Here is a 115,343-nt window from a genome sequence, read left to right as displayed (position 1 = left end):
GTCAAGATCAATACGTTCCTGACCGACAAAAGCCAGGTCGTGCCCAACCGCGCCATTCGCCGCAAGATGCTGCAGGGACATGAACCCGCATCCACGGTGATGATCGCCGAAACCGTCGATGGCAAATGGCTGCTGGAGATCGAGGCGATCGCCGCGGAATGAAAGGGTGCCACAGGGCGGGCAAGGCGCGAATGCGCCGTGCCCATCAATTAACCCGAACTAGGCCGCTTCGACGAAGCGATGTCGCTCGTAGAGGAACTCGAGCACGCGCTGCCGGCACTTGAGGTAGCCGGGGTTGGTCGCGAGCTCGAGCCGCTTGCGCGGACGCGCCAGCGGCACGTCCAGCACCTCGCCGATCCTCGCGCTGGGACCGTTGGTCATCATTACGATGCGGTCCGACAGCAGCACGGCCTCGTCGACGTCGTGGGTGATCATCAGGATGGTGTTGCCGAGCTTCTGATGCAGCGCCATCACCGAGTCCTGCAGATGCGCGCGCGTCAGCGCATCGAGCGCGCCAAAGGGCTCGTCGAGCAGAAGCACCTTCGGCTCCATTGCGAGCGCGCGCGCAATGCCGACACGCTGCTTCATGCCGCCGGAGATTTCGGATGGACGCTTGTCCTTGGCATGCGCCATCTGCACCAAATTGAGATTGTGCATGGTCCAGGCGTCGCGCTCGGCGCGGGTCTTGGTCGAGGCGAACACCTTGTCGACGCCGAGCCGGACGTTCTCATAGACCGTCAGCCAGGGCAGCAGGCTGTGGTTCTGGAACACCACGGCACGATCCGGCCCCGGCGAATTGACCTCGCGGTTTTCCAGGAGCACACCGCCCTGGGTGGCGCCGGTGAGGCCGGCGACGATATTGAGCAGCGTGGACTTGCCGCAGCCGGAATGGCCGATGATCGAGACGTATTCGCCCTTCTCGATCGTCAGGTTGATGTCCTTCAGCACCTCGGTCGTGGCGTTGCCGCGGGTGAAGGTCTTGTCGATGTGGTCGAGCTTCAGATAGGCCTGCATGACGTTCTCCTTCAGTTCAGCGCGGTGCCGCGGGTGACGAACTTCGCAAGTCCCGCAATCAGGCGGTCGAGCACGAAGCCGATGATGCCGACATAGAACAGCGCCAGGATGATTTCGCTGATGTGCGAGGAATTCCAGGCGTCCCAGATGAAGAAGCCGATGCCGACGCCGCCGATCAGCATTTCCGCTGCGACGATCGCGAGCCACGACAGGCCGATGCCGATGCGCAGGCCGGTGAAGATGTAGGGCGCGGCGGCCGGGATCATGATCTTGGAGAAGAACTCCAGCGGATTGAGCTGCACCACGGCGGCGACGTTGCGGTAATCCTGCGGGATGTTGCGGATGCCGACCGCGGTGTTGATGATGATCGGCCACACCGAGGTGATGAAGATGACGAAGATCGCTGACGGCTGGCCATCGCGGAACGCGGCGAGCGACAGCGGCAGCCATGCCAGCGGCGGAATGGTGCGCAGCACCTGGAACAGCGGATCGAGTCCGCGCATCGCCCACACCGACTGCCCGACCAGCGTGCCGAGCGCGACGCCGACAATAGCGGCAATCGAATAACCATAGGCAACGCGCTGGAGCGAGGCGGACAAATGCCAGAACAGGCCCTTGTCGATACCGCCATTGTCGAAGAACGGATCGAGGATCAGCTCCTTGGTGTCCTTGAAGACTTTCGACGGCGGCGGCAGTGTCGAGCCGGTGCGGCGGCAGACCAGCTCCCAGAACAGCATCAACAGTGCGAGCACGATCAGCGGCGGCACGAGGCGCACCGCGGCCTCCTTCGCCATCTTGACGTACTTCCCGGCACGAGGCGCCTGCTTCGGCGTCATCGTCACCACGGGCGCCGCCGTGGTCGGAATGGCCACCGCGGTGGCTTCGGCTTTGATCGCAGGCATTGTCATTGAAAATGCATCTCCGTGTTCAAAAGGCGGGCCGCACACATCCAGCGCGCGGCCCGGTTTGGATCAGACATCAACACGCTTGATCGAGAGCGACTTCAGATACGCAGCCGGGTTTTCCGGATCGAACACCTTGCCGTCGAAGAAGGTCTCCTTGCCGCGCGAGGTGGAGGTCGGGATTTCGGACGCAGGAACGCCCATTTCCTTGGCCGCCTCGCGCCACATGTCCTCGCGGTTGACCTTGGCAACCAGTGCCTTGCTGTCGAAGCCCGCTTCGTATTTGCCCCAGCGGATGTCCTCCGTCATGAACCATAGATCGTGGCTCTGGAACGGATAGGAGGCGAAGTCGCGCCAGTACTTCATGATGTGCGGCGAGTTCTCGACCACCTTGCCGGGGATGCCGTAGTCGAACTTGCCGGCCGAACGGTCGTAGACGTCTTCGACCGGGCAGTTCATCCACTGCCGCTTGCCCATGATGGTGGCGAGTTCCTTCTTGTTCTCGGCCTTGTCGGCCCATTGCTGGGCCTCCATCACCGCCTTCAGGATCGCCTTGGCCGCCTTCGGATATTTATCGACGAAGGCGGCGCGCATGCCGAGCGACTTCTCCGGATGCTTGTTCCAGAGCTCGCCGGTGTTGACCGCGGTGTAACCGATGCCCTGGTTGATGAGCTGCAGATTCCAGGGCTCACCGACACAGAAGCAATCCATGGTGCCGACCTTCATGTTGGCCACCATCTGCGGCGGCGGCACCACGATGGTTTCGATGTCCTTGTCGGGATCGATGCCGCCGGCGGCGAGCCAATAGCGGATCCAGAGATCATGGGTGCCGCCGGGAAAGGTCATGGCGGCCTTTACCGCCTTGCCCGAGGCCTTCTTCTTTTCCAGCGCCGCCTTGAAGGGCGAGGCGTCAACGCCGAGCTTCAGGTCGGCATATTCCTTGGCAACCGAAATGCACTGGCTGTCGAGATTGAGCCGCGCCAGGATGTACATCGGCGTCGGCACGTTGTTCTGCGTCACCTTTCCTGCCGAGATCAGGTAGGGCATCGGCGTCAGGATATGCGCGCCATCGATGCCGTTGCCTTCCGAACCGAGCACTAGGTTGTCCCGGGTGGTGCCCCAGGAGGCCTGCTTGGCGACCTCGACATCGGGCATGCCGTATTTGGCAAACAGCCCCTTGTCCTTGGCGACGAACAGCGGCCCGGCGTCGCTGAGCGCGATGAACCCGAGCGTCGCCTTGGTCACTTCCGGACCTGCGCCTTGCGCAAACGCGCCGGCCGGGAAATTCAGCTTGGCCGCGGCGAGCAATGCCGCCGTGCCACCGGCCGCCTTCAGAAGCTGGCGGCGGCTCAGACCACGGCGTGAGGTCGGGAGGGTGGGTTTCGTCATGGGTATCGCTGTCCTTTGCTGCTTTGGTCAGGGGCGTTTGAACGAGACCGTCCGTTTGGGGTCACCGCGCGAGGCGCAGGAGGGCGCGTTCCAGGGATGGCCCGGAATGGCGTCGACACATTCGGATCAGTAGTCTCGAGGGACGGCATCAATGGCGTCGGCAGATGCTATTCAAGCGCCGTGCCAAGCCTTTCGTGATGCAGAAATATGAGCTATTTCATATTGCTAGCGGATATACGCCGAAAAAATAGGCGACGGTCAGGAACCGAGCAGCGCACCCCAAATTTGCGATTCGCTCAATTCTTGTGCGGCGCACAAGAATTGAGCAGGCGATGTAACACCATGCGTTATGCGTCTTCAGCGGCCTTCGCCATCATCGGCTTCGGCGCGTTTCCGTCGCCCGGCTTCATCCGGAATTCGTAGGTCATCAGGTGCCATGGCGCGCTGGCGGACTTGCCGTCCGGCATCGTCGGATCCGTGCGTTTTTCGATCCGGGCGACCAGCTCGTCCTTGACCCCGAACACCACGTCGGAATCGAGATACTTGTCGCCGTCGATGAAGACGTGGGTGATCAGCGGCTGGTGACCGGGCGCATCGACCAGGAAATGCACATGCGCCGGCCGCATCGGGTGGCGGCCCGTCTGCACGATCATCTCGCCCACCGGGCCGTCGGTCGGGATCGGATAGCTGCACGGCAGGATGGTGCGGAAAAAGAACCGGCCATCGGCGTCGGTGATGAAGCGCGCCCGCGACGACGGGCCCTGCGTCGCATAGGCCGGCTTCTGCGAATCATAGAAGCCGTCGCCATCGGCATGCCAGATGTCGACCGGCACATTCGCCAGCGGCTTGCCCCCGAGATCGGTGACGCGGCTCTGCACGAACATCCGCTCGCCCGGCAGATCGGCCGAGATGTCGGTGCCATGCGGCGTGACCTTGTGCTCGCCGACATAGAACGGACCGAGCACGGTGGTCTCGGTGGCGCCCTCGCGTTCCCTGTGGTTCACGGCATCGACCAGCATCGACACGCCGAGCACGTCGGACAGCAGAATGAACTCCTGCCGGATCGGGGTGCACTTCTGGCCGGTCCGCGTCAGGAAATCGATCGCATACTCCCATTCCTCGAAGGTCAGGCCGGTCTTGCGAACATAGTCGTGCAGCGACTTCACCAGTTCCTGCAGCAGGAATTTGGCGCGCGGATCAGGCGTATTCTCGAAACTGCGGATCACGGCGGCGGTCAGTTCGGTCTCGCTGAATTGGCGCATTTTTGTTGTCCTTGCGAAATAGACGAAGGCTGGCGCGACCCTACACCACCGCCCCACCCCGGATAAGCATGCCGGTTGGAACGGGGGACACTTTTCGGCTATCAAGACCCCCTTGGCTCACGACCTGATTAATTGAATCGCGCCGTGATCCCATCTAGTTGTTTGAGCGTGATCTTTCCGGAAAACCGGTGTCCACTTTTCCGGGTCATGCCCCAGCCGGAGATTAGGCCGATGTTAGCTCCTACCCCCGCCTCGCCCGAGCAAGCCGGAATGTCCAAGGCGGCGCTCGATCGCCTCGAGGACCACCTGAAGCAGCGCTATATCGATGCCGGCCGCTTTCCGGGAACGCAGCTCCTGATCTATCGCCGCGACAAGGTCGTGCATTCGACCTCGCAGGGCTTTGCCGACGTCGAGCGCAAGGTTCCGGTCAAGGACGACACTATCTTCCGCATCTATTCGATGACCAAGCCGCTCACGTCCGTCGCCTTCATGATGCTGGTGGAGGAAGGCCGCGTCGCTATCGATGAGCCCGTGCACAAATATATCCCGCAGTGGAAGAACCTCGGCGTGTTCGTGGCCGGCACCCACCCGGCCTTCCTGACGCGGCCGCCGTCGCGGCCGATGCTGATCGTGGACCTGCTGCGCCACACCTCGGGCCTGACCTACGGCTTCCAGCAGCGCGGCAATGTCGATGCGGCCTATCGCGAGAACAAGATCGGCGAGGTCATCAAGGCCGGTACGCTGCAGGGCATGGTCGACGACCTCGCAAAAATCCCGCTGGAATTTTCACCGGGCGAAGCCTGGAACTACTCCGTCGCCACCGACGTGCTCGGCTATCTCATCGGCGTGATCAGCGGCAAGCCGTTCGAGCAGTTCCTGAAGGAGCGCATCCTCGATCCGCTCGGCATGAACGACACTGATTTCTTCGTGCCCAAGGACAAGGCGCACCGCTTCGCCGCCTGCTATTCGGCCGACCCTGACGGAGGCTTCAACCCGCTCGCCGCCGATCGCAAGGGGACGCTGACGCTGCAGGACGATCCGACGACGAGTTCGTTCCTCGAGCCCCCCTCCTTCATCTCCGGCGGCGGCGGCCTGTGCTCGACGGTGGCCGACTATCTCACCTTCTGCCGGGCGTTGCTCAATGGCGGCGAGCTCGGCGGCGTCCGCCTGCTGGGTCCGAAGACCTTGAAACTGATGACGTCGAACCACCTGCCCGGCGGCCTCGATCTGCCCGGCATGTCGCGCTCGTTGTTCTCCGAGGCGAGCTATAACGGCATCGGCTTCGGGCTCGGCTTCGCCGTCACCATGAACCCGGCGCAGACGCTGATCGCCGGCAGCCCCGGCGAATACAACTGGGGCGGTGCGGCAACGACATCGTTCTTCATCGATCCGGCGGAAGAGCTGATCATGATCTTCATGACGCAGGTGCTGCCGTCGAGCGCCTACCCGCTGCGGCGCGAGCTGCGCACCATGGTGTACGCCGCCATCACCGACAGCAATCTCTGAGATCAGAAGCCCGGGCTTCGGAGCGTGATGGCAGGCGCTCACCGGAACCCGGCGCTTTGCCGCGGCCTGATTTATACCCCCCAACATCCCTCTAATATCCTTGGCGAAATTCGGCGGCTTCTCCTATGCTGCCTCGCTGGGGGCCGATCCGGGGCTTGCGTTGCCGAAATCATCACTGCCAGTGCGTCTCGCCCTCCTGGTTGCGGGGACCACGCTGCCGCTGATCCTTTTCGCGGCCGGCATCGTTTTCAACCATTACAAGCAGGACCGCCAGATCGCCACGCAACGCGTGCTTGAAACGAGCCGCAGCATTCGCCTCGTGCTTGATGCGGAGGTGCAGCGGATCACCGGCGCGCTCCAGGTGCTGTCGCTGACGAATGCGCTGCGCGACGGGGATTTCGAGGGCTTCCGCCGCATCTGCCAGGGCTTCCTCGACCAGTATGGCGAAGGCGGCGTCGTGCTGGTGGCCAATCGCGAAGGCCGCCAAGTGTTCTCCTCCCTAACGCTTGATACGGCAAACCTGCCGCTTCGCAACAACCTGCCGATGGTCGAGAGGGTCTTCACGGAGAAGCGGCCGATTTATTCCAACCTGTTCTACGGGTCGGTCAAGCGACGGCTGATCGTGACGGTCGAGGTGCCCGTCATGCGGGACAACGAGGTGCTTTACGACATCTCCTTCAGTCCGCCGATCGAGATATTCCAGGCGATGATCGAGCAGCAGCAGCCGAGCACGGACTGGACGATCTCGATCTTCGACGCCGAAGGCACCAATTTCGCGCGCGTGCCCAACCTGCAGGAGACCGTCGGCAAGCGTGCGTCGCCCTCGCTCTATGCGGAAATGTCCAACAATCCGGAAGCCACGGTGCCGACGGTCTCGCTCGAGGGCGTGCCGCTGATCACGAGCTTTGCCCGCTCCTCGCTCACCGGCTGGACGGTGGCCGCCGGCGTCGCCGAAAGCTCGCTCGTCGCGCCGCTATGGCGCAATCTTGCGCTCACCAGCGTGATGGGCGCGCTCCTTTTGATGGTCGGCCTCGCCTTTGCGGTGCGGATGGCAACCCAGATCGCCCGCGGCGAGATGCTGCACAATCTCCTGATCGAGGAACTCAACCACCGCGTCAAGAATACGCTCGCGGTCCTGCAGTCGATCGCCACCCAGACCTTCCGCAGCGCGAGCCGCACCGAGCGCGAGAAATTCGAAGGCAGGCTCGGCGCGCTGGCGGAGGCGCACAATCTCCTGAGCGAGGAGAAGTGGCAGGGCGCGGAGTTGCGGGAAGTGATCGCGCGGGTGCTGCAACCCTATCTGCTGAATAATCCGGAACGGGTGCGGATGTTCGGACCGCAGGTCCCGCTGTCGCCGCGGCTCGCCGTGGTGCTGTCGATGATCCTGCACGAGATCGGAACCAATGCCGCCAAATACGGCGCGCTCTCGAACGACACCGGGACCGTCGCGGTGGATTGGGAAATCCTCGAAGAAGCTGACGGGCGCAAGTTGCGGCTGATCTGGACCGAGGCAGGTGGCCCGCCGGTCACGGCACCGGTGCAGCGCGGTTTCGGCTCGCGGCTGGTCGAGCGCAGCGCACGCGACCAGCTCGGCGGCGAAGCCACCGTCGACTTCCTGCCGCGCGGCGTCATCTACACGATAAGCTGCGCGCTCAACCGGGACGAATAGACTTCTTTGTTTTGACGCGTTTTCTTCACGCGAACCAGAATCCACCCACGGATCAAGTCCGAGGGCATGCTTCGTTTGAAAACGCTATTTGAGCATCTCCGGCACGATCAGGCGCGGCAGGAACAGCGAGACGCTGGGCCAGATGATGACGGCGGCCAGCACCAGCAGCATCGGTATCAGCATGATCACCGTGTCTTTCAGCGCATAGCGCAGCCGCACGCCTGCAATCGAACAGGCAATCATCAGACACAGGCCATAGGGCGGCGTCACCAGGCCGAACGCCAGCGAGACGATCGAGATGATCGCAAACTGGACGGGGTGCAGGTCAACGGATCTGGCCAGCGGTTCCAGCACGGTGCCGACGATCACGATCGCCGGAATGGCGTCGAGGAAACAGCCGACGACCAGGAAGCAGAACGAGATGAAGAAACCGGCTGCGATCGTGCCCATGCCCCAGGTCGAGACGTTGGCCAGGAGTTCCTGCGGAATCTTGTAATAGGCCAACAACCAGCCGAAGGCGCTTGCGGTGCCGACGCAGAACAGCGCGACGCCCGCCAGCCGTCCGGTGTCGAGCAGGGCCTTGTAGAGTTCGCGCACGCCGGTTTCTCGATAGAAGAACGCCGATAGCACCACGGAATAGAGCACCGCGACGCAGGCGGATTCGGTCGCGGTAAACCAGCCGAGCAGGATGCCGCCGACGATGATGAACGGCGTCATCAATGCCGGTATCGATCGCCAGATGGCGTAGCCGATGTCGGTCCAGGTGGATTTCGGGTAGGTCGGGTAGCCGCGGCGCACGGCATAGACATGCACCGTCGCCATCTGTGCGCCGGCAATCAGCAATCCCGGCACGATGCCGGCCAGATACATCGCCGCGATCGAGGTCGAGATCAGCCCGCCCCACACGATCATCAGGATCGAGGGCGGGATGATGACCGCGAGCACGGCGGAGACCGCGGTGATGGCGATCGAAAAGGATAGGTCGTAGCCCTCCTTGGTCTGCGCATCGATGAAGATCTTGGACTGGCTCGCCGCGTCCGCCGTGGAGGAGCCGGAGATGCCGGCAAAGAACACCGACAGCACCACATTGATCTGCGCCAGCGACCCCGGCCAATGCCCGACCATCGAGCGCGACAACGCGACCAGTCGATCGGTGATGCCACCGATGCCCATCAAGTTGGCGGTGAGAAGGAAGAACGGCACCGCCAGCAGGATGAACGAGTTGTAGGCGTTGAAGGTCTCCTGCGCGAGCGTCATGATCGACAGCCTCGGCTCGATCAGGAGGATCGGCACGCAAGCCAGGCCGAGCGCAAAGGCGACCGGCACGCGGATGATGAGCAGGCCGACAAAGGTCCCGAACAGGACCAGTGCGGCCTGTCCGGCAGATAGAACATTGCCGCTCATTGCTTCGCCCCAAGCAGAATCCGCGTTTCATCGATGATCTGTTCACCCGCAAACACGATCCACGTCACGCCGGCCACGGGCCAGGCGACATGGATCAGCCAGAGCGGCAGATCGGCCAGTTCGGAGGTCCGGTTCCATGCGAACCGCGTGAACTCGAGCCCGGCCCATACGAACACCACCGCCATCGCCAATACGCCGAGCCGCGCGGCGATCCGCACCGCAGCTTCGCTTCGGCGCGACAGATTGGGCCAGATATCGACCTCGAAATGCTGGGCTTCGCGGACCCCGACCATGGCGCCGATCATGATCGTCCACACGAACAGGAAGCGCGCCATTTCCTCGGTCCAGATGTAGGAGGGAATGAGCGCCGTGTAGCGCGAGATGATTTGCAGCGTGACCGGAATGACCAGGATGCCGACACAGGCGGCGAGCAAAAACTCCAGCAGCTTGGCATAGGCCGCCGTCGCTCGGCGCCACAGCGACGGAGTGGTCGACGTCGATATTTCAGTCATGAAGGCTCCGAGGAATCACGATCATGGATCGGGGCAAGCCGTCCGGCTTGCCCCGACTTCCTGCCGCGCGGGTAGCGACAATTCTCAGGCGACGCTGATCTTCTCGAAGATGCCCTCGGCGCCGATTTCCTTGGCGTAGGCGGCCATCACGGGATCGGCGAGCTTCTTCATCGCATCGCGCTCCTCGAAGGGAACGCGCTTGAGCTTGCCTGCCTTCTCCAGCGTATCGAGCTTGACGACTTCCTCGCTCGACTCGAGCTGGCGGCCATAGTCGCCGGCCTCCTTGCCGGCCTTCATGATCGCGTCCTGCAGGTCCTTCGGCAGCGTCTTCAGCGTCTTGACCGAGAAGCAGATCGGCCGGATCGACACCGCGTGCTGTGTCAGGTTGAGATGGGGCGCGACTTCATAGAACTTCATCGCCTCGACGCCGGCCGCCTCGTTCTCGCCGGCGGCAATCACGCCGTTCTGGATGGCGTTGTAGACTTCGTTGTATGCGATTACCGTCGGGCTCATGCCGACGGCGGCAAAGGTCTTGGACCAGATCGGCGCGCCCTGCACGCGCACCTTGAGACCCTTGAGATCGGCGAGATTCTTGAGCGGCTTGTTGGCGAAGATGTTGCGCACGCCGCCACCGGCATAGCCGACCAGAACCACCTCGGCCTTGGCCGCGACTTCATCGGCGATCGGCGCCAGAATGTTGGCCTCGACCACCTTGTTCATGTGCTCGATGCCCTTGAACACGAAGGGCGCGTCGATGAACGGCGCTGCCTTGGCGAAGGTCGACATGTGGGCCGGCGAAACGATGCCGTAATCGACCGCCTTGCCCTGCGACATGTACTCGAAGTACTGCTTTTCGAGGCCAAGCGAAGAGTTGCGGTGCAGCGTAAAGTTGATCGGCTTGCCGTAATATTTCTTCACCAGCTCTTCGAAGCGGAGCAGCGCCCGGTTGAAGGCATGATCGTCGTTGAACTGGACAGCGCCGTTGAGCGAGATCGGCGTCTGCGCCTTTAGGATCGATGGAAGGCCCAACGCGCCGGCAGCCGCCGTCGCACCAAGGCCAGCAAGTACGGTTCTTCGCTTCATGGCGTTCCTCCCCTGTCATGCCCGTCCCTTGTAAGCGGGACTTTGGGCCTGGCCGACGATGCGGCCATAGGCGCGAAGCGTATGCAAAACGGCGCGGCTGTGGAAGCCAATTTAAGTCGTAGCCGGCGCCAGCAGGTCGCAGACGGCCATGCTATGGTTGCAATCATGTTGGGCAACCCCACGCCGGAGGCTCGCGCAGAATCGATGCCCCTGCCGCCAATAGCCGCAAGCGTTCGCCACGGCTTCGCCGCATCTGCGTTGCCGAGCGACGTCGAATGCGCCGCCGGCCTCGTGCACGCAACTGACACGCCACAAATGTTGCACGATGTTGGGGGCGGCCTGGTTCGTCAAAGCATGCAAGACATTCCCCGCTCGGACTACACCCTCCCATACCCATTTGCAGGATTCCGATAGTCTACGAGCTCGCAGGTTGCCGTAAATTCCCGATACACTCGACCCGGAAGCCGGAGCTGAACTCTACTGCATTTCATCAGGCATCACCGTTCGCAGAAATGTTTGGCAACAAACGCCGATGAACTGCGAACGACTTGCACGAATGGCCCGCAAAGCCCGTAAAATACCGGTGGTTGAGCGCGACACAGTAGGTATGCTGGCCAAAATCTGTGTCCTTTGAACTCGCGGTGGTTGTGGTTTGTCGAATATTTTGTCAAATGTAGTGAGCGGGGTTTTGCCAATACACCCCGGGGCGCCGACAGCCTTAGGTGGTTAGAGGCGCCGGTATCAGGATGCTTCCGATGCACGCACGCGTTTGGCTAGCATCCCGCAATATCTCAGGAATTCCGTGGTTCCCGATTCTAACTCACGGTCCGGACTGACTTTAACGCGGTGCAAATGGATGAACCCCTGACCTACTTTTGCCAGGGTTTCCCGATTGAAGGACGGTAAAACCAGAATGAACAGATCAGCAGCGAAAAAGATGAAGCAGCGCAGCGCCGGCAAACCCGATATCGAGTTGGGCAAGCGGATTCGCCTGCGGCGTGTGGAACAGAAAATCTCGCAAGCGGAGCTTGGCGACAAGCTCGGCGTCAGCTTCCAGCAGGTTCAGAAGTACGAGAAGGGCGTCAACCGTGTCGGCGCAGCTCGTCTTCAGCAAATCGCTACCGCGCTCGATGTGCCGGTGACGTTCTTCTACGACGGCGACGGCAAGGCGCGTGAAGTCGAGAGCCTGCTCTTCCTGGACAGCGCCTTCAGCCTCAGGCTGCTGCGCGCCTACAGCAAGATCAAGGACCAGACTGTGCAGCGTCAGCTGGTGTCCCTGATGGAATCGATCGCCGCCAACGAGGGCTAGGCACTGTCGCGCCTCGATCGCAGCACCGCGGACCCGATCAATCGACGCGAGAAATCGCCGGGTAGCCTGTTGCTGCGCTGGGCCGAATCTTAAAGCTACCGGGACGAGACCCGTGCGACGCCATCGGGATGGGGATGGCGGAGTCCGGATAGCCGCAATGAAAAGCTGACGACCACCGCCGGTTCGACCAGCAACAACGACTGCATCAACACGACTGCATTACTGCCACGCCGCTGCCCGCCGCGCGCAAATGCGCGTGAGCCCGCCCCTGCCCCGACGACCTCACCCTTGTGCCCAGTGCCCTGAGCTGATCACGCGTGCAAATGCGGCGATTGACCGCTGTGCGAAGCTTGTCCGACAATGGACCAGACTTCTCGAATGAAAGCCGCAATCGATGCTCGATACCCCAAAACCTGCTGAAATCCCGCATGCCGACGGCAAGATCCTGCACAGCGTCAGCGATGGCGTCGGCGTCATCACCTTCAACAATCCCGACAAGCGCAACGCGATGTCGCTGGAAATGTGGGAGGGCCTGAGCCACGCGCTGACCGCGCTGCGCGACGATACCAACGTGCGCGTCGTGATCCTGACAGGCGCCGGCGACAAGGCCTTCGTCTCCGGCGCCGATATCAGCCAGTTCGAGAGGACGCGCCACAATGCGGCGGCGTCGGAGGAATATTCGAAGCGGAGCGAGGCCCAGCGCGCGCTGCTCGCAAGCTACCCGAAGCCGACGATTGCCTGCATCCGCGGCTTCTGCCTCGGCGGCGGCATGCAGGTCGCGATGCTCACCGACATCCGCATCGCCTCCGATAACAGCCGGTTCGGCATTCCCGCCGCAAAGCTCGGCATCGCCTATGGCTATGACGGCTTGCGCCACCTGGTCTCGCTGGTCGGGCCGTCCTGGGCGCGGCTGATCATGTATACGGGGATGCGGATCGAGGCGGCGGAAGCGTTGCGGATCGGGCTGGTCGACCGCGTGCTGCCGGATGCGGAATTGTGGGACGCCACCATGGAAATCGCCCGCACCATCTCCGGCAACGCGCCGCTCGCCATCAAGGCCGCCAAGATCACCATCGCCGAGATGCTGAAGGACGAAAGCAAGCGCGACATGGCGGCGATCAAGGCGATCGGCATGGCCTGCATGGACAGTGAGGATTTTCGCGAGGGCAGAACGGCTTTCATGGAGAAGCGCAAGCCGCAGTTCAAGGGGAAGTAGCCACAGGCGCAATCCCGTAGCCCGGATGAGCCAACGGGTCGCGCGAATGCGCGCCCGATGATAAACTCCGCGATATCCGGGATTTCTGCAGCAGCGGCCCCGCATGTCGCTCCGCTCATGCGGGCTACAAGCTACAACGCCGCGAGCACCGCCTTCGTCACATCCGCCGTACCGTTGCTGCCGCCGAATTCCATCGGCTTGATTCCTCCCGCATAGGCCTTGTCCACCGCGCGCTCGATGCGCTCGCCGGCTTCGGCTGCGCTTTCGAGGCCGTGCTTGTCGGCGAGCCAGTCCAGCATCATCGCGGCCGACAGGATCATTGCGGTCGGATTGGCCTTGCCCTGCCCCATGATATCGGGCGCGGTGCCGTGGCACGGCTGGAACACGGCGTAGCGGTCGCCGATGTCGGCCGAGGGCGCCATGCCGAGCCCGCCGATCAGACCGGCGGCGAGGTCGGAGAGAATGTCGCCGAACATGTTCTCCGTCACCATGACGTCGAAATCCCAGGGACGCTTCACCATCATCAGCGAGCAGGCATCGACATAGACCCGGTCCGTCTTGACGGTCGGATGGCGTTTTGCGGCTTCATCGAACATCTCGCGAAAGAACGCGAAGGCCCTGAACACGTTGGCCTTGTCGACGCAGGTCAGGCCGCCATTCGTCTTGCCGCGTGCCTTGCGGCGTTCGGCGAGCTTGAAGGAAAACTCGAACAGCCGCTCCGAGGTCTTGCGGGTGATGACGAGGGTCTCGCGCGCCTCGGTGTCGGTGACGACGCCCTTCCCCATCGAGGCGAACAGGCCTTCGGTCGATTCCCGGATCAGCACGAGGTCGATGCCGCGCGCATCCGCGCCGACGATCGGGCTCGGCACGCCCGGAACGAGGCGCGCCGGGCGCACGCCGGCATAGAGGTCGAAATGGAAGCGCAGCTCGATCTGCGGCGCGATCTCGGTGTTATCGGGGTAGCGCACCGACGGCAGGCCGCAGGCGCCGAGCAGGATGGCGTCCGCCTCCTCGCACAGCCGCACGGTGCTGTCGGGCATCGATTTACCGGTCGCGAGGTAATTGTTGGCGCCCGCCGGCGCATCGGTGAAGCGGAACTTGAGGTCGCTGGTCGCCTCGATCTTGCGCAGCACTTCGAGCGCCGGCGTCATCACCTCAGGGCCGATGCCATCGCCGCCGAGCACGGCGATGTGGAAAGCGTTATTTGCGGACATGGAGGTTTCCTAAAGTAATCGAAGGTGCCGTCATTGCGAGCGCAGCGAAGCAATCCATACTTCGGCATAGCGGATGGATGGATTGCTTCGTCGCTTTCGCTCCTCGCAATGACGGTGGAGAGGCTACGGTGTCAAGACCGCGCGGCCGACCAGCTTGCCCTTCTGCAAGTCGGTCAATGCCTCATTCGCCTTCGCCAGCGGCATCGTCGTCACCGGGATCGGCGCGATCATCTTGTTGCGGACGAGTTCGAGCAACTCCGCGGTCTCGCGCAGATTGCCGACATAGCTGCCCTGGATCGTGATCGCCTTGATCGGAATCAGCGGCAAGGCAAAGGTTGCGCCGCCGCCGAACAGGCCGACGATGACGAGCTTGCCGCCCTTGGTCAGGCAGTCGAAGCCGAGCTGCGTGGTTTGCGCGTTGCCGACGAGATCGATCACGGCGCGAATGGGTTCGCCGGCCTTCTTCGCGAGCTGTTCCAGCGCATCCGGCGCCTTGCCGTCGACGGTGGCGAGCGCGCCGGCGGCTTCCGCCGCTTCGCGCTTGCGCGAGTCAATATCGACGACGATGGCGCCCTTGCCGCCCATCGCCTTCAACAGCGACAGCGCCATCAGGCCGAGGCCGCCGGCGCCGAAGATCACGATCGGCGAGTTGAAGGCGGATTCGACCTTCTTCAGCGCGCTGTAGGTGGTGACGCCGGAACAGGCATAGGGCGCGGCGGTTACGGGATCGAGTCCCTTGAGGTTGAGCAGATATTTCGGGTTCGGCACCGTCATGTGATCGGCATAGCCGCCGTCGCAATAGACGCCGAGCGAGTTCGGCTTCACCACGCACATGTTCTCGTCGCCGCCGACGCATGTCGGGCATTTCCCGCAGCCGAGCCAGGGATAGACCAGGGCCGTGTCGCCGACCTTGAGATCGCCCTTGTCGGCGGCCGTCACATCCGGCCCGAACGCCACGACCTCGCCGACAGTCTCATGTCCCATCGTGCGCGGCAGCGACACGCCGCGGTCTTTCAGCGACAGCGGCTTGCGGCCATGGCCGAGATCGTAGCCACCTTCCCAGATGTGGAGATCGCTGTGGCAGACGCCGGCCGCCTTCACCTTGATCAGCACCTGCGTACCCGTGGGCTGCGGCGTCTCCTGATCCACCTCCTTCAGAGGCGCATTGAATTCTGCGACCTGAAAACTCTTCATCGCTTCTCTCCCGTCATTTCTTTTTCTTAAGTCCTGAGAACGTCTTGAGAGCGGACATTGCCACGTCCGATCCGTCGAGACAAACAGGAGCCAGCGGTGCGTGCGGTATTCAGATCAGCGGGTGGTGGCAGGCCACGAGTTGGCCCGGCGCGACGGCACGCAGTTCCGGCATCTCGTCGCTGCATCGCTGGTCCGCGCGGGGGCAGCGGGTACGAAACCGGCAACCGGACGGCGGCGCGATCGGCGACGGCGGCTCGCCGATCGGCACGGTCTCGGTGGGGCGGACATCCGGATCGGGCACCGGGATCGCCTCGATCAGCAGCGCGGTATAGGGATGCGCCGGGTGAGCGAACAACTGCTCGGAAGGGCCGACCTCGCAGAGTCGTCCCAGATACATCACCGCGACGCGGTCGCTCACCGCCTTCACCACGGCGAGATCGTGCGCGATGAACAGCAGCGTCAGGCCGAACCGGCCCTTCATCTCCTCCAGCAGATTGAGGATCTGGGCGCGGATCGAGACGTCGAGCGCAGAGACCGGCTCGTCGCAGACGATGAACTCCGGATTGAGCACGAGCGCGCGCGCGATGCAGATGCGCTGGCACTGGCCGCCGGAAAATTCATGCGGCAGCCGCCCGACGACCAGGTTGGGATCGAGCCCGACGGCGGCCAGCACCTCGTACACGAGCTGCTTGCGCTTCTCCGGATCCTTGACGCCGGCAATCACCAGCGGCTCGGCGACGATATCGCCGATCCTGCGGCGCGGATTGAGCGAGGCGATCGGATCCTGAAAGATCAGCTGCACGCGCTGGCGCATCCGCCGCAGGGCCTCGCCGTGCATCGCCGTGAGATCCTGCCCGTCGAACGACACCCGCCCGGCGGTCGGCCGGCGCAACTGCAGCACGGCGCGCCCCAGCGTCGACTTTCCGCAGCCGGATTCGCCGACCAGACCCAGCGTTTCGCCGCGGGCGATCTGCAGGGAGACGCCGGACACGGCGTGAACGATCTTGGAGCCGACGGGATATTCAACGACGAGATCGTCGACCTTGAGCAGCGCGCCAGGCGAAATGGATGGGACGGATTGCAGCATCATGCGTTGGCATCCGCGCGGGTTTCGATCGGATGGAAGCAGGCGAATGTGTGCGCGCTGGTCTCTGCCGCCTCGAGCGCCGGCTTCTCGGCCTGGCAGCGGGCCAGCGCATAACGGCAGCGCGGCGAGAACGAGCATCCCCGCAGCGGCCGGGTCGGATCGGGCGGACGTCCCGATATCGCCGGCAGCGGCGTGTGGGGTGCGGCGTCGAGCCGTGGGAGCGCGGCGAGCAGCGCTTCGGTGTAGGGCATCCGCATCTTCTTGAACAAATCAGGCGTCGGCGCGCGCTCGACCACCCGGCCGGCATACATGACAGCGACCTCGTCGGTACGCCCGGCGACGACACCGAGGTCGTGGGTAATGATGATCATCGCCATGTGGCGACGGCGCTGCTCGCGCGCCAGCAGATCGAGGATCTGCGCCTGGATCGTCACGTCGAGCGCGGTGGTCGGTTCGTCCGCGATCAGGAGTTTCGGTTCGCAGGACAGCGCAATCGCGATCGCCACGCGCTGCCGCATGCCGCCGGAAAGCTGGTGCGGATACTGCGCCAGCCGCTGCTCCGGCGCGGGGATTCCGACCGCCGCGAGCAATTCGACACTTCGCCGCGTGGCGGCAGCATCGTCGAGTTCGAGATGCTCCTGCAGCGTCTCGATCAACTGGGTGCCGATCGTCAGCACCGGGTTGAGCGACGTCATCGGGTCCTGGAACACGACCGCCAGCGAGCGGCCGCGCAACTGGCGCAGTTTCTCCGGCGAGAGCTTCAGCAAGTCCTGCCCGTCGAACATCACGCGGCCGGAGAGTTTTGCTTTCTTCGGCAGCAATTGCAGGATCGCGCGCGACAACATGGTCTTGCCGCAGCCGGACTCGCCGACCACGCCGAGCGTGCGCCCGGCACCGACGGTGAGATCGACATGATCGACCGCGCGCAGGTTGCCGCGCGGCGTCGGCAGATTGACGGTAACATCCTCAACGGACAGCAAGCTATTTCCGGTCACAGTGCGCCCTGACGTGGATCGGTGAGCGCACGCAGCGTGTCACCGACGAGATTGAAGGCCAGTACGGTCAGGAACATTGCCGCCGCCGGCATGAACGCGAGCCGCGGCGCCACATCGAGGCTCTCGCGCCCCTCCCCGATCATGCTGCCCCAGCTCGATATCGGCGGTGGCACGCCGAGCCCGAGGAATGACAGCGAGCCCTCGACGACAATGGTAACGGCAACGCCGAGCAGGAAGAAGGCGAACAGCGGCAGGATGACGTTCGGCAACAGTTCGCGCAGCAGGATGCGTGCATGGGTTGCGCCCAGCGCCTGTGCGGCGATGACGAATTCGCGCCGCGCGAGCGTCAGCGTCGCCGCCCGCGCCACCCGCATGAAGGCGGGAACGCCGAGCAGGCCGAGAATCAAGGTCAGGTTGAAGATCGACTGCCCGAGATAGGCGGTCACGGCCAGCGCCAGGATCAAGGGCGGAAACGCCAGCAGCACATCCATGCTGCCGACAACCATCGACTCGAACCGGCCGCGGAAATAGCCGGCGAGCATGCCGAGCGCGCCGCCGAGCGTGAGGCCGATGATCGGCGCGCACAGACCGACCACCAGCGATATCCGCGCACCATAGACCAGGCGCGAGAGCTCATCGCGACCAAGACCGTCGGTGCCGAGCCAATGCTCGGCCGAGAATGGCGCACGCCGATCCAGCATGTCCATGTCGGTCGGGCTTGGCAACGGCAGGACGGGCGCAAAGACCGCTACCGCGAATACGAAAATCATCCAGCCGATCGCCGCCCAGAACAGGATGCCAAGCCGCCGGCCCTTGCGCGCAGGCTGGCTTACGGCCTCTTCGGCAACATCGAGTTCAAGCGTGGCCATGGCGAATCCTGGGATCGAGAACGGCGTAGAGGAGGTCGACGATAAAGTTCATGATGACGAAGCCCGCGCCGACCAGCAGCACCACCCCCTGCAGGATGATGAGGTCGCGGGTCAGGATCGCGCCGATCAAAAGCCGGCCGATGCCCGGCAGCGCAAAGACCGTCTCGACGATGACGGCGCCGCCGATCAATCGGCCGATATTGATGCCGGTGATCGTGACCAGCGTAAGCGACGACGGCTTCAGCGCGTGCACGAACAGAATGCGCGAGGCCTTGAGGCCCTTGGCCTTGGCCAGCGAGATATAGTCTTCCTGCAGGGTCGCAATCATGTCGGATCGCAGCACGCGCATGATGCTGGGCCATTCGGCGAGCGCCAGCGTCAGCGCCGGCAGCACCATGAAGCGCAGATTTGCGGCCGGGTCTTCGCCGAACGGCACATAGCCGGTCGCCGGCAGCCAGCGCAGTTCGACCGCGAAGAAATAGATCAAGAGGATCGCCGACAGGAAGGTCGGCACCGACAGCATGCCGAACGCGGTGCCGGTCATGAAGCGGTCGAACGGTCCACCGCTGCGGGCGGCGCAGATGATCGCCAGGGGAACGCCGATCCCGAGCGCGCCGAGTTGCGCCAGCAGCATCAGTTCGATCGAAACCGGCAGCCGCTCGCCAACCGCCTGAAGCACCGTCTGGCCGGTGCGGAACGAACGGCCGAAATCGCCCTGCAGCACGCCGCCGAGCCAGCTCAAATAGCGCCACCAGATCGGCTGATCCAGCCCCATGTCGGCCCGCAACGCCGCCACGTTCTCCGGCGTCGCCTGATCACCGAGAATGGTATACGCAAGATCGCCCGGCAGCAGCGATGCGATCGAGAACGTGAGCAGCGAAACCGCAATCAGCACTGGCACCAGATAAAGGAGCCGGCGCGCAACGAAGAACGCCATCGGCCGTTATTCCTTCCAGGCGCGCGATACGTCGATCACCCCGCTATACATCTTGGGCAAGCCCTTCAACTTCGCGCTCGATATCGCGTAGTAGGTGTTCTGGAAGGTCCAGAACCAGATCGCCTCCTTGTTGATCAGCCGGCTGATCGCGCAATAGTCCTCGATGCGCTTGTTGGTATCCGCCGTGGTGCGGGCGTGATCGAGCAGCCTGTCGAGCTCCGGGTTGGAATAATTGGCAAGCGCCACCGGACTTCCGGTCTTGAAGTTGGAGTACATCTGTATGTCAGGATCAGCCAGATCGACGATACGCCACGGCGTCAACTGGAACTGGCGCATGAAGGCGCGCGGCGGGATGGTGGCCTGATCGACCTGTTCGATCTCCATGTTGGCGCCGGCCCGCTTCCACAACTGCTGCAGCACCTGGCCAACCATGCGGCCACGTGGCGTCGCCGTAACCAGCATCTTGAACTCGACAGGTTTGCCGTAGTCCTTGATCAGCGCCTTGGCCTTCTCGAGGTCTTCGGGAAGCGCGCCGTCGTCCTTGCATTTGACCCAGGAGCCGTCGCCATAGGGATTGCTGGCCGGACGGGACAGACCGTTGGTGATCGCCTGCGACATCTTCTTGCGGTCAAGCGCCATGACCAGAGCCTGGCGCACGCGCAAATCGTCGAATGGCGCGACCTTGGTGTTGAAGGCGTAGACCGCCGCACCGGACCCCAAGTATGTGTGCACCGTCAGCTTGGAATCTTTTTGCGCCTTCTGGATATTGTCGGCGCTGTATTCGTCATCCCAGATCAGGTCGACCTCGCCCGATTGCAGGCTGGCAAAGCGCGACTGCGCATCGGGTAGCGGCTTCAGCGTGATGCGGTCGAAATAGACCTTGTCCTTGCCCCAGTAGTCCGGATTTTTCTCCAGGATCATGCGATCCCCGGCGGTCCACGATTTCAGAATGTAGGGACCGGTGCCGACAGGGTTTCGGTTGTATTCTTCCCCCTTGGTCTTCCAGGCCGTCGGAGAATGAATTGCGTTGGTCTGGCTCGCGTAGGACACCAGCGATGGGAAGTTTACCGAGGGGTCATTGAGGTTATAGACCAGCGTCAGCTCGTCCGGCGCCTGAACGTTGTTGACGTTGGAGATATAGAAGGCACAGCGGCACTTGTTGGCAGGATCTTTCTGCCGGTCGAAATTCGCTTTGAACGCTTCGGCGTTGAACGGCGTGCCATCGTGGAACTTGACGCCCGGACGCAGCTTGAAGGTCCACATCTTGAAGTCCTCGGAGGGCTCCCAGGACACCGCGAGTTTCGGCTGCGGCTTGCCGTTCTCATCGAGATAGGTGAGCGTATCGAACAGTGCCGATGACGCGGTGAGCGCCGCGGTGTCGTAAACGCCGACCTTCAGCACGTCGAAGCCGGGGATGTCGAGCTCAAGGCCGACGGTGATGCTGCCGCCCGCCTTCTGCGCATTGGCGGGCATAGCTGACAATGCCACACCAAATCCCGCCACAAGAAATATTCGCGCAAGCGCGCCCGAACGAATCCCCGCAATCATTATGTTTCCTCCGATGTGTGTCGTTCGTCCGGTATTCCGGATCGTCGATGGCTGTCCGCAAGATTGTCCGGAAACGCAGTCGCGGGCAAGGCCGATCACAGCCTGCGGATGAAAACGCCGCAGGTTCATGTTTCGCTATGCGGACCGCGTTGTCAGCCGCGCGCGGCCACCTGCGCTTTGCCGGCAAAGGATGCGATTTCATCCTCGGACAGGCCGGTTTCCTTCAGGTAGGCGCGCGTGTGCTCGCCGAGCGTCGACATGCGCGGCGCCGCCGACACTTTGGCGCCGGACATGCGGAACGGCAGATTGAGAACCTTGAAGGTGCCGCCGCCGTCCTCGACCTCGGCCAATGCGCCGCGATGAGCGATCTGCGGATCGCGCAGCGCTTCGGCGACGGTGCGATAGGCCGATGAAGGAACGCCGTGCGTATTGAGCGCGGCGAGGCACTGCTCAGTCGTCACGGTGCGCGACCACGCTTCGACGCCGTCCATCAGGCTGACCCAATTTTCCCGCCGATCGGAATATCTGGCGAAGCGCGGATCGCTGACCCACTCGGGATGACCGATCACCTGCATCAGGCTCTGGAAGGTTTTTTCGCTGGCGACCGCCATCATCACATAGCCGTCCGTCGTCTCGATCGGACCGAACATCGGCCGCTGCGTCGGCTTCACTTCGAATTGCGACCACTGCAATTCGTTCAGCGTCAGGCTCAACATCGATTCCAGCATCGAGACGTCGATGTGCTGACCCTGCCCGGTCGCGTTGCGCTGATACAGCGCCGCCGAGATGGCGCCGAACGCGTAGACGCCGGTGAGCACGTCGGCATGATAGATGCCGCAATAGTCCGGCCGGCTGCGTCCCGGCTGGTAGGCCAGGTGCGCCATCTCATAGCCGGAGGCTGCGTGAATCACCGGCGCATAGGCCGGCAACTCTGCCGACGGCCCGGTCTGGCCGTATCCCGAGATCGAGCAATAGACCAGTTTCGGGTTGGGCTCGTGCAGCGAGGCGTAGTCGAGCTTCAATCGCCGCATCACGCCCGGACGGAAATTTTCCATCAATACATCTGCGGTCGCAACCAGCCGGCGAACCGCCTCCACGCCCTTCGGCGATTTCAGATCCAGAACAATGCTGTTCTTGCCGACATTGAGCTGGCCGAACGCGGTCGAGCAGTTATTGCGTACCGGCGGACGGGTCCGCATCGTCTCGCCTTCCTCGGTCTCGATCTTGATGACCTCGGCTCCCATATCGGCGAGCATTCGTGTACAGTGCGGTCCGGCAATCGTGGTTGAGAAATCGAGGACGCGCAGGCCTGCGAAGCTGCCTGTCAAATTCCTCTGATCGTTGCCGGCTATGGTCATTTCGTAAAACTCCTTCGGCCGTTTGCGGCCCTTCGTTTTGTTGGCGGGCGTGACCCTAAATTGTGCAGCGTCGACAGGGAAGTAGCCGCGAAGGAACGACCGTCCGGAGCGGGCGTTGTATTTGCATCGGAAGTTGGACCCATTCTTGCATCAGTACCATTGCGGTTGGTACGGGGACGTTTGCCTTGAAGGTCTTGTTCGTAACCACTGAAATGGATGACTTCGTCCGGGTCGGCGGGCTCGCTGCGGTTTCCGCAGCACTACCCCGGGCGCTGCGCCGCTGGAGCGATGTCCGGGTCATGCTGCCCGGCTATCGGGACATTCTCGAGCAGCTCACGCACATTGAAATCGTTGGAGAATGCGCAGCGCTCGCGGAAATGCCGGCCTGCTCGCTCGGGCGCGCGTCGACCAAGGACGGCCTGCCTGTCTATGTGCTGTTGTGCTCGCAATTATACGACCGGCCCGGCAACCCCTATGGCGATGAATCCGGACGCGACTGGCCGGACAACGACATCCGGTTCGGCCGGTTTGCCTCCGCCGCCGCCGAGCTTGCCGCGGGCAATGTGGACAAGAATTGGGCAGCAGACCTGATCCATGCCAACGACTGGCAGGCCGCGCTGGCGCCAGCCTATCTGGCATGGCGAGGAACCAAGCTTCCCTCGATCCTGACCATCCACAACCTCGCCTATCAGGGCCTGTTCCCGCCGGATGCGCTGCGCCGCATCGGCGCGCCCGAAAGTTCCTTCCACATCGACGGGCTCGAATTCTACGACCACGTGTCCTTCCTCAAGGGCGGCCTTGTCTACGCCTCGCATCTGACCACCGTCAGCGCGACCTATGCCCGGGAGATCACCACGCGCGAGCTCGGCTGCGGGCTGGAAGGCCTGCTGCAACGTCGCTCCAACGCCGCGCAACTGACCGGCATCCTGAACGGCATCGACGAAAGCTGGGATCCCAGCGCTTGTGCGCATCTGGCGCAGACCTTTGCGCCCGGCGATTGGACAGGCAAACAGGCCAATGCCGACTACGTCCGCAAGCAGTTTGGGCTGGCGCTGTCGCGCGGCCCGCTATTCGGCCTGGTCGCGCGTCTGGTTCACCAGAAGGGCGTCGACCTCGTGCTATCCGCCGCCGACGAAATCATCGAGGCCGGCGGACAGATCGTGGTGACCGGCAGCGGCGAGCAGCAGATCGAACAGGCGCTGGTCGCTGCGCATCGCCGCAGGCCGGATGCGATCGGTGTCACCATCGGCTTCAACGACGCCCAGGCGCGACGAATCTTTGCCGGCAGCGACTTCACGCTGATGCCGTCGCGGTTCGAACCGTGCGGGCTGAGCCAGATGTATGCGCAGCGGTTCGGATCGCTGCCGATCGGCCACCAGACCGGCGGGCTGGCGGAAACCATCCAGGACGGCGAAACCGGATTCCTGTTTTCACAACCGTCAGCGGAATCCTTCCTCGGCGGCGTCAGGCGCGCGTTCGATGCCTTCGGCGCCAAGGACAAGCTCGACGCGATGCGGCGAAGCGCCATGGCGCGTTCCTTTAGCTGGGACCTGTCGGCCGCCTGCTATAGCGCGCTCTATCGCAAGACGATCGCGCCCTCAATCATCGCGTGACTACTCCGCCGCTTCCGACATAACCTCCATCTGCTCGTGAAGGACCACGCCGGAGAGCGGATCGAACTCGCCGACCCAGGGCTTTCTTTCGAGCGCCGCCCTGGTGTGGCGGTAACCGGCGTCCCAGCGCTGCATGATCCCGGACGGGCTGAAATCGATGTCCTTGGTGTGGTCCTCGCGGCTGAGCTGCGGTGCTAGCAGCCGGACGACGTGCATCCGGGTCGGACAGCCGTAACTGGCGAGTTCCCTCACCGCCTCGCTGTTGCGCTCGGCCTGCGGCAACCGTGCAGCGAGCTGGTTGATGACATGGCGCAGGCGATGCGCCTGCTGCTGGCGGGCGATTTGGCTGGCGATCCGGCTCGAATACTGCACGTCCTTGTGGCGGTTCAGCACCTCCGCCATCGTGGTCGGCTCAGGCCCGGACGGATTCCACAAATGCACGGCGAAGATCAGCGAGTTCTTGCGTGGATTGTCGTCGAACACGGCTTCCGTCGGCGTGTTCGATAATATGCCGCCGTCCCAATAGAGTTCGCCGTCGATGCGCACAGCCGGGAATGCCGGCGGCAACGCGCCGGACGCCATGACGTGCTTGACGCCAAGCTCACAATCCCGGCTGTCGAAGTAGCGCATCCGGCTGGTGCGGACATGGGCGGCGCCGACCGTCAGGCGCGGCGTGCATTGGTTGACCAGATTGAAATCGACCAACTCCATCAGCGTGCGTTCCAGCGGCGCGGTCGAGTAATAGCCGGCATTGTCGGCCCCCAGCGGATAGCTGTCGCCGGCATGGGCGAGCGGATTCGGCCGGAAGAAACCGGGAATGCCATTGGTCACCGTCGACCAGTAAGCGAGCTTTTCGTTGAATCCCGGAATGATGTCCCGAAAACGCCAGACCGGATTCTGCTCCATTCGCTTCCAGAACTCGCGCAGGCGCGACAGCCGGTGCTGCGGCGCATTGCCGGCAATCAGGCTGGCGTTGATGGCGCCGATCGAAGTGCCGATGATCCAGTCCGGCTCGATGCGCGCCTCGTGCAGCGCCTGATAAACGCCGGCCTGGTAGGAGCCGAGCGCGCCGCCGCCCTGCAGCACCAGCACGACCTGTCCGGGTTCGGCCTTGTCCGGAGAAATGGAAGTCGCCGAGGAATGAATGCCTTGAACATCCTTCACGTCATGCTCCCTTGCTCTTCGTGCCCTAGTGCGCGATCCACCCGCCATCGACCGGCAACGCGATACCGGTGATCGATGCGGCCGCATCGCTGGCGAGAAAGACCGTCAGCGCGCCGAGCTCTTCGACCGTGGCAAAGCGCTTGTTCGGTTGCTGCGCCAGCAGCACGTCGTGAATGACCTGCTCACGCGAAATGCCGTGCGCCTTGGCCTGTCCATCGATCTGCGCCTCGACAAGCGGCGTATAGACGTAACCCGGACAGATCGCGTTGCAGGTGATGCTGTCCTCCGCCGTCTCCAGCGCCGCCACCTTGGTCAGGCCGACGATGCCGTGCTTGGCCGCGACATAGGCCGCCTTAAAGGGCGAAGCGACCAGCCCGTGCGCGGAGGCGATGTTGATGATCCGCCCGAATTTGTTCTGACGCATCGCGGGCAGCGCCAGCCGCATCGTGTGAAATGCCGATGAAAGATTGATCGACAGGATCGCGTCCCATTTCTCGACTGGAAACTGGTCGAGCGGCGCGACATGCTGGATGCCGGCATTGTTGACGAGAATATCGAGCCGCCCGTGACTGGCGACCGCGGCCGCAATCATCTCGGCAATCGCATCATGGCTCGTCATGTCGGCTGCGGAATAGCTGACCTTGACGCCGAACTCGGCTTCGATCTGGTTGCGGTTCCTGGCGATCTCGGCCGCGACGCCAAAGCCATTCAGCACCACCGCCGAGCCGGCTTCCGCCAGCGCGCGGGCAATTCCGAGCCCGATGCCGCTGGTCGAACCCGTGACCAGCGAGACCTTGCCGGTCAGCGGCCGCACGGCCGAAGCACTCCGGGTGTTGAGCTGAATATTCATGACCGCCCTTTCGTATTGCCGGTCCGCGCCGTAACGCGACCATTTCAGCTGCAATTTGCTTGGCGGGTGGGCTTTCAGGAAATGCCGTTTCGCTTCCAAAACCATACGCTGACGCTATGGCGCTTTGGGTAGTCACCGGGGGCCGCAATCGGGTAGCCTTGCTGCAAGACAGACCGGGGCACGGCCATGGAGATGCATCAGGTTCGCTACTTTCTCGCGGTCGCGCGCGTGCTCAACTTCACGCGCGCCGCCGACGAGTGCAACGTCACGCAGCCGTCGCTGACGCGCGCCATCAAGCAGCTGGAAGCCGAACTCGGCGGCGACCTGTTTCGCCGCGAGCGCCCTGCCGCACAATTGACCGAACTCGGCCAGCGCATGCAGCCGCTGCTCAAGCAATGCTATGAGGCAGCGACCGGTGCCCGCGAGCTCGCCTCCTCCTTCAAGAGCGGGGAAGTCGGCGCACTCAGGATCGCGCTGACCCACTCCGTCGACCTGGCGCTGCTGATCCCGCATCTCGACCAGATCAAGCGGATGTTCAACCGCCTGGAGTTTCGCTTCCTGCGCGGCAATGCCCGCGAAGTTGCAGAATTTCTGAAGAAGGGCGAAGCCGAGCTCGGCATAGCCGCCGAGATCAGCGAAGAGTGGGACCGGCTCGATACATGGCCACTGTTCACGGAAAGCTTTCAACTCGTCGTCAACAAGAAACACCCGCTGGCGACGCGTGACAAAATCGATTTCGGCGATCTTCGCGCCGAGCAATTGCTGTCACGGAATTACTGCGAGCACGCGGCGCGGGTGAATAACTCGCTTCGCGAACATGGCCTCGACGTCGATCGCAGCCATGAGATCGCATCCGAACGCGATTTGATCGAACTGCTGGAGGCCGATATCGGCGTTGCCGTGGTGCCCGATACCGCCGCTATTCCGCCGACGCTGAAGCGCACCAATGTCGAAGGGCTGGACGCGCGGCGAACCGTGAACCTCTACGGTGTTGCCGGGCGTGAACGCACCGCCGTGGCATCCGCCGTGATGCGCATGCTGCGCGGCGCAGACTGGCAGCAGGTCGTGGGCAAGACCGCGGTGCTTGAGGGACGTTGAAGCGCCAGAAGTTTCTTGAGCGCTACGCTTCCTCGCTCGCGCTCTTCAGCGCGGCAATCAGATCATCGATCTCCATGCGCTTGCGGAAATCGGGATCGACGAAGCGCGCCTTCACCAATCCGTCACGGCCAACCACGAAGGTGGCCGGGATCGGCAGCACCCAGCCGTCATTGCCGTGGAAACTCGCCATGTCATGGTATGACAGTAGCCGCTTGATCTCGGCGCCGAGCCAGATCGCAAGATTGAGCGACAGCGCGTACCCATTATCGAGATCGGTCAGAACAGGGAACGGCGCATTGGCCTCGGATTTGAATATTGCGGCATAGGCCTGCGTCTCCGGCATGATCGCAACGGTCTGCGCGCCCAACGCCCTGATCCGGTCATGGGCCTGGATCACCGCCCACACATTCAGCCGGCAATACGGGCACCAATGGCCGCGATAGAACATCACCGCGACCGGGCCGCGGTCGAGGAGCGATTTCAGGCTGACCAGGCGCCCGGTCTCGTCCGGCAGCAGGAAGGGCGGCATCACCTCGCCCGGCCGCGGCGCGTTTTCGCCGCCACCATTCTCGTTGAGCCGCGCCACCAGCCGGTCGACCGCTTCGCCATAGGCCGGAAAGATCTCCCGCCCCTCCGCTGCATAGGCCTCGAGCTGCTCGCGCAAGCTGCCTTCCATGTCGCGGCATCGCAGAAACGCCTCCTTGAGGCGTTCGGCGTTGGCTGGCGATAGCGTTGTCGTCATGGCGTGCTCCGGCATGTCAGTATTATTTTCCGGCCCGGGCCGCCCCGCAAGGGCGGCCCGACGCTCGGGCCTTTATCAAGGCAGATAGAAATTGCCGGTCGGATCGAGCATGCCCGAGGCCGAGTAGAGCTGGCCCTTGTCCATGAAGAACACGGTGTTGGCAGGCACCTTTCTGGCGTTCTTCATCATCGCATCGTGGTTCTTGGACGTCGCGGCCATGGCCATCGCCGACATCTTGCCGGGGCCGGCATACATATAGGCCATGCCCGGATTGAATTCCCAGGGAACTTGCGAGAACGCCGTGGTGGCGGCGACGGTAAAGGCCGCGGCGGCAATCAGGGTCTTGGAAAGGATTTTCATGGCTATTCCTCTGGATGGTGACGCCCGCCAATCGGGCGCTGTCCCATCAAAGGGCCGCGTGACCTGAATGAGAAATACCGTTGCACAATCGGTTCGATAGCCGCGGCGTATTGAGAGGCGCTCCAGCCGATCGCTATCTACCACAGCGCACATAGCGCGCCGCTATGGAGTCGAGAGCCAACCGGCATTTTCTTCCGTACGTGAATTCAATGATTGTCGTGGATGTAGCCGGCCGGATCTTTGTGGGCCGAGGCAAACCTGGAAAGGAAACCACGACATGTCCAAATCCCATCTCACATCGCTCGCGATCCAGCGAGGCTTCGCGCTTACCGCAATCATCGCGGGTTCGTTTGCGGTGGCCTCCAGCGCCGCCGCCGGCGAATGCCCGGCCGGGAAGATGCAAGCCAACGTCCGTCCGATGGTCGACCACAAGCCGGTCGGCGTCACGGACGTTACGCTCGGCTCGATCAATCTCGAAAAGCAGCCGGCCAACATCAGGGATCGCGAGCTGCGCTTCCGCAAATTGACGATCGAGCCCGGCGGCATCGTGCCCTGGCACAGCCACGACGACCGTCCCGCGCTGATCTTTGTCCAACAGGGCGAGATCGTCGAATACGCGAGCAATTGTTCGGAGCCGATCGTGCACAAGGCCGGCGAGATCAGGCCGGAAGTCGCCGGGACCTCGCACTGGTGGAAGAACCTCGGCAAGGAAACCGTCATTCTCTATGTCGGCGACGTCCGCAAGGACCCGCACGATCACAACATGTAAGAGCTGTAACGAGCGCCTCCCGACGTCTCGTTGCCGGATGTGACGACCTGGGGTCCCCGTGTCGCCCCGCACGCCCAGGCGTCACATCCTTCCTTCTCAGGACCAACAATGAGAAGCGCCATGACCGGCATCTCCACGCAATTGAAATCGGACGCGCTGGAAATGCACGGTCATTCCCCCGGAGCAGTGCTGCGGTCCCTCGTCATCGGCCTCACGGCGTTCCTGACCGTGGTCGATCTGTTCGCCACGCAGGCGATCCTTCCCTCGCTGACCCGGCATTACAATGTATCGCCCGCCGAGATGGGCGTCGCCGTCAACGCCAGCACGCTGGGCATGGCGATCGCCAGCCTCGTTGTCGGCTTCCTCAGCCCGTACATCGATCGACGGCGCGGTATTCTGGCGAGCCTGATCCTGCTGGCGGTTCCCACCACCCTGCTGGCGATCGCGCCCGACCTCACGGCCTTTACGGTGCTCCGGATCGCGCAGGGCCTCTGCATGGCCGCGGCGTTTGCGCTGACATTGGCCTATCTCGGCGAACAATGCAGCGCGATGGACGCGGGCAGCGCCTTCGCGGCCTACATCACCGGCAACGTCGCGAGCAACCTGATCGGACGACTGGTCTCGGCCGCATTGGTCGACACGCTGGGGCTGGCCTCGAATTTCTATTTCTTTGCGCTGCTCAATCTTGCCGGAGCGGTGCTGGTTTACTTCACCATCGAGCGCGTCACGCCGATGCGGGCGATATCCGCTGCGCCATCGCCGTTCGCCGCAGCGATCGCGCATTGGCGCAACCCGGCGCTGCGATCGGCCTTTGCGATCGGATTCTGCATCCTGTTCGCTTTCATCGGCACCTTCACCTATGTCAATTTCGTTCTCGTCCGCGCGCCGTTGTCGCTCGGACGGATGGATCTCGGCTTCGTCTATTTCGTATTCGCGCCATCCGTGCTGACGACGCTGTTCGCGGGTAAGGCGGTAGCGCGCTTCGGCACCCGGCCGGCGATCTGGGCCGCGCTTGCGGTCGCCGCGTTGGGCCTCCCCTTGATGCTGTCCTCGCATCTGTCAGAGGTGCTGGCGGGAATGGTGCTGGTCGGCATCGGCACGTTCTTCGCACAGGCCTGTGCCACGGGCTTCGTCGGACAGGCCGCCAGCGAAAACCGCGGCATCGCCAGCGGAACCTACCTCGCCTGCTATTTCCTCGGCGGCCTCGTCGGCAGCGCTGCCCTGGGCCATTTGTTCGATCGTTTCGGATGGACCGCCTGCGTCGCCGGTGTCGGCGCGTCGCTGGCCATCGCCGCGCTACTGACCGTGCGCCTTACTCCGTCCGCCGGGTCTCCGGCATGAACAGCCAGATCACCGTCAGCCCGAGGGCTGCAATTCCGGCCAGCCCCGTAAAGGCGATGCTGCTGCCAAAGGTGTCGCTGATGTAGCCGGCCAGCACCGTGCTGAGCGACGCGCCGATGCCGGTCGCGGTTCCCACGACGCCCTGCGCCAGATTGAAGTGGCCGCTGCCATAGGCGACATCGGCCACGATCAGCGGCACCATCACGGCGAGTACAGCCGCGGTGATGCCGTCGAACACCTGCACGGCGACCAGAAGATAGGGATCGCGCACGACCGCAAACAGCAATCCGCGGATCGCCAGCGCGCCGAACGCCAATAGCAGCAGCGGTCGCCTTCCCCAGGCCTGCGCCTTCCGCCCGACTGAGGGTGAAGTCAGCGCGACGATTGCTTGAGGTACGATGATGCAGGCTGCAATCAGCACCGGCGCCCATTGAGCCGATCGCGTCGTGACCACGCCGGCCATCAGCGGCAGCATCGCGGCATTGGCGAGCTGAAACAGCAGCACGCCACCGGCAAAGATCAGCAACGGCCGCTGTCGCAGCAGATGGAAAACGCTGGTGGCTTCCTTGTCGGGGACCTCACGCACCACCGCACCATGGGCCTGCGCCACATCGATCTCCTGCCCGCGAATCCGCGACAGCGACAACAATGTGGGGATGGCCAGAAGAAAGGTAACGATAAAGACCGCCTGGTTCGACACCAGGTAACCAACGGCACCCATCAGCGCCGCCGCCGAGCCGTTGCCGAGCGAGGCGAAGCGGGCATTTCGCCCGAGCCGTTCTCCGATCGCAAGCGGGCCGACGAGACCGAGGCTGATCGCGGCAATGGCGGGGCCCAGCACGCAACTGGCCAGCGCATGCAGCGTCGCGGCTGCGGTGACGACCGGAAAAATCGGCCATAGCGCATAGGCCAATGCGCAGCAGCCGATGGTAGCGACCGCGAGCCCCGCCACCAGCCGCTCGGAGCGCGCGGCATCGACGATCGCCCCGCCCGGCATCTGCCCGAGCAAGCCGATGATGCCGCCGATCGAGAGCACGAAACCGATCTCGACCTGCGTCCATTTCTGCGTGGTCAGATAGACCGCGACGAAAGGGCCGAAACCGGTCTGCACATCGGCGAGAAAGAAGATGAACCAGTCGAGACCACGATGGCTCTCAGGCGACGGTTTGGGCCGCTCGCGGGGAGGCGGCGGCTGCGGCACGATAGTGCCCTCGCCGGCGGATCGCTTCTGGCGATCGTCGTTCATCAGATCGAGCGACTGAGACGGGCGCGCGACCAGATCGTTTCTCCCTTACTTGTCGAAATCCCACGGCTGTAGGCGGCCAGCCGCACCGAGCACGATCACGGGCGCGTCCTGCTTGTATTCCGGCGCCGCTGTCACTTGTTCTTTCGTCAGCTCAAGCGTGATGCTGTCGCTCTTGTTGGCAACGCGACCAAAATGCAGCGCACTCCAATCGACGACGATCTTTCGGCTGCCGACACCGAGAAATCCGCCGAAATCGATGACCGCGGCGCGTACAGCGCCCTCGCGGTCCACGATCACGTCGACGATGCGTCCCATATTTTCGTTGGCTGCACTGCGGACGTCGCGACCGAGAATGCCGAGCGCATCACGGGCCCCGATCACAGTGACCGAAGGTGGCGGCGCCGGTTCCTTTTTCGTGGCATCTTTCGCGGCATCGGCCGGCGCGCCACGGCTCCCCTGCGTTCCGCTGTCTTCCGCTGCCGATACCGGAAAGCTCATTGCTAACCCGGCGATCAAAGATAGGACGAGAATACCGGCGCGCATGTGGTCTCCTGATCTTGGCGGACGCTTGAATTATGCGAATCCGCCATCGCTAATGCGTCAATACGATCGACACCTGTATCTGGCCGCGCGTGCGCAATACTTCGAGCGAGACCTCATCGTTGTGGCGGCGCACCCTCAAGTCGACACTGGACGGCCCGAGCTGCAGATCGCGCAGCACCACCTCGTTGAGGAATTCCGGCAGCTTTGGGTCGCGAAGGCGGATCTCGCCGCGCACGGCATCGAATTCGAGGCCGAGCGCCGCTTCCAATAACGTGAAGGGCGTCGCACTGGCCCAGGCCTGCGGGGCGCAGGCGACGGGATAGAGCACCGGCCCGCGGCGCCTTTCCCGGCGGAATCCGCAAAACAATTCCGGCAGCCGCCGCAAGTCCATGTAGCTGGCGGCATCGAACAGGCCCTTGAACAGATGCGCCACCGAATGCTTCAGGCCGTAGCGCGCGAAGCCGAGCGCGATCAGCGCATTGTCATGCGGCCAGATCGAGCCGTCGTGATAGGACATCGGGTTGTAGCGAACCTCGCCATAGGCCACGGTGCGGATGCCCCATCCCGAAAAGAACTTCTTGCTCATCAGCTCGGCCGCCACGCGGCGGGCGCGATCGGTCTGAATGATGCCGGTGAAGAGAAGCTGGCCGGCATTGGACGTTCGCACCTTGCACGGCCGCTTGGCGCCGTCGAGCGCCAGCGCGTAGGTGCCGAGCTCTTCGCACCAGAACGCCTCTTCGAACCGGTCGGCCAGCAACAGCGCTGCCGATTCGAGTTCCGCCGCACGCTCGATCTTTCCGAGCCGGCGGGCGCAACGCGCCGCCAGCCGCTTGGCGGCGAAGACATATCCCTGGACCTCCGCCAGCGCGAGATAGCCCTCGGCGAGTTGTCCATCGGCGTGGAAGATCGCATCGAACGAATCCTTCCAGCCCTGGTTGGCAAGCCCCTGCTCGGTGGCGCGCTGGTACTCGACGAAGCCATCGCGATCGGGATCGCCGGGACCGTCGATCCATCGCAAGCCTGCCTCGATGGCGGGCCACAACTCGGCCAGTGTGTCCTCGTCGCTGGTGCGCTCGACATAGAGGCCGGCGAGCAGCACGAACAGCGGCGTCGAATCGACGCTGCCGTAATATTGCGCGAACGGCACCTCACGCAGCGCCGCCATCTCGCCGCCGCGCATCTCGTGCAGTATCTTGCCGGGCTCGGCATCGGAGAGCGGATCGGTCGCCTTGGCCTGGAAATGGGCGAGCCGCCGCAGCACGCCCTTGGCGATGCGCGGATCGACCCACAGCATCTGCAGCGCGGTGATCAGCCCGTCGCGGCCGAACGTGGTCGAATACCAGGGAATGCCGGCATAGGGGTACCTGCCCTGCGGCGTATCCGTCATCAGCATGTTGAGATCGGCCATCGCCTGGCACAGCACCTCGTTGAAGATGTTGTTCGAGGTCTCGATGCTGGCTGCGCCGACCGTCGACCGCCGCATCTCGCGGCGATGCGCCAGCAGGCCGCGGAAGAACGGTACCGGCTTCTGCATGATCGGCTTGTTGCAGGACACCGCGACGAACAAGGCGATCACTTGCCCGGGGTCGAGTTCAAAATGATAGGTCGCTGAATTCACAGCGAGCCGGGTCGGCCGCGGCTCGAAATGCAAGGCGGTGATGCGAGCCTGGCCGTCGAGCCCGCCATACTCCAGCACCACGTCAGCGGGGCCGAGCAGCCGGCTGGAACCGATGCCACGGCGCGACCGGCGCTCGCCGCGCACTTCGAACAGATCGGCGAAGTCATTATCGAACAGCAGCGTCAGGTCGAAACTCGCCTGCCGGTCGCCGTGATTTTGCAGGGCGATGCGCTGGTAGGCGGTGCCGCGCCACAGAAAGATCGAGCGCACGATGTGCAGCGTGTCCTTTGGCAGCGCCAGCCTGCCATTGCGGTACACGTCGGAATTGGTGAGGTCGACGGTCAGCGCCGAATTGTCGTCACGCAGATTGGAGCCGAGCAGCAGCGGCTGGACTTCATCGAGCACCATCTCCAGCCGGGCGAGATACCGCGTATCGGCGTTGAACAGGCCGTCGGGCCCGCCGGCGGAGGCGCCGATATCGCCGTGGCTGTCGAGTACGATAAAGGTGTCGTCGTGCTTGAGCGAACGGCGCTGCCGCGTCGCCGGCCCTGTCATCGGAATGTAGAACGGCGATTCCGCGACGTGTTCGGCCGCCTCAATGGTGATGAATTGAGTGACTTCGGCTGTCATATCGACCTCAAGCGATTTCCTTGCGTTGCGAGGGACGCATCGGGACGCAAACGCTACTGCCGCAGATCAGGCCGCATGGCTGGCGAGACGCCCCATTTCGCGCGCCACCAGTTCGCGGTAAGGGCCCCTGCCCTGCACCAGGATATCCGGCGGGCCGTCTTCGATGATCCGCCCGTTCTGCAGCACCACCACGCGGTCGAAATTGCGCAGGGTGGCGAGACGATGGGCGATGGCAATCACGGTGCGTCCGCGCATCAGCCGCGACAGCGCCTCGCGGATCGCCTCCTCCGATACGCTGTCGAGCGCAGCCGTCGCTTCATCCAGCAGCAGGATCGGCGAGTCCTTCAGGAACGCGCGCGCGATGGCAATTCTCTGCCGCTGTCCTCCGGAGACCTTGATACCACGATCGCCGACGATGGTCGCCATCCCTTCCGGGAGGTTCTCGATGAAGTCGCACCGCGCCGCGATCGCCGCGCGCAGCACCTCGTCGTCGCTCGCGTTCGGCCGCCCGTAGCGGATGTTTTCCATGATCGAGCGATGGAATAGCGAGATGTCCTGCGGCACCACCGAGATCGCTTCGCGCAGGCTCTGCTGCGTCACCCGCGCAATATCCTGGCCATCGATCGTGATGCTGCCGTGCTGGACGTCATAGAAGCGCTGCAGCAGCGTGAACAGGCTGGATTTTCCGCCGCCGGAATGACCGACCAGACCGACCCGCTGTCCCGGCTGAATGCGCAGGTTGAACTTTTCGAACACCTGAACACCGCCCGGATAATGGAAGGCGACATTATTGAAGCCAACGGCGGCGCCGCTGCGGATCAGCGGCTCGGCCTCGGGATGATCCTTCAACTCGTGCGGCAACAGCAATGTGGCGATCGCTTCGGTCAGGCGGGCGACGTGCTGGGTGACATCGACCAGCGCCACTGCAAGGTCGCGTGTCGCGCTCAGGATCGAAAGGCCGAGTGTGCATACCAGCACAACATCGCCCGTGGTCGCCGCACCCTTCTGCCAAAGCGCAATCGCCCACGCCAGCAGTGCGATCGTCAGCACGATTGTCACGACGGCGTGAAGCAGGCGCAGCTTCTCGAGATAGCGCAGGCTGCGCCCACGGGCGTCGAGTTCCCGCTCGACGGTGGCATCGAAGCGGTCGTGTTCGTAGCTGAGGCCGCAGAACGCGCGGACCAGCGGCAGATTGCTGATGACGTCGACCATCTCGCCGTCGACCGCAGCGGCCTTGTCGGCAAAATCATCATGTAGCGGCTTGCCCGCCGCGGCGAGGCGGAACATCGCCAGCAGCATGATGGCGGCGATGACGATCAGGCCTGCGGACATTGCAAGGCTGACGGTTCCAATCAGAAGGATTGCCGAAACGGTTGCGATGCACGGCGGTAATACGTTCCAGACGAACATGTTCTCGACCGTGAAAACCGCGTTCGAGGTCGCGGTGATGCGGCTGGTCAGCATGCCCGGCAGCCGGTCGGAGAAATAGCTGGGAGCGTGACCGGTGAGGTGGCGGAACATGTCGCGGCGTAGATCGCCGGTGACGCCCACGAAGGTGAAGCTCGCTGTCCAACTTGCGACGCGCCACAACAGATTGTCCGCCGCAATCAGCGACATGAGAAAAGCGAATGCCAGCCATACGCTCGCCGCACGCTCCGACCCGGCCGTCAGGCTGTCGACGAGATGCTTCACGCCGTACTGCGTGCCCACGGAGCAGGCAACCGCCCCCACGACAGCAGTCAAGATGACGGCATGGGCCGCGCGGCGCTGGCGGAGATAGCGCAACACAAACGGGAACGGCCGGCGCGCATATCCTGAAAGATTGTCCATGTCGTTCTGCAAACCTGTTGAGAGTGAACGGGAATCCCTAACGCGTGTCGCGCACGAGGTCGTGAACTATGCTGCTTCGGTTTTGCCGGCGCACGGCCATCACCGCGCAACAATTCTGCAGCATCCAAGTCGCCTCAAATCTGTTGGTGTCAGATGGCATCAGCAAGACAGTCGTGTGGAAGAACCAAGATGCGCCGAATGAGTGGAACTTCACAGATGCAAGAACGTTCCCGCTATCGGCACTCTCGGTGCCGACTTGCGGGCTGAGGGCTTCATTCAACTATCATTCGAAACAGGAGACGAAATATGCGCATCGCGCAGGTCGCCCCGCTGACGGAGGCTGTTCCCCCCAAACTGTACGGTGGCACCGAGCGGGTCGTGCACTGGCTGACTGAAGAACTGGTAGCGTTAGGGCATGAAGTCACGTTGTTCGCCAGCGGCGATTCCCACACCTCGGCAAAGCTCGATGCCGCCTGGCCGAAGGCCCTGCGTCTCGATGGTTCGGTACGCGACCCCAACGCGCTGCATATGGTGATGCTGGAGCGCGTGCGGCAGAAATGCGACGATGAAGAGTTCGATTTTCTGCACTTTCATCTCGATTACTATCCATTCTCACTGTTCTACCGGCAGCCGACGCCGTTTCTGACGACGCTGCACGGTCGGCTCGACCTGCCGGAGCATCAGCCGGTCTTCAGTACCTTCCCCAAGATCCCGGTGATATCGATCTCCAACGCACAGCGGCGGCCGGTGCCGCAGGCCAACTGGGTGCGCACCATCCACCATGGGCTGCCGGAGGATTTGCTGACACCACAGCAGGTGAAGCCATCCTATCTCGCCGTGCTCGGGCGGATCGCGCCGGAAAAGGGCGTCGATCGCGCCATCCGGATCGCGACGCGATGCGGTATTCCGCTCAAGATCGCCGCCAAGGTCGACCGCGCCGACCAGGAATATTACGACGAATTGATCTCTCCCCTGATCAAGGCCAATCCGCTGGTTGAATTTATCGGCGAGATCAGCGACCGCGAGAAACCCGATTTCCTCAGCGGCGCGATCGGTCTTCTGGTCCCGATCGACTGGCCGGAGCCGTTCGGCCTCGTGATGATCGAAGCCATGGCCTGCGGCACGCCGGTCCTCGCCTATAACCGCGGTTCGGTGCCGGAGATCATCGACCCCGGCCTCACCGGCTTTGTCGTGGAAGACGAAACCAGCGCGGTAGCGGTCGTCGACCGTCTTGCTGCGCTGGACCGGGCTGCCATCCGCAAACAGTTCGAAAGCCGCTTCACCGCACGCCGCATGGCACTGGATTATCTCGCCGCCTACCGCGGCCTGATGGAAGAAGCGGAGCCGCGGATCAAGCTCGTCAGCAGCGCAGAGTAAAGCGTAACGCTCCCCCTGGTCGTCGCAAGACGGCCGTAGGGTGGGCAAAGCAAAGCGTGCCCGCCATCAAGCAATGATCCGGACAGATGGTGGGCACGGCGCGTACGCGCTTTGCCCACCCTACATATCTCGCAATGACGCTAAGAGACCGCCGTCCGCTTCGGCTCGACGATCTCGAACATTCGCGGAAACTCGTCCATCAGCATCATCAAGTCGCCGAGACGCGCCGGATTGCCGGAAGCCTTGATCTTGCCGGCGCCGACCGCTTCGGGGAACGTCGTCAGCTTGGCGATCACTTCGTCGAGCACGCCGCGTGCCAGCGTGAAGCCGGCATCGGCATCGGCCGCTTGCGCGCCGGTCACGTAAGTCAACGCGCAATTTTCCAGATTGAGAATGAAGCTCTCATTGGTATCGGTAAAATTCCAGTTCAGCACAATGCGCTGGCCTTCGGCCTTGGGACCATTCAGGCGAACCCCGAGCACGTCCCAGAGCTGCTCGGTGCGCAGCGCGGCCAGCGTTTCGCGCGGCATCGATGAACGCGGCGGGGTCTTCGGCATGCCCTGCCGCAATTCCTGCGCGCCGAACAGATAGGCGTTGCGCCAGGTCGAACTTTCCGAGGCGTAGCCGAGCTGCTCGAAGGTATCGGCCAGCATCGCGCGCGCCGCCTGGTTGTCCGGCTCGGCGAACACCAGATGGCTCACCGCCTGCGCGACGAAGCGGAATTCGCCCTTGGCAAAATCGGCTTGCGCACGCGAAAGGATCGCATCCGCGCCGCCCATATACTCGACATATTTCTTGCCTGACTCCACCGGCGGCAACGGATCGAGGTTCACCGGATTGGCGTCATACCAGCCGAGATACTTTTGATAGATCGCCTTTACGTTATGCCTGATGTGGCCGTAATAGCCGCGGCCGTGCCAGGCGCCTTCCAGACTCGCCGGCAGGCGGATGGTCTCCGCGATCTCGGCGGCGGTGAGCCCGTGGTTCATCAGGCGGATGGTCTGGTCATGCGCGAATTTGTAGAGATCGCGCTGCTGGCGGATCATGGTGTCGATCCGTTCCTGGCCCCACACCGGCCAGTGATGTTGGCCGCACATCGCATCGGCCTTGCCGCCCCACATCTGCAAGGCCTCGCCGAGATATTTCGACCAGGCCAACGCGTCGCGCACGTCGGCGCCGCGGAACGGCAGCAGATTGTGGAAATTATGCGTACAGTTTTCCGCCAGGTTGAGCAGCTTGTAGCGCGGGATGAAGAAATGCATCTCGGCCGGAGCTTCGCTGTTCGGCGCCATCTGGAATTCGAATTCCACACCATCGATCGTCCGCCTGTCGCCGGTCGCCATGATCAGATCGGTCGGGCGCACCAGCGCGACTGCCCCCGCCGCCATGGTCTTGCCGAGCCCGCAATCGACCTGCCCGCGCACGCCCTTGGCGAGGAACGGGCCGAACTGATACTGCGCGCGCCGTAGCATCGCGGGGCCGGCGATGATGTTTTCAGAGACCGCATGCTCCATGAACAGATTGGGCGCGATGATCGGCACCTTGCCGCCGGCGAGCGTTGCATCGTCGAGCACGCCGCGCGCGCCGCCCCAATGGTCGGTGTGGGTGTGCGTGAAGATCACGGCAGCGACCGGCCGTTTGCCGCGATGCTGGAAGTAGAGTTCCATCGCGGCGCGCGCGCCCTCGATCGAGGTCAGCGTATCCACGACGATCACGCCGCTGTTGCCCTCGATCAGCGTCATGTTGGCGATGTCGAGCCCGCGCACCTGATAGACGCCTGATACCACCTCGAACAGGCCGTGATGCATGTTGAGCCGCGACTGCCGCCACAGGCTGGGATCGACGGTCGGCGGAGCGTCTTCCGCGGACAGGAAGCCGTAAGGCTCCAGACTCCAGACTGTCCTACCCTGCGGCGAGGTGATCTTCGCATTCTCCACGGTACCGAGGAAGCCGCGCGCCGCATCGTCGAAATCCCGTTTATCGGAAAACGGCAGCGCCTTCAGCGTCGCCGCGTGCTGCGCAATGACGGAGGCGGAAGCCTCCTTCGGAGTTTCCCTCGGCGTTTCAACGGTGGCTGGCTGGGTCATACGCGTGTGCTCCTCACAGAAACAAACTTCAACTGGCCGGCAGGTTCAGCGAAACTGCAGCCCCTCGAACTGGCCGCTGTTGCGCCAACTCTCGATATATTTGAAGTAGGCCATCGGGCCGGCGGGATGGCCGACATTGAGCTTGGCCGCAGGACCGGGCTCGCGTCCTTCGTTGTTGTAGTAACCGGGCGTGCAATCCGGCGAGCCGATCATGCGGCCGGCGCCGGTCAGCAACAGCTCGACCCAGCGCTCTTCGGCCTCTTTTGTCACTTCGATCTCCTTGAAGCCGTTCGTCCGGGCATGACCGACCATCAGCGCGATAGTCCTGGCGGCTTCGGTCAGATTGTGCGGCACGTTGGAGATGAGATTGGCGCCTTGCGTCGGCTGCACGAAGAATGCGTTCGGAAAGCCGTGCACGTGGATGCCGTGCTTGGTGCGCATGCCCGCAGCCCAATGCTCCGACAGCTTGACGCCGCCACGGCCTGTCAAGTCGAAGCCGGCGCGCCGCTTGTACTCGGTACCGACTTCGAAGCCGGACGCATAGATGATGCAGTCGAGCTGGTATTCCCTGCCCGCGACGACGACGCCGTTCTCGGTGATGCGCTCGACGCCCTTGCCGTCGGTATCGACGAGATGCGTGCCCGGCGTGTTGAAGGCCTGCAGATAGGAATCGTGGAAGCACGGCCGCTTGCAGAGCTGGCGATACCAGGCCTTGAGCTTTGCGGCGGCCTCGCGATCGCTGACGATGCTGTCGACCCGGGCGCGGATTTCCTCCATCTTCTCGAAATCTGAATCCTCAAACGCCGCCAGCATGTTTGCCGGTGTTCGCTGCTCGCGCGGCAGATCCATGACCTTGGCGCGAATCCGCCGCGACAGATCGGTCCAGCCGTCCTGCACAAGATCCTCTTCCGCGGAGCCGCCGGCCTGATTGGCGGTAAAATTCTCCAGCCAGCGTTGCTGCCAGCCTGATGTTGCGATCCCTGCAAACCATTCCGGATCGATCGGGGCATTGGCCCTGACATCGACGGAGGATGGCGTACGCTGGAAAACGTACAGCGCCTTGCAGGCGCGCGCGAGATGCGGCACGCACTGCACGGATGTCGCGCCGGTGCCGATGATGCCGACGCGCTTGTCCGCCAGCTTGTCCATCAGCCCGCCCGACGGATTACCGCCGGTGTAATCGTAGTCCCAGCGGCTGGTGTGGAACGAATGGCCCTTGAATGATTCGATGCCTTCGATGCCGGGAAGCTTCGGTACGTGAAGCGGACCAGTGCCCATGCCGACGAACTGCGCGGTGAAGTCATCGCCGCGGCTGGTGCGGATGCGCCAGCGCGAATTTGTATCGTCCCAATCGAGACTCACGACCTCAGTGTGGAACAGCGCGTTGTCGTACAGACCATATTGCTTGCCGATGCGTTGGCAGTGCGCGAGAATTTCCGGCGCATGCGCGTATTTCTCCGACGGCATGTGCCCGGTTTCTTCGAGCAAGGGCATGTAGACCATCGAGGCGGTATCGCATTGCGCACCGGGATAGCGGTTCCAGTACCAGGTGCCCCCGAAGTCTCCGCCCTTCTCGATGATCCTGACGTCCTTCACGCCAGCCTCCGACATCCGCGCTGCCGTTGCGAGCCCGGCAAAACCGCCACCGATGAAGACGAAGGTGACGTGATCGGTCTTCGGCTCGCGCGCGGTGACCGGCGTATAGGGATCGTCGAGATAATGCGCGAGCTGGCCGGCAACACGCAGATACTGATCGTTGCCGTCGGGGCGCAGCCGCTTGTTGCGCTCGTCCAGATATTTCTGGCGCAGCCTCTCCTTGTCGATCGCAGCCTTTTGCGAGCTCGGAGGTTGCTCGGTGATCGTCATCCGAAGGCGCCTTTCAGAAATTGCGAAACGTCTTTGTCATTACCATCAGGCCGGATGTGCCGACAGATAGGGTGAGTTTGCGACCGACCAGGACGGCATCGGCTCCATGCGAAAGATCTGCCGCAGGTGGACTTCATCGGGGCCGTCGCCGATCCGCAGCAGGCGTCCCCAGGCCAGCGCCTGGTGGATCGGCGTATCGTCGGAGCCGCCCATGGCGCCGAACACCTGCATGGCGCGGTCGGCGATCCGCTGCAGCATCGCCGGCACCGCCACCTTGATCAGCGACACGTCGCGCCAGGCATCCTGATGGCCGGCCTGATCGAGCCGCCACGCGCAGCGATAGGCGAGCAGGCGCGCCTGTTCCAGTTCGACACGGGATTCGGCAATCCAGCGCTGCACGGTGTCGTACTGGATCACGGGGCGCCCGAACGCAGAGCGTTCCGATGAGCGCACCATCATCAGTTCGATCAACAATTCGCACAGCCCGATCGAGCGCATGCAGTGATGGATGCGCGCAGGCCCAAGGCGGATTTGCGCGACCTTGAAACCTTCGCCCTCGGCGCCGAGCAGGTTTGCACGCGGCACGCGCACATGATCGAACGTCAGTTCGCCGATCGGGGCAACGTGGTCCTCGCATCCCATCCAGCGCAGCCGCCGCACCAACCGAACGCCCGGCGTCTCCATCGGCACGATGACGCAGGAATGGCGGCTGGTCCGGCCGGCATCGGGATCGGTCACGCCCAGCACGATCAGGAAGCTGCAGCGCGGATGCGCCGCGCCGGTGATGAACCATTTGCGCCCGTCGATGATGTAGTCGTCGCCGTCGCGGACCATGCGGGTCGCGATGTTGGTCGCATCCGATGAGGCCACGTCCGGCTCGGTCATGCCGAAGGCCGAGCGCGTTTTCGCTTCCAGCAGCGGCCGCAGCCAAAGCGCCTTCTGCTCCGGTGTGGCGCAATTCTGCAGCGCGATCATGTTAGGCACGTCGGGCGCCTGACAGTTGAAAACCTCCGGCGCCCAGAACAGCCGGCCCATCACTTCCGCCAACGGCGCATATTCGAGGTTGGAAAGGCGCGTGCCGGGCTCGTCATCGGCCAGTTCGGGAAGGCCGAGATTCCATAGGCCCGCCGCCTGCGCCTTGCGCTGCAGGTCGCCCATGAAGGGCGCGGGTTCCCCTCTGGCTGCGTGTTCAAGCCAGGCGCGATGGCGCGGCAGCACCTCCTGATCGAAGAAGGACTGCAGCTTCTCCAGCCACGCTTCCGATCGAGCGGACAGATCGAAATCCATGCCGGCCTCCCTTTTGGGAGAAACCTAAGCGCATATCGACACGATTGGCAAATCCATTTCGGTATATTGACAAAATTCCAGATTTGGTCCGATATTCCGTCTCATGGCAGTGAAGTCCCTTACCCATTCGTCCGCCGCATCGCGGGCCGGCGAGCCCGAGGATCAGGCCGACCCCTCCTTCGCGACCACGCTGGCGCATGGGCTGGACGTGCTGGCCGCCTTCCGTAACCGCGGCGACTCGCTGTCGAATGCCGAGCTTGCCCTCCACACCGGACTGTCGCGGCCGACGGTGTCGCGGCTGACCTACACGCTGGCGCAGCTCGGCTATCTGAAGCGCGACGCCAAGGGACGCTTCCAGCTCGGGCTCGGCATTCTCGCTGCCGCCTATCCGGTGCTGTCGGCGCTGAAGGTGCGGCAACTGGCGCGTCCGCTGATGCGCGAGTTCGCCGCCTACACCGGCGGCACCGTCTCGATCGCGATGCCGTTCGGGCTCGACTTCATCTATGTCGAGACGCTGCGCACCACCGACGCGGTGGCGCATCTGCCTGACGTCGGCTTTGCCAGCTCGCTGGCGCCGACCGCGGTCGGCCGCGCGCTGCTGTCGCTCTTCACCGAGGAAGAGCTCGACGCCTATGTGGTGGCCGTGAAATCCGAGCGCCCGGAAGAGGCCGATTATGTCGAGCGGCGGACGCTGCCGGATGTCGAGCTTTGCAAGGAGCGCGGCTTTGCGATTTCGCTCGGCGAATGGCGACGCGAGATCTTCGGCGTTGCCGCGCCGCTATACCGCACGCCGTCGGGCGATTGCCTTTCGGTCAATTGCGGCATTCCCTCATTTCGTTTCAACGCCGAACAGATTGAGCGTGAATGCGGGCCGCGCATGCTGGGGTTGGCGCGCAGCATCCGCTCGCTGGTGACGAACGACTGAATTCCCCCGTCAGAGGGGCAAAGCGCATCGCTCGCGAGCACCAAAAATGGGGAGGGAAGAATGAGCCGGATCAAAACAGTGCTGGGCTTTGCCATGGGCATTGCGTTCGGCGCAATCATGCTGTTCGCCAGCGCCGCGCAGGCGCAAGGCAATTATCCGAACCGCCCGATCCGCATCGTCGTGCCCTACCCCGCCGGCGGCATCGTCGACATCGTCGCCCGCGCGGTGACCGAACAGGTCGGCCGCGACTGGAAGCAGACGGTGGTCATCGAGGCCAGGCCGGGCGGCAACAGCAATATCGGCACCGCATCGGTCGCACGCAGCGAGCCCGACGGCTACACATGGCTGGTCACCGGCCCGGCGGCGCTGGTCAACCCGACGCTCTACAAGGATGCCGGCTGGGATGCGCTGAAGGACCTCAGATGCGTCGGCCTCGCGGTCTGGAACCAGAGCGTGGCGCTGGTGCACCCCTCGATGCCGGCCGGCACCATCAAGGAATTCGTCGAGATCGCACGCAAGAAGCCCGGCGAGCTGAACTTCGGCAATCCCGGCACCGGCTCATCCATCGACCTGAGCGCGCAAAAGCTGTTCCAGGCCGCCAACATCAAGCTCACCAATGTCGGCTACAAGGGGCAGCCGCAAGCCTTGATCGACCTGATGACCAACCTGATGCATTTCGAGATCGTCTCGCTCGAACTGGCGCTGCCGCACATCAAGGCCGGCAGCGTGAAACCGCTGGCCGTGATGACCGACAGGCGCATCGCCGACCTGCCCGATGTGCCGACGATCGCGGAAGCCGGATTTCCGGAAGCCACCTACGTGCCCTGGTATGGCATCTATGTTCAGGCCGGCACGCCGGATGCGATTGTCGCGAAGATCAACGACGGCATCAACAAGGCGCTGCAGAATCCGGAAGTTCAGCGACAGCTCGCGGTCGCCAATATTCCGGGCAAGCCGATGCCGCTGAATGAACTCGCGGCGTTGATGAAGGCGGACTATGAGAAGCTGACGAAGGTAATCGCGACGTCAGGCATGGCGCTGCAGTGAGAGATGAGGCGCCAACCTCACTGCGTCATTGCGAGGAGCGAAAGCGACGAAGCAATCCATACCTTCCCCGCGGCACGCTGGATTGCTTCGCTTCGCTCGCAATGACGGCTGAGAGTGCCGGCTACTTCTTCACCTTGCTGGCATCCATCTTGATCGACGTATCCAGCATCTTGGTCGAAAACGCCGTGTTCACGTCGAACGGCTTTTCCATGCCGAGATAGGTCTGCACCAGTTCGTAATCCTTCTTCATCCGTTCGGCGTCGATCCAGCCCAGCGCCTTGGTCGTCGTGAACTCGTCCGTCATCAGGAACTTGATGCGCTCCCACTGGCGCTGCTGGTTTTCCTTGTCGAGACCGGAGGCTTGATCAAGCAAAGCCTTGAGGCATGGCGCTACGTCGGCAACGCAGGCCGCGTAGGCTTTCTGGCTGATCCTGACGAAGTCTTCGACCAATTTCGGGTTCTTCGCAAGGTAAGCGCCGTTGACGATCAGCGAGTTGCCGTAGGGATTGAGGCCGATGTCCTTCCAGTTGACGTAGCCGAGATCGGTGCCGAACTCGATCACCTTCAGATCATGCTCGTTGTAGAAGTCGCTGATGATATCGACGGTGTGGCTCTTCAGCGCCGCGATCTTGGCAGTCGGGCCGACATTGACGAAGCTTACCGAGTCAGGCGCGATGCCCGCGGCCTTGGCGAAGGCCGGCCACATCACCCGCGAGGCATCGCCCGGCGGATTGCCGATCCTGTGGTTCGGAAAATCCTTCGGCCCGTTCACGCCGTAGCTCTTCAGCCAGTAGAAGGTCTGTCCGGTATTGGCGTAAATGCTCATCAGCGCCACGACGTCGGCACCCTTGCTCTTGGCCACCAGCGTGGTTGCGAGATCGGCGATGCCGAACGGCGAACCGCCGGAGCCGACTTTCAGCGAGGAGACGCCGGAGCCCTTGCCCACCTCGATCGTGAGATCGATGCCGGCCTTCTCGTACCAGCCCTGCGACTTGGCGTAGTAGAACGGCGAGTGATCGGCCGTCGGTGTCCAGTTCAGGATCAGGTTGACCGCCTCGCCCGCAGCGCCGGGAGCGGACGGCACGGCGAGCGCTAGCGCCAATCCCGCAATTCGCAAAGTCTTCATTGCACCCTCCTCGTTCTGCAACCCGATCTTGTCGTCGCTGTTCGGTGACGCTACCAATGCAACAAGGGACCAGACGACTTGTCAACTATTTGGTTGGAAATGCCCAGGAAACGAACGGACGACTTAAAGCCGCAGCGGCGCGATCCTGCCGCGACCCGCAGGAAGCTGCTGACGGCGGCGCGGCGCGAATTCGCCGATAGCGGTCTCGCGGGAGCTCGCGTCGACGAGATCGCTGCGCGCGCGGGCGTCAACAAGCAGCTTGTCTACCACTATTTCGGCGACAAGGATGCGCTGTATCTGGCGGTGCTCGAATGGGTCTATGAGGAGATCCGGGCCCAGGAACGCGAGCTCAATCTCGAGGGATTGCCGCCCGAGCAGGCGATCAAGAAGCTGATCGAAAGTTCCTTCGATTACCTCGCCGCCCATCCGGATTTCATTGTGCTGCTGAACGACGAAAACCGCGGCGGCGCCCGCCATGTCCGCGGCTCGCGCAAGCTGGAAGCGATGCATTCGCCGCTGGTCAGCCTGGTCTCGACCACCCTGTCCCAGGGCGTGAAGGCCGGCATATTCCGCAGGGGTATCAACCCCGTTCACCTCTACATCTCGATTGCCGGTCTCAGCTATTTCTACTTTTCGAATACGCCGACCCTGTCGGCGATCTTCGGCAAGGACCTGTCGAGCAAGGCCGCGCGGCAGGCCCGCCGCAAGCACGTGGTCGATCTGGTGATGCATTCGCTGCGCCCCTAATCAACCATATGGTTGATTACCGGGAGCGCTCGCGATAGATTGCCGCCACGCGACGGGAACCGGGCGCGGCCAAGGGAGTATGCGGTGTTCAGCGGCGATGGCGGATCGGCACGGTCTTTCGCGATCATCCTGATCGTGCATCTGGCCGTGATCTTGCTCTGGCAGCTGCTGGTCGATTTCTTCCAGGTGCCGAAATTCATCCTGCCCTCGCCGCTTGCAACCATCAAGACGCTGGGCACGCCCGGCTATGCCTGGCTTTCCAATCTCGCGGTGACGGCGGCCGAAATTCTCGGCGGATTCTGCCTTGGCGCGGTGGTCGGCATCATGCTGGCTGTCATGTTCACCTGGTCGCCGCTGGTCAGCCTGTTGCTGCTGCCGCTGTTCGTGACGCTGAACATGATTCCGAAAGTGGCTCTCGGCCCGCTCTTCATCGTCTGGTTCTCCTACGGCATCTTCCCGAACATCCTGATCGCCTTCTCGATCTGCTTCTTTCCGATCCTGCTCACCACCGCGCGCGGTTTGAGCGAGGTGGAGCCGGATCTGCTCGACCTCGTAAAGTCGCTGCGCGGCTCGCGCTGGACGCTGTTTCGAAAAATCCAGTTGCCGGGCGCGCTGCCTTACGTGTTTTCCGGCATGAAGGTCGGTGCCATCCTGGCGGTGGCCGGCGCCATCGTCGGCGAGTTCATCGCCTCCGAACGGGGGCTCGGCTACCTCATGATCCAGGTGCAGTCCTCACTGGATACGCCGGCGATGGTGATGGCCGTCGTGCTTCTGACGCTGCTGGGCGTGGCGCTGTATGGGCTCGTGCTCGGCCTCGAGCGGATGTTCGTCGTCCGGGACATCCGGCTGCAATAACGGGAAGAAACATGCTTCTAACGCGCGACACCCTGCCCCAGACGATTGCCGATATCGCAGCGCTCGACGAGCTGCTGTGCCGTCCGAGCCCGGCGCTGATCGACGATCTCCGCAAGGTCGACGGCGACATCATGATTCTGGGTGTCGCCGGCAAGATGGGTCCGACGCTGGCCGGTCTTGCGAAAGCGGCCGTGCCGGACCGCCGCGTGATCGGTGTCGCCCGCTTCAGCGATCCGGCCGTGAAAGACTGGCTGGCGGCCCGTGGCGTCGAGACCATCAATTGCGACCTGCTCGACGAAGCCGCGATCAAGGCGCTGCCGAAAGCCCCGAACATCGTGTTCATGGCCGGCCGCAAGTTCGGCGCCGAGGGCGATCTCTCGCTGACCTGGGCGATGAACTCGCACGTCCCTGCCCTTGTCGCGCAGGCGTTCGCAGGCTCGCGCATCGTCGCGTTCTCGACCGGCTGCGTCTATCCATTCGTGCCGGTCAACGGCAAGGGCTCGCCCGAGGACATGGCGCCCAACCCACCCGGCGAGTACGCGCAATCCTGCGTCGGGCGCGAGCGCATGTTCGAATATTTCTCGCGGAAATATTCAACGCCCGGACGGCTGTTCCGGCTCAATTACGCGATCGACATGCGCTACGGCGTCCTGCACGACATCGCAAGCAAGGTACTGCACGGCAAGCCGATCGACGTCAGCCTCGGCCATGTCAATTTCATCTGGCAGGGCGACGCATCTTCGCAGGCGCTACGATGTCTGGCGCATTGCGACACGCCAACCTCGCCGATCAATGTCAGCGGCCATGAGATCCTGGCCGTGCGCGATCTTGCCGCGAAATTCGGCCAGCGTTTTGGCCGCGCCCCGGTCATCACCGGCACGGAGGAGCCGACGGCGTGGCTCACCGACACATCGCAGGCGGTAAAACTGTTCGGCCTGCCGATCGTCGATACCGAGCAATTGATCAGTTGGACCGCCGACTGGGTATCGCGATCGATGCCGAGCCTCGGCAAGCCCACCAGATACGAGGTGCGCGATGGCCGCTATTGAGCCGATCGACATCGTCGAGCTCGACGTCGGCGACGCGCAGGCCGGGCTGGTGCTGTCAACCGAAGCGGGCTGGAACCAGAACGAGGCCGACTGGCGCTTTTTTCTGAGCAAGGGCGTCGTATTCGGCGTGCGGGACGGCGCGAGGCTGGTGGCGACAGCGGCGCTGCTGCCCTACTCCGCCGGCAATGCCTGGATCAGCATGGTGCTGGTGGCCGCAGACTTTCGCCGCCGGGGCATTGCGACAAAGCTAGTCGATGCCTGCCTCGGTGCCGCGGCGCGGCGCCGCCTGACCGCCTGGCTGGACGCGACGCCTGCAGGCGCTACCGTCTATGGTCCGCTCGGCTTCACGCCGACGCTGCAATTACGGCGGCTGCGGCTGGAAAAGCCGGAGTGCGCCGCAGCGACGCGGCCACTGGCGGCCGGCAGCCTCGACGCCCTGGCGACGCGCGACAGCAGCGCCATGGGCTTTGACCGCAGCACATTGCTGTCGGAATTTTCTGCGCGACCGGGTTCGCGCATCGTGTCGGACGATCGGGCCATCGCCCTCGTCCGCGATGGGCGTGCCGCGCGACAGATCGGGCCATTGCTGGCCGATCGAACCGACCAGGCGCTGTCGCTGGTGGACGCCATCGTCGGCTCCGATACCGGTGCCTTTCTGATCGATGCCGTCCATTCCCAGGAAGCGTTTCTCAACGGGCTTGTTCAGTCGGGCTGGAACATCGAGCGGCCGTTTCAGCGCATGCGCTTTGGCCGTTCCACCGCGCCACCCGCGCAACTGCCGTTCGCCGTCGCCGGGCCGGAATTTGGATAGGAAGTGCCGTCATGCACCACAGCGAGATCAAGGCCGAAGTTCGCAAGCTGATCGCCGACGGCACCGTGCTCCCGGCGCATCCGCTCGCGCTCGATGCCAACCGCGCGCTCGATATCAGGCACCAGCGCGCGCTGACGCGTTACTACCTCGATGCCGGTGCTGGAGGACTCGCGGTCGGCGTCCACACCACACAATTCGCGATCCGCGACGTTGGGATGTACCGGCCGGTGCTGGAACTGGCGGCGGAGACCGCCGCTTCATGGACCCGGCGCCCGGTCGCGATGGTCGCGGGTCTGGCCGGCCCAACAAAGCAGGCCATTGCAGAGGCACAAACCGCACGCGGCATCGGCTACCATGCCGGGCTGCTCAGCCTTGCGGCGATGAAATCGGCATCCGAGGACGACATCATCGCACACTGCGCGGCGGTAGCGCGCGAAATCCCGCTGGTCGGCTTCTATCTGCAGCCGGCGGTCGGCGGCGTCATCCTCAGCGCCGATTTCTGGCGGCGCTTTGCGTCCATCGATAACGTCATCGCCATCAAGATCGCCCCGTTCAACCGCTACCGGACGCTGGACGTGCTGCGTGGGGTGGCGGCCGCCGGCGCGCTCGACCGCGTCGCGCTCTATACCGGTAATGACGACCACATCCTGCTGGACCTCACTTTGCCTTTCGACCTGCGCGACAAGGGCATCACCACGCGAGCGTACTTCAAAGGCGGCCTGCTCGGGCACTGGTCGGTCTGGACCGCGAGCGCGATCTTGCAGTTCGAGATGTGCAAGGCCGCGCGCGGCAAGGACACCGTGCCGGCCGATTTGCTGGCGCTGGACGCCCGCGTCACCGATTGCAACAGCGCCTTCTTCGACGTCGCCAACAATTTTCACGGCTGCATCGCCGGTTGCCATGAAATCCTGCGCCGGCAGGGGTTGATGCAGGGCCTGTGGTGTCTCGATCCTGCCGAGGGCCTCAGCCCCGGCCAGATGCAGGAGATTGATCGCGTCTGTCGCGAGCATGCAGATCTCTCCGACGACGTCTTCGTGAAGGCGAACTTGCAGAAATGGCTGGCATGACGCTGGACGAGCCCTTCATCAGCCTGCAGAACGTCCGCAAGGTCTATCGGTCCAAGGGCGCGGAGTTCCTCGCCGTCTCCGACGTCACCATGGACGTGAACGAGGGCGAGTTGGTGTCACTGGTCGGTCCCTCGGGCTGCGGCAAGACTACCGTGCTGAAGATTTTGGCCGGATTGCATGATGCCGACGGCGGCACCATCAAGATCGGCAATTCGAGAACACCGTTCGATCCGGCGCGCGACATCGGCATGGTGTTCCAGCAGGCGCTGCTGCTCAAATGGCGAACCATTCTGGACAACGTGCTGCTGCCGGCCGAAATCGTCGGCCTGCCGATGAAAGCCGCGCGGGACCGCGCCCGCGACCTGCTTAACCTGGTCGGGCTGGCCGGCTACGAGGACAAATATCCGCAGCAATTGTCCGGCGGCATGCAGCAACGCACGGCGATTGCGCGCGCCTTCATCCACGACCCAAAACTGATCCTGATGGACGAGCCGTTCGGCGCGCTCGATGCGCTGACCCGCGAGCAGATGAACCTCGAAATGCTGCGGATCTGGCGCGAAAGCGGCAAGACCATCCTGTTTGTCACGCACAGCATTCAGGAGGCGGTATTTCTGGCCTCGCACTGTGCCGTGCTCACCGCTGGCCCGGCAAGGATGGCGGAATATTTCCCGATCGAGTTGCCGTTCCCGCGGGCGCTGCCGATCAAGACCACAGATGAATTCGGCGCCTATGCGCGACGGATCTATGCAAGGCTTGGATTGAGCCCGAGCGCTTGAGCCTCCTATTCATACGCCGTCGGCCCCGTATCGCGATAAGCCCAGCAACACTCCTTCGGCAGCGAGACCTGGGTCTCGACGCCGACCTGATGGCGGGCCGCGGTGCCGAGTTCGACCACCTCCAGCCGCCGGCCGAACAGTTCGATGCCGTAAGCCGTCTGCGTGCCCTGATAGCGGCGGTCGAGCACGCGGGCGGAAAAGATGTTGGCGCCGTTGTGCGGGCCGATGGTGATGTTTTCCGGCCGCAGCGCGATGCGTACCTTTTCGTCCGGGCCGAGCGGATGCAGCAGGGCCACCTCGCCGCGCCGTCCCTCGCCGAAATCGACCGTGCCGAATTGGCCGTTGCGCGACACCAGCGTGCCGGCGAGTTCGTTGGTCGCGCCGGTGAAGTTGGCGACGAACAGATCCGCCGGACGGTTATAGATCGCGTCAGGCGTATCCATCTGCAACAGCCTGCCGTCGCGCATCACGCCGATGCGGTCGCCCAGCACCACCGCCTCAGCCTGGTCATGGGTGACGTACAGCGCCGTCATGCCGGTTTGCTTGAGGATGACGCGAAGGTCATCACGCAGCCGAAGGCGCAGCTTTGCATCGAGGTTCGACAAGGGCTCGTCGAGCAGCAGCAGTTGCGGCCGGTAGACGATGCTGCGCGCGAGCGCCACGCGCTGCATCTGGCCGCCTGACAATGCGACCACCGGCCGCTCGGCATATTCCGACAGGCCGACCAGTTCGAGCGCCTCGTCGACCTTGCGGCGGGCGTCCGCGCGAGAGAGTTTGCGGTGCTTGAGCGGATAGACCACGTTCTGCCGCACCGTCATATGCGGCCACACCGCGTAGGACTGGAACACCATCCCGAGATCGCGTAACCGCGGCGGCACCAGAATGCCGCGTTCGGGTGACGAGACGACCTTGCCGGCAATGCTGATCTCACCCGATGTCGGATGCTCCAGCCCGGCGACGCAGCGCAGCGTCGTGGTCTTGCCGCAGCCGGAGGGGCCGAGCAGTACTACGATCTCGCCGGCCGGCACGCCGAAACTGACGCCGTCGATCGCCGGCCGGCCAATCGCAAACTGCTTGCGCAGGTCGGTAACTTCGAGGGTCGCCGTCATCGGTCCGACAATTCCAATGCTGTGACGATCATTGCGCGTAGCCGTAGGTCTTGTTCCACTCGGCGACCCAGGCCGTGTGCAACTTCACATACTCGTCGAACTTGGGGAACCAGACCTTGACCACCTTGGGATCGAAGCCTTCCGGATAGGCCGGCGGCACCTTCAAGGAAGTGAGATTGCCGAGCTCCTTGATCATGAAGGTCTGGCCCTCTTTCGACAGGCACCAGTTGAGAAACAGTTTTGCGGCATTGGGATGCGCGGCGGTCTTCGGAATGCCGGTGGCGTAGGGATTGACCGGTGCGCCCTCGGGCGGGAAGAAGATCTGGATCGGCGCGCCGTCCTTCTGCTTCGGATAGATCGCGTTGTAGAGCAACGGTCCCATGGCGATTTCGCCGCGCACCAGCGAATCCGACATCGGCGCGCCCGATGGATACAGCACCGGACGGGTCGCGGCCTGCTTGGCCCAGTAATCCTCGCCGAGCACCTGGCGCTCGAACATCACCCGGGTCCATGTGGTGCCGCCTGACGGGGCGATCACCTGCCCGGTCAGCTTGTTGTATTCGGGCTTGGTGAGGTCCATCCAGGTCTTGGGCGGGTTCTTGACCAGCTCGGTATTGTAGGCGATCGACCATACCAGCGTGGCGCGCGGCCACAGCTGCGGCGCGATCTGCGCGTCGGGATTGTAGTCGGCCGCGTTCGGCGGCGCATAGGGCTGGAACATGTCGGCCATCGGCTGCATCAGCGCCCGGTCGGAATGATCGACCACGTCGGCGATCAGCTTGCCGGCCGCGGCCTCGGTCTTCACACGCGTGATCAACTGGCCGCCGGGCGCGCGCACCATCTCGACCTTAATCTCGGGGAAGCGCTTGTTGAAGGCCTTGATGACCTGCTGTTCGACCTCGGCGAAATTCGCGGTGTAGAACACCAGCTTGCCTTCGGCCTTCGCCGCCGCGATCAATTCGGGCGAGCCGAATTCCTGCGCCTGCACGCCTCCTATGAGTCCGAGACCGGCGAAGCCGGCGGCGGCAACGATGTTGGTGAGGATCCTTCCAGTCATAGTCATAACCAAATTCCTCCCTTCGCTTTTGTTATCCGGTCCGCGCGACGCTGCCTTGCGCCGCACCGCGCGACAAATAGTTGGCGCCGCCGATGAGCACGCCGAGCAGAACGGTCTGCACCAGGCTGAATGCCGCGGTCTTCCCGAGGTTCCCGCCCTCGTAGTAGTCGAGCAGCAGCACCGACATCACCATGGTGTTGCTGGTGTAGAGGAACAGCGACGAGCCGAGTTCGCGGATCGCAAGCACGAACAGCAGTGTCATCGACGCCATCACGCCCGGCCGCGCCAGCGGCAGCACGATCGTCCTGATGGTGCCGAGCACGCCCTTGCCGCAGACCCAGGCCGCTTCCTCGAGCTCGCGGTGGATTTGCAGGAACGAGGTCGACAGCGACTTGACCGTATCGGGCATGAAGCGCGCGATGAACGCCAGCGCCAGAATCCAGATGGTGCCGTAGAGCCCGCCGGGAATGCCGATCCATGCCCAAAGATAGGCGACGCCGACCACGAGGCCAGGGATCGCCACCGGCAGGGTCGAGATCACGTCGATCCAGCGGCGACCCATCACCTGGGTGCGGTGGATGGTGTAGCCGATCGCAAAAGCAAGCGCGCCGCCAACCACCGCGGTGATGATGCCGACCTCGACCGAGTTATAGATCGAGCGCATGGTCAGCGGATTGTCGAAGATGCTGTGAAAATGCACCAGGGAATACTGCCTGGCGTCGAACAGGCTGCTGATGTCGCGGATGAACATGAATTTTCGAAATGCCGCGACGATAAGCGCGAGCAACGGCAGCACCACCACGACCAGGAGATAGACGATGCCGAGACCGAAGGTGAACCAGCGCCAGCGCCCGAGATCGAGGCTGCGCGGCCGGAACGCCTTGCCGGCGACCGTCGTGTAGCTGCGGCCGCTCAGCACCTTGTGCTGCAGGAATACGAGCAGGCCGGTTACAACCATCAGGATGATCGCAACCGCCGCGGCGGTGTTGTAGAGCGGCGGCGACCAGTTGGTGAGCTTGAAGATGTAGGTGGTCAGCACGGCAAGGTTGGTCGGCGCACCCAGCACCGCGGGAATGCCATAGATGCCGAGCATGACGATGAACGACAGCAGCATGCCCGAAACGATTGCCGGCATGATCAGCGGGAACGTCACCGTGAACAGCGTCGCGAACGCGCTGGCGCCGGAAATCTCGGCGGCCTCCTCCAGGCTCGGGTCCATGTTGCGCAGCGCGGACGAGGTGAACATGTAGACGTACGGCGCGTAGTAGATGCCGAACACGAACACCAGTCCCCACATCGAATAGAAATCGACGCGCCAGTCCAGCCCCACCCATTTGAACATGGTGTTGATCAGGCCGGTCTTCGGCGAGCCGAGAATGGCCCAAGCCACGCCCGCAACCAGCGGCGGCGCGAACAGCGGCAAAATGCTGGCGGCCGCGATAAAACCCTTGAACGGCGTGTTGGTGCGGACGACGATCCAGGAGAACAGCAATCCGACCACGACCGCGATCAGCGTGCCGCCGCCACAGGCAATCAGCGTGTTGAAGAGCGCCTCGGCGACATTCGGGTTCGCCAGCACCGTGAGGAAGTTCGTGACAGAGAGGTGACTGAGCTGGATGCCGTCGACCACCGGATTGGTGTCGGTGAGTGCGCCTAGCAGCAGCATCAGGATCGGATAGATGACGAGGAAGCCGAGGATCGCCAGCAGGAGCGAAACCCACAGGCTGGCCCCTACGCGCCCACGCCCGCCCCCACTCGCGCTAAGCATGACTTCGCCGCGCCGGCTCGCCAGTCCGTCCAAAGCGTCTTCCCTCGCCGGTGACCGTCTTTTTATAAAACTGCGGTCGCTCTGCGCCCAAGCCTAGTCGATCGCTTGGCAGGCGGAAAGGTATCCGATAGTCGGCGCGCGGATATGGCGCGGCGGACGTCGCCCATCCCTTCGCATATGCATCATGCAGCGATGTGTCTGTGGCTTGTGCCGCGTCCGTAGTACACGCCGCTCTGGGCGCGACCGCCCCCAAGGCGTGGAGTGCCCAACCGAATGTCCGCAGATGCAACCGCAAAGCCATCAGCCGCGCCCATCGACGGCCTGCCCCCGGAACTCCGGCGCTGGGCGGTCGCGGCGATCTTTACGGCGCTGGCGCTGGCTTCGCTGGATACGGCGATTGCGAACGTGGCGCTTCCTGCGATTGCGGCCGACCTCCATGTCAGCCCGGCCGACGTGGTCTGGGTGGTCAACATCTACCAGATCGCGCTGGTGGCAACGCTGCTGCCGCTCGGCGCGCTCGGCGAAATCGTCGGCCATGAGCGAATCTATATCGGCGGCCTCATCCTGTTCACGCTGGCCTCGCTCGGCTGCGCCCTGGCATGGTCGCTGCCCAGCCTGACGGCGGCCCGGGCGCTGCAGGGGCTCGGCGCCAGCGGCATCATGAGCGTGAATGCGGCGCTGGTCCGCTTCGTCTACCCGACCCGCATGCTGGGCCGCGGCTTCGGACATAATGCGCTGGTGGTCGGAACGGCATTCACGTTCGGCCCGACCATTGCCTCGGCGATCCTTGCGCTCGGAACATGGCCGTGGCTGTTTGCGATCAACATCCCCTTCGGCGTGATCGCGATCTGGATCGGCCTGAAGACCCTGCCGAAAACGCCGCGCGCAAAACATGCGTTCGATTTTGCCAACGCGGCGCTGACCGCAAGCTGCCTCGGGCTCTTCATCATCGGCATCGGCAGCGCCGCGCATCAGGCGCCACCCGCCCTCGTCGGACTGGAGGTGGGTGCGGCCTTGATACTCGGCTGGCTGCTGACCCGCAGGAATGCGGACCATCCGGCGCCGATGTTGCCGGTCGACCTGTTCCGGCGGCCGATGTTCGCGCTGTCGGCCGCAACTTCGGTCTGCGCGTTTGCGGTACAGGGATTGGCCTTCGTCTCGCTGCCCTTCTACTTCGAGGACGTGCTGCACCGCTCACAGGTGGAGACCGGCTTCTTCATGACGCCCTGGCCGCTGGTGGTGGCGATCATGGCGCCGATCGGCGGCAGGCTCTCCGACCGCTATCCGGTCGGCATCCTCGGCGGCATCGGGCTGGTGCTGCTCGGCATCGGCATGGCGCTGCTGGCGACGCTGCCGCCGGACCCCGGCATTGCCAACATCGTCTGGCGCACGGTGATCTGCGGCATCGGCTTCGGTTTTTTTCAAACGCCGAATTTGCGGGCGCTGATGTCGAGCGCGCCGCCGCATCGCAGTGGCAGCGCCAGCGGCATCGTCGCCACCGCACGCCTGACCGGACAGACCCTCGGCGCCGCATTCGCCGCCCTGTGCTTTGCGCTCGCCGGCCACAATGGTGCGACGGTGGCGCTGGCGCTCGGAGCCGGATTTGCCGCGCTCGGGAGCCTGATGAGTTTCCTGCGCCTGACCGTAGGCACAGAGAAAACATGACGGCCGCTGCCGCTAGTTGAGCGCCCACAGATAGGCCAGCGTTGCCGCGATCCCGAGGCCTGTTCTGACCGCGTGCAGCCCTCCCCATTTCACGATCAGCGCCCGTGACTGCGGGCCGGCGTCGTTCTCGTCGATCGCCTTCAACGCACGGTTGGTCGGCATGATGCAGATCAGCGTATAGGGCCAGTTGGCGAGAATGAGCACCGCACCGATGATCCAGCGCCAGTCCCAAGTCGCCCAGGCGGCGATCAGGCCGAGCACGCCCGAAATCACCGCGGAGCTCGCCTGCATCATGAAGCCGCGATCGTAGCTTGGTTTCCATTGCTTCAAGAGAGCCCGGTCATCGAGACCCAGGCGCGCCGGCTGCTCGGCAAAGTTGACGTAGAACGCGGCGCCGGCGAATGCCGCGGCGACGATCATCGCTAGCTGTCCTGCAAACATGACTTACTCCACATACCGTTCTCATATTGACAATATGTTGTCATCTTGGATACTAGTAGTCAAATGGCAACAAAGCGACATACGTCCGGCGGCGAGGCCCTGACCGATCTGGTGCTGGCGGTGTTCCGGCTCAATGGACGGCTGCTCGCGGCCGGCGACAGCCTTGTCGCGGATCTCGGCCTGACCAGCGCGCGCTGGCAGGTGCTGGGTGCGATCGCCCTTTCGCCAACACTGCAGCCGGTGGCATGGCTGGCGCGGAGCATGGGGCTTAATCGCCAGGGCGTTCAGCGCATCATCAACGAGATGCGGGACGACGGCCTGGTCGAGCTGCGCCCCAACCCAAATCACCGCCGCGCCCATCTCGTTGCGCTGACCCGGCGTGGGCAGGATGCCTTTTCGGCCGCCACGAGTTTGCAGGCGCCGTGGGCAAATGCCCTGGCCAAGGGGATCACGCCCAATGAGCTTGCAGCTGCCAGCCGGACCTTGAAGATGCTGAACGAACGTCTCGATAGCGCGGATTAGCCTGGCCACATCGATGGGGACGACCGCGCCCGCCCCGCCGCAACACCGGCCGGTCAACTTTCATCCGGCCCGAAAACGCTTTTTCTATCTTGCGCGAAAACGCATTTTCTTGATTTGAACTATTCCAAGTTGCGGGCCATCTTCCCGGCCGCAGCTCCCTCGGTGGATGGAGCGAACAGGGGATACGCGATGGCAAATCTCACAATCAACGGCAAATCGATCAATGTGGACGTCGAAGACGACACGCCGCTTCTTTGGGCAATCAGGGAGAACGTCGGGCTGACCGGCACCAAATATGGATGCGGCATTGCACAATGTGGTGCCTGCACCGTGCACATCGATGGCGTCGCGATGCGCTCCTGCGGCATCACCGTCAGCGAAGCTGTCGGCAAGCAGATCACCACGATCGAAGGTCTCGCCAGTGGCGGCACGCTGCACAAGGTGCAGCAGGCCTGGGTCGCCAACGACGTGCCGCAATGCGGTTATTGCCAGGCCGGCATGATCATGGCCGTTGCGGCCCTTCTCAAGGAGAAGCCGAAGCCGACCGACCAGGACATCGACGAGGCCATCACCAATATCTGCCGTTGCGGGACCTTTCAGCAGGTCCGCGCGGCGATCCACTCCGCCGCCAGCGCTTGAGGTGATGCCATGAACAAGCATGTCATGCCCAAACTCAACCGCCGCGCCTTCGTGATCGGCACCGCTGCCGCGGGGGCCGGCCTTGCGATCGGCCTCGATATTCCCTTCGGCGGACCGCAGGTCGTCCGTGCCGCCGACGGCTCGCCGGAAGTCAATGTCTGGGTGGTGATCCGCCCCGACAACACGACTGTGATTCGCGTCGCCCGCTCGGAGATGGGCCAGGGCACCCTCACCGGCCTAGCCCAGCTCGTTGCCGAAGAGCTGGAATGCGACTGGTCGAAGGTCGTCACCGAATATCCGACACCGGGTCAAAGTGTCGCACGCAAGCGCGCCTGGGGCGATTTCTCGACCGGCGGCAGCCGCGGCATCCGCACCAGCCAGGAATATGTCCGCAAGGGCGGCGCCACCGCGCGCATGATGCTGGTGCAGGCCGCCGCGAACGAGTGGAAGGTCCCGGTCTCGGAATGCACCGCGGCCAACAGCGTCATCACCCATACGCCGTCGGGCAAGACCACGACTTACGGCAAGGTGGTTGAAGCCGCCGCGAAGCTCACGCCGCCGGCGGACGCCGACGTGAAGCTGAAGGATCCGAAGGACTGGAAGATCGCCGGCAAGGGCGTCAAGCGACTCGACACCGTCGACAAGACCACCGGCGCGATGATCTATGGCGCCGACGTCAAGCTGCCCGGCATGCTCAACGCCGCGATCAAGGATGCGCCGGTCTTCGGCAGCAAGCTGAAGAGCTACGACGAGGCCAAGATCGCCGGCATGAAGGGCGTCAAGAAGGTGATGAAGGTCGGCGACAGCGCCGTCGCCGTCGTCGCCGATACCTGGTGGCACGCCAAGACCGCGCTCGACGCGCTGCCGATCGTCTGGGACGAAGGCGAGAACGCCAAAGTCTCCAGCGAGTCGATCGCCAAATGGCTGGCCGAAGGCCTCGACAATTCGCAGCCGGCCTTTATCGGCAACCAGAACGGCGACGCCAAGGCTGCGATTGCTTCTGCCGTCAAGAAGGTCGAGGCGGTCTACAACTATCCCTACCAGAATCACGCCACGATGGAGCCGCTGAACGCCACCGCGGTCTACACGGCTGACAAATGCGAGGTCTGGTGCGGCACCCAGAACGGCGAAGCGGCGTTCGCCGCCACGATGGAAGCCTCAGGTCTGCCGGCCGAGAAATGCGAGGTGCACAAGCTCATCCTCGGCGGTGGCTTCGGCCGTCGTGGCATGACCGACTACGTCCGGCAGGCGGTACTCATCGCCAAGGAGATGCCGGGCACGCCGGTCAAGCTGTTGTGGTCGCGCGAAGAGGACATGGCGCAAGGCAAATTCCATCCGGTCACGCAGTGCAAGCTGACCGGCGCCTTCGATGCCGACAACAATCTCACCGCGCTGCATGTGCGATTGTCGGGACAGTCGATCCTGTACACCGTGCGTCCCGCGGCGCTGGTGAACGGCATGGATACGGCCGCGTTCCAGGGCTTGAGCCCTTCCGGCGATGCCGCGATCGGCTACTCCGTGCCGAACCTCTTGGTCGAGCATTCCATGCGCAACCCGCACGTTCCGCCCGGCTTCTGGCGCGGCGTCAACGTCAACCAGAATGCGATCTACATGGAATGCTTCATGGATGAACTGGCGCATTCGATCGGCCAGGATCCGGTGGAATTCCGCCGCAAGCTGATGAGCAAGCATCCCAAACATCTCGCCGTGCTCAACGCGGTGGCCGAGAAGATCGGCTGGGGCAAGCCCGCGCCGCAAGGCGTCTATCGCGGGATTGCGCAGGTGATGGGCTACGGCAGCTATGTCGCGGGTGCTGCCGAAATCTCCGTCACCGACGGCAACAAGATCAAGGTGCATCGCATCGTCGCTTCCACCGATCCCGGCTACATCGTCAACCCGGCGCAGGTCGAGCGGCAGATCGCGGGCTCCTTTGTCTATGGCCTGTCCGCCCTGTTCTATGGTGGATGCACGGTGAAGGACGGCAAGATGGAGCAGACCAACTTCGACACCTACAATTCCATGCGCATCGCCGAGATGCCGAAGGTGGAATGCGTGATGGTGCCGAGCGGCGGCTTCTGGGGCGGTGTCGGCGAGCCGACCATCGGCGTCGCCGCGCCTGCGGTGCTCAACGCCTACTTCGCGGCGACCGGCAAGCGGATCCGTTCGGTGCCGCTGAGGGATCAGAACATCACCTTCGCCTGACAAAAGCAGCGGCGGCCTTCGGGCCGCCGCTTCACCTTCCGGAGGGGCTGCTGATGAAAACCTTGTCGATCATCCTCGGGGTGGCAACGATTGTGGCGTCGAACCTGCCCGTGCTGGCGGCCTCCGTCCCTCCGCCCGGCGCGGCGTCATGTTCCGGCTGTCACTCTGCCGGGGCGGCTGCATCGGTTTCGCGGCTATACGGCCGGGATGCCGGCGAGATCGTGACCGCGATGACCGGATTTCGCGACGGCTCGGTTCCCTCCACGGTGATGGCCCGCATAGCTAAGGGTTTTACGGACGACGAGTTGCGCGCGATAGCGGCGTGGCTCGCGGCACAGAAGTAAGGGGGCCGCCATGGGTATCAGCCATCGCATCAGCCGCCGGAAATTCCTGGGCACCAGCGCGGCCGCTGCAACAGCACTGACGTTCCCGCTGCCCGCATTCGCGCAAGCCGCGGCGCGCGTCGTCGTGATCGGCGGCGGTTTTGGTGGCGCGAGTTGCGCACGCGCCCTTAAACAGATCGATCCCAAATTGCAGGTCACGCTGGTCGAGCCGAACAAGACCTTCACCGCCTGCCCGTTCAGCAACAATGTCATCGCCGGGCTGCGTTCGATCGAGGAGCAGCAATTCGGCTACGACAAGATCGCCGCCGGCGGCGTGACCGTGGTGGCGCAGGCGGCGACCGGCGTCGATAACGCGGCGCGGACTGTCACCCTCGCCGACGGCACCTCGCTCGGCTATGACCGGCTGGTGCTCTCGCCCGGCGTCGATCTGCGTTTCGACGTGCTGCAAGGCTATGATGAAGCTGCGGCGGCTAAGATGCCGCACGCCTGGAAGGCCGGCGAGCAGACGCTGTTGCTGCGCAAGCAGCTCGAGGCGATGGACGATGGCGGCGTGGTGGTGATATCGGCTCCCGCCAATCCGTTCCGCTGCCCGCCGGGGCCCTACGAACGCGCCTGCCTGATCGCGCATTATCTGAAAACCAAGAAGCCGCGTTCGAAGCTGCTCATCCTCGACGCCAAGGACACCTTCTCCAAGCAGCGCCTGTTCCAGAACGCCTGGAAGGAGCTTTATCCCGGCATGGTCGAATGGGTCTCGCTGTCACAGGGCGGCAAGGTCAATGCCGTCGATCCCGCGACCAACACGCTGATCACCGATTTCGGCAACCACACCGCGAAGGTGGCCAACGTCATTCCGCCGCAGCGGGCCGGCCGTATCGCGACGTCAGCCGGCGCCACCGACAATACCGGCTGGTGTGCGATCGACCCGGTCACCTTCGAATCCAAATCGGCGCCGAACATCCATGTCATCGGCGATGCCTGTCTCGCCGGCGCTATGCCGAAATCGGCATTCTCCGCGAACTCGCAGGCCAAGGTCTGCGCGGCCGCGATCGCCACGCTGCTGTCTGGTGGCACGCCAACCGCGCCGAAGCTGATCAATACCTGCTACAGCCTCGCGGCTCCCGGCTACGGCATCTCGGTGGCCGGCGTCTACCAGCCGAAGAACGGCGTGCTGGCCGATGTCGAAGGCGCCGGCGGTGTCAGCCCGGCGGACGTGCCCCGCGAATTCCGCGCGCGCGAAGCCGACTACGCGCAATCCTGGTTTGCGACCATCACGGCGGAAGTCTTTGGCTAGACTCACTTATCGCATGTCGGGTCGCTTCATTGCCGGGCTCATGCTCGCCCTGCCCGGCCTGGCTGCCGCAACGGAACTTCGCTTCTATGCCGTCGATGGCGATGCCATTCCGCAGTCGCTGACGGGCGCGGCCGGCGATGCTGCGCGCGGGCGCGCACTTGTGGTGGAACGTTCCAGCACTTGCATCCTCTGCCACAGCGGCCCATTTCCCGAACAGAAATTCCAGGGCGACCTGGCGCCCGACCTTTCCGGTTCCGGCAGCCGCTGGTCGGAAGGCCAGCTCCGGCTGCGGCTGGTGGATGCGTTACGCCTCAATGCCGAGACGATCATGCCGTCCTATTACCGCGTAGATGGACTTCAACGTGTCGGGACGCCATGGCGCGACAAGCCGATCCTGTCGGCGGAACAGATCGAAGATATCGTGGCGTATCTTGTGACGCTGCGCGAATAGGAAGACGCGATGCAACTACGACCCGATACCACACGCCGCCGGTTCCTCGGTCTCGCCGGAGGCGCCGCCGTGGCCGGCGCGGTCCCCGTCGTCACGGTTCGGCCGGCCGAGGCGACGCCCGCCATGCTCGCCTCCGCCATCCGCAGCGTGACCGGGGGCGCCGAGGTGAAAACGGGCAAGGTCAAGCTCGACATCCCCCCGCTGGTCGAGAATGGCAATACGGTCCCGATGACGGTCAGCGTCGCCAGCCCGATGGCGCCGGAAGATCACGTCGCAAGTATCCACGTCTTCAACGAAAAGAACCCGCAGCCGAACATCGGCAACTTCCATCTCGGTCCGCAGGCGGGCCGCGCGCAGGTATCGACCCGGGTGCGTCTCGCCGACAGCCAGAAGATCGTCGCGATCGCAAAACTCTCGGACGGTTCGTACTGGTCGGCCACCGTCGATGTCGTCGTCACGCTGGCCGCCTGCACGGAGGACGTGATCTGATGGCTTCAGCACTGATCAACGTGCCGGCGAAAGCCAAGCGCGGCGACATTATCGAGATCAAGACGCTGATGTCGCACATCATGGAAACCGGCTATCGCCATACGGCGACTGGCGAAGTCGTGCCGCGCGACATCATCACGAGCTTTACCTGCCGCTTCAACGGCACCGAGATTTTCCGCGCCGATCTGTTTCCGGCGATCGCGGCCAACCCCTTCATCACCTTCTTCACGACCGCGACCCAAAGCGGCAAGTTCGAGTTCGAATGGATCGGCGACAAGGGTTTTTCCGAAACCGCGTCCGCTTCGATCACGGTCGAATGAGGCTTGCCGGCGCCATAGCCGCCGCGCTGCTGGCGGCGGGCGCCGTTGGCGCCACCGAAATTCCGCAGGCCGAACGCCGCTCCGGCTACAGCTTCATGAAGCCGGACACCCGGGCGATGCAGGACGAAGATACCGCCAATCCCGGCATGCTCTGGGTACTCGACGGCGAGACGCTATGGAAGCGCAAGTCGGGAGCTGCGGAAAAGGCCTGCGCCGATTGCCATGGTGATATCAGCACCAGCATGAAGGGCATCGCCGCCCGGTATCCCGCTTTCGACAACGCAACCGGCCGTCCGGTCGATCTGGAGCAGCGCATCAATTCCTGCCGCGCTAACCACCAGCAGGCGACGCCGCTGCCCTTCGAGAGCCGCGAGTTGCTGGCGCTCACCGCCTTCGTCGCGCGGCAGTCGCAAGGCTCACCGATCGAAACCGGCGCCGATCCGCAGCTTGCGCCGTTCATCGCCAAAGGACGCGAGCTTTACCTGCAGCGGCAGGGCCAACTCAATCTCGGCTGCGCCAATTGCCATGACGATAACTGGGACAAGCGCCTCGCCGGCTCCGCGATCACGCAGGGACATCCGACCGGCTACCCGCTCTACCGGCTGGAATGGCAATCGCTGGGATCGCTGCAGCGGCGCCTGCGGGCGTGCATCACGGGCATCCGCGCGCAGGCCTATGATTATGGCGCGCCGGAACTGGTCGAGCTGGAATTGTATCTGATGTCGCGGGCGCGCGGGATGCCGATGGAGGCACCCGCCGTCAGACCCTAGCTTCGCAAGAAGCCTAGCGCTCCGCGAATGCCTTCTCGACCACGAACTGCGCCGGCTCGCCGTGATTGCCTTCGACAAAACCCTGGCTGTTGAGCAGCGTGCGAGTGTCGGCCACCAGCGCCGGGCTGCCGCAGATCATGACGCGGTCATGCGCGGGATCGAGCGAGTCCAGCCCGATGTCAGCGAACAGCTTGCCCGAGGTAATCAGGTCGGTGATGCGGCCGCGGTTGCGGAAGGGATCGCGGGTCACGGTCGGGTAATAGATCAGCTGGTTGCGGATGTATTCGCCGATCAGTTCGTCGTTCGGCAGCTTTTCGGTGATCATCTCGCCATAGGCGAGTTCGGCGACACGACGGCAGCCGTGCAGCAGCACCACCTTCTCGAACCGCTCATAGGTCTCGGGATCCTTGATCACCGAAAGGAACGGCGCGAGCCCGGTGCCGGTCCCGATCAGGTAGAGGTTGCGGCCGTCTTCGAGGTTGTCGATGACCAGCGTGCCGGTGGCCTTGCGGCTGACGATGATCTCGTCGCCCTGCTTCAGGTGCTGCAGCCGCGAGGTCAGCGGCCCGTCCGGCACCTTGATCGAGAAGAATTCGAGCCGGTCCTCGTAATTGGCGCTGGCGACCGAATAGGCACGGAGCAGCGGCTTCTCGCCGACCTTGAGCCCGATCATGGTGAACTCGCCGTTGCGGAAACGGAACGAGGGATCGCGGGTGGTGGTGAAGCTGAACAGCGTGTCGGTCCAGTGATGGACGCTCAAGACGCTTTCCTGGTTGAAATTGCTCATCGCACCGTTTCCTGACCTGCGGGCCGGATTGACCGGCCGTATCATTCGTATACGATCATTCGTATACAAATGAATAATCCAGCTTGATCCGATCGTCAAGCCGGGCAGAATGTCCGGCGAAGGCATTGAACCAAAAGGAAAAACCATGGCCCACGATGCACCCCAGGCGACCGGCCCGAGCAAGCTGGTGATCCGCAATATCGGGCTGCTGCTGTCGGGGGCGTTGGAAAAGCCGATCCTGGACGGCGACACGATCGTGGCCGAGAACGGCAAGATCACTGCGATCGGCCGCTTCAAGGACGTCGATATCGAGGGCGCCACAACGATCGTCAACGCCAACGGCACCACCGTCGCGCCGGGCCTGATCGACAGCCATGTCCACCCCGTCGCCGGCGACTGGACGCCGCGGCAGAACCAGATCAACTGGATCGACAGCTATCTGCATGGCGGCGTCACCACCATGATCTCCGCCGGCGAGGTGCACATGCCCGGTCGTCCCCGCGACGTGGTCGGCGTGAAGGCGATGGCGATCTTTGCGCAGCGCGCGTTCTGGACGCTGCGGCCCGGCGGCGTGAAGGTGCACGCCGGTGCGCCTGTCATCGAATGCGAGATGGTGGAAGACGACTTCAAGGAAATGGCCGCGGCCGGCGTCAAGCTGCTCGGCGAAGTCGGCCTAGGCGGCGTCAAGGACGGCCCGACCGCGCGGAAGATGGTGGGCTGGGCGCGCAAATACGGCATCCAGAGCACGATCCATACCGGCGGTCCCTCGATCCCCGGCTCCGGCCTGATCGACAAGGACGTGGTGCTGGAAGCCGATACCGACGTGGTCGGCCATATCAATGGCGGCCACACCGCGCTGCCCGACGACCAGATCCGTTGTATCTGCGAGGGCTGCAAGCGCGGGCTCGAGCTGGTTCACAACGGCAATGAGCGCTCGGCACTGTTCACGTTGCGCACCGCGCGCGAGATGGGCGACCTGCACCGCGTCATCCTCGGCACCGATGCGCCGGCCGGCTCCGGCGTGCAGCCGCTCGGCATCTTGCGGATGGTCTCGATGCTGTCCTCGCTCGGCGACCTGCCGGCCGAACTCGCCTTCTGCCTTGCGACCGGCAACACCGCCCGCATGCGCGAGCTCGACTGCGGTATCATCGAGGTCGGCCGCTCGGCAGACTTCGTCCTGATGGACAAGGCGCAGCATTCGCCTGGCAAGAACATCCTCGAAAGCGTGCAACTCGGCGACTTGCCCGGCATCGGCATGACCATCATCGACGGCATCGTCCGCACCCAGCGCAGCCGCAACACGCCGCCGGCCGGGAAAGTGCCCGAGATCGACAGCGGACATTGATGCCCCGAGCCTGGCGGCGACGCCGGCGCGTATGGAAAAGTCACATTAAGCCTCGAAGGCCGTGAACGAATTGCCTGATAGTCCCGTCCAATGCGGGCTGGCCTGACGGCTGGCTCAGACCTTCGAGGAACATTTGAAGAATTCATTGCAAGTCGCCGGCGGGGTCGTCGGCGCGGTCATTGGCTTTGTCGCGACATTGCTGCTGCTCGAGCTGGTCGGCTTCGGAAACCGGGCCGATCCGATCTTGTCAGGCATGCTCGCGCTATTGGTGTTTGCCCCGTGCGGCGCGATCGGAGGCCTCCTGCTCGGCACCGCACTCGCGAGGCGGCTGCGCAGTGGAGAAAACCGCGACGGACTCTTGCGCAACAGCCTGAAGGCATCGGCGGTTCTGGTCGCGCTCTGCGCCGCGGCCGGCACCACCTATTATGTCTATGCCGTCACGACGGCGACGCCCTGGCTCAATCCGAATGCCCCCGACCCGCTTCTCGTCTTTGAGGTTCGCCTCCCTGCCGGAACGGCATTGCCGAGTTCGGCCCGTGACATGGCGGCCGAACTGCAGACCGATCTGAACACCATGCCGGGCGAGATACGGCCCGACCTGTTCCGCCGCGATGACGGCCAGCCGGTCATCGCCGGCCAAGTCCAACTCGCCTTCCGCACGGCGCACCGGCAATTGGAGATCAAGATCAAGGGCCAGCCTGACCGTCTCTATCTGATCGGCCTATCGGCCAGGGCGCCGCATACACCGGAGTTCGGGACGTGGCAGGCCAATCGCGACGGCAGTGAAATCCGCTACCGCGCCAGATGGCCGGGACAGAATTGATCCCCCTTCGCGAGGGAACTCATCTCGTCGCGCCTTCATGTCCTGACACCGCGTGCTTGTCGCCGCGCTCACACGATTGCAAGGATCGGGCCGCGTTACCGGTACTTCGGTCCCGAGCCCATACCTGGCGGGTCGATCAGTATATGGCGAACGATTAGCTCATCCCTGTGATTGTACTCACATTTAGTCCGCGGAACCGAGGCTAGGCTGCTTTGCCGAGAGCAGCCAGCATGGTACGCTAAGGATGCTGGAAAGATTGCTTGCCTCACGCTGGAAGTGCAACAGCTCAAGGAAATCAATCGAAACCATGGCCCAGATTCGTGACATCAAATCCGGCCGCGGTGGTGATCAGCCACGCGAGCCACAGGCACGCGAGCCAATGCCGCGGCGCCTTGCGGCCATCGTGGCGGGCGATATCTCCGGCTACAGCCGCCTGATGCAGATCGACGAGGAAGGGACGCACAACCGCGTCAAGCGGATCGAGCGCGACCTCGTCGAGCCCAGCATCAGAGAACACCACGGCAGGCTCGTCAAAACCACGGGCGACGGCTTCATCGCCATTTTCGACAGTCCCGTCGAGGCCGTGCGCGCCAGCATCGTGATCCAGCAAAATATGGTTGGCCGCAATGCAGCACTGCCCAAGCATCATTGGATCGAATATCGGATTGGCGTCAATCTCGGCGACGTCATCATCGAAACCGACGACGTCTATGGCGACGGCGTCAATATTGCGACGCGGCTCGAGGGCATCGCCAAAGCCGGCGAAGTCTACATCTCCGGCGGCATCTACGAACAGATCAAGCATAAGCTGGTTTGCGGGTACGAGTCGCTCGGGGATCGAAAGGTCAAGAACATCACCGATCCGGTGCGCGTCTACCGCGTGCTTCCCGACCCGTCCGCACTGCACGAGAACCGGAAGCGGCGCGAAAAGATCCTCACCCTCCTGCTCATCCTTGCGTTGCTGATCATTGCCGGAGGCACTCTCTGGAGCATGTTCGCGCCAGCGCGCAAGGCGACAGAACAGGCGTCAGCGCCCGTTTCAGCTCCGGCGGAAGTGTCGAAGGCGCCTGCGCCGGCTGCGAAACAACCGGCGCCGCCGCCCGAGCCCTCTCCTGCCGTAGCCCCTACTCAACAACAGGCGACGCCCAAGCCGGAGGCCTCTCCGATGGAGAAGCAAGCGGCGCCGCTGACGCCACCCGCATCTCCCACTGTTCCCGAGACGGCACCGACGACGCAAGGAGCCGCACCGGCGCGAGACCCCGAGACGATCTCCCTTCGGGGTGGCAGCTTCACGATGGGCAGCAACGAGGACATCTCGGAAAGACCGATCCGTCAGGTGACGGTCAAGCCATTTGCGATGGGGAAATTCCCTGTCTCGGTGCGGGAATGGAATGCATGCGCCGCCGCAAAAGCATGTGGGTTTACGGCGACCGGAAAGGACGACGCGCCCGTTACAAACGTAAGCTGGAGCGACGCCAAGCAATATGTCGCCTGGCTCGCGCAAGTCACCCGAAAGCCATATCGCCTGCCGAGCGAAGCCGAATGGGAATATGCCGCGCGCGGCGGCACGCAGACTCGATACTGGTGGGGCGATCAATTTCAGCCCGGCATGGTCAATTGCAGGAACTGCAGCGACATTCCAGCCGTCGATCAACCCGTCAAGGTCGGCAGCCTGAAGCCAAATCCTTTTGGGCTGTTTGATATGGGCGGTGCCGTCGACCAATGGGTCGAGGATTGCTGGCACAAGAATTATCAGGGCGCGCCAGCCGACGGGTCAGCGTGGGTTGAGAATGATTGTGCCTCGCACGTCATTCGCTCCGGATCCTGGAGGAAAGACTCCAATTATGCCCGGACGTCAAACCGCGGCAGCTATGACACCAACGTGCGATACCCCACCCACGGATTCCGCGTTGCGCTACCCCAATGAGGAAATTGCGAGGCAGTCATGAAGGTGTTGCAATGGATCGCTCTGTCAGCAGCACTCACTTGCCTGCCGTTCGCCGCCCACGCTCAGGGAAAACCCGCCGCAAAGGATGCCCGCCTCTACTTCGTGTGGCCGCAGAACGGCGCCGTCATCAAGGGTGCATTCTGGTGTCGCTTTGGTCTGCGCAATATGGGCGTAACCCACGCGGGCGACAATTACCCGAACAGCGGCCATCATCATCTCCTGGTCGACGTGAATGAACCCATCAATCCGAACGAGCCGATCCCGCAAGACAAGTCACATCTGCATTTCGGGGCGGGTCAGACCGAAGCCCGGATCGAACTTCCGCCGGGCAAGCACACGCTTCAGCTCGTGCTGGGCGATGCCGAGCACTATCCACACGTCCCTCCGGTCGTCTCCGAAAAGATTACCGTAACGATTAAGTAGAACCCGCCGGCTTGCCGACTACCTGTTCTCTGTGATCGGCTGATTGGTGGTCCAGTCGAACGTGCCCTGATCGCGCTCGTCGACGGCGCGCTTCCAGCCCATCTCCTCCGACCGCCGCTTGAAGTTCAGCCCCTCGGGCGAATGCCGGGTGATGCCGTCGAAGATGGTCGCGATCATCTGCGTACCCATCAGGCCCATATTGTAGAGCGCCTGGTTGACCATCAGCTTCTGCATCATGAGCTGGTTCTGCGGCACGGTGGCAATCCGATGCGCCAGTGCGTCGACCTCCTCATCCAGCCGGTCGGCCGGAACGGCTTTCAGCACGAGGCCGAGCGCCGCCGCCTCGACGCCGGTGATCTTGTCGCCGGTGAACAGCATGCGCTTGGCCTTCTCGGCACCGAGCCGATAGACCCACATGGCCGTCGTGGGGCAGCCCCAGACCCGGACCGGCGGATAGCCGATGCGAGCATCTTCGGCCATGACAATCATGTCCGCGCACAGCGCGATGTCGGAGCCGCCGGCGACGGCAAAGCCCTGCACCTTGCAGATCACAGGCCGCTTCGAGCGGAACAGGCTCATGAACTTGCTGGTGTTGTCGGACATCGCCGCGTAGTCCTTCATCGGATCCCACGGCATTTCCTGCGTGTAGCGGTTGGCCTTGTCGCCGGAGGCATACGCCGTCAGATCGTATCCGGCGCAGAAGGCCCGGCCGGCGCCCGCCAGCACGATCGCATGCGCTCCGGGATCATTATCGGCACGCGCCACCGCATCTGCAAGCGCGCCGGGCAGCTCGTCGTCGATCGCATTCATGACTTCGGGACGGTTGAGCGTGATGCGCGCGATGCGGCCATCGCGCTCGTAGAGGACTTTGTCCATCTGCAGCTCCCTCGGAAAGCAAGATCAGATTTTCGCAAAATCGCCGTGGCGGCCCTTGCCGGCTGCAAAGCGCGCGGCGCCGTTGGCGCCCTCCTTGAAGATGGCTTCGACGCCGTTGGTCCATTCCTGACGCAAGGCTTCGCGGACCGGCAAGCCATACGTTTCGACCACCGAGCGGCGATCGGCCCGCACGGCCGCTTGAGGAAACCGCGCGATCTCCCGCGCCATCGCCTCTGCCGCGGCGCGCGCGCCGCCGCTCTCGACCACCTGCTCGCACATGCCGATCCGCAGCGCTTCGTCCGCCGGGACCTTGCGACCCGTGAGGATGATCTCCATTGCCCGTCCCTGCCCGACCAGCCGCGCCAGACGAACGCTGCCGCCATCGAGCAGCGGGATTCCCCAGCGCCGGCAATAGACGCCGAAATAGGCGCTCTCAGCCATCACGCGGATGTCGCACCACAGCGCCAGTTCCATGCCGCCGGCCACCGCCGGTCCCTCCACCGCAGCAATCACCGGCTTCGACAATTCCAGCCGCGTCGGCCCGAGCGGACCGCGCGGCGCGGGGTTTGCGCCGGTGGGGAACGCAAGGCCGTCCACGACATGACGTTGAAAGGCTTCTCGGTCGGAAAGCGTGCTGGCGAATTTGAGATCCCAGCCGGCGCAGAACGCGCCGCCCTCGCCCCAGAGTACCGCGACGCTTGCGCTGTCGTCGGCGTCAAATTCCTTGAAGGCTGCGACCAGCGCTTCCGCACTGTCGGGGTCCATCGCGTTGCGTGCCTCGGCAAACCGGCTGTGAATGACGGTCCACACCGCGCCCTGCTTTTCGATCCGAACCATTGCGCTTACTCCCTTACTGTTTTGATTTGCGTGCGGTCTTGGCCGTTGCTCCCTTGCGCGCCGTCGATGGTGGAAGGCATTGCGCCAGCATCATGCGAAGCAGCGTTTGCGCGCCGGTATCGAGAAAATCGAGCCGCCCTGCGATCTGCAGCACAAGCGCGCCGATCATCTGGCTGGTGAGCAGCGCGACCCAGGGACGGACTTCAGCAGGTTTGAGGCCGCGCAGTTCGGTCAACGGCACCGCGATGCGTTCCAGCACCTTCCACAGCGCCTGGTTAAGTTCGTCATCCGACGGCTTGCCGACGCCGAGCCGCTTGAGGCCGCGAAAGGCGTAAAGGCCCAGATTTATCTCGAAGCGATGATCGAGATAGTAGTTCAGGAAGGCTCCGCAGGCTGCCTCGACCTGCACCTCGGGCGTCCGCGCGGCCGCTACGGCCTCGGCGACGTAAGCATCGAGCGCCACGAGCGACTGCTTCAGCAACTCGGCGTAGATCGCCTCCTTGCTGTCGAACAGCGGATAGATCGCGCCCGTGGTGCAGCCGGCGCGAACCGCGATGCCGCGCATGGTGGCGCCCTCCAGCCCCTGCTCGGCGAACTCGTCGCGGGCGGCGCGCAGCAGCAGCTCGCGCTTGGCGCCCCTGACGACGTCGGACCAGTCCTTGGCGGCGGTTGCGGGTTTGCTCATGATAACAATGTTACCAATCCATTTGAAGTGGAGTCAATGGTAACAGTAGTTTTTTGTTTGTGTTACAAAAAATAGGTATAGGCTGCTCCCACCATGTCGATGCCCGAACGTGCTGTCCGCGCGGGTGCCCAGCACACCCGAAGAGAGATCCTTCTGACCGCGGCGCGCCTGTTCGCCGAACGCGGCTTTGCCGACGTCTCGGTGATCGAGGTCGCCGCGGCGGCGGGAGTGTTCCCAAACCAGGTGACGTATTATTTCGGTGGCAAGGATGGCCTGTTCGTCGAGGTCGCCGGCCGCCTGATCCTCGAAGCGGGACAGGCCGCCGAGATCGAGGCGCGGAAGGCCAGATCGGTTTGCGAGTACACGCGAATGCTCGCGGCTTCCGTGCTTGGCCCGGGCCTGCCCGCCGTCCTCGCCTTCATCGAAGCCATGCTGATCGCGCGGCGCCGCGCCGATCTGGCGCCGCGGATCAAGGCGACGCTCGAGCGGTTGCATGAGCAAGGCGCGCGGGCGACGTCGGAGCTCATGGCGCAAAGGCGCTGGCAGATGATGACGAGCCCGCAAGTTGCCGCACAAAACTTCTGGGCAACCATCACCGGCGTGGCGCTGCAGATGGTCGCGAGCGGCACACGCGAAATCGGCAGCGGCGTCGACGCGCTGGCATTGGTCGAGCTCAATCTGGTCGACCGGCAAAATCCCAGCCGCAAGAATTCCAGTCCCAAACGGAGTACGCGTCATGAGTGAGTCCGCCGCCAGAATCCTGCCCACCCATGAAGTGACGAACCAGCCTCCCCCATTGCCGTCGATCAACTTGTTTGAAGGCGACATCGCGCTGGTCGAGGCGGTCAGGCGCTCGGGCGCTGATGGTGCGGAGCCGCACCTGAGAAGTTCAGGCAAGCTCGCCGGCGACGAGCGCGTGCAGGATCTTGCGCGTCTCGCCCATCGCTATCAGCCGGAGCTGCGCGCGTTCGACCGGTTCGGTCATCGCAAGGACGCGGTCGAGTTTCATCCGGCCTATCATGAATTGATGCAGCTCGTGTTCGGCGACGGCGTGCACTCCCTCGCCTGGACCGCGCGCGAAGGCGGCCATGCGGCGCGCACCGCGCTGAGCTACGTCTGGAATCAGACGGACCAGGGCGTGAACTGCCCGACCTCGATGACCTATGCCTCGGTGAGGGCCATACGCAACAATCCCGCGCTGGCCGCCGCGCTCGAACCGAAAATCCTCGCCAACGCCTACGATCCGCGGCCGCTCCATTTCAGGGACAAGAGCGCCATCACCATCGGCATGGCGATGACGGAAAAGCAGGGCGGCTCCGACCTGCGCGCCACGGCAACGGGCGCCGTGCCGGCCGGTGACGGCGAATTTGGCCCGGAGTATCTGCTGACCGGCCATAAATGGTTCTGCTCGGCGCCGATGAGCGATGGATTTCTGACGCTCGCAAGAACCGAGAAAGGTGTGACCTGCTTCTTCCTGCTGCGCTCGCTATCCGACGGAACGCGCAACCCCTTCTACATCCAGCGCCTGAAGGACAAGCTCGGCAACCGCTCCAATGCCTCCTCCGAAATCGAATACGCAGGCACGCGCGCCATTCAGATCGGCGAGGAAGGCCGGGGCATCCCGACCCTGATCGAGATGGCCCATCTGACACGGCTGGAAACCGCGATCAGCTCTGCCGCCATCATTCGCCGGGCACTGACTGAGGCCATCCACCATACGCGCTATCGCCGCACGTTCCAGCGGGCGCTGGTCGATCAGCCGATCATGCAAAGCGTGCTCGCCGACGTTGCCGCGGAGAGCGAGGCGCATCTTGCGCTGACCATGCGGGCGGCGCAGGCGCAGGACCTCGCCGCAACCGATGCTACCGAAGCCCTGCTCTCGCGCTTCCTCGTGCCGCTGGCAAAATTCTGGGTCTGCAAGCGCACGCCGCCGCTGGTTGCGGAACTGCTCGAATGCTTCGGCGGCAACGGCTATGTCGAGGAAGGCCTGCTGGCCCGGCTCTATCGCGAGGCGCCGCTGAACGGCATCTGGGAAGGTTCGGGTAACGTCATCTGCCTCGACCTCGTGCGCGTCCTCCGACGTGAACCGCAGGTGCGCGATGCGCTGCGCGGTGAAATCCGCGTCGCAGGATCGGCTGTGCTCAATGCGCTGTGGAGCGAAATCGATAGCTTGATCGACCAGGTGATCTCCGACGAACAGGGCGCGAGGTGGCTTGCCGAACAGATCGCGATTGCCGTGCAATATTCGCTGCTGTTGCGCCATGCACCGGACTTCGTGTCGGACTGCTTCCGGGCAAGCAAGATCGACCGGCCGCATCTGGCGATGGGGTCGCTCAGGGCGAACGCCTCTCTCCGCCGTGTCGTCGAACGCGCGGCGATCGGCTGACGCGGCATGGATGGCGAGATCGCAGGCACAGGGGCGCGGCAGGTCCGCGTGACGCTCGACGACTTCAGGGAAGGCCAGGTCGCGACCGTCACGATCTGCAACGCCCGCCGGCTCAACACGATGAACAGCGCCATGATGGGCGAGTTCATCGAAGAAGTCGGCACGCTGGCCGCGAGTGACCGGTTGCGCGCGGTGGTGCTCACCGGCGACGGAGAAAAGGCCTTCATCGGCGGCGCCGATATCAAGGAAATGGCCGCCCTCCGCGATGCCGCTGGCGCACATGCGTTCATCTCGCGCGTGCACGCCTGCCTGGCGGCGGCGCGCGACATCCCGGTTCCGACGATTGCCCGCATCCAGAGCTACGCATTCGGCGCGGGCCTGGAAATGGCGGCCGCCTGCGATTTCCGCGTAGCATCCGATAACGCCGTGTTCGGCATGCCGGAAGTCAGACTGGGCATCCCTTCGGTCGCCGAGGCCGCGCTGCTTCCGATGCTGGTCGGCTGGGGGCGCGCCCGGCAAATGCTGCTGCTTGGCGAGAGCTTCACGGCCGCGCAGGCGCTCGAATGGAAATTCGTCGAACAGGTGACGCCCCGCGGGCAACTCGACGACGCGGTGCAAGCGTACGTCCGTCAGGCGCTTGACTGCGCGCCGGCTGCAGTGCGCCTGCAGAAATCGTTGATCCGCGCCTGGGAAGACCTGCCGCTGCGTGCCGCGATCGCTGCCGGCATCGATACGTTCGCAAGCGCGTATAACACCGACGAGCCGCAATCGAGGATGCGCGAGTTTCTCGCCGCGCAAGCAGCGCGCAGGGCGCGCGGCTGATACGTCTGTGATTTCAAGGATAAGGGCCGGCAGCGCGTGCCGCCGCCGAACCAGTAGCACCATCGTTGTTTTCGCCGGCCGCTTTGCGGTGTATGGTCGATTGCGCAAAGTCCCGGCCGGCGGCACTCGCGAGAGGAACTCAGCACGCCCTGTGATTTCTTGCTGCTGCGTGCCGCTGAGCCGTGTTGCTGACCATCGAGGCAAACAGGGAGGCAGTACGATGAATATTCGGCCCGATCCCACGTTTCACGCTTCGCCAAAGCTTGCCATGGAAGCTCCGCCGGAGAGCTTCGCCTATACCGTGCTGCTCAGCCCGGACTTCTCGAAGCCGGATGCGCTTGCCGTGATCGACGTCAAGCCAGGCTCGTCGACTTATGGCCAGATCGTTCACACCGTGACGATGCCCAACAAGGGCGACGAGTTTCACCATTTCGGCTGGAACGCCTGCTCGTCGTCGCTCTCGCCGCTGACCGGACACGCCTTCCTCGAGCGTCGCTATCTCATCATTCCCGGCATGCGCTCTTCCCGCATCTACATCGTCGACACCAAGCCGGATCCCACCAAGGCGGCGATCCACAAGATCATCGAGCCCGAAGAGATCTTCAGGAAGACGGGATATTCGCGACCTCACACCGTCCATTGCGGGCCGGAAGGCATTTACATCTCAACCCTCGGCGGCGGCGGCAAGAACGGGACCGACGGACCGCCCGGCGTCTTCATCATGGATTGCGAGACGTTCGAGGTGCTCGGCCGCTGGGAGCTGGATCGCGGTCCGCAGACATTGCATTATGACTTCTGGTGGAACCTGCCGCGCGACTACATGGTGACGAGCGAGTGGGCGCTGCCGCCGCAATTCGAGAACGGGATCGTTCCCGAGGATCTGCTCTCCAACAAATACGGCCACCGGATTCATTTCTGGGATCTGCGCGCCCGGCGCAATGTGCAGACCATCGATCTCGGCGCCAACCATCAGATGGCGCTGGAAGTGCGTCCCGCGCATGATCCTATCAGGGAATACGGTTTTCTCGGCGTCGTGGTCGACACCACCAATCTCGAAGGCTCGATCTGGACCTGGTGGCGCGAGGGCGGCAAGTTTCACATCGAGAAGACGGCGACGATCCCGCCCGAACCAGCGCCGAAGGAGCAATTGCCGCCGCTGCTGCAGGGCTTCGGCGCCGTCCCCCCGCTGGTATCTGATATCGACCTGTCGATGGACGACAAGTTCCTCTACGTCGCCTGCTGGGGCACCGGCGAGATGCGCCAATACGATGTTCGTGATCCCAGAAAGCCGAAGCTGGCCGGCTCGGTCCACATCGGCGGGATCGCGCGCCGTACGCCGCACCCGAACGGCAAGGCCTTTGCCGGCGGTCCACAAATGGTCGAGATCAGCCGCGACGGCAAGCGGGTGTACTGGACCAACTCGCTCTACTCGACCTGGGACAATCAGTTCTATCCCGATGGTGTTCCGGGAGCCATGGTGATGGCCAACGCGAAGCCGGACGGTGGCCTCGAACTGGCGAAAGACTACTGGGTGAATTTCCCCGACGGTTACCGCTCTCACCAGGTCCGGCTCGACGGCGGCGATTGCTCGACGGATTCGTTCTGCTATCCGTCGGTCTGACATTGAGCGCAGCCGACTGGACACTCGCTTCGCTCTGGCTGGCTGTCATCGCGAGCGGCCTCTATCACGGCGTCAACCCGGGCATGGGGTGGCCGCTCGCCGTTTCGGCCGGATTGATGGAGAGGAGTCCGCGGGCGCTGGTGGCTGCGCTGGGACCGCTCACGGCCGGCCATCTGCTGGCAATGTTGCTCGTAATCCTTCCCTTCGCGTTGCTCGTGGCCGTCATCGAATGGCAGCGCACGATCCAGATCGGCGCCAGCCTCCTTGTCATCGCCTTCGGTCTTTTCCGCCTCGCCAACCGGCGCCATCCAAGGGTGTTGGCGCGGATATCGCCAGCGCAATTGGGATTGTGGTCGTTCGCGGTGGCGCTTGCGCACGGCGCGGCGCTGATGCTGGTGCCGATCTATCTCGGGCTCTGCCGCGAAGCCGAACTGGACCGCGGCCATGCTGCCGCGGGCGCGCTCATTAACACGAATCTCGGCATGGCCGTGCTGGTCGCCATCGTCCACGCCGCAGCGATGGTCGCGGCCGGCGGATGTTGCGCGTGGCTCGCCTACCGCTATCTCGGCCTCAAATTCATATCGCAGAGCTGGTTCAACCTGGATACGACCTGGGCCGTCAGCCTCATTCTGGTGGGCACAATCGCGCTGGTGCTTGGCCTGATCTAGCGCGGATATTCACCGCAGCTTGTCGAGCAGCGCGATCAATGTCTCACGTTCCTTGGCGTCAAGCGGCGCCAGCGTCTCCCGCGAGATCGCCAGCGCATTCGGCGCAGCTTTTTCCGCCACTTGCTGGCCGGCACGCGTGAGGCTCACCAGCAGACGGCGACCGTCCTCAGGGTCCGGACTGGTCTCGGTGAGGCCTCGCGCGGTGAGGCGGTCGATCACGCCCTTGATGGTCGCGACATCCATCGCCGTCAGCCGTCCGAGCAGGTTCTGCGAGCACGGCCCGGTCTCGGCGAGCTTCGAGACCGCCGCCCATTGCGTCGGCGTCAGGTTGATACCGATCTCGCGGGCGAAGATCGTAGCATGGCGCTGCCAGACCTGACGCAGGACGAAGCCGATCTGCTCGTCGAGAATATAGGACGGCCGCGCCGGCTTGACCGCTCGTTTCGGCGAAACACTCCTTCCCATCTGCGTCCCCCGCCCTTTCCCTCGCCGATCACAACGACAGATGCGCGTCCCGGATGTCGGGCCGCGCGTCGAGTTCAGCCATCGTGCCGCCGAAGCAGATCTTGCCGCGTTCGATGATATAGGCGCGGTCCGAAATCAGCCGCGCGAAATGCAGGTTCTGCTCGGATACCACGATGCTGACGCCTTCCTTCTTCATTGCCAGGATGGCGTCGACCATCTGCTCGACGATTTTGGGCGACAGGCCCTCCGATGGTTCGTCGAGCAGCACCAGCGACGGATTGCCCATCAGGGTCCGCGCAATCGTCAGCATCTGCTGCTCACCGCCGCTCATGCGTCCGCCCGGGCGGTTGCGCATCTCGCCGAGATTGGGAAACAGCGTGAACAGTTTTTCGCGCGTCCAGTATGGCGCATTGGGTCGCTTCGGCTGGCGGCCGACTTCGAGATTTTCATCGACCGTCAGCTCGGTGAAGATACGGCGCTCTTCCGGCACGTAGCCGAGCCCGCCGCGCACGATCGCATGCGTCGGCTCGCGCGAGACGTCCTTGCCTTCGAACATGATCCGGCCCGAGCGGTTCTCGACCAGGCCGACAATGGAGCGGAAAGTGGTCGACTTGCCGGCGCCGTTGCGCCCGAGCAGAGCCACCACCTCGCCTTCGCCAACCTCGAGCGCGATATCGAACAGGATATGCGCCGGGCCGTAAAAGCTGTTGAGATCGGCGACCTGCAGCTTCATGCGCCGGCTCCCTCGCGATGACGCGCGTCGTAGACCAGGCCCTCGCCGAGATAGATCGCGCGCACCTGCGGATTGCCGCGCACTTCCTCGGGCGAGCCTTCGGCGATCAGGCTGCCGCGGTTCAGGACGAGAATGCGGTCCGCGTGTTCGAACACCACGTCCATGTCGTGCTCCGTGAAGAGCACGCCGATCGACTGTTCGCGGGCGATGCGCGCGGTAAGCCGCATCAGTTCGATGCGCTCGCGCGGCGCCATGCCGGCGGTCGGCTCATCCATCAGCAACAGTCTCGGCTGGTTGGCGAGTGCGATCGCAAGCTCCAGCCGCTTGAGGTCGCCATAGGCAAGCTCGCCGCAGGGACGCTCGGCATAGCCGCCCATGCCGACGAGATCGAGCAGCCGCCCCGCCTCGTCGCGCGCGAACTTCGCGGTCGAACCCCAGAGATTGAACAATTGCCGGCCATACGACACCAGCGCCACCTGCACATTCTCGCGCACGGTCATGGTCGGGAACGTCGCGGTGATCTGAAACGTACGCCCGACGCCGAGCCGCCAGATCGCGCGTGGTTTGCGGCCGATCGTATCCTCGCCCAAAAGCGTGATGCGGCCGCTGTCCGGCGTGTTCTGGCCGTTGAGCATGTCGAAGCAGGTGCTCTTTCCCGCGCCGTTGGGCCCGATCAGTGCCAGGATTTCGCCGGCGCGCAATTCAAACGACACGGCGCGCACGGCGTGGACGCCGCCATAGGATTTGCTCAAGGCTTCGACCTTCAGCAATGTCGGGACCATGCTCATTCGGCGACCTCCACCCGGGAGGTGGCAAGCGCGGACTTCTTGTCTTCAGTGGACCGCCGGCGATTCCAGATCGTCTCCAGCGTGCCGACGATGCCCTTCGGGAATGCCACCACCATCAACACGATGAAGCCGCCCAGCACCAGCTTCGAGAGATCGGTCTGGCTCACCAGCCAGATATTCGCCGCCTTGAAGACGATGGCGCCGATGACCGCGCCGGAAACCGTCTCGACGCCGCCGAGCAGCACCATGACGAGCGCATCGACCGACAGCGAGATGCCAAGGCTGTCCGGAAACACGCTACCCTTCAGATAGGCGAACAGCGCGCCGCCGATGCCGGCGACCGTGCCTGCTATGACGAAGGCCGTCCATTGCACACGCTTGCCGTTGATGCCGATCGCCTCGCTGCGCAGCGGTGAATCCCGCGTCGCGCGCAGCGCAAAGCCGAACGGCGAGAATACGATCACCCGCAGCACGACGACGGCGAACGCGGCGATTGCAAGCGACAGCCAATAGAAGGCGGCCGGCCCCGCCGCCCACTTGTCCGGCCAGACGCCCAAAATGCCGTTGTCGCCGCCGGTCACCGATACCCACTGGAACGCGATCGACCAGACGATCTGCGCAAAGGCCAGCGTCAGCATGGCGAAATAGACGCCGGAGAGTTGCACGGCGAAGAAGCCGAACACGGCAGCGCCCAATAGCCCCAGCACCGGACCCAGCAGCAGCGAGACGATCATCGGCAATCCCGCCGCCTTGGCGAGGAACGCGACGCCATAGGCGCCGAGCCCGAAATAGGCGGCATGGCCGAACGAGGCGAGCCCACCGACGGACATCAGGAAATGCAGGCTGGCAGCAAAGATCACGAAGATCGCGATTTCCGAGCCGACGGTGAGCGCGTAGTTGCCGGCGAACAGCGGCAGCATCGCCGCAAGCGCCAGCGCGCCGACCGACATCAACCGCTCAGCCGAGGTCAGCGGCCGCCACGGATTGACCGTTAGCCCCGGCGTCCGCCGCGCGGCGGCTTCCGGCTTGCCGAACAGGCCCCAGGGCCGCACGATCAGCACGACCGCCATCACCAGGAACACCAGGATGATGGAGATCTTCGGAAAAATCAGAATCCCGAAGGCGTTGAGCTCGGACACCAGCACAGCAGCCACGAAGGCGCCGATGATGCTGCCGAGCCCGCCGATCACCACTACCACAAACACTTCGACGATGATGCGCAGGTCGAGCGCATGGTGCACGGCATCGCGCGGGATCTGCAGCGCGCCGCCGAGCGCGGCGAGAAACACACCGAGCGCGAACACGCTGGTGAACAGCCATTTCTGATTGACGCCGAGCGCCGCCACCATGTCGCGGTCCTGCGTCGCCGCGCGCACCAGCACGCCCCAGCGCGTGCGCTGGAACAACAGCCAGAGAATGCCGAGCACGACCGGACTGAGCCCGATCAGGAACAGGTCATAGCTCGGAATGTTCTGGCCGAAGAAATCGACCGCGCCCTTAAAGCCGGGTGCGCGGCGGCCGAGCAGATCGTCCGGCCCCCAGATCATCACCACGATATCTTGCACCATCAGGGTGAGACCGAAGGTCGCCAGCAACTGGAACAGTTCCGGCGCGTGATAGATCCGCCGCAGCAGCACCATCTCGACCAGCACGCCGACGACGGCCACGACCAGCGCCGCTGCGACGATCCCGCCCCAGAAGCCGAGTGCGCCGGCGAAGCGCTCGGTCAACGTGAACGCGACATAGGCGCCGAGCATGTAGAACGCGCCGTGCGCAAAATTCACGATCCGCGTCACGCCGAAGATGATCGATAGCCCCGACGCGACCAGGAACAGCGACGCCGCGCTGGCGAGACCGGTCAGGAACTGAACGAAGTAGAAGGCCATGGGCGGTCCGGCGTTGGTGAAATATCGGGCCTTCATCCTTCGAGACGGCGCTTCGCGCCTCCTCAGGATGAGGGTCGGGTAGTCCCTCATGGTGAGGAGCGCGGCCACGCCGCGCGTCTCGAACCATGAGACCTGGATGGCGGTGCGCGGCTGCCTCTGCGAGTTCGATCCGCGGAGATAGCCCCTCACCCCGACCCTCTCCCCGCAGCGCGGGGGGAGGGAGAAGCACTCTCAATCCTTCGGGCGCAGCTTCGCCACTTCAGCATCGCTCGGGAGATAATCCGCGCCCTTGCGATAGACCGAGTTCACCATGATGCCCTTGCCGTCCTTCAGCGCGGTCTTGCCGACAAAGGCACCAAGCGTCGACTGGTGATCGATCTTGCGGAAGGTGATCTCGCCGAACGGCGACGGCATCGACAGGCCTTCGGTCGCCGCGATCAGCTTCTCCGGATCGGTCGAATTGGCCTTGGCCAGGATCGCGGCGGCCGCCTTGATGGTCTGGTAGCCGACAATCGAGCCGAGCCGCGGATAGTCGTTGAACTTGGCCTGATATGCCTTCAGGAACTTGTCATGATCCGGCGTCTTGATGTCGTACCAGGGATATCCCGTGACGATCCAACCTTCCGGCGTCTCATCCTTCAGCGGATCGAGATATTCCGGCTCGCCGGTGAGGAACGAGACCACCGAGCGGTTCTTGAACAGGCCGCGGGTATTGCCTTCGCGCACGAGCTTGACGAGGTCGGCACCGAAGGTGACGTTGAGGATCGCTTCCGGATTGGCGGCGGCAACCGCCTGCACCACTGGACCGGCGTCGATCTTGCCTTGCGGCGGCCACTGCTCGTCGACCCACTGGATGTCAGGACGCTTCTCCGACATCAGCTTCTTGAACACCGCAACCGCCGACTGGCCGTATTCATAGTTCGGCGCGATCGTCGCCCAGCGTTTTGCGGGCAGCTTGGCGGCTTCCTCCACCAGCATCGCGGCCTGCATATAATTGGAGGGACGCAGGCGGAACGTGTAGCGGTTGCCCTTCGACCAGGTGATGGCGTCGGTCAAAGGCTCCGCGGCCAGGAAGAACACCTTCTTCTGGTTGGCGAAGTCGGAGACAGCGAGACCGATGTTCGACAGGAAGGTGCCCGTCAGCATTGCGACGTTCTCGCTCGACACCAGCTCGTTGGCAGCCGTCGTTGCATCCGCCGGCTTGCCGCCATCGTCCTTGGAGATGACGACGAGCTTCTTGCCGTTGATGCCGCCCGCAGCATTGATCTCCTCGACCGCAAGCTGCCAGCCCTTGCGATACGGCTCGGTGAAGGCCGGCAACAGCGAATAGCTGTTGATCTCGCCGATCTTGATCTCGCTCTGCGCCATGGCCGTGTTCGCCATGCCGGCGACCACGATCGCCAGCCCCGCGCCCAGTAAGTGTCTCCGTCGCATCCCTACCTCCAATTTATTGTGAACTATCTCAAACCGTCTTCGCCTTTGACTTCCGAAACCGTCAATCCGCCAACGCGCGGCAATGGCCTGCCGCTGTCGGTGACCGCAACCGCGACCATGATTTCGTTGGCGCGCGGCGCGTCATTGATCTGCACTTCCATGCCGTCGAAATGGCTGCGCACGAAGGCCGCATCCTTGTGGCCGAGCGGAATATCCAGCGTCGTCCCCGGACCGCTACGTTTCTTCGACGAGGGGATCAATGCTGCGCCCTTGCTCAGGACTTTCCGCACCGGCGCGCCCATCTTCGGGTGCAGGATCGCTGCCGCGTGCTCGAGTTCACCGTTCTCGCCGACCGCCGCGGCCTTGCCATAGCTGTGCGCCTTGGCGCCGTCGATGCCGAGCGCCGCCACCGCTCTTTTTGAAAGCAGGTCGCCGAGCTCCTCGCCGATTTCGATCAGCGGCGAGAGATCCTCGACATACCGGCCTGCAAACGGATTTTCGATCACAGCGATGGCAGCGGCCCGCCGGGTCGGCGGCGCAACCTTCTGACCCATCTCCAGATGGGTTTCCTCGACCACCGTGACGATCTTGCGAATGATCGCGCTCATTTTACTCGCCTCGCTCCCGATCAACCATGCGCCACTCTTTCCACCGCGCTTCCATGAAACGCCGGCAGCGCTTCCGCCCCGGTCCCAATTGCTCCCACCATCACGGTCTCGCCAAGTAGACGCAAGGCCGCACCTTCGATCAATCCTGCCACAAGCAATTGTTGCGCCCGGCTCGCTCCCGCCCGCAGCGCATGGTCGATTTCCTCCTCGCGGAGTTTGCCGACATCGCGGGTGACGAGGCGCGCGCCGAGGTCACTGTCAGGCTGCAACTCGTTCGCCGGACAACGGATGATGGCGGGATGGCCGGGCAGATCAATAGCATTGGCAATGATGGTCGCCGCCGCATCCGCCTGCGATGCCGTTCGCGCCAGCACGGTGACCGCATCGGCGATGCCGAGCGAAAAACTGCGGCCGTGGCGTCCACTGGTCGCGATGCCGCGCACGGGATCGTCGGCATTAATGGTCATCGTTTGCATCACGCCATGACGATCGGGGCGGTCCATCAGCCCGATAGTGAACTCCTCGCCACCGGCGAGATGCAGCGCGATGTCGCCACCATTATTGACGTAAGCGCGGTCCAGTCGGGAAACACGCAACATCGCGCCAAGAATTTCTTCCGCAACGCTCCCTGCCACCGCCGCCATCGGCGTAATGAACGCCTCGGCCGCAAACGGCGCCACTGCCGCATGCATGCGCCGCGCGATGACGCCGTTCAGCGTGCATGGGACCGGCTCGGCAGCCGTCCGCAACTCGACCAACTCTTCGCATAACTCATCCAGCAGGCCGGCGAAGCGCCTTGCTGCAGCCTCGTAGGCGGCGCGGATACTGCCCTCGCTACCCTTCGCCTCGATGATCAGATCGATCGGACCGTCCTGCAAATGCAACCGCTTGCCGTCAGGAAGAAGCGCGATTTGCGGGAGCCGTTTCATGCGCGCCGTCCGGGGATGTAGGGCATCGGGCGGAACTCGCTGTTTTCCCGCAACGACGCCAGTGGGCGCACGTGATCCATGTGGCCGCCGAGCGCGGCATAATCGGACAGTTTCAGCGTGAACTCGATCGGCGCCACCAGCGCCGGCGTCGGCACATAGCCGAACGCGCCGGCCGGCATCTGCGTGACATCGACCATGAAGGTGATGCCGCCACCGGGCCAGACATAAACCGGCGCGCCGCCGCTGGTGACCCGCGTCAGCGCATCCTTGACCGAGCGCGTCAGCCGCACCGGATTGTCGGTGACGCCGGCCCGCAGCGAGCCGCCGGCGCCGCCCATGAACAGCACCGTGCACAGCGCCGGTTCGCAGTTTTCCTGGATACGTTCGACCGAGAACTGCAGGTCCGGCGGCATCTGCTTCTCGACCGGCCGCAGCGCCTCGTCGAGTTCGTAGTAAGCCGCGTGCTCGCCTGTGGTCGAAACCATCAGCATGGTCAGCCCCGGCCGCGCCTCCTTCGCATTGAACGGCCCCAGCACCGACAGCGGATCGGAAATATTGGTGCCGCCCCACCCCGTCCCGGGATCGGCAACCTGGAAGTAGCGGCCGGGCGTCGAGCGCCGCCCCTTCATCTTGATCCCGGTATCGGGAATATCGAGCAGCTTGCCGGCCTGATGCTCGCTGAGAACGCCGGTAATATGGTCGTCCACAACCACGACCTCGTCGACCTTGCCATGCCACTGCTTGGCGAACATGCCGATGGTTGCCGAACCGCACCCCACCCGCATGCGCTCTTCAGCCATGCCGTTGACGATCGGCGGACGGCCGGCCTGCACGACGACCGTGGCGCCGCCATCGATCGTCAGTTCCACCGGCTTGCAGTTGGAGAGATCCATCAGCGCATCGCAAGTGACGCGGCCCTCCTTCTTGGAGCCGCCGGTCAGATGATGTACGCCGCCGAGCGACAGCATCTGCGAGCCGTACTCGCTCGTCGTGACATGACCGATCGCTTCGCCTTCCGCCCGAACCGTTGCCGTTTCGGGGCCGAGATAGCGGTCGGTGTCGATCTTCACCTTGACGCCGCAATAGCTGAAAATGCCTTCGGTCACGACCGTGACCATGTCGACGCCATCAACCTCGGACGACACGATGAAGGGCGCGGGCTTGTAATCGGGATAGGTCGTGCCGGCGCCGATCGCGGTGACGAACACGCTGGGCTCGTGAACCAGCTTGCCATCCCAGTCGCCGCCGGCCTGGAACGGCACCAGCCGCCCACCATGCGATACCGTTCGCTCCAGCACGATGTGCGGATCGACGCGCACCAGCTCGCCATCATGATTGGCGTAACGATCGCACGCGCCTGCCGCGCCCGGCTTGATGTAGCACATCACCGGACAGGCATCGCAGCGGATCTTGTCGCCGGCGGCGACGGTCGCATCGGTCATGAACAAGCCTGCTCGTTCGAGGCGCCGATCATAGCCGCGTCTGCGGTCCTGACCATTTGTTCGTATACGAATGATGTTGCGCGCGGACCGGAACGCTGTCAAGCGGCCATCGAGGTCGAAAAGCACGGTTGCCGTATAATACCGCATTTGCCTCGCCCCTTTGTTCATAAAGCGAGCAACACGCTGCAGCGCGGGATTGCGCGGCTTGCACGTTTGTACACAAACGGTATCTTTCGCGAAGCATCCAGCGCCGGTTTTTGCAACGCAACGAGGATTGGGGGAGCATGACGCAGAGCACGATGCGGCTGACCGTCAACGGCAAGACTCACGATGTCGATGCCGCACCCGATACCGCATTGCTCTACGTGCTGCGCAACGACCTCGCACTGAACGGCCCGAAATACGGCTGCGGGCTTGGCGAATGCGGCGCGTGCGCCGTGTTAATCGATGACGTCGCGGCGCGTTCCTGCGTGATCCCGATCGAAGGCTGCGCCGGGCGCGACATCGTGACGCTTGAAGGCCTCGGCTCGCGCGAGCATCCCGATCCCGTGCAGCAGGCCTTCATCCGCGAACAGGCCGCGCAATGCGGCTATTGTCTCAACGGCATGATCATCACGACCAAGGCACTGTTGCTGCGCTCGCCTCAACCTTCGGAAGACGAGGTGCTCGAAGCATTGCGCCATCATCTATGCCGCTGCGGTGCGCATATCGAGATCATGCGCGCCGCGATGCGGGCTGCAGGTCATGTCGTTGAGGCGCAGGCGTGATGGCTGCGCCGGACACTGAAGATCGCAACCGCCCGCAGGGCACGCTGTCCGTCGTTCGTCCCGCCTCCCCTGTCGAGGCCGTCAAGTTCGAGACCTTCATCAGGATCACATCCGACGGATCGGTCACCGCCTATAACGGCCACGTCGATCTCGGCACTGGCATCCGCACTGCGCTCGGGCAGATCGTTGCCGAAGAGCTGGACGTCTCCTTTGCGCGCGTCGTGATCGTACTCGGCGATACAGCGCTCGTACCCAATCAGGGCGCGACGATTGCGAGCGAGACGATCCAGATCACCGCCGTGCCTTTGCGCAAGGCCGCGGCGCAGGCGCGGCAGTTCCTGATCGCGCGCGCGGCGGAGCGGCTGGAGCTTGCGGTCGAGGATCTCGTCATTGAGGATGGCCTGGTCCGCGGCAAGGACAATCGCAGCGTCAGCTACGGCGAACTGATCGAAGGCGAGAGCATTCGCCTCGAACTTGCCGATGACGCTCCGGTGAAGGACGTCAGCGCCTACAGCATCGTCGGCCAATCCGTTCCGCGCGTCGACTTGCCGGCGAAGGCGACTGGCGAACTGGTCTATGTGCACGATGTGCGTATCCCCGGCATGCTGCACGGCCGCGTCGTCCGTCCACCCTATGCCGGCGTCGACGTCGGCGACTTCATCGGCAACAGCCTGATCGCGGTGGACGAGTCCTCGGTGCGCGATATTCCCGGCCTCGTCGCCGTCGTGCATATCGGCGATTTCGTCGGCGTTGTCGCCGAGCGCGAGGAGAATGCGATCAAGGCCGCGGCGCAGCTCAAGGTGAGCTGGAAGCCGGTGCCGACACTGCCTGATCTGAAGGATATCGAGACCGCGCTGCGTGCCAATCCGTCGACACCGCGCAAGCTGATCGACAAGGGCGATGTCGAGGCGGCAATTGCCGGCGCCGCCAAGCCGATGCCGCGAACCTACGTCTGGCCGTATCAGATGCACGCATCGATCGGGCCATCCTGCGCCGTTGCGGATTATCAGGAGGATGTGACGCGGATCTGGTCCGGCACCCAGAACCCGCATCATCTGCGCACCGATCTGGCACGGCTGATCCACCGGCGCGAAGCCGAGATCGAGGTGATCCGGCTGGAAGCCGCCGGCTGCTATGGCCGCAACTGCGCTGATGACGTTTCCGCTGATGCGGTGCTGCTGTCGCGCGCCGTCGGCCGCCCCGTGCGCGTGCAGTTGACCCGCGAGCAGGAGCACGCATGGGAGCCGAAGGGCGCCGCGCAATTGATGGATGTCAATGGCGGGTTGAATGCCGACGGTAGCGTCGCCGGTTACGACTTTGCGACCCGCTATCCCTCGAACGGCGCGCCGACGTTGGCGCTGCTGCTGACCGGCGCCGTCCCGCACACGCCCGCGGTCTTCGAGATGGGCGACCGCACCGCGATCCCGCCCTACGATTACGAGAATCTGCGCGTCGTGGCCAACGACATGCCGCCGATCGTCCGCGCCGCATGGCTGCGCGGCGTCTCGGCGCTGCCGAACACGTTTGCGCATGAATCCTGGATCGACGAATGCGCCAGCGAGGCCGGCGTCGACCCGATCGAATACCGCCTGCGCTACCTGAAGGATCCGCGCGCCATCGATCTCGTCAATGCGGTGGCCGAACGCGCCGGCTGGAAGCCGCGGCCGGTGCGCGAGGACAAGCAGGCTGATGGCAATATCGTGCGCGGGCGCGGCTTTGCCTATGCGCTCTACGTGCACAGCAAGTTTCCCGGCTATGGCGCGGCGTGGTCGGCATGGATCGCGGATGTCGCGGTCAACAAGGCGACTGGCGACGTCAGCGTGACGCGTGTCGTGGCAGGCCAGGACTCCGGCCTGATGATCAATCCGGATGGCGTCCGCCATCAGATCCACGGCAACGTCATCCAGTCGACCAGCCGTGCATTGATGGAGGAAGTGTCGTTCGACCGCACGTCCGTGACGGCGCGCGAATGGGGCGCCTACCCCATCATCAAGTTTCCCGAGTTGCCTGAGATCGACGTGCTGATGTTGCCGCGACAGGACCAGCCGCCGCTCGGTGTCGGCGAGTCCGCTTCCGTGCCGAGCGCGGCGGCCATCGCCAACGCGATCTATGACGCGACCGGCGTGCGCTTCCGCGAATTGCCGTTCACGCCGGAACGCATTTTGCGCGGGCTGCGTGGCGACGAGCCGACGACGCCGGAAGCATTGCCCGCATCGTCGCCCCACTCCGCCGCCGCGCGCGCGTGGCAGAATCCATTTGCTGGACGTGGTATGCTTGCAACCGCGGCAGCCCTGTGCGCCGCTGCAATCGGCATCGGCGCCGCCGCACTGCCGTGGCGCACGATCGCGCCGATCGCGCGTCCCGATGCATCGGTTTATTCGGCCGCGACCATCGCGCGCGGCCAGCAACTCGCCGCGCTCGGCGACTGCGCGGTCTGCCATACCTCTGCGAACGGCATCCTCAATGCCGGCGGCAAGCCGCTGCCGACGCCGTTCGGCACGATCTATTCCACCAACATCACGCCCGATATCGAGACCGGCATTGGCGCATGGTCCTATCCCGCCTTCGAGCGCGCGATGCGCGAGGGCATTCATCGCGATGGCAGGCACCTCTACCCCGCGTTCCCTTATACCCATTTCGCGAAAACGACCGATGCCGACATGCAGGCGCTCTACGCCTATCTGATGGCGCAGCCGGCGGTGCGTGCGGAGACGCCAACGAGCACACTGGCGTTTCCGTTCAACGTTCGCCCGCTGATGGCGGGATGGAATGCGATGTTCCACACGCCCGCCGCGTTCCAGCCTGATCCGGCGAAATCCGAGATATGGAATCGCGGCGCCTATCTCGTCGAAGGCCTTGGCCATTGCAGCGCCTGCCATTCGCCGCGCAATGCGCTCGGCGCGGAAGTGGCTGGTGCTCACCTTGCCGGAGGATTCGCCGAAGGCTGGGAAGCGCCGGCGCTGACCTCGCTGTCGCAGGCGCCGATCCCGTGGAGCGAGGACGAACTATACGCTTACTTGCGAACCGGCGAGTCCCGCTTGCACGGCGTCGCCGCCGGGCCAATGGCACCGGTAGTGACGGAGCTCGCCGCATTGCCGGATTCCGATATCCGCGCCATGGCGGTCTATCTCGCTTCGTTCAACGCGACGTCGATGGATCGCGCTGCGCAGGAGGCACTCGCGGCCACACTCGAAACCTCGACCCTTACGCGCGCGGCCGCATCCAGCGTCGGCGCCCGGATCTACCAGGGCGCCTGCGCTGCCTGTCACGAGGTCGGCGGCGCGCCGCTGTTCGGCAGCCGGCCGTCGCTGGCGCTGAACAGCAATCTGCACAGCGCCTCGCCCGACAATCTGATCCAGGTTATCCTGCACGGCATCGCCAAGCCGGCCGTGACCGACCTCGGCTATATGCCGGCCTTCAAGGACAGCCTGACCGACAGCCAGGTCGCCGAGCTAATCGTCTATCTCAGGCAACAATTTGCCCCGGACAGGCCGGTCTGGAAGGATATTCATGCTGCGATTAACCGTATCCGGCGGGAACATGTGCGCTGAGCTGCCATGCCGGGGGCAAAACCCACTGGTTGGGCGAGCCTCGGCACGATAGAGTTCCGGCATGGCAGTTACCGATATTGCATCCCGGACCTATAACCACGGCTGGCGGCTCGATCCGATCGTGCGCAGCCTGCTCGATACCGATTTCTACAAGCTTTTGATGCTGCAGATGATCCGCGATCTCTATCCGGATCAGCGCGTCACCTTTTCCGTCATCAACCGCAGCAAGCACGTTCGCCTCGCCGAGATCATCGACGAGGGCGAGTTGCGCGCGCAGCTCGACCATGCGCGAAGCATTCGCTTCACCAAGAAAGAGCTGATCTGGCTCGCCGGTAATACGTTCTACGGCAAGACCCAGATGTTCTCGCCCGACTTCATCCACTGGCTCGCCAACTTCCGCCTGCCCGAATACGAGCTGAACAAGGTCGACGGCCAGTACGAGCTGCACTTCCATGGACCCTGGACCCACACCACGATGTGGGAGATCCCCGCGCTTGCGATCATGAACGAACTGCGCTCGCGGCAGGCGACCAAGGGACAGGGACGCTTCGTGCTCGACGTGCTCTATGCGCGCGCCAAGGCGAAGCTGTGGTCCAAGGTTGAGCGGCTGCGCAAGCTGGAAGGCTTGCGGTTGTCGGACTTCGGCACCCGCCGCCGCCACGGCCATCTCTGGCAGCGCTGGTGCGTTGAGGCGGTCAAGGAGGGCCTGGGCCCTTCGTTCACCGGCACCTCCAACGTGCTGCTGGCGATGGACAACGACCTCGAAGCGATCGGCACCAACGCGCATGAACTGCCGATGGTCGCGGCCGCGCTCGCCAATTCCGACGAGGAGCTACGCTGGGCGCCCTACCGCATCCTTGATCAGTGGCGCCATACCTACGGCGGCAACCTCTTGATTGCGCTACCCGACGCGTTCGGCACCAAGCCGTTCCTGCGCGACGCGCCGGACTGGGTCGCCGACTGGACCGGCTTCCGCCCCGACAGCGCGCCGCCGATCGCGGCCGGCGAGGACATCATCAAGTGGTGGAAGCAGAAGGGCCGCGATCCCAAGGAGAAGCTGCTGGTGTTCTCCGACGGCATGGATGTCGACTCGATCGAGGAGACCTATCGCCACTTCGCCGGACGGGTCCGCATTTCCTTCGGCTGGGGCACCAACCTCACCAATGATTTCGTCGGCTGCGCGCCGGACGGTTCCGCCGACCTCGATCCGATCTCGCTGGTCTGCAAGGTGACATCGGTCGATGGGCGGCCGGCGGTGAAGCTGTCCGATAATCCCGAGAAAGCCACCGGCACGTCGTCCGAGATCGAACGTTACTTGCGCGTGTTCGGCGATGCCGGCCGCGTCCGCACCGCCGTGCACGTCTGAGCTACCGCATACCTTCCCGCCACCAATTGATCTGACGAGCCCCGCATGCCCGCACCCAAGCCGCCTGCTTTCGAAACGCTCAGCCTGCATGCCGGCCAGCGACCGGACCCCGCCACCGGCGCCCGCGCGGTTCCGATCTACCAGACCACGTCCTACGTGTTCCAGGATTCCGACCATGCCGCGGCGCTGTTCAATCTGGAGCGCGCCGGGCACATCTACACCCGTATCTCCAATCCGACGACCGCCGTGCTCGAGGAGCGCCTCGCCGCATTGGAAGCCGGCGTCGGTGCGATCTGCACGGCGAGCGGCATGGCCGCGCTGCATCTGGCGATCGCAACCATCCTCAACGCCGGTGACCACATCGTCGCCTCCTCCTCGCTCTACGGCGGCACTATCAATTTGCTGGCGCACACGCTGCCGCGCTTCGGCATCACAACGACCTTCGTCAAGCCGCGCGCGCTCGACGAATTCCGCGCCGCGATGAGGCCGAACACGCGGCTCGTGATCGGCGAGACCATCGGCAATCCCGGGCTGGAAGTCCTCGACATCCCGGAAGTCGCCCGGATCGCGCACGATGCGAAAATTCCGCTGCTGATCGATAACACCTTTGCGACGCCATTCCTCAGCCGCCCGATCGAGCTCGGCGCCGATATCGTGATGAACTCGGCGACCAAGTGGATCGGCGGCCATGGCATCGCGATCGGAGGCGTCATCGTCGATGGCGGGCACTTCGACTGGCACGCGTCAGGCAAATTCCCGCAGCTCACCGAACCCTATGCCGGCTATCACGGCATCGTCTTCGACGAACAGTTCGGCCAGGCCGCCTTCATCATGCGTGCCCGCACCGAAGGCCTGCGCGATTTCGGCGCCTGTCTCTCGCCAACCAACGCGTTCCAGCTGCTGCAGGGAGTCGAGACGCTGGGCGTGCGGATGGAGCGCCACATGAGCAACACGCTTGCTGTGCTCGAGGCGCTGACCGCCAACAAGGCGGTCGACTGGGTGCTGCATCCGGCGCTGGAGAATCATCCCGACTATCAACTCGCGAAGCGGCTGCTGCCGCGCGGCGCGGGATCGATCGTCTCTTTCGGCATCAAGGGCGGCCGTGCGGCGGGTAAAAAATTCATCGAGTCGCTGCGAATGATCAGCCATCTCGCCAATGTCGGCGACGCCAAGACGCTGGTGATTCACCCCGCCAGCACCACGCATCAACAGATGGACGCAGACCAGCTCAAGGCTGCAGGAATCGGCGAGGAACTGGTGCGGCTGTCGGTCGGCATCGAAACCGTCTCCGACATCATCGACGATCTCGGCCAGGCGCTCCGCGCATCGCAGAAGGTTTGAACCATGCAGCTTTCCGTCAATGGCGTTGATACGTTCGTTGCGACCGGCGGCCGTCCGTTCGATTCCTCGCTGCCTGCCGTGGTGATGCTGCACGGCGCCGGCTTCGATCATTCGACCTGGGCGCTGCACAGCCGCTGGTTCGCCCATCACGGTTATTCGGTGCTCGCGCCGGATCTGCCCGGGCACGGCCGCTCGGGCGGCAGCCCGCTGCCGACCATCGCCGACATGGCCGACTGGACCGCCGCTCTGCTCGATGCCGCCGGTGCGCCGAAGGCGAAGCTGGTCGGCCATTCGATGGGATCACTGATCGCGCTGGAGACTTCCGCGCGTCATCCCGACAAGGTCTCCGGCCTCAGTCTGATCGGCACCGCCGCCACGATGACGGTCGGGCCCGACCTGCTCAAGGCCGCCGAGGTCAACAATCCCGATGCCATCGACATGGTCTCGATCTGGGGCCTCGGCTTCAAGGCCGAACTCGGCGGCAGCCTCGCGCCGGGGCTGTGGATGCATCAGGGCGCGCAGCGCGTGCTGCAGCAGACCCGGCCCGGCGTGCTGTACAGCGATCTCAACGCCTGCAACACCTATCAGAACGCGCTTGCGGCCGCAGCGCAGGTCAAGGTGCCCGCGACCTTCATTCTCGGCGAGCGCGACATGATGACGCCCGCGAAGGCCGGCAGGACGCTTGCGGCGGCGACGCCGAATTCGCGCACCGTCGTCGTGCCGGGCGCCGGCCACATGATCATGACCGAAGCGCCCGACGAGTTACTGGCGGCGTTGCGGTCGTAGCGTGCTTCTTCCCTTCTCCCCTTGTGGGAGAAGGTGGCGCGGATGCAATCCGCGCCGGATGAGGGGTTCTCTCCGCGGAGACAGACCCCTCACCCGTCTCGAATGAGCTGACGCTCATTCGATCCACCCTCTCCCACAAGGGGAGAGGGGTAAACGGCGCGCCGCGCCGTAGTCGTTATTGCCGCGTCACCGGCTTCCGCTCGACCGGATGGATATCGACCCCGCGCAACCTTCCCATCCGCAGCACGTCCATCGCGAGCGTTCGACCGATGCGATCACGGTCGAGGGCGCGGATCAGATCGTCGACGCCGTTGATCTCGACGCCGTCGAGCTTGATCACGACATCACCCGGCAGCAGGCCGGCCTTCGCGGCGGGGCTGTCCGGTTCGATCTGCGCCAGCAGCGCACCCATCGCGTTGTCGACGCCGGCGACCACGGCATGCCGCCGCGGGATCGGCGCGGTCTGGCCGGCGACGCCGATATGGGCGCGGCGGACATAGCCGTGGCGGATGATCTCCGACAGCACGAACTGCGCGGTGTTGCTCGCGACCGCAAAGCAGATGCCCTGCGCGCCGCTGATGATCGCGGTGTTGATGCCGATCACTTCTGCCGCCGACGACACCAGCGGCCCGCCGGAATTACCGGGATTGAGCGCGGCATCGGTCTGGATCACGTCCTCGATCGTGCGTCCGCTCACCGATCGGATCGAACGGCCGAGCGCCGACACGACACCGGCGGTGACCGTGGATTCGAAGCCGAGCGGATTGCCGATCGCGACCACGAGCTGGCCGCGGCGCAGGCTCTTGGAGTTACCGAGCGACGCGTAGCGCAGATCGCGCGCGCCATCGGCGCGCAACAGCGCAAGGTCCGTATCGGGATCGACGCCGAGCACATGCGCGTCGGTGACGAAGCCCTCGGTGTCGCGCAGGCGGATCTCTTTCGACGATCCGACCACGTGGCTGTTGGTGAGCACCAGGCCGTCGGGCGAGATGACGATGCCGGAGCCAAGCCCGCCGCGCTCGCGCGCGCTGCGCACCTTCGGCCCGGTTTCGACGCGCACGACGGCGGGACCGACGCGTTCGGTGACGTCGATGACGGCATTGGAATAGGCATCGAGCAGAGCCCGGTCGTTATCCCGGGCAGGCTCGGCCGTTCGCGATGACGTCCCGTCATCGGCGATATCTGAGGTAAAATCCAGCATGGCGAGATTCCTTCGGCTTCCTCAGATGGTGGCCGGGAACCGCTTACGCAAGGTGCCTGCGATGGGCGCAGGGCTGGCCTGCTAGGCCCGCCTCAGCTTGCCTGCGCGCGCCTTGACGGAATCGAGCAGCGCCCAGTCGCCATGTTCGAGCGTGTAGCCTTTCGGGAACGGCGCGCGCAGCTCGAGCCCAAGCGAGCGCAGCACGCGGTCGTCGCGGTAGTAGCATTGCAGGACGACGCGGACGAGCGTCGCTGCCGCAGCGCCGCGCACGGAATTCGGTCGCGACGGCATTGCGCCTGGCCGCATCGAGTTCCGCCAGCGGCTTGCCGGCGAGACGCGCGAGGTGATCGAGCGCCTGCGCGACCAGCGCGGTGTCGCGGCCGAGCGTCGCCAGCATGTCGGCCTGGATGGCGGGGTCATCCGCGCCGGGCACCTTGTACTCGTCGCTGGCGGGAATGATCATCGCAGCGACGGTGCGGAGATCGTCGCGCTGGGCTGATGTCAGTTCATATGTTGCGAGCATGGCGGTCTCAATCGAAGAGGTTGGCAAGGCGTTGCTTCATCTGGTCGGCAACGTAGAGCGCGATGGCCTGGATGGTCGAGGTCGGATTCACGCCGCCTGAGGTCACGAACACGCTGCCGTCGACGATGAAGAGGTTTTTTACGTCGTGCGACCTCCCCCATTCATTGACGACGGAGCGCGAGGGATCGGTGCCCATCCGCGCGGTGCCGAGCAGATGCCAGCCGCCCCAGGGAATCGGGTTGTTGATGCAGATGTCGGTGGCGCCGGCCGCTTCGAGAATCTCCCGGCCGCGCGCCAGTCCATGGTCCATCATCTTCCGGCTGTTCTCGCTGATCGTGTAGTCGATCTTCGGCGCAGGGATTCCGTGGCTGTCTTTCAGCACGGGATCGAGCGTGACGCGGTTGTGCTCCTCCGGCAGATCCTCGCAGATCGCTGATACCGCGAGCCGATGGCCATTCAGCTTGCGAAAGACGCGGTGATGATCCTCGCCCCACGGCAGAATACCCTTCTGCTCGCTCGCAACCGCTTCGAACACCGGCCCGGCGCCGCGGCCGAACTGGATGCCGTAGCCACGGACGAAACCACGCGAGAGATCGGTGTCATAAAACTCCTTGCTCCACAGGCAGGTCGGCGGCGCGCGGTTACTGTCGGTCGGCTCCTTCACAAAACCGTAGATCTGCGCATAGGGATGGAACATCAGGTTCTTGCCGACCAGGCCGGATGAATTCGCGAGCCCATTCGGGAAGCGGCCGGACACCGAGTTCAACAGCAGCCGCGGCGTGCCGACGCCGTTGCAGGCGATGATGACGACCTCGGCCGGCTGGAACTGTTCGACACCGTCCTGGTCGTAATAGACAACGCCGGAGGCCATGCCGTGCTCGTTGGTGAGGATCTCGCGCACGCGGCAATGGGTCTTCAGCTCGACGCCGGCGCGGATCGCCTGCGGCCAATAGGTGATGTCGGTCGAAGCCTTTGCGCCCTGCGCGCAGGCTGGCGTGCAATGGCCGAGATTGATGCAGCGCGCCCTGCCCTCGTAATCCATCGTCGCCACCGTGGTGTCCGATGGCCACCAGTGCCAGCCGAGCTTGTTCATGGCCTTGCCGATCAGCGGGCCGGAGAGCCCCAGCGGCTGCGGTGGCATCGGCGGATGCGTTAGCGGCGACAACGGATCGCCCGACAGGCCCGAGACGCCCATGATCCGGTCATTCTCCTCGAAGAACGGGGTGAGTGCGTCGTAATCGATCGGCCAGTCATCGGCGACGCCGTCCAGCGTCTTCACCTTGAAGTCGCTTGGATGCAACCGCGGCCAGTGCGCGGTGTACATCACCGTCGAGCCGCCGACGCCGTTGAAGTTCACCACCTTGATCTGCGAGTTGTCGTCGTTAACAGGATAGTCCTCGGGCCGGCCGCGGATGTTCGGGCTGGTCGACCACTCGCCGTAGAATTTCGCCTCCCAGTCGCGCCCGGTGCTAGGATATTCCGACGGCTTCATCCAGCCGCCCTGGTCGAGGCAGAGGATGTGCATTTTTGTTTCGGCGAGACTCCACGCCACCGCCGCACCGGATGCGCCGGCGCCGATGATGAGGACGTCAACGGGATCGTTCTTGTTCATTCTTGTTACCTGACAATCCTTACCGGGAGCGAGCGGATGCCGCGGATAAAATTGGAATAGAGGCGCTGCGGCGGGCCCATGATTTCAAAACGAAGGTCTCTTGCCAATATTTCCTCCCAGAGAATGCGGATCTGCTGTTCGGCGAGGCGGTCGCCGACGCAGCGGTGAATGCCGGCGCCGAAGGAAAGATGCTGGCGCGGCTTGGCGCGGTCGATGATGAATTCGTCGGCGAGGTCGATCTTGGCTTCGTCGCGGTTGCCGGAGATGTACCACATCACGACCTTGTCGCCTTTGGCGATACGGCGGCCGGCGAGCTCGACGTCGTTGCGCGCGGTGCGGCGCATGTGCAGCACCGGCGTGTGATAGCGGATGATTTCGGACACGAGGTTCGGGATCAATTCGCGCCGGGCGCGGATCAACTCGAACTGCGTGGGGTTTTCGACTAGCGCCATCAACCCGCCGCTCATGGAATTGCGGGTGGTGTCGTTGCCGCCGACGATCAGAAGCGCCATCGTGCCGATGAACTCGCGCGGTTGGAGATGACGCGTCGCCTCCGAATGCGCCAGCATCGAAATCAGGTCGAAGGTCGGCGGCGCATCCGCACGCGCATCCCACAGCATTCGGAAATACTCGCCCATCCTGGCCAGTTCATCGTAACGCTCGGCTTCCGAGTGCACCACGGCATCAGGCGATTCGACATTGGCAATCGCGACATCCGACCACCAGGTCAGCTTCATGCGATCTTCCCAGGGGAAATCGAACAGCGTCGCCAGCATCATGTTGGTGAGATCGGTCGAGACCCGCTCGACCCAGTCGAAGGTCTCGTTGCGCGGCAGCGCATCCAGCACGTCGGAAGTACGCTTGCGGATCAGCGGCTCGAAATTTGCGAGATTGGACGGCGCCACGATTGGCGCGACGGTACGGCGCTGCGCGGTGTGACCGGGCGGGTCCATCCGGATGAAATTGGAGATCTCGCGGCCTTTGGGCTGGTCGGCCACCTGAATACCGCCGAGCTCCGAACTCGACGAGTAATTCTCGTGATCGAGTTCGACTGCAAAAATGTCGTCGTAACGCGTCACCGACCAATACGGCCCGAACGGCGAGGCCTCGCAATAATGCACGGGATCGTCACGGCGTAGTTGCGCGAACAGCGGGCGCCAAATGTCGTTCTGATAGAGATGGGGATCGCTGACATCGATCGAGGCCAACTTGCGCAGCGCCTCAGCCATCGCTTCTCTCCCCTCCTGCCGTCGCCGCTTGCCGGGCGCTCCATACCCCGACGATAGGGGCAGATGTGGTCGCGAGTAAAGCTGATCGGCGCAGGCTGGCGGCAAACCTGCAACCCTGCCACGCGTCCATGCGGGGTTTGTCCACGGCTGCGAGAGCGGATAGCCTTGGCGCAAACCATAAACGCGGGAGCGACGCCGATTCCGGATTTCGATGCCATCATTATCGGCGCGGGCATGTCGGGGCTTTACCAGCTCTACCGCTTGCGTGAACGAGGTTTGCGCGTGCGGGTGTTCGAGGCCGGCACCGAGGTCGGCGGCACCTGGTACTGGAACCGTTATCCCGGGGCGCGCTTCGATTCCGAGAGCTATTCCTACGGCTATTCGTTCTCCCAGGAGCTTTTGCAGGAATGGGAATGGTCGGAGCATTTTGCCGGCCAGCCGGAAACGCTGCGGTATCTCAACCATGTCGCCGACAAGTTCGACCTGCGCCGCGATATCCAGTTTCGCAGCCGGGTGGCGGCTGCGGTGTACGAGGAAGATACGCGGAGCTGGACCATCACACTGGAGGATGGCGCCAGGTACAGCGCGCGCTTCCTGATCACCGCGATCGGGCCGCTGTCGACGCCGACGCTGCCGCGGATCGAGGGCCGCGACGATTTCAAGGGCGCCTCCTTCCACACCGCGCGGTGGCCGAAGGCGCCGGTGGACTTTTCCGGCAAGCGCGTCGCCGTGATCGGGACCGGCGCCACCGGCGTGCAGACCATCCAGACCATTGCCGGACAGGTCGGCCATCTCACGGTGTTCCAGCGCACGCCGAACTGGTGCGCGCCGCTGCACAACGGCAAGATCGATGCCGAGACGCAGGCAAAGATCAAGGCGGGCTATCCGGAAATGTTCGCGCGCTGCAAGGAGACCTTTGCCTGCTTCCTGCATACACCTGATCCGCGCGGCGCGTTCGAGGTGTCGGACGCGGAGCGTGAGGCGTTTTACGAGAAGCTTTACGGCGAGCGCGGCTTCGGCATCTGGCAGGGCAATTTCAAGGACATCCTGATCGACCGCAAGGCGAACGCGACGATCTCGGATTTCGTTGCGCGCAAGATTCGCCAGCGCGTGAATAATCAGGCGGTGGCTGAAAAGCTGATCCCGACCAATCACGGCTTTGGCACGCGCCGGCTGCCGCTGGAGACTTTCTATTACGAGGTCTACAACCAGGACAATGTCGAGCTGGTCGACATCAACGAAACGCCGATCGACCGGATCACGCCTGATGGCATCAGGACCAGCGATCGGGAATACGAATTCGACATCATCATCTATGCGACCGGTTTCGACGCCATCACCGGCAGTTTCGACAAGATCGATCTTCGCGGGGTTGGCGGCGCGCGGCTGCGGGACAAGTGGAAGCAAGGACCTGAGACTTATCTCGGCATCATGGTGCATGAATTTCCCAACATGCTGATGCTGATGGGGCCCCATACGGCGCTCGGCAACATTCCGCGCAGCATCGAATACAGCGTCGACTGGGTGACCGGGCTGATCCTGTTCGCGATGAAAAACGGACTGACGCGGCTGGAGGCGACGCCGGAGGGCGTGAAATCCTGGACCGACCACGTCAAGGCGCTCGGCGAGGGATTGCTCTCCAACGAGGTCAATTCCTGGATGACCGGCATCAACTCCAACGTCGAGGGCAAGCAAACCCGCATCGTCGCCCGCTACAGCGGCAGCGCGCCGGCGTATCGTGCAAGGTGCGATGAGGTCGCGGCGAAGGGGTATGACGAGCTGAGGCTCGGGTAGCATTTTCTTACGGCGAGCGTCAAACCGTCCACCGTCTTTGCGAGCACCGCAGTCCATAGGGTGGGCAAAGCGATAGCGTGCCCACCATCAAAAAGCGTGCTCGACGATAGATGGTGGGCACGGCGCTATTGCGCCTTTGCCCACCCTACGAAGAGCTACCACGCGTCGATACACGGCCGCTTCTTTGCCGCACGTGCGTCCGGTTTCGGCACCGAGCGCAGCCCCGCCATGATCCACTGCCTTGTGTCGGCGGGATCGATCACCTCGTCGATCTCCAGCACCGAGGCGATCGAGACCGCCTTGCCGTTGGCGTAGAGCTCGGCAACCTTGGACTTGTAGTAGTCCTCGCGCTCGGCCGGGTCCTCGATCGCTTCCATCTCCTTGCGGAAGCCGAGCCGGACATAGCCTTCGAGCCCCATGCCGCCGAACTCGCCGGTCGGCCAGGCCACAGTGAAGAACGAGGCGTGGAAGCCGCCGCCGATCATGGATTGCGCGCCGAGGCCGTAACCCTTGCGCAGGACGATGCCGAACAGCGGCACGGTCAGGCTCGCGCCGGTAACGAACATGCGCGCGACATGGCGCACGATCGCGGTCTTTTCCGCTTCGGGCCCGACCATGAAGCCCGGCGTGTCGCACAGCGATACGATCGGGATGTCGAAGGCGTCGCAAAGCTGCATGAAACGCGCGGCCTTGTCGCCGGCCGGTGCGTCGATCGCGCCACCGAGATGCTTTGGATTGTTGGCGATCAGGCCGAACGGCTTGCCTTCGATACGGATGAAGGCGGTGATCATGCCGACGCCGAAATCCCGACGGATTTCCAGCACCGAGCCTTCGTCGGCGAGGAGATCGATGACGTTGCGGATATCGTAGACGCGCAGGCGGTTCTCCGGAATCGCGCGGCGCAACAGGCGCTGGTCCGGCGCCTTCCAGTCGGCAACCGCGCCCTGGAAATAGGACAGATACTTCTGCGCCGCTGAGGTCGCCTTCGCCTCGTCCTCGACCAGAATGTCGATCACGCCGTTCGGCGACTGGAACGACACGGGCCCGACCTCCGCCGGGTGATAAACGCCGAGGCCACCGCCCTCGATCATCGCAGGTCCCCCCATCCCGATCGATGCGTTGTTCGTCGCGATGATGACATCACAACAGCCGAGCATTGCGGCGTTACCCGCAAAACAGTAGCCGGAGACGATGCCGATCACCGGCACGAGACCTGAGAGTTTCGCGAATTGCACGAAGGACGGCCCATCGAGACCGGTCATGCCGAGCCTGTCGGTATCGCCGGGTCGGCCGCCGCCGCCTTCGGCATAGAACACCAGCGGCAACCGCCATTGCTCGGCCAGGCTCAGCATGCGGTCGATCTTCTTGTGGTTCATATGACCCTGGGTGCCGGCGAGCACGGTGTAGTCGTAGGCGATCACCATGCAGCGCGCGGCATCCGCGCCGAATTTTTCGGCGTTCACCGTGGCGACGCCGGAGATCAGGCCGTCGGCCGGCGTGTTGCGGATGAGATCATCGACCGTGCGGCGGCGGCGCTGCGCAGCGATGGCCAGCGAACCGTATTCGACAAAGGAACCTTCATCGACAAGATGGGCGACGTTTTCGCGCGCCGTGCGCTGGTCGGTCTTGCGGCGGCGCTCGACCGAGGCGGGGCGGTTCTCGTCGAGCGTGATGGCGTGCCGCTCGATCAGTTCGGCGAGATCCGGACGGATGTGATCGAGGTCGAAATCCTCATCCTCCGCGATATCATGGGCGTCGAGCTCGGCCGGTTCGAGATAGAGGATCGCCTCGTCCTGCATCAGCGTCACGCCGGCACCGGCTGCGATCTGCAGCACCCGGCCGCCATGCGGCGCCGTCACCAGATGCTCCATCTTCATGGATTCGAGCACGGCGATCTGCTGGCCGGGGCGAACGAGGTCTCCCTCCTCGACGTCGACAGCGACGATCGTGCCCTGCAGCGGCGCCGGCACCGCGACCGAGCCTTCCGGGCCGGTTGCCGATGCCGCGACCGCGGCGGCGAGTGTCTCGTCATCGGCGGCGCTGCCGGGTTCGACCAGTTCCGTCTCGGCCGTCGTGTTGGCCTCGCCAACCAGAGACGCAACATGCTTGTCGATGAAGCCGGTGCTGAGACGGTTCTCGGCAAAATCCGGATGCGCCAGAATCGCCGCAAGGAAGGAGATGTTGGTGGCGACGCCGTCGATCCGGAACTCGCGCAGCGTCCGCGTGGCCTTGTGCACCACGTCGGTCCAGTTGCCACCGGGCGAGTGTACGATCACCTTGGCGAGCAGCGAGTCAAAGGCGGCGCTGGTCCGGTAGCCTGAATAACCGAACGTATCGACGCGAACACCCGGGCCAGACGGCAGGTCGAATACGTCCAGCCTCCCGCCGGTGGGCTTTGTGCCGCCGGTTTCGTCCATCACCTCCATGTTGACGCGGAGCTGCATCGCAAAACCGCGCGGGCGCGGAATATAGCCCTGCGCAAGGCCGAGCGAGCCGAGCGTGGCGCCGGCCGCGACCGCAAGCTGCGACTGCACGAGATCGAGGCCGAGCACCTCCTCGGTGACGGTATGCTCGACCTGCAGCCGCGGATTGGCCTCGATAAAGGCGAACGCCTTGTCGCTTCCCCGGGCGTCGTTGTCGACGAGGAATTCGAACGTGCCGAGATTGTCGTAGTTGGCGGCGGCCGCGAGATCCTTGGCGGCGTCGATGATGCGCGTGCGCAAGGCATCGTTCAGCGACGGGCTCGGCGCGACCTCGATGAGTTTCTGGTTGCGGCGCTGGATGGTGCATTCGCGCTCCCAGAGATGGCTGATCGCGCCGTGGTGGTCGCAGATGATCTGCACCTCGATATGGCGGGCATTGCGGATCAGGCGCTCGACATAGACGCCGTCGCTGCCGAAGGCAGCCTTGGCCTCGGACTGGCAGCGCGCATAGGCCTCCTCCAGCCTCTCCACGTCATCGACGATGCGCATGCCGCGACCGCCGCCACCGGCGATGGCCTTGATCATGATGGCGCCACCCGCGCCCAACGATTGCAGGAAGGCTTTGGCCTCCTCCAGGCTGGTCGGCCCGCTGGTTCCTTCGATGACGGGAACGCCGCACTGCCTGGCCAGCGCCTTGGCCTGCGCCTTGTCGCCGAACAGATCCAGCGCCTCGGGCGACGGCCCGACGAAAACGATGGTCTCCTCGATGCAGCGCCGGGCGAGCGCGGCATTCTCGCTGAGGAAGCCATAGCCCGGATGAATGGCGTCGCACCCGGTCGCCTTGGCGGCTGCAATCACCGCCTCGATATCGAGATAGGCCCGCGCGCCGCGCCCGGGGATTTCACAGGCGGCGTCGGCGGCGCGGATATGCAGCGACTGCGCATCGTCGGCGGAATGGATCGCCACCGTGGCGAGCCCGGCGTCGCCTGCCGCGCGCGCGATGCGGATGGCGATCTCGCCGCGGTTGGCGATCAGCAGCTTGTGGAAAGACATGGACGTTCCCGGTGCCCCTCGCGTTCGCGCTTGAATTCTCTCGCGCGATATCGCTGTCAGTTCAGATTCTTGTTGCTGAGCATGACAACCTTGCGCGAAATCCGATGCAAGCGGAATTTTGTTCCGCAAAACGGAAATCACTGAAAGGAGGCGCGGGACGGAGGCGCGACGGCCTAGCGGCAATCCAGGTGCGCTTCGAACCAGCGCTGCAGCGAGGCCGACAGCGTTGGCCAGGCGCGCTGAAAGCCGGAGAGCTTGCCGGCGCTGGCGCGGTAGATGCCGCGAAGTTCCTGCTCGATGGCAGGAAGATCGACGCCGGTGCAGCGACTGTCGCTGACGATCTTTCGGCCGTCCACCACCACGTCGCGCAGCAGCGACGCGTTGCCGCGCGCGAACAGGAGATCGATCGGGTCGACCGGCATGATCCGGTCGCGGTCGAGCCGGTCGAGATCGAGGGTGACGAAATCGGCCGGCGCGCCGGGCAGAAGCGCACCGGTTCCGGGGGCGCCCGTTGCCTTGCGGCCATTGGCGATCGCAAGCGCGAGGAATTCGGAAGCGGTCCAGGTTCGATCAAAACCAAGGCCGCCGTGCATCATCTGCACCAGCCGCATCTCGCGTAGCACGTCATCGTCCTCGTCCAGCGCCAGCCCGTCGACGCCGACCGCGATAGCGCAGCCGCATTTATGTGCCGCGGCGATCGGGGCAAGGCCGGAGCGCAAGTGCAGGTTGGATGAGAAATTGGTGACGATGCGCGCGCCGGAGGCGGCGATCATCTCGATTTCGTCAGGACGGGCATGGATGCAGTGCGCCAGCGTCAGCCGCTCCGACAGGAAACCGATGTCGCGGAGATGGCGGACGATGCCATCGGGAAAATGCTGGTCCGCCCAGCCGCGCTGATAGATGGTTTCCAGCAGATGCATGTGAATGCGCCGGCCGGCCAGCGCCGAATTTTCAGCCACCGCCTCGAGCAGCGGTTTTGAACACCACTGCACGCCGGCGGGGCCGAGCTGCACGTCGATCTTGGGCCCGGCAATGGCCGAGGCGATCGCGTCCGTGAGCTCGATATATGCCTTGGGCGACATCGGCGCGCGGACGAACAGGTCTTCGACCGTCCTGCGATCATCGCGGGAAAGTTCCGAGAGCACCGGCTCGCTGTCGCCATACACCACCGGATTCTGATCCCGGACGGCGAGTGCAAAGGCGATGCGGATGCCGACGTCGGACGCTGCCCGCGCGATAGCCTTTGCTTCCTCGACCAGGGGCATAACCCCGCTAGGCCGGGTGTAATGGATCATCATCGCCGCGCAGCCTGCCCGCGCCGAGCGCGCCAATGCGGAGGCTGCCGTCAGATAGGGATCGACGGGCGTGCCGAGCGCCGTGCGGAAGATCCAGCTTTCCAGGGGCATGCCGACCGCGCCAAAGGAGGACGCGGATGCGCGCGCGTGGTCGTGCGCGTTGACGAAGGCGGGAAGGACGAGGGAGCGCGGGGTCGTCGTGGGCGGCGCGGTCCCGGAGATGGAGGTGATGGTTCCGCCGTCGTGCCGCAGCACGACGTTTTCGAGCAGGCCGCGATCGGAGAACAGACTATCTGCGGCGATTTCCATGGTCATAGCAGCACTCCGTCATTGCGAGGAGCCAACGGGTCGCGCGAATGCGCGCCCGATGACAGGCTCCGCGACGAAGCAATCCATCTATCCCCGCGCAGAGGCATGGATTGCTTCGCTGCGCTCGCAATGACAGCAGGATATCTGCCCGTCAATTCGCCGTATAGACCAACTCTCGCTCCGCGCGTGGCGGCAGGAATTCGCGCGAAAAGATCTCCGACGGCGCGGGCGCGCGGGCGAGCTGGTAGCCTTCGACGATGATGCCGATGGCGCGGGCCATGCGGTCGTCCTTGACGTCGCCGACGCCGATCTCCTTCATCTCGGGCGAGACGATCAGCCTGTCGAACGAAAACTGCAGGCGGCGCTTCTCGACGTCCGCATTGATCAGATTGTCGTAGTTCACCGCCGACTTCATCCCGGCGTTCTGATCCTTGGCGATCGCGATCATGCCCTTGTTGACGGCGCGGACGAGGCCGGCGACGGCCTTCGGATTGGACGCGATCAGCTTGCGCGACACCATCAGGCCGTTGGAATAGAGGTCGAGGCCGTAATCGCCGAACGAGAACCATTTGTAGTCCTTGTCGGGGTCCTGGCGGTTCAGCATCAGGTTGAAGTAGCTCGTGATGTTGAACACCAGCGCCGCGTCGATATCGCCCTTGATCAGCATCGGCTCCTGCAGGTTCGGCGCCATGTTCGAGATCTTGATCTTCTCGCCTTCCAGCTTGTTCTTGTTGGCGAACACCGGCAACAGCCGCGTGGTCGGCGTGCCCTGCGCGCCGCCGAGCGTGCGGCCCTCGAAATCCTTGATGGTGTTGATGCCGCTGGTCTTCTTGGTCACGATCGCAAATGGCGGCTGGTTCCAGATCTGGTAGACCATCACAGGCGCTTCCTGCGGCTTGGTCGAGGCATTCTGGATAATGGCGTTGACGTCGCCGAAGCCGGCATCATAGGCGCCCGACATGATGCGCGTCACCGTGGCGCCGGATCCCTCACCCTGGTCGATCACGACGTTGAGGCCTTCCTCCTTGAAGAAGCCGTGGTCCTTGGCATAGAAGAACGCGGCGTCCGACCCTTGCGTCTTCCAGCCCAGCGTGAACTTGATCGTCGTCTCCTGCGCGCTGGCGGTGCCGGCGAACAGGGCAACTCCCAACAGCGCGGCGCTTACTCTGGCTAACATGGCGATCTCCTCGATTAAGGGTTGGATGACGGTGGGCGGAATCCTGGTTCAGGTCGTGATCACGTCGTTCTTGCGCGTCGCCCAGCCGGTGACGCGCCCTTCGATGAGCGAAAAGATCACGTAGAGCGCGACGCCGAGGCCGGCGAGCACGAACAGCCCGGCAAACACCAGCGGCACGTTGAAATTCGAGGACGCGGTCATCATGACGTTGCCGATGCCGCGGTTGGACGCCACGGTTTCCGACAGCACCGCGCCGACAAAGGCGTAGGAGACCGCGACCTTCAGGGATGCAAAGAAGAACGGCATCGTTCGCGGCAACCCGACGTTCCAGAGAATGTCGAGCTTGCTGGCCCCTAACGCCTTCAGCACGTCTTCCAGTTCCGGCTCGGTCGTCGCCAGCCCAGTCGCGATGTTGACCACGATCGGGAAGAAGCAGATCGAGAGCGCGGTCAGCACCGCCGGCACCGTGCCGGAGCCGAACCACAAGACGAAGATCGGCACCACGGCGACCTTCGGGATCGAGGAAAAGCCGACCAGCAACGGATAGGCCGTGTCGTAAGCGGTTTTCGAGACGCCGATGATCGCACCGAGCACGACGCCGAGGCCGACGCCGAGGACAAAACCGATCATGGTCGTCGCCAGCGTCTGCAGGATATGTGGCCACAGGATCGGGAATTTCTCGACCAGCGTGACGAACACCTGCGAGGGACGCGGCAACACCAGGTCGGACATCCCGGTCATCAGGCAGAACAATTCCCAGGCGAGGAAAAACAGCACGATCAGTCCCGCCGACCAGGCTTTTTGGCGATAATCGAAATCGGACATGTCAGGCCGCTCCCCTGGTTGCCGCTGTCCTCGCATCGACGATGAAGGCGCGCAGCTTCTGGTTCAGCGCGACGAAGTCGGGCTCGAAGGTCATCGCCACCGTGCGCGGCCGGGCGAAGTCGACGTGGCTGTCGTCGAGGATGCGGCCGGGCCGCGCGCTCATCACGCAGATGCGGCTGCCGAGAAACGCCGCCTCGCGCAGATCATGAGTTACCAGCAGCACGGTCGGCTTGTGGGCGATCCAGAGGTCCTGCAGGATCGACCAGAGTTCTTCGCGCGTGAACTGGTCGAGAGCGCCGAACGGCTCGTCCAGCAGCAGCATGCGCGGCTCGTGGATCAGCGCGCGGCAGAGATTGGCGCGCTGGAGCATGCCGCCGGAAAGTTGCCAGGGGTAGCGGTTGCCGAATCCCTTAAGGCCGACCTGCTCCAGCAGCGCATTGGCCTTGTCGCGGAATTCGGTCTTGCGCAGCTTGCGGAATTGCGAGCGGAACGGCTCGACGATCTTGAGCGGCAGCATGATGTTCCGCTCGATCGACATCCACGGCAGCATGGTCGGGTTCTGGAACGCCATGCCGACGCGCATCGCCCGCGCCGCGACCTCCCGGCCGCCGACGATGACGACGCCCGATGACGGCTGCACCAGGCCGCTCACCAGCCGCAGGATGGTCGACTTGCCGCAGCCGGAGGGACCGACGAGGGCAACGAACTCGCCATCGGCGATCCGCAAGGTGGTCGTCGACAGCGCCGGCACGGCGCGAGCGCCGCGCCCGAAGGTGACGGAGGCTTCCGACAGTTCGATGGCGATCGGGGCGGCGGCGGCCGAAACGGGCGCGCCGGCGAATTCGGAATGTGGTTGCATGCGCATCATGGCTGGAAGTGCATGCAAGCCGGATGCCAGCGAATTTCGCCTTTCAAATCAAGGAAACTTGCAATCTGCCATCCGGTGCAGCGGCTTCCTTTTGTGCAATTCCGCCCTCAAACTGCATGCAATTGAGGCGCACACTTGCTCGTCAATTGTGATAAGAGGCGCCATTCGCAGCACGTCCCAAGGATTCGCCGATGGCGCCCCGTCCCGCCAGCAAGACCGCCGAGCCGTCCGACAAGGTCGGGCTGATCTGCCGCGCGCTTCGTCGCGCCATCATCGAGCAGGCGCTGGCACCGGGGGCGAAACTGCCGGAGGATTCGCTTGGCGAGCGGTTCGGCGTCAGCCGCACCATCGCCCGCCACGCGCTGGGGCAACTGGCCGCCGAAGGCCTGGTCGAGCTGCGCCGCAACCGGATCGCCGTGGTGGCGACGCCGAGCTGGCAGGAAGCACGCGATGCCTTCGATATCAGGATCGAGCTCGAGCGACTGGTGGTGCGCCAGCTCGCCGGCAAACTCACCAAGGCCCAGATTGCCGAGCTGAACACCCATGTCGATGCCGAGGACCGCGCGCGCGACGGCTCGGATGCGGTTTCCATCAGGCTGGCGACGGAATTCCACATCCTGCTCGCCAACATGACCAACAGCCCGATCCTGGTGCGCTATGTCAGCGAGGTCGCCTATCGCTGCTGCCTGACGCTATCGCTCTACAGCCGCCCGCATTCGTCGGAATGCGCCATCAACGAGCACCGCGCGATCATCGCGGCGCTGGTCAAGGGGGATGAGGCCAAGGTGATGAGCCTGATGCACAGCCATCTGGATTCCGTCGCCAGCCGGGCCTTGGTCGCCCCTGCCCCGCAGCGGGGCCGGGATCTGCTGGATATTCTGGCGCCCTATGCCGAGGAAGGCGAAGGCGAGCGCGTGGTGAAGATGCCGAAGGTGGTGCGGGTGCGCTGACCGTCATTGCGAGCCAGCGAAGCAATCCATCTATCCGTTATGCCGCGCGATGGATTGCTTCGTCGCTTCGCTCCTCGCAACGACGGCGAGGAACCCTCACGCCTCGATTCCCCGCTGCACCAAAATCCGCTCGGCGCTGTCGTTCCAGACGTCCATCTTCACGATCTGGCCGCCCTTCACCACGAAGCGGTCGACATAGCGGTTGCCTTCGAACGGCGTACCGTCGATCCATTCGCCGTAGAGCGTGCCGATGCTGTAGACGACGGTCTCGTCCGCGCCGGGGCACACGTCGAAACGGTCCATCTTCTTCTTGACCCAGCGATAGCGCTTGGCGTTGAAGCCGGTCGGCCCGCGGGGATGGTCGAACTCCCGCCCACCGGTGAAGGTGATGATAGTGCCGGGCTTCATGTAGGCCGACGCGGCATCGGGATCGGGGATCATTGACGCCGTGAGATAGGCCTCGACCACCTCGGCATCGGACATTTCCTTGCGTTCGGCTTTGGCGGCGGTGGACATGACGGGTTCTCCTGATGCCCAAGGATACTACAGTTCGGCCCGCAAACTGCATGCACATATTTTGAACAATTTGACCGCCGAACTGCACACAATCTGGTGCTGTCCGGTGTTCCCGCTTCGGATAGATTGAAACCTTCTCCAGACAGCCGACCCGATGACCCCGAAAACCGCCTTCGACCTGATCTTCCGCAACGCCAGGACCCGGGCCTCAGCGACTGCCGTCGATATCGGCGTCGCCGGCGGGCGCATCGCCGCCATAGAACCCCGCCTCGCCTGCGACGCGGCGGAGATCGACGTTGGCGGCAAACTGGTGCTGCCCGGCTTCGTCGACACCCATATTCACCTGGACAAGGCCTGCCTGCTCGGCCGCTGCGGGCACAACCATGGCAGCGTCGGTGAAGCCATCGCCGCGGTTGCCGCCATGAAGCGTGATTTCACGGTGGAGGACGTCTATGCCCGCGGCGCGCGGGTGATCGAGCGCGCCATCGTTCACGGCACGACGCGGATGCGCACCCATGTCGAGATCGATCCGCGCATCGGCTTGCGCGGTTTCGAGGCGGTGAAAGCGCTGAAGCGCGACTATGGCTGGGCGCTCGATCTCTCGATCTGCGTGTTTCCGCAGGAAGGCCTGACTAACGATCCCGGCACCGAGGAACTTTTGGTTGCGGCGCTGCGCGACGGCGGCGAAGCGATCGGCGGCTGTCCCTATATGGACACCGATCCGAACGCGCATCTCGAGAAAGTATTCGACCTGGCGCAGGCGTTCGACGTCGATGTCGACCTGCATCTCGATTTCGATCTCGATCCGTCGTGGTGGCATCTCGAAGAAGTCTGCCGGCAGACCGAACGGCGCAACTATCAGGGCCGCGTCGCGATCGGCCACGCCACCAAATTGTCGGCGCTACCGCCGGACCGGCTGAAGGCGGCGGCGGCACGGCTGGCCAAGTCAGGCGTCGCCGTCACGGTGCTGCCGGCGACCGATCTCTATCTGATGGGGCGTGACGCAACGCACAACGCGCCGCGCGGGCTGACGGTGGCGCACAAGCTGGTCGAAGACGGCGTCATCTGTTCGGTCGCCACCAACAACGTGCTCAATCCGTTCACGCCGTTCGGTGACGCCTCGCTGCTGCGGATGGCGAACTTTTACGCCAATGTCGCGCATGCCGGGATCAGCGAGCTCGAGGCATGCCTCGATCTCGTCACCGAACTGCCTGCGCGGCTGATGAACCTGCGGGACTATGGCATCGCGCCGGGCAATCCGGCTGACCTGATCGTTCTCGATACCGACTGCGGGACGAATGCGATTGCGGAATTGCCCGATGTGCTGATGGGATTCAAGAGCGGGCGGCAGGTGTTCGAGCGGCCGAAGGCGACGCTGTTTCGGCCGGAGGGCTAGCGCATTCCGGCCATGCGGCCCATGCGCCGCCCTGCAATTGACCTCCCCGCCATTCCGTTGTTGTTATCGGACCAACGACAACAACAAGCTCCGGGGCAGGAAATCATGAAAAAGGCCACGACTGTACGCAGCGTTGAAACGCTTGCCTGCGACGCCGGATGGCGGAACTACCACTTCGTCAAGATCACGACCGAGGACGGCATCGTCGGCTGGAGCGAGTATGACGAGGGTTTTGGCGCGCCCGGCGTGACCACCGCGATCGAGCGGCTTGGCGCACGCGTCGTCGGCAAGAATGCCTTTCAGCACGAGCGGATTTACGTCGAACTGTTTGCCGCGACGCGGCCGGCCGCCGGCGGCGTGGTGGCGCTGGCACTGGGCGCGATCGAGAACGCGCTGCTCGACGTCAAGGCCAAGGCGCTCGGCGTGCCCTGCTACGAGCTGCTCGGCGGCAAGATCCGCGACCGCATCCGCGTTTACTGGTCGCATTGCGCGACCTGGCGCATCAACCATCCCGACTGGTTCAAGCCGGCCATTACCGATCTCGATGGCGTCAAATCAATCGGCCGCGAGGTGCGCGAAAAGGGCTTTACGGCGATGAAGACCAACATCTTCGTCTACACCGAAGGCAAGCCGCAGGGCTGGCGGCCCGGCTTCGGCTCACCGTTCGAACCCGAGCTCAACGTCGATCGCACCGTGCTGCGAAACCTCTGCATGCATCTCGAAGCAATCCGCGATGGCGCCGGCCCCGATGTCGATCTGCTGCTCGACCTCAACTTCAACGCCAAGACCGAAGGCTATCTGAAGATACTGCGCGCCATCAAGGACATGTCCATGTTCTGGGTGGAGATTGACACCTTCAACCCGCAGGCGCTGGGCTACATCCGCCGCCAGAGCCCGCACCCGGTGTCATCCTGCGAGACGCTGCTGGGCCTGCGCGAGTTCCTGCCCTACTTCAACGAACAGGCAATGGATGTCGCGATCGTCGACACGCCCTGGAACGGCGTCTGGCAATCCATGAAGATTGCCGCCGCTGCGGAACATTTCGAGGTCAACGTCGCCCCGCATAATTTCTACGGCCATCTCTGCACCATGATGAACGCGCATTTCTCGGCCGCGGTGCCAAATTTGCGCATCATGGAAACCGACATCGATCGCCTCGCCTGGGACCATGAACTGTTCACCCACGTGCCCGAGATCGTCGATGGTCATCTCATCATGCCGGACCGACCGGGCTGGGGCACCGAGCCCAACGAGGAGGGCCTGCGCGCCCATCCGCCGAAGAGCAAGGGCGGGCTATTGAATTACGGGCAGAAGAAGTAGCGCACGGGCGTCGTAGGGTGGGCAAAGCGAAGCGTGCCCACCATTTCAGTTCGTGCGTATGGAGAGCTGGTGGGCACGCTACGCTTTGCCCACCCTACACTCACTTATCACTCGGCCGTGCCGCAAACGCGCTTTCGATCACGTCGCCGATCGGTTGCCAGGAATTGCCGTCGAACTGTACCAGCCGCATCTGCTTGATCGGCTGGAAATCGGTCGGCCCGGTATTGATCGCGATGCCCGGAAATGCGATCGGGCTCTGATATCCCTTCAGCGACGCCGCCTGCCGCATGATGTTCTCGCGCGACAGGTCGTCACCGCACTGGATCAGGACCTGCGCCAGGGTTGCCGCCGCCGCGTAGCCGAAAATGGCGTTGCTGTCTTCCTTGTCGCCATCGGGGTAATATTTGTCCATGAACGTGAGCCAGTCCCTGATGGCGGCATCTTCCTTCCAGGTGGCATCGCCGGCATCCTTCAGAAACGACGTGGAGATCACGCCGACGGAATTCTGCAGGCCCGCCGGCCGCAACGCGTTCGCGATCGACGCCGCCGCATTGACCAGCACGAGCTGCGGATGCCAGCCCAGTTCGGCCGACCGGCGGATGGCGCGCGCCGAGATCGGCGGCGCGCAATTGAGCACGAGCACCTCGGCGCCGGAGTTCTTCAGGATTTCAACCTGGGTATCGATCGACATATCCGCGTCGATGGCGATGTCGGCGACGATCATGTTGGCGGTGAAGCCGAGCCCCTCCTGCAATCCCCGGAACAGATCGCGGCCGAACTGATCGTTCTGCCAGAGCACGGCGATCTTCCGGCTCGGATAGGCGGCCTGGATGTAGTTGGCGTAGATCCGTCCCTCAGAGCGGAACGTCGGCTGCCAGCCCATCGTCCACGGAAACCGCTTCGGATGTGCCCACTCCTCATCGCCGGAGGCGACGAAGAGCTGCGGGATGCTTCTCTCGTTGAGATAGCTTCGCGTCGCCAGATTGCTCGGCGTGCCGAACGAGCCGAACATCAGGTGCACGCGCTCCTGCTCGACCAGCTCATGGGTCTGCTCGACCGCGGTTCTCGGGTTTGAGCTGTCATCGCGCGAGATGAACTTGATCTTGCGGCCGTTGATGCCGCCGCGTTCGTTGATCATGTCGAAATAGGCGGCCTCCGCCCGACCGATCGAGGCGAACGCGGCGAGCGGCCCGGTATAGGGCATGATGTTGCCGATGCGGATTTCGGTGTCGGTGACGCCGGCGGCTCTAGCCGGCTGCGCGGCGGGAGCGAGTGCCAACATTGCAACGACGAGATACAGCGCAGTTGCGGCTTTTGTTATTATTTGCATCAACATGCCCTCGAACGCCAAGCTACCAAGAGCTCGTGACGCCACCCAGCGATGACGATGATAGCGCGGCAGATCAGGTTGTTAAATTGAAATGTTGGCTGCGCAGCCCGCATGAGCGAAGCCGCATGGTAGCCTTGAGGCCTTCGCTCATCCGGGCTGCCGGCGCTGCGTAGCGCACGTTTTCACAAAATGAGACGTTGCGGTTCCGGTGTCTTTGATGTCCGATATACGCTCAACAGCGGCGCGAACTCGAACGTCGCAGGATATCCGAGTTGCGTCCAAGCTGTGTGTGGCAAGGAGGTCGATGCATGAGGATACCGATCGTAGCTTTGGGGACGGCCCTGGCCCTGTGTAACCTGGGCGCGTTTAGTACCGTAGCGCATACGCAGACGGCCCAGGTCGTTCGTGAACCACGCGAAAGACCCATCATCAGGGTGCCTATCGTAAGACCAGCTCCCTACTGGGACTATAATATTGTTCCACGATATCGTTATCGCCCTGAGGACGACCGGGTCGATCCATGCGGCGGACCTGTAGTGCCAGTGATACGCTATGGACCTCAAGAGGAAACCATTCCGTTGTGGCTGGCGAACCAATTGGGTCTTGGCCGTATTCATGGTCGAGATTGGCCGTGTAGGGGCCGAAACCGGTAATGCACCGATTGAGCAGCCGCGCAGGATGGGCAAAGGCGCGTTTGCGCCGTGCCCACCATCGGTCCGCGTTGGTAGCATAATGGTGGGCACGCTTCGCTTTGCCCACCCTACGTCAGCGTAACTCGATATCCAGCCAGCCCAGCGCATTGACCGCGACGCGGTCGCCGATGTCGACGAGCACCGTCGTGGTCTCGGCTTCGATGATCGCAGGGCCGGTCAGGGTCTGGCCGGGCTGCAGGTCGTCCAGCGCGTAGACCGGGACTTCGCGCCAGCCGCCGAAGAAGGCTTGCCGCCGGCTGCGCGGCGTGCAGGTCGCCGCTGAAGACGCCGGCTTCGCTTCAGAATCCAGCCGCGAGACTTCGCCGACGGCGGCGACGCGGGCGTTGACGAAGACGACTTCCTGGCCGCGCGAGGCGTAGGTGTATAATTCTTCGTGCCTGACGTGAAAGCGGTCCTCGATCTTCTCGACGAGATCGGCGGCGTTCCAGTCGAGGCCGTCGAGCGAGACGTCGATCTCAAAGATCTGCTCGCCGTAGCGCATTTCGGCGGAGCGCTCGATTGAGACCGGGCCGTTGAACCAGGAACGCAATCGGCCGGCGGCCTGCTGCTCCAGTCCGGCAAACAGTTCGCGCACCTCATCGGCGGTGATGCGCGCGCCGGCGCCGTAATGGGTACGGCTGACTTCGTAGCGGAGATCGCTGGTCAGCATGCCCCAGGCCGATAGCACCGAGGCCACCGTCGGCACGATGATGCGCTTGATTTCGAGCTCGCGCGCCACCTCTGCCGCGTGCAGGCCGGCGGCGCCGCCGAAACTCAACAGCGCAAAACGTCTCGGATCGACGCCGCGGCGCAGCGTCATCAGGCGGATGCCGTCGGCCATGTTCAGGTTGATCATGCGATAGATGCCGGCAGCGGCCTCGATGCGCGACAGTTCCATCGCGGCGGCGATGCGATCGACGGCGGCTTCCGACGCGGCGCGGTCAAGCGGGCGCTTGCCGCCCATGAAGGCCGAGGCATCGAGATAGCCCAGCACGACATTGGCGTCGGTGACGGTCGCGGCCTTCCCGCCATTGCCGTAGCAGGCCGGGCCCGGCACCGAACCCGCGCTCTCCGGCCCGACCCGCAGCGTGCGGCTGCCATCGACGCCGGCGATCGAGCCGCCGCCCGCCGCGATGCTGGCGATATCGAGGCT

At 63.8% G+C, this 115,343-nt stretch carries 100 protein-coding genes and 1 pseudogene (1 of these 101 running past the window's edge); 46 read left to right on the top strand and 55 right to left on the bottom strand.

The window, feature by feature from the left end:
• On the top strand, positions 1-162 hold the final stretch of the coding sequence (locus CQ12_RS01440; protein WP_057833576.1) for a RidA family protein. 225 nt of this gene lie to the left of the window's left edge; only the last 162 of its 387 coding nucleotides appear in the window; the start codon falls outside the window, past its left edge; it ends in the stop codon at positions 160-162.
• 57 nt (positions 163-219) lie between these two features.
• Here CQ12_RS01440 and CQ12_RS01435 read toward each other — a convergent pair whose 3' ends face one another.
• From CQ12_RS01435 to CQ12_RS01420, 4 genes are all read right to left on the bottom strand, one after another.
• Complete coding sequence (locus CQ12_RS01435; protein ID WP_057833575.1) at positions 220-1,014, bottom strand: ABC transporter ATP-binding protein; 795 nt, start codon at positions 1,012-1,014, stop codon at positions 220-222.
• 11 nt (positions 1,015-1,025) lie between these two features.
• Positions 1,026-1,922: a nitrate ABC transporter permease gene (ntrB, locus tag CQ12_RS01430; protein ID WP_057833574.1), complete on the bottom strand. Its 897-nt coding sequence runs from the start codon at positions 1,920-1,922 to the stop codon at positions 1,026-1,028.
• 63 nt (positions 1,923-1,985) lie between these two features.
• Positions 1,986-3,305, bottom strand: a complete 1,320-nt coding sequence (locus tag CQ12_RS01425) for a CmpA/NrtA family ABC transporter substrate-binding protein (RefSeq protein ID WP_057833573.1) — start codon at positions 3,303-3,305, stop codon at positions 1,986-1,988.
• A gap of 347 nt (positions 3,306-3,652) precedes the next feature.
• Positions 3,653-4,567: an intradiol ring-cleavage dioxygenase gene (locus CQ12_RS01420; protein ID WP_057833572.1), complete on the bottom strand. Its 915-nt coding sequence runs from the start codon at positions 4,565-4,567 to the stop codon at positions 3,653-3,655.
• 231 nt (positions 4,568-4,798) lie between these two features.
• Between CQ12_RS01420 and CQ12_RS01415 the strand changes: the two genes are divergently transcribed.
• Both CQ12_RS01415 and CQ12_RS01410 read left to right on the top strand, forming a co-directional pair.
• Positions 4,799-6,073 (top strand): serine hydrolase domain-containing protein, encoded by a 1,275-nt coding sequence (locus tag CQ12_RS01415; RefSeq protein WP_057833571.1) that lies wholly within the window; start codon positions 4,799-4,801, stop codon positions 6,071-6,073.
• 160 nt (positions 6,074-6,233) lie between these two features.
• Complete coding sequence (locus tag CQ12_RS01410; protein WP_057833618.1) at positions 6,234-7,742, top strand: sensor histidine kinase; 1,509 nt, start codon at positions 6,234-6,236, stop codon at positions 7,740-7,742.
• Between the two features lie 84 nt (positions 7,743-7,826).
• Here CQ12_RS01410 and CQ12_RS01405 read toward each other — a convergent pair whose 3' ends face one another.
• From CQ12_RS01405 to CQ12_RS01395, 3 genes are all read right to left on the bottom strand, one after another.
• On the bottom strand, positions 7,827-9,146 hold the full coding sequence (locus CQ12_RS01405; protein WP_057833570.1) for a TRAP transporter large permease: 1,320 nt from the start codon (positions 9,144-9,146) through the stop codon (positions 7,827-7,829).
• Positions 9,143-9,658, bottom strand: a complete 516-nt coding sequence (locus CQ12_RS01400; protein WP_057833569.1) for a TRAP transporter small permease — start codon at positions 9,656-9,658, stop codon at positions 9,143-9,145. The genes CQ12_RS01405 and CQ12_RS01400 overlap by 4 nt, the downstream gene beginning before the upstream one ends.
• Before the next feature lie 84 nt (positions 9,659-9,742).
• Positions 9,743-10,741: a TRAP transporter substrate-binding protein gene (locus tag CQ12_RS01395; protein WP_057833568.1), complete on the bottom strand. Its 999-nt coding sequence runs from the start codon at positions 10,739-10,741 to the stop codon at positions 9,743-9,745.
• A gap of 913 nt (positions 10,742-11,654) precedes the next feature.
• Here CQ12_RS01395 and CQ12_RS01385 point away from each other — a divergent pair.
• Together CQ12_RS01385 and CQ12_RS01380 are read left to right on the top strand one after the other, a co-directional pair.
• Entirely contained in the window at positions 11,655-12,050 is a 396-nt protein-coding gene (locus CQ12_RS01385; protein WP_028347342.1) for a helix-turn-helix domain-containing protein, read from the top strand.
• 394 nt (positions 12,051-12,444) lie between these two features.
• Positions 12,445-13,266 (top strand): enoyl-CoA hydratase, encoded by an 822-nt coding sequence (locus CQ12_RS01380; protein ID WP_057833566.1) that lies wholly within the window; start codon positions 12,445-12,447, stop codon positions 13,264-13,266.
• Positions 13,267-13,397: 131 nt separating this feature from the next.
• Here CQ12_RS01380 and CQ12_RS01375 read toward each other — a convergent pair whose 3' ends face one another.
• From CQ12_RS01375 to CQ12_RS01340, 8 genes are all read right to left on the bottom strand, one after another.
• The gene (locus CQ12_RS01375; RefSeq protein WP_057833565.1) at positions 13,398-14,480 is read right to left on the bottom strand and encodes an isocitrate/isopropylmalate dehydrogenase family protein; all 1,083 of its coding nucleotides are present in this window, start codon (positions 14,478-14,480) and stop codon (positions 13,398-13,400) included.
• A 123-nt stretch (positions 14,481-14,603) separates the two neighbouring features.
• The gene (locus CQ12_RS01370) at positions 14,604-15,674 is read right to left on the bottom strand and encodes an alcohol dehydrogenase (RefSeq protein ID WP_057833564.1); all 1,071 of its coding nucleotides are present in this window, start codon (positions 15,672-15,674) and stop codon (positions 14,604-14,606) included.
• A gap of 109 nt (positions 15,675-15,783) precedes the next feature.
• On the bottom strand, positions 15,784-16,764 hold the full coding sequence (locus CQ12_RS01365; protein ID WP_057833563.1) for an ABC transporter ATP-binding protein: 981 nt from the start codon (positions 16,762-16,764) through the stop codon (positions 15,784-15,786).
• Positions 16,761-17,741: an ABC transporter ATP-binding protein gene (locus CQ12_RS01360; protein WP_057833617.1), complete on the bottom strand. Its 981-nt coding sequence runs from the start codon at positions 17,739-17,741 to the stop codon at positions 16,761-16,763. The genes CQ12_RS01365 and CQ12_RS01360 overlap by 4 nt, the downstream gene beginning before the upstream one ends.
• An 11-nt stretch (positions 17,742-17,752) precedes the next feature.
• Positions 17,753-18,625, bottom strand: coding sequence for an ABC transporter permease (locus CQ12_RS01355; protein WP_057833562.1), 873 nt, complete (start codon positions 18,623-18,625; stop codon positions 17,753-17,755).
• The gene (locus tag CQ12_RS01350; RefSeq protein ID WP_057833561.1) at positions 18,612-19,562 is read right to left on the bottom strand and encodes an ABC transporter permease; all 951 of its coding nucleotides are present in this window, start codon (positions 19,560-19,562) and stop codon (positions 18,612-18,614) included. Before CQ12_RS01350 ends, CQ12_RS01355 begins: the two co-directional genes overlap by 14 nt.
• Positions 19,563-19,568: 6 nt before the next feature.
• Complete coding sequence (locus CQ12_RS01345; RefSeq protein ID WP_245309670.1) at positions 19,569-21,050, bottom strand: ABC transporter substrate-binding protein; 1,482 nt, start codon at positions 21,048-21,050, stop codon at positions 19,569-19,571.
• Positions 21,051-21,262: 212 nt separating this feature from the next.
• A complete protein-coding gene (locus CQ12_RS01340; RefSeq protein WP_057833559.1) occupies positions 21,263-22,468 on the bottom strand; it encodes a CaiB/BaiF CoA transferase family protein in 1,206 nt (401 codons plus the stop codon).
• Between the two features lie 185 nt (positions 22,469-22,653).
• On the opposite strand from CQ12_RS01340, the gene glgA reads away from it, so the two are divergent.
• On the top strand, positions 22,654-24,081 hold the full coding sequence (gene glgA, locus CQ12_RS01335) for a glycogen synthase GlgA (RefSeq protein ID WP_057833558.1): 1,428 nt from the start codon (positions 22,654-22,656) through the stop codon (positions 24,079-24,081).
• Here glgA and CQ12_RS01330 read toward each other — a convergent pair whose 3' ends face one another.
• The gene (locus CQ12_RS01330; RefSeq protein WP_083519065.1) at positions 24,082-25,293 is read right to left on the bottom strand and encodes a patatin-like phospholipase family protein; all 1,212 of its coding nucleotides are present in this window, start codon (positions 25,291-25,293) and stop codon (positions 24,082-24,084) included. It lies immediately after the preceding gene.
• The gene (locus CQ12_RS01325; protein ID WP_057833615.1) at positions 25,271-26,095 is read right to left on the bottom strand and encodes a 3-hydroxybutyrate dehydrogenase; all 825 of its coding nucleotides are present in this window, start codon (positions 26,093-26,095) and stop codon (positions 25,271-25,273) included. Before CQ12_RS01325 ends, CQ12_RS01330 begins: the two co-directional genes overlap by 23 nt.
• Positions 26,096-26,281: 186 nt before the next feature.
• On the opposite strand from CQ12_RS01325, the gene CQ12_RS01320 reads away from it, so the two are divergent.
• Positions 26,282-27,193, top strand: coding sequence for a LysR family transcriptional regulator (locus CQ12_RS01320; protein ID WP_057833557.1), 912 nt, complete (start codon positions 26,282-26,284; stop codon positions 27,191-27,193).
• 22 nt (positions 27,194-27,215) lie between these two features.
• On the opposite strand, the gene CQ12_RS01315 is transcribed toward CQ12_RS01320, so the two are convergent.
• Together CQ12_RS01315 and CQ12_RS01310 are read right to left on the bottom strand one after the other, a co-directional pair.
• Positions 27,216-27,935 (bottom strand): peroxiredoxin-like family protein, encoded by a 720-nt coding sequence (locus CQ12_RS01315; RefSeq protein WP_057833614.1) that lies wholly within the window; start codon positions 27,933-27,935, stop codon positions 27,216-27,218.
• A 75-nt stretch (positions 27,936-28,010) separates the two neighbouring features.
• Positions 28,011-28,295, bottom strand: coding sequence for a hypothetical protein (locus tag CQ12_RS01310; protein WP_057833556.1), 285 nt, complete (start codon positions 28,293-28,295; stop codon positions 28,011-28,013).
• Positions 28,296-28,572: 277 nt separating this feature from the next.
• Here CQ12_RS01310 and CQ12_RS01305 point away from each other — a divergent pair, with 277 nt between their 5' ends.
• Together CQ12_RS01305 and CQ12_RS01300 are read left to right on the top strand one after the other, a co-directional pair.
• A complete protein-coding gene (locus CQ12_RS01305; RefSeq protein ID WP_057833555.1) occupies positions 28,573-29,064 on the top strand; it encodes a cupin domain-containing protein in 492 nt (163 codons plus the stop codon).
• 120 nt (positions 29,065-29,184) lie between these two features.
• Positions 29,185-30,405 (top strand): MFS transporter, encoded by a 1,221-nt coding sequence (locus CQ12_RS01300; protein ID WP_057833554.1) that lies wholly within the window; start codon positions 29,185-29,187, stop codon positions 30,403-30,405.
• On the opposite strand, the gene CQ12_RS01295 is transcribed toward CQ12_RS01300, so the two are convergent.
• The 4 genes from CQ12_RS01295 to CQ12_RS01280 all read right to left on the bottom strand — a co-directional run bounded on the left by CQ12_RS01295 (position 30,377) and on the right by CQ12_RS01280 (position 36,272).
• The gene (locus tag CQ12_RS01295) at positions 30,377-31,651 is read right to left on the bottom strand and encodes an MFS transporter (RefSeq protein WP_057833553.1); all 1,275 of its coding nucleotides are present in this window, start codon (positions 31,649-31,651) and stop codon (positions 30,377-30,379) included. The genes CQ12_RS01300 and CQ12_RS01295 overlap by 29 nt on opposite strands.
• Positions 31,652-31,696: 45 nt before the next feature.
• Positions 31,697-32,194, bottom strand: a complete 498-nt coding sequence (locus CQ12_RS01290) for a PRC-barrel domain-containing protein (protein ID WP_057833552.1) — start codon at positions 32,192-32,194, stop codon at positions 31,697-31,699.
• Between the two features lie 49 nt (positions 32,195-32,243).
• Positions 32,244-34,442: an amylo-alpha-1,6-glucosidase gene (locus CQ12_RS01285; RefSeq protein ID WP_057833551.1), complete on the bottom strand. Its 2,199-nt coding sequence runs from the start codon at positions 34,440-34,442 to the stop codon at positions 32,244-32,246.
• A gap of 66 nt (positions 34,443-34,508) precedes the next feature.
• Positions 34,509-36,272, bottom strand: coding sequence for an ABC transporter ATP-binding protein (locus CQ12_RS01280; protein ID WP_057833550.1), 1,764 nt, complete (start codon positions 36,270-36,272; stop codon positions 34,509-34,511).
• Positions 36,273-36,578: 306 nt separating this feature from the next.
• Between CQ12_RS01280 and CQ12_RS01270 the strand changes: the two genes are divergently transcribed.
• Positions 36,579-37,649, top strand: a complete 1,071-nt coding sequence (locus tag CQ12_RS01270) for a glycosyltransferase family 4 protein (protein ID WP_057833548.1) — start codon at positions 36,579-36,581, stop codon at positions 37,647-37,649.
• Between the two features lie 140 nt (positions 37,650-37,789).
• Here the strand turns inward: CQ12_RS01270 and CQ12_RS01265 are convergent, their stop codons facing one another.
• Genes CQ12_RS01265 through CQ12_RS01255 form a run of 3 tightly spaced genes read right to left on the bottom strand, consistent with a single transcriptional unit; the run spans position 37,790 to position 42,889 of the window.
• On the bottom strand, positions 37,790-39,736 hold the full coding sequence (locus tag CQ12_RS01265) for an alkyl/aryl-sulfatase (protein ID WP_057833547.1): 1,947 nt from the start codon (positions 39,734-39,736) through the stop codon (positions 37,790-37,792).
• Positions 39,737-39,781: 45 nt separating this feature from the next.
• Complete coding sequence (locus CQ12_RS01260) at positions 39,782-41,602, bottom strand: flavin-containing monooxygenase (protein ID WP_083519063.1); 1,821 nt, start codon at positions 41,600-41,602, stop codon at positions 39,782-39,784.
• Between the two features lie 45 nt (positions 41,603-41,647).
• Entirely contained in the window at positions 41,648-42,889 is a 1,242-nt protein-coding gene (locus CQ12_RS01255; protein WP_057833546.1) for an acyl-CoA dehydrogenase family protein, read from the bottom strand.
• Between the two features lie 103 nt (positions 42,890-42,992).
• Between CQ12_RS01255 and CQ12_RS01250 the strand changes: the two genes are divergently transcribed.
• Both CQ12_RS01250 and CQ12_RS01245 read left to right on the top strand, forming a co-directional pair.
• Positions 42,993-43,814 (top strand): IclR family transcriptional regulator, encoded by an 822-nt coding sequence (locus tag CQ12_RS01250; RefSeq protein WP_057833545.1) that lies wholly within the window; start codon positions 42,993-42,995, stop codon positions 43,812-43,814.
• A gap of 60 nt (positions 43,815-43,874) precedes the next feature.
• Positions 43,875-44,861 carry a Bug family tripartite tricarboxylate transporter substrate binding protein gene (locus CQ12_RS01245; RefSeq protein ID WP_057833544.1) on the top strand — a complete coding sequence of 329 codons (987 nt, stop codon included), beginning with the start codon at positions 43,875-43,877 and terminating at the stop codon, positions 44,859-44,861.
• A 121-nt stretch (positions 44,862-44,982) separates the two neighbouring features.
• Here the strand turns inward: CQ12_RS01245 and CQ12_RS01240 are convergent, their stop codons facing one another.
• Positions 44,983-45,987: an ABC transporter substrate-binding protein gene (locus CQ12_RS01240; protein ID WP_057833543.1), complete on the bottom strand. Its 1,005-nt coding sequence runs from the start codon at positions 45,985-45,987 to the stop codon at positions 44,983-44,985.
• Between the two features lie 99 nt (positions 45,988-46,086).
• Here CQ12_RS01240 and CQ12_RS01235 point away from each other — a divergent pair, with 99 nt between their 5' ends.
• From CQ12_RS01235 to CQ12_RS01210, 6 genes are all read left to right on the top strand, one after another.
• Complete coding sequence (locus CQ12_RS01235) at positions 46,087-46,734, top strand: TetR/AcrR family transcriptional regulator (RefSeq protein WP_057833612.1); 648 nt, start codon at positions 46,087-46,089, stop codon at positions 46,732-46,734.
• An 84-nt stretch (positions 46,735-46,818) separates the two neighbouring features.
• Positions 46,819-47,589 carry an ABC transporter permease gene (locus tag CQ12_RS01230; protein WP_057833542.1) on the top strand — a complete coding sequence of 257 codons (771 nt, stop codon included), beginning with the start codon at positions 46,819-46,821 and terminating at the stop codon, positions 47,587-47,589.
• Positions 47,590-47,600: 11 nt separating this feature from the next.
• Positions 47,601-48,638 (top strand): NAD-dependent epimerase/dehydratase family protein, encoded by a 1,038-nt coding sequence (locus tag CQ12_RS01225; RefSeq protein WP_057833541.1) that lies wholly within the window; start codon positions 47,601-47,603, stop codon positions 48,636-48,638.
• Complete coding sequence (locus tag CQ12_RS01220; protein WP_057833540.1) at positions 48,625-49,449, top strand: GNAT family N-acetyltransferase; 825 nt, start codon at positions 48,625-48,627, stop codon at positions 49,447-49,449. The genes CQ12_RS01225 and CQ12_RS01220 overlap by 14 nt, the downstream gene beginning before the upstream one ends.
• An 11-nt stretch (positions 49,450-49,460) precedes the next feature.
• A complete protein-coding gene (locus tag CQ12_RS01215) occupies positions 49,461-50,516 on the top strand; it encodes a dihydrodipicolinate synthase family protein (protein ID WP_057833539.1) in 1,056 nt (351 codons plus the stop codon).
• The gene (locus tag CQ12_RS01210; protein ID WP_057833538.1) at positions 50,504-51,292 is read left to right on the top strand and encodes an ABC transporter ATP-binding protein; all 789 of its coding nucleotides are present in this window, start codon (positions 50,504-50,506) and stop codon (positions 51,290-51,292) included. The genes CQ12_RS01215 and CQ12_RS01210 overlap by 13 nt, the downstream gene beginning before the upstream one ends.
• Positions 51,293-51,297: 5 nt before the next feature.
• Here CQ12_RS01210 and CQ12_RS01205 read toward each other — a convergent pair whose 3' ends face one another.
• The 3 genes from CQ12_RS01205 to CQ12_RS01195 are packed head-to-tail and all read right to left on the bottom strand — an operon-like array spanning position 51,298 to position 55,226.
• Entirely contained in the window at positions 51,298-52,401 is a 1,104-nt protein-coding gene (locus tag CQ12_RS01205; protein ID WP_057833537.1) for an ABC transporter ATP-binding protein, read from the bottom strand.
• Between the two features lie 28 nt (positions 52,402-52,429).
• Positions 52,430-53,464, bottom strand: a complete 1,035-nt coding sequence (locus tag CQ12_RS01200) for an ABC transporter substrate-binding protein (protein ID WP_245309668.1) — start codon at positions 53,462-53,464, stop codon at positions 52,430-52,432.
• Positions 53,465-53,489: 25 nt separating this feature from the next.
• Positions 53,490-55,226: an ABC transporter permease gene (locus CQ12_RS01195; RefSeq protein WP_057833611.1), complete on the bottom strand. Its 1,737-nt coding sequence runs from the start codon at positions 55,224-55,226 to the stop codon at positions 53,490-53,492.
• A gap of 273 nt (positions 55,227-55,499) precedes the next feature.
• Here CQ12_RS01195 and CQ12_RS01190 point away from each other — a divergent pair, with 273 nt between their 5' ends.
• Positions 55,500-56,891 (top strand): MFS transporter, encoded by a 1,392-nt coding sequence (locus CQ12_RS01190; protein ID WP_057833535.1) that lies wholly within the window; start codon positions 55,500-55,502, stop codon positions 56,889-56,891.
• A 12-nt stretch (positions 56,892-56,903) separates the two neighbouring features.
• Here CQ12_RS01190 and CQ12_RS01185 read toward each other — a convergent pair whose 3' ends face one another.
• A complete protein-coding gene (locus CQ12_RS01185; RefSeq protein WP_057833534.1) occupies positions 56,904-57,332 on the bottom strand; it encodes an anthrone oxygenase family protein in 429 nt (142 codons plus the stop codon).
• A 63-nt stretch (positions 57,333-57,395) separates the two neighbouring features.
• Here CQ12_RS01185 and CQ12_RS01180 point away from each other — a divergent pair, with 63 nt between their 5' ends.
• The 9 genes from CQ12_RS01180 to soxA all read left to right on the top strand — a co-directional run bounded on the left by CQ12_RS01180 (position 57,396) and on the right by soxA (position 64,360).
• Positions 57,396-57,854 carry a MarR family winged helix-turn-helix transcriptional regulator gene (locus tag CQ12_RS01180; RefSeq protein ID WP_057833533.1) on the top strand — a complete coding sequence of 153 codons (459 nt, stop codon included), beginning with the start codon at positions 57,396-57,398 and terminating at the stop codon, positions 57,852-57,854.
• Between the two features lie 189 nt (positions 57,855-58,043).
• Positions 58,044-58,493 carry a (2Fe-2S)-binding protein gene (locus tag CQ12_RS01175; protein ID WP_057833532.1) on the top strand — a complete coding sequence of 150 codons (450 nt, stop codon included), beginning with the start codon at positions 58,044-58,046 and terminating at the stop codon, positions 58,491-58,493.
• A gap of 9 nt (positions 58,494-58,502) precedes the next feature.
• Positions 58,503-60,695 (top strand): xanthine dehydrogenase family protein molybdopterin-binding subunit, encoded by a 2,193-nt coding sequence (locus tag CQ12_RS01170; protein WP_057833531.1) that lies wholly within the window; start codon positions 58,503-58,505, stop codon positions 60,693-60,695.
• 53 nt (positions 60,696-60,748) lie between these two features.
• Complete coding sequence (locus CQ12_RS01165; RefSeq protein ID WP_057833530.1) at positions 60,749-61,039, top strand: c-type cytochrome; 291 nt, start codon at positions 60,749-60,751, stop codon at positions 61,037-61,039.
• Between the two features lie 10 nt (positions 61,040-61,049).
• Complete coding sequence (locus CQ12_RS01160; RefSeq protein ID WP_083519062.1) at positions 61,050-62,330, top strand: NAD(P)/FAD-dependent oxidoreductase; 1,281 nt, start codon at positions 61,050-61,052, stop codon at positions 62,328-62,330.
• Positions 62,331-62,343: 13 nt separating this feature from the next.
• Positions 62,344-62,781 (top strand): sulfur oxidation c-type cytochrome SoxX, encoded by a 438-nt coding sequence (gene soxX / locus CQ12_RS01155; RefSeq protein ID WP_198164041.1) that lies wholly within the window; start codon positions 62,344-62,346, stop codon positions 62,779-62,781.
• Positions 62,782-62,790: 9 nt separating this feature from the next.
• Positions 62,791-63,270: a SoxY-related AACIE arm protein gene (locus CQ12_RS01150; protein ID WP_057833529.1), complete on the top strand. Its 480-nt coding sequence runs from the start codon at positions 62,791-62,793 to the stop codon at positions 63,268-63,270.
• Positions 63,270-63,590 carry a thiosulfate oxidation carrier complex protein SoxZ gene (gene soxZ, locus CQ12_RS01145; protein WP_057833528.1) on the top strand — a complete coding sequence of 107 codons (321 nt, stop codon included), beginning with the start codon at positions 63,270-63,272 and terminating at the stop codon, positions 63,588-63,590. Before CQ12_RS01150 ends, soxZ begins: the two co-directional genes overlap by 1 nt.
• Positions 63,587-64,360 carry a sulfur oxidation c-type cytochrome SoxA gene (gene soxA, locus CQ12_RS01140; RefSeq protein ID WP_057833527.1) on the top strand — a complete coding sequence of 258 codons (774 nt, stop codon included), beginning with the start codon at positions 63,587-63,589 and terminating at the stop codon, positions 64,358-64,360. Before soxZ ends, soxA begins: the two co-directional genes overlap by 4 nt.
• A 13-nt stretch (positions 64,361-64,373) precedes the next feature.
• Here the strand turns inward: soxA and CQ12_RS01135 are convergent, their stop codons facing one another.
• Positions 64,374-65,147, bottom strand: a complete 774-nt coding sequence (locus tag CQ12_RS01135; RefSeq protein ID WP_057833608.1) for a ferredoxin--NADP reductase — start codon at positions 65,145-65,147, stop codon at positions 64,374-64,376.
• A 145-nt stretch (positions 65,148-65,292) separates the two neighbouring features.
• Here CQ12_RS01135 and CQ12_RS01130 point away from each other — a divergent pair, with 145 nt between their 5' ends.
• The 4 genes from CQ12_RS01130 (at position 65,293) to CQ12_RS01115 (ending at position 69,686) form a co-directional block, all read left to right on the top strand.
• Positions 65,293-66,492, top strand: coding sequence for an amidohydrolase family protein (locus CQ12_RS01130; RefSeq protein WP_057833526.1), 1,200 nt, complete (start codon positions 65,293-65,295; stop codon positions 66,490-66,492).
• A gap of 133 nt (positions 66,493-66,625) precedes the next feature.
• Complete coding sequence (locus CQ12_RS01125) at positions 66,626-67,315, top strand: hypothetical protein (protein WP_057833525.1); 690 nt, start codon at positions 66,626-66,628, stop codon at positions 67,313-67,315.
• A gap of 307 nt (positions 67,316-67,622) precedes the next feature.
• The gene (locus CQ12_RS01120; RefSeq protein ID WP_057833524.1) at positions 67,623-69,242 is read left to right on the top strand and encodes an SUMF1/EgtB/PvdO family nonheme iron enzyme; all 1,620 of its coding nucleotides are present in this window, start codon (positions 67,623-67,625) and stop codon (positions 69,240-69,242) included.
• Positions 69,243-69,260: 18 nt separating this feature from the next.
• Positions 69,261-69,686, top strand: a complete 426-nt coding sequence (locus CQ12_RS01115) for a DUF4399 domain-containing protein (RefSeq protein WP_057833523.1) — start codon at positions 69,261-69,263, stop codon at positions 69,684-69,686.
• Positions 69,687-69,704: 18 nt separating this feature from the next.
• Here CQ12_RS01115 and CQ12_RS01110 read toward each other — a convergent pair whose 3' ends face one another.
• The 3 genes from CQ12_RS01110 to CQ12_RS01100 are packed head-to-tail and all read right to left on the bottom strand — an operon-like array spanning position 69,705 to position 72,084.
• Entirely contained in the window at positions 69,705-70,562 is an 858-nt protein-coding gene (locus CQ12_RS01110) for a crotonase/enoyl-CoA hydratase family protein (RefSeq protein WP_057833522.1), read from the bottom strand.
• Positions 70,563-70,586: 24 nt separating this feature from the next.
• A complete protein-coding gene (locus tag CQ12_RS01105) occupies positions 70,587-71,399 on the bottom strand; it encodes a crotonase/enoyl-CoA hydratase family protein (protein ID WP_057833521.1) in 813 nt (270 codons plus the stop codon).
• Between the two features lie 13 nt (positions 71,400-71,412).
• Positions 71,413-72,084, bottom strand: coding sequence for a TetR/AcrR family transcriptional regulator (locus CQ12_RS01100; RefSeq protein ID WP_057833520.1), 672 nt, complete (start codon positions 72,082-72,084; stop codon positions 71,413-71,415).
• Positions 72,085-72,177: 93 nt separating this feature from the next.
• On the opposite strand from CQ12_RS01100, the gene CQ12_RS01095 reads away from it, so the two are divergent.
• The 5 genes from CQ12_RS01095 to CQ12_RS01075 all read left to right on the top strand — a co-directional run bounded on the left by CQ12_RS01095 (position 72,178) and on the right by CQ12_RS01075 (position 77,581).
• Positions 72,178-72,828 (top strand): TetR/AcrR family transcriptional regulator, encoded by a 651-nt coding sequence (locus CQ12_RS01095; RefSeq protein WP_057833519.1) that lies wholly within the window; start codon positions 72,178-72,180, stop codon positions 72,826-72,828.
• On the top strand, positions 72,821-74,470 hold the full coding sequence (locus CQ12_RS01090) for an acyl-CoA dehydrogenase family protein (protein ID WP_157087925.1): 1,650 nt from the start codon (positions 72,821-72,823) through the stop codon (positions 74,468-74,470). The genes CQ12_RS01095 and CQ12_RS01090 overlap by 8 nt, the downstream gene beginning before the upstream one ends.
• 6 nt (positions 74,471-74,476) lie before the next feature.
• A complete protein-coding gene (locus tag CQ12_RS01085) occupies positions 74,477-75,292 on the top strand; it encodes an enoyl-CoA hydratase (RefSeq protein WP_057833518.1) in 816 nt (271 codons plus the stop codon).
• 220 nt (positions 75,293-75,512) lie between these two features.
• Entirely contained in the window at positions 75,513-76,913 is a 1,401-nt protein-coding gene (locus CQ12_RS01080) for a selenium-binding protein SBP56-related protein (RefSeq protein WP_057833517.1), read from the top strand.
• A 2-nt stretch (positions 76,914-76,915) separates the two neighbouring features.
• A complete protein-coding gene (locus CQ12_RS01075; protein WP_057833516.1) occupies positions 76,916-77,581 on the top strand; it encodes a hypothetical protein in 666 nt (221 codons plus the stop codon).
• 9 nt (positions 77,582-77,590) lie between these two features.
• Here the strand turns inward: CQ12_RS01075 and CQ12_RS01070 are convergent, their stop codons facing one another.
• The 8 genes from CQ12_RS01070 to CQ12_RS01035 form a co-directional block, all read right to left on the bottom strand.
• The gene (locus CQ12_RS01070) at positions 77,591-78,046 is read right to left on the bottom strand and encodes a MarR family winged helix-turn-helix transcriptional regulator (protein ID WP_057833515.1); all 456 of its coding nucleotides are present in this window, start codon (positions 78,044-78,046) and stop codon (positions 77,591-77,593) included.
• A gap of 28 nt (positions 78,047-78,074) precedes the next feature.
• A complete protein-coding gene (locus CQ12_RS01065) occupies positions 78,075-78,779 on the bottom strand; it encodes an ABC transporter ATP-binding protein (protein ID WP_057833514.1) in 705 nt (234 codons plus the stop codon).
• Positions 78,776-79,567, bottom strand: coding sequence for an ABC transporter ATP-binding protein (locus CQ12_RS01060; RefSeq protein ID WP_057833513.1), 792 nt, complete (start codon positions 79,565-79,567; stop codon positions 78,776-78,778). The genes CQ12_RS01065 and CQ12_RS01060 overlap by 4 nt, the downstream gene beginning before the upstream one ends.
• Entirely contained in the window at positions 79,564-81,453 is a 1,890-nt protein-coding gene (locus CQ12_RS01055; RefSeq protein ID WP_057833606.1) for an ABC transporter permease, read from the bottom strand. The genes CQ12_RS01060 and CQ12_RS01055 overlap by 4 nt, the downstream gene beginning before the upstream one ends.
• A gap of 231 nt (positions 81,454-81,684) precedes the next feature.
• The gene (locus tag CQ12_RS01050) at positions 81,685-82,887 is read right to left on the bottom strand and encodes an ABC transporter substrate-binding protein (RefSeq protein ID WP_057833512.1); all 1,203 of its coding nucleotides are present in this window, start codon (positions 82,885-82,887) and stop codon (positions 81,685-81,687) included.
• 23 nt (positions 82,888-82,910) lie between these two features.
• Entirely contained in the window at positions 82,911-83,495 is a 585-nt protein-coding gene (locus CQ12_RS01045) for an amino acid synthesis family protein (RefSeq protein WP_057833511.1), read from the bottom strand.
• Between the two features lie 20 nt (positions 83,496-83,515).
• Positions 83,516-84,424 carry a UPF0280 family protein gene (locus CQ12_RS01040; RefSeq protein WP_057833510.1) on the bottom strand — a complete coding sequence of 303 codons (909 nt, stop codon included), beginning with the start codon at positions 84,422-84,424 and terminating at the stop codon, positions 83,516-83,518.
• Positions 84,421-85,866 (bottom strand): 6-hydroxynicotinate reductase, encoded by a 1,446-nt coding sequence (locus CQ12_RS01035; protein ID WP_083519067.1) that lies wholly within the window; start codon positions 85,864-85,866, stop codon positions 84,421-84,423. The genes CQ12_RS01040 and CQ12_RS01035 overlap by 4 nt, the downstream gene beginning before the upstream one ends.
• 284 nt (positions 85,867-86,150) lie before the next feature.
• Between CQ12_RS01035 and CQ12_RS01030 the strand changes: the two genes are divergently transcribed.
• The 5 genes from CQ12_RS01030 to CQ12_RS01010 all read left to right on the top strand — a co-directional run bounded on the left by CQ12_RS01030 (position 86,151) and on the right by CQ12_RS01010 (position 93,677).
• Positions 86,151-86,633 (top strand): (2Fe-2S)-binding protein, encoded by a 483-nt coding sequence (locus CQ12_RS01030; protein WP_057833508.1) that lies wholly within the window; start codon positions 86,151-86,153, stop codon positions 86,631-86,633.
• On the top strand, positions 86,633-90,184 hold the full coding sequence (locus tag CQ12_RS01025) for a molybdopterin cofactor-binding domain-containing protein (protein ID WP_057833507.1): 3,552 nt from the start codon (positions 86,633-86,635) through the stop codon (positions 90,182-90,184). The genes CQ12_RS01030 and CQ12_RS01025 overlap by 1 nt, the downstream gene beginning before the upstream one ends.
• Before the next feature lie 61 nt (positions 90,185-90,245).
• Positions 90,246-91,550 (top strand): nicotinate phosphoribosyltransferase, encoded by a 1,305-nt coding sequence (pncB, locus tag CQ12_RS01020; protein WP_057833506.1) that lies wholly within the window; start codon positions 90,246-90,248, stop codon positions 91,548-91,550.
• A 45-nt stretch (positions 91,551-91,595) separates the two neighbouring features.
• On the top strand, positions 91,596-92,891 hold the full coding sequence (locus tag CQ12_RS01015; protein WP_057833505.1) for an O-acetylhomoserine aminocarboxypropyltransferase: 1,296 nt from the start codon (positions 91,596-91,598) through the stop codon (positions 92,889-92,891).
• Positions 92,892-92,894: 3 nt separating this feature from the next.
• Entirely contained in the window at positions 92,895-93,677 is a 783-nt protein-coding gene (locus CQ12_RS01010) for an alpha/beta fold hydrolase (protein ID WP_057833504.1), read from the top strand.
• A gap of 175 nt (positions 93,678-93,852) precedes the next feature.
• Here the strand turns inward: CQ12_RS01010 and CQ12_RS01005 are convergent, their stop codons facing one another.
• The 4 genes and pseudogenes from CQ12_RS01005 to CQ12_RS00990 all read right to left on the bottom strand — a co-directional run bounded on the left by CQ12_RS01005 (position 93,853) and on the right by CQ12_RS00990 (position 98,242).
• Positions 93,853-94,878, bottom strand: a complete 1,026-nt coding sequence (locus CQ12_RS01005; RefSeq protein ID WP_057833503.1) for a S1C family serine protease — start codon at positions 94,876-94,878, stop codon at positions 93,853-93,855.
• Between the two features lie 81 nt (positions 94,879-94,959).
• A pseudogene (locus CQ12_RS01000) lies at positions 94,960-95,401 on the bottom strand (gluconate 2-dehydrogenase subunit 3 family protein).
• Positions 95,402-95,408: 7 nt separating this feature from the next.
• Positions 95,409-97,013 (bottom strand): GMC family oxidoreductase, encoded by a 1,605-nt coding sequence (locus CQ12_RS00995; protein WP_057833502.1) that lies wholly within the window; start codon positions 97,011-97,013, stop codon positions 95,409-95,411.
• Between the two features lie 5 nt (positions 97,014-97,018).
• A complete protein-coding gene (locus CQ12_RS00990; RefSeq protein WP_057833501.1) occupies positions 97,019-98,242 on the bottom strand; it encodes a cytochrome P450 in 1,224 nt (407 codons plus the stop codon).
• A 165-nt stretch (positions 98,243-98,407) separates the two neighbouring features.
• On the opposite strand from CQ12_RS00990, the gene CQ12_RS00985 reads away from it, so the two are divergent.
• Entirely contained in the window at positions 98,408-100,036 is a 1,629-nt protein-coding gene (locus CQ12_RS00985) for a flavin-containing monooxygenase (RefSeq protein ID WP_057833500.1), read from the top strand.
• Positions 100,037-100,191: 155 nt separating this feature from the next.
• Here the strand turns inward: CQ12_RS00985 and CQ12_RS00980 are convergent, their stop codons facing one another.
• From CQ12_RS00980 to CQ12_RS00960, 5 genes are all read right to left on the bottom strand, one after another.
• Complete coding sequence (locus CQ12_RS00980; RefSeq protein WP_057833499.1) at positions 100,192-103,512, bottom strand: carboxyl transferase domain-containing protein; 3,321 nt, start codon at positions 103,510-103,512, stop codon at positions 100,192-100,194.
• A gap of 173 nt (positions 103,513-103,685) precedes the next feature.
• A complete protein-coding gene (locus tag CQ12_RS00975) occupies positions 103,686-105,122 on the bottom strand; it encodes an amidohydrolase family protein (protein WP_057833498.1) in 1,437 nt (478 codons plus the stop codon).
• A gap of 145 nt (positions 105,123-105,267) precedes the next feature.
• Complete coding sequence (locus tag CQ12_RS00970) at positions 105,268-106,293, bottom strand: ABC transporter substrate-binding protein (RefSeq protein WP_057833497.1); 1,026 nt, start codon at positions 106,291-106,293, stop codon at positions 105,268-105,270.
• Positions 106,294-106,341: 48 nt separating this feature from the next.
• Positions 106,342-107,118 carry an ABC transporter permease gene (locus CQ12_RS00965; RefSeq protein ID WP_057833496.1) on the bottom strand — a complete coding sequence of 259 codons (777 nt, stop codon included), beginning with the start codon at positions 107,116-107,118 and terminating at the stop codon, positions 106,342-106,344.
• A 1-nt stretch (position 107,119) separates the two neighbouring features.
• Positions 107,120-107,983, bottom strand: a complete 864-nt coding sequence (locus tag CQ12_RS00960; RefSeq protein WP_057833605.1) for an ABC transporter ATP-binding protein — start codon at positions 107,981-107,983, stop codon at positions 107,120-107,122.
• Between the two features lie 194 nt (positions 107,984-108,177).
• On the opposite strand from CQ12_RS00960, the gene CQ12_RS00955 reads away from it, so the two are divergent.
• Positions 108,178-108,936: a GntR family transcriptional regulator gene (locus tag CQ12_RS00955; RefSeq protein WP_057833495.1), complete on the top strand. Its 759-nt coding sequence runs from the start codon at positions 108,178-108,180 to the stop codon at positions 108,934-108,936.
• Between the two features lie 96 nt (positions 108,937-109,032).
• Here CQ12_RS00955 and CQ12_RS00950 read toward each other — a convergent pair whose 3' ends face one another.
• Entirely contained in the window at positions 109,033-109,452 is a 420-nt protein-coding gene (locus tag CQ12_RS00950) for a nuclear transport factor 2-like protein (protein WP_057833494.1), read from the bottom strand.
• A gap of 154 nt (positions 109,453-109,606) precedes the next feature.
• Between CQ12_RS00950 and CQ12_RS00945 the strand changes: the two genes are divergently transcribed.
• Positions 109,607-110,848 (top strand): amidohydrolase family protein, encoded by a 1,242-nt coding sequence (locus CQ12_RS00945; RefSeq protein WP_057833493.1) that lies wholly within the window; start codon positions 109,607-109,609, stop codon positions 110,846-110,848.
• A 105-nt stretch (positions 110,849-110,953) separates the two neighbouring features.
• Positions 110,954-112,168, top strand: a complete 1,215-nt coding sequence (locus tag CQ12_RS00940) for a mandelate racemase/muconate lactonizing enzyme family protein (RefSeq protein ID WP_057833492.1) — start codon at positions 110,954-110,956, stop codon at positions 112,166-112,168.
• A 100-nt stretch (positions 112,169-112,268) separates the two neighbouring features.
• On the opposite strand, the gene CQ12_RS00935 is transcribed toward CQ12_RS00940, so the two are convergent.
• Entirely contained in the window at positions 112,269-113,498 is a 1,230-nt protein-coding gene (locus CQ12_RS00935; protein WP_157087924.1) for an ABC transporter substrate-binding protein, read from the bottom strand.
• Between the two features lie 765 nt (positions 113,499-114,263).
• On the bottom strand, positions 114,264-115,343 hold a 1,080-nt coding region (locus CQ12_RS00930; protein ID WP_198164036.1), incomplete at its 5' end, for a hydantoinase/oxoprolinase family protein.

The sequence above is a fragment of the Bradyrhizobium jicamae genome, from assembly GCF_001440395.1.
In the GTDB taxonomy this organism is placed as follows: Bacteria; Pseudomonadota; Alphaproteobacteria; order Rhizobiales; family Xanthobacteraceae; genus Bradyrhizobium; species Bradyrhizobium jicamae.
The sequence above is the reverse complement of the archived record's forward strand: the minus strand, read 5'-3'. Positions and strand labels throughout refer to the sequence as shown.

Bases quoted from the DNA above. Each gene is read 5' to 3' on its own strand.
- CQ12_RS01435 (WP_057833575.1), bottom strand. From the start codon at position 1,014: ATGCAGGCCTATCTGAAGCTCGACCACATCGACAAGACCTTCACCCGC.
- ntrB (WP_057833574.1), bottom strand. From the start codon at position 1,922: ATGACAATGCCTGCGATCAAAGCCGAAGCCACCGCGGTGGCCATTCCG.
- CQ12_RS01425 (WP_057833573.1), bottom strand. From the start codon at position 3,305: ATGACGAAACCCACCCTCCCGACCTCACGCCGTGGTCTGAGCCGCCGC.
- CQ12_RS01420 (WP_057833572.1), bottom strand. From the start codon at position 4,567: ATGCGCCAATTCAGCGAGACCGAACTGACCGCCGCCGTGATCCGCAGT.
- CQ12_RS01415 (WP_057833571.1), top strand. From the start codon at position 4,799: ATGTTAGCTCCTACCCCCGCCTCGCCCGAGCAAGCCGGAATGTCCAAG.
- CQ12_RS01405 (WP_057833570.1), bottom strand. From the start codon at position 9,146: ATGAGCGGCAATGTTCTATCTGCCGGACAGGCCGCACTGGTCCTGTTC.
- CQ12_RS01400 (WP_057833569.1), bottom strand. From the start codon at position 9,658: ATGACTGAAATATCGACGTCGACCACTCCGTCGCTGTGGCGCCGAGCG.
- CQ12_RS01395 (WP_057833568.1), bottom strand. From the start codon at position 10,741: ATGAAGCGAAGAACCGTACTTGCTGGCCTTGGTGCGACGGCGGCTGCC.
- CQ12_RS01385 (WP_028347342.1), top strand. From the start codon at position 11,655: ATGAACAGATCAGCAGCGAAAAAGATGAAGCAGCGCAGCGCCGGCAAA.
- CQ12_RS01380 (WP_057833566.1), top strand. From the start codon at position 12,445: ATGCTCGATACCCCAAAACCTGCTGAAATCCCGCATGCCGACGGCAAG.
- CQ12_RS01375 (WP_057833565.1), bottom strand. From the start codon at position 14,480: ATGTCCGCAAATAACGCTTTCCACATCGCCGTGCTCGGCGGCGATGGC.
- CQ12_RS01370 (WP_057833564.1), bottom strand. From the start codon at position 15,674: ATGAAGAGTTTTCAGGTCGCAGAATTCAATGCGCCTCTGAAGGAGGTG.
- CQ12_RS01365 (WP_057833563.1), bottom strand. From the start codon at position 16,764: ATGATGCTGCAATCCGTCCCATCCATTTCGCCTGGCGCGCTGCTCAAG.
- CQ12_RS01355 (WP_057833562.1), bottom strand. From the start codon at position 18,625: ATGGCCACGCTTGAACTCGATGTTGCCGAAGAGGCCGTAAGCCAGCCT.
- CQ12_RS01350 (WP_057833561.1), bottom strand. From the start codon at position 19,562: ATGGCGTTCTTCGTTGCGCGCCGGCTCCTTTATCTGGTGCCAGTGCTG.
- CQ12_RS01340 (WP_057833559.1), bottom strand. From the start codon at position 22,468: ATGACCATAGCCGGCAACGATCAGAGGAATTTGACAGGCAGCTTCGCA.
- CQ12_RS01330 (WP_083519065.1), bottom strand. From the start codon at position 25,293: ATGGCGGGTGGATCGCGCACTAGGGCACGAAGAGCAAGGGAGCATGAC.
- CQ12_RS01325 (WP_057833615.1), bottom strand. From the start codon at position 26,095: ATGAATATTCAGCTCAACACCCGGAGTGCTTCGGCCGTGCGGCCGCTG.
- CQ12_RS01320 (WP_057833557.1), top strand. From the start codon at position 26,282: ATGGAGATGCATCAGGTTCGCTACTTTCTCGCGGTCGCGCGCGTGCTC.
- CQ12_RS01315 (WP_057833614.1), bottom strand. From the start codon at position 27,935: ATGACGACAACGCTATCGCCAGCCAACGCCGAACGCCTCAAGGAGGCG.
- CQ12_RS01310 (WP_057833556.1), bottom strand. From the start codon at position 28,295: ATGAAAATCCTTTCCAAGACCCTGATTGCCGCCGCGGCCTTTACCGTC.
- CQ12_RS01305 (WP_057833555.1), top strand. From the start codon at position 28,573: ATGTCCAAATCCCATCTCACATCGCTCGCGATCCAGCGAGGCTTCGCG.
- CQ12_RS01300 (WP_057833554.1), top strand. From the start codon at position 29,185: ATGACCGGCATCTCCACGCAATTGAAATCGGACGCGCTGGAAATGCAC.
- CQ12_RS01295 (WP_057833553.1), bottom strand. From the start codon at position 31,651: ATGAACGACGATCGCCAGAAGCGATCCGCCGGCGAGGGCACTATCGTG.
- CQ12_RS01290 (WP_057833552.1), bottom strand. From the start codon at position 32,194: ATGCGCGCCGGTATTCTCGTCCTATCTTTGATCGCCGGGTTAGCAATG.
- CQ12_RS01285 (WP_057833551.1), bottom strand. From the start codon at position 34,442: ATGACAGCCGAAGTCACTCAATTCATCACCATTGAGGCGGCCGAACAC.
- CQ12_RS01280 (WP_057833550.1), bottom strand. From the start codon at position 36,272: ATGGACAATCTTTCAGGATATGCGCGCCGGCCGTTCCCGTTTGTGTTG.
- CQ12_RS01270 (WP_057833548.1), top strand. From the start codon at position 36,579: ATGCGCATCGCGCAGGTCGCCCCGCTGACGGAGGCTGTTCCCCCCAAA.
- CQ12_RS01265 (WP_057833547.1), bottom strand. From the start codon at position 39,736: ATGACCCAGCCAGCCACCGTTGAAACGCCGAGGGAAACTCCGAAGGAG.
- CQ12_RS01260 (WP_083519063.1), bottom strand. From the start codon at position 41,602: ATGACGATCACCGAGCAACCTCCGAGCTCGCAAAAGGCTGCGATCGAC.
- CQ12_RS01255 (WP_057833546.1), bottom strand. From the start codon at position 42,889: ATGGATTTCGATCTGTCCGCTCGATCGGAAGCGTGGCTGGAGAAGCTG.
- CQ12_RS01250 (WP_057833545.1), top strand. From the start codon at position 42,993: ATGGCAGTGAAGTCCCTTACCCATTCGTCCGCCGCATCGCGGGCCGGC.
- CQ12_RS01245 (WP_057833544.1), top strand. From the start codon at position 43,875: ATGAGCCGGATCAAAACAGTGCTGGGCTTTGCCATGGGCATTGCGTTC.
- CQ12_RS01240 (WP_057833543.1), bottom strand. From the start codon at position 45,987: ATGAAGACTTTGCGAATTGCGGGATTGGCGCTAGCGCTCGCCGTGCCG.
- CQ12_RS01235 (WP_057833612.1), top strand. From the start codon at position 46,087: ATGCCCAGGAAACGAACGGACGACTTAAAGCCGCAGCGGCGCGATCCT.
- CQ12_RS01225 (WP_057833541.1), top strand. From the start codon at position 47,601: ATGCTTCTAACGCGCGACACCCTGCCCCAGACGATTGCCGATATCGCA.
- CQ12_RS01220 (WP_057833540.1), top strand. From the start codon at position 48,625: ATGGCCGCTATTGAGCCGATCGACATCGTCGAGCTCGACGTCGGCGAC.
- CQ12_RS01215 (WP_057833539.1), top strand. From the start codon at position 49,461: ATGCACCACAGCGAGATCAAGGCCGAAGTTCGCAAGCTGATCGCCGAC.
- CQ12_RS01210 (WP_057833538.1), top strand. From the start codon at position 50,504: ATGGCTGGCATGACGCTGGACGAGCCCTTCATCAGCCTGCAGAACGTC.
- CQ12_RS01205 (WP_057833537.1), bottom strand. From the start codon at position 52,401: ATGACGGCGACCCTCGAAGTTACCGACCTGCGCAAGCAGTTTGCGATT.
- CQ12_RS01200 (WP_245309668.1), bottom strand. From the start codon at position 53,464: ATGACTATGACTGGAAGGATCCTCACCAACATCGTTGCCGCCGCCGGC.
- CQ12_RS01195 (WP_057833611.1), bottom strand. From the start codon at position 55,226: ATGCTTAGCGCGAGTGGGGGCGGGCGTGGGCGCGTAGGGGCCAGCCTG.
- CQ12_RS01190 (WP_057833535.1), top strand. From the start codon at position 55,500: ATGTCCGCAGATGCAACCGCAAAGCCATCAGCCGCGCCCATCGACGGC.
- CQ12_RS01185 (WP_057833534.1), bottom strand. From the start codon at position 57,332: ATGTTTGCAGGACAGCTAGCGATGATCGTCGCCGCGGCATTCGCCGGC.
- CQ12_RS01180 (WP_057833533.1), top strand. From the start codon at position 57,396: ATGGCAACAAAGCGACATACGTCCGGCGGCGAGGCCCTGACCGATCTG.
- CQ12_RS01175 (WP_057833532.1), top strand. From the start codon at position 58,044: ATGGCAAATCTCACAATCAACGGCAAATCGATCAATGTGGACGTCGAA.
- CQ12_RS01170 (WP_057833531.1), top strand. From the start codon at position 58,503: ATGAACAAGCATGTCATGCCCAAACTCAACCGCCGCGCCTTCGTGATC.
- CQ12_RS01165 (WP_057833530.1), top strand. From the start codon at position 60,749: ATGAAAACCTTGTCGATCATCCTCGGGGTGGCAACGATTGTGGCGTCG.
- CQ12_RS01160 (WP_083519062.1), top strand. From the start codon at position 61,050: ATGGGTATCAGCCATCGCATCAGCCGCCGGAAATTCCTGGGCACCAGC.
- soxX (WP_198164041.1), top strand. From the start codon at position 62,344: ATGTCGGGTCGCTTCATTGCCGGGCTCATGCTCGCCCTGCCCGGCCTG.
- CQ12_RS01150 (WP_057833529.1), top strand. From the start codon at position 62,791: ATGCAACTACGACCCGATACCACACGCCGCCGGTTCCTCGGTCTCGCC.
- soxZ (WP_057833528.1), top strand. From the start codon at position 63,270: ATGGCTTCAGCACTGATCAACGTGCCGGCGAAAGCCAAGCGCGGCGAC.
- soxA (WP_057833527.1), top strand. From the start codon at position 63,587: ATGAGGCTTGCCGGCGCCATAGCCGCCGCGCTGCTGGCGGCGGGCGCC.
- CQ12_RS01135 (WP_057833608.1), bottom strand. From the start codon at position 65,147: ATGAGCAATTTCAACCAGGAAAGCGTCTTGAGCGTCCATCACTGGACC.
- CQ12_RS01130 (WP_057833526.1), top strand. From the start codon at position 65,293: ATGGCCCACGATGCACCCCAGGCGACCGGCCCGAGCAAGCTGGTGATC.
- CQ12_RS01120 (WP_057833524.1), top strand. From the start codon at position 67,623: ATGGCCCAGATTCGTGACATCAAATCCGGCCGCGGTGGTGATCAGCCA.
- CQ12_RS01115 (WP_057833523.1), top strand. From the start codon at position 69,261: ATGAAGGTGTTGCAATGGATCGCTCTGTCAGCAGCACTCACTTGCCTG.
- CQ12_RS01110 (WP_057833522.1), bottom strand. From the start codon at position 70,562: ATGGACAAAGTCCTCTACGAGCGCGATGGCCGCATCGCGCGCATCACG.
- CQ12_RS01105 (WP_057833521.1), bottom strand. From the start codon at position 71,399: ATGGTTCGGATCGAAAAGCAGGGCGCGGTGTGGACCGTCATTCACAGC.
- CQ12_RS01100 (WP_057833520.1), bottom strand. From the start codon at position 72,084: ATGAGCAAACCCGCAACCGCCGCCAAGGACTGGTCCGACGTCGTCAGG.
- CQ12_RS01095 (WP_057833519.1), top strand. From the start codon at position 72,178: ATGTCGATGCCCGAACGTGCTGTCCGCGCGGGTGCCCAGCACACCCGA.
- CQ12_RS01090 (WP_157087925.1), top strand. From the start codon at position 72,821: ATGAGTGAGTCCGCCGCCAGAATCCTGCCCACCCATGAAGTGACGAAC.
- CQ12_RS01085 (WP_057833518.1), top strand. From the start codon at position 74,477: ATGGATGGCGAGATCGCAGGCACAGGGGCGCGGCAGGTCCGCGTGACG.
- CQ12_RS01080 (WP_057833517.1), top strand. From the start codon at position 75,513: ATGAATATTCGGCCCGATCCCACGTTTCACGCTTCGCCAAAGCTTGCC.
- CQ12_RS01070 (WP_057833515.1), bottom strand. From the start codon at position 78,046: ATGGGAAGGAGTGTTTCGCCGAAACGAGCGGTCAAGCCGGCGCGGCCG.
- CQ12_RS01065 (WP_057833514.1), bottom strand. From the start codon at position 78,779: ATGAAGCTGCAGGTCGCCGATCTCAACAGCTTTTACGGCCCGGCGCAT.
- CQ12_RS01060 (WP_057833513.1), bottom strand. From the start codon at position 79,567: ATGAGCATGGTCCCGACATTGCTGAAGGTCGAAGCCTTGAGCAAATCC.
- CQ12_RS01055 (WP_057833606.1), bottom strand. From the start codon at position 81,453: ATGGCCTTCTACTTCGTTCAGTTCCTGACCGGTCTCGCCAGCGCGGCG.
- CQ12_RS01050 (WP_057833512.1), bottom strand. From the start codon at position 82,887: ATGCGACGGAGACACTTACTGGGCGCGGGGCTGGCGATCGTGGTCGCC.
- CQ12_RS01045 (WP_057833511.1), bottom strand. From the start codon at position 83,495: ATGAGCGCGATCATTCGCAAGATCGTCACGGTGGTCGAGGAAACCCAT.
- CQ12_RS01040 (WP_057833510.1), bottom strand. From the start codon at position 84,424: ATGAAACGGCTCCCGCAAATCGCGCTTCTTCCTGACGGCAAGCGGTTG.
- CQ12_RS01035 (WP_083519067.1), bottom strand. From the start codon at position 85,866: ATGACCGATGCGACCGTCGCCGCCGGCGACAAGATCCGCTGCGATGCC.
- CQ12_RS01030 (WP_057833508.1), top strand. From the start codon at position 86,151: ATGACGCAGAGCACGATGCGGCTGACCGTCAACGGCAAGACTCACGAT.
- CQ12_RS01025 (WP_057833507.1), top strand. From the start codon at position 86,633: ATGGCTGCGCCGGACACTGAAGATCGCAACCGCCCGCAGGGCACGCTG.
- pncB (WP_057833506.1), top strand. From the start codon at position 90,246: ATGGCAGTTACCGATATTGCATCCCGGACCTATAACCACGGCTGGCGG.
- CQ12_RS01015 (WP_057833505.1), top strand. From the start codon at position 91,596: ATGCCCGCACCCAAGCCGCCTGCTTTCGAAACGCTCAGCCTGCATGCC.
- CQ12_RS01010 (WP_057833504.1), top strand. From the start codon at position 92,895: ATGCAGCTTTCCGTCAATGGCGTTGATACGTTCGTTGCGACCGGCGGC.
- CQ12_RS01005 (WP_057833503.1), bottom strand. From the start codon at position 94,878: ATGCTGGATTTTACCTCAGATATCGCCGATGACGGGACGTCATCGCGA.
- CQ12_RS00995 (WP_057833502.1), bottom strand. From the start codon at position 97,013: ATGAACAAGAACGATCCCGTTGACGTCCTCATCATCGGCGCCGGCGCA.
- CQ12_RS00990 (WP_057833501.1), bottom strand. From the start codon at position 98,242: ATGGCTGAGGCGCTGCGCAAGTTGGCCTCGATCGATGTCAGCGATCCC.
- CQ12_RS00980 (WP_057833499.1), bottom strand. From the start codon at position 103,512: ATGTCTTTCCACAAGCTGCTGATCGCCAACCGCGGCGAGATCGCCATC.
- CQ12_RS00975 (WP_057833498.1), bottom strand. From the start codon at position 105,122: ATGACCATGGAAATCGCCGCAGATAGTCTGTTCTCCGATCGCGGCCTG.
- CQ12_RS00970 (WP_057833497.1), bottom strand. From the start codon at position 106,293: ATGTTAGCCAGAGTAAGCGCCGCGCTGTTGGGAGTTGCCCTGTTCGCC.
- CQ12_RS00965 (WP_057833496.1), bottom strand. From the start codon at position 107,118: ATGTCCGATTTCGATTATCGCCAAAAAGCCTGGTCGGCGGGACTGATC.
- CQ12_RS00960 (WP_057833605.1), bottom strand. From the start codon at position 107,983: ATGCGCATGCAACCACATTCCGAATTCGCCGGCGCGCCCGTTTCGGCC.
- CQ12_RS00955 (WP_057833495.1), top strand. From the start codon at position 108,178: ATGGCGCCCCGTCCCGCCAGCAAGACCGCCGAGCCGTCCGACAAGGTC.
- CQ12_RS00950 (WP_057833494.1), bottom strand. From the start codon at position 109,452: ATGTCCACCGCCGCCAAAGCCGAACGCAAGGAAATGTCCGATGCCGAG.
- CQ12_RS00945 (WP_057833493.1), top strand. From the start codon at position 109,607: ATGACCCCGAAAACCGCCTTCGACCTGATCTTCCGCAACGCCAGGACC.
- CQ12_RS00940 (WP_057833492.1), top strand. From the start codon at position 110,954: ATGAAAAAGGCCACGACTGTACGCAGCGTTGAAACGCTTGCCTGCGAC.
- CQ12_RS00935 (WP_157087924.1), bottom strand. From the start codon at position 113,498: ATGCAAATAATAACAAAAGCCGCAACTGCGCTGTATCTCGTCGTTGCA.